The sequence below is a fragment of the Maribacter sp. MAR_2009_72 genome (assembly GCF_007827235.1).
Taxonomy (GTDB): domain Bacteria; phylum Bacteroidota; class Bacteroidia; order Flavobacteriales; family Flavobacteriaceae; genus Maribacter; species Maribacter sedimenticola.
This window is the reverse complement of the sequence record NZ_VISB01000001.1, coordinates 173,014-288,356: the sequence shown is the minus strand read 5'-3', so window position 1 is coordinate 288,356 and position 115,343 is coordinate 173,014. Positions and strand designations below refer to the sequence as shown.

General features: G+C 35.6%; 94 protein-coding genes, 1 tRNA gene and 1 pseudogene (2 of these 96 only partly in view). 60 read left to right on the top strand and 36 right to left on the bottom strand.

Annotation, left to right across the window (positions count from 1 at the left end; genetic code table 11):
* The 11 genes from JM81_RS01105 to JM81_RS01055 all read right to left on the bottom strand — a co-directional run.
* Window positions 1-442, bottom strand: partial view of an NADP-dependent glyceraldehyde-3-phosphate dehydrogenase gene (locus JM81_RS01105; RefSeq protein ID WP_089261354.1) — the 5' portion only. Its footprint begins 1,145 nt before the window's first position; only the first 442 of its 1,587 coding nucleotides appear in the window; it begins with the start codon at window positions 440-442; its stop codon lies beyond the left edge, outside the window.
* 86 nt (window positions 443-528) lie between these two features.
* Complete coding sequence (gene ilvA / locus JM81_RS01100; protein WP_144800354.1) at window positions 529-1,794, bottom strand: threonine ammonia-lyase; 1,266 nt, start codon at window positions 1,792-1,794, stop codon at window positions 529-531.
* 157 nt (window positions 1,795-1,951) lie between these two features.
* The gene (ilvC, locus tag JM81_RS01095; RefSeq protein WP_144800353.1) at window positions 1,952-3,427 is read right to left on the bottom strand and encodes a ketol-acid reductoisomerase; all 1,476 of its coding nucleotides are present in this window, start codon (window positions 3,425-3,427) and stop codon (window positions 1,952-1,954) included.
* Window positions 3,428-3,468: 41 nt separating this feature from the next.
* On the bottom strand, window positions 3,469-3,987 hold the full coding sequence (ilvN, locus tag JM81_RS01090) for an acetolactate synthase small subunit (protein ID WP_089261357.1): 519 nt from the start codon (window positions 3,985-3,987) through the stop codon (window positions 3,469-3,471).
* A gap of 59 nt (window positions 3,988-4,046) precedes the next feature.
* On the bottom strand, window positions 4,047-4,625 hold the full coding sequence (locus JM81_RS01085) for an O-methyltransferase (RefSeq protein WP_144800352.1): 579 nt from the start codon (window positions 4,623-4,625) through the stop codon (window positions 4,047-4,049).
* 18 nt (window positions 4,626-4,643) lie between these two features.
* Window positions 4,644-6,377, bottom strand: a complete 1,734-nt coding sequence (ilvB, locus tag JM81_RS01080) for a biosynthetic-type acetolactate synthase large subunit (protein ID WP_144800351.1) — start codon at window positions 6,375-6,377, stop codon at window positions 4,644-4,646.
* A gap of 96 nt (window positions 6,378-6,473) precedes the next feature.
* On the bottom strand, window positions 6,474-8,150 hold the full coding sequence (ilvD, locus tag JM81_RS01075; protein WP_144800350.1) for a dihydroxy-acid dehydratase: 1,677 nt from the start codon (window positions 8,148-8,150) through the stop codon (window positions 6,474-6,476).
* A gap of 450 nt (window positions 8,151-8,600) precedes the next feature.
* The gene (locus tag JM81_RS01070) at window positions 8,601-9,440 is read right to left on the bottom strand and encodes a biotin-dependent carboxyltransferase family protein (protein WP_144800349.1); all 840 of its coding nucleotides are present in this window, start codon (window positions 9,438-9,440) and stop codon (window positions 8,601-8,603) included.
* A complete protein-coding gene (gene pxpB, locus JM81_RS01065) occupies window positions 9,433-10,170 on the bottom strand; it encodes a 5-oxoprolinase subunit PxpB (RefSeq protein ID WP_144800348.1) in 738 nt (245 codons plus the stop codon). Before pxpB ends, JM81_RS01070 begins: the two co-directional genes overlap by 8 nt.
* Window positions 10,167-10,907, bottom strand: a complete 741-nt coding sequence (locus tag JM81_RS01060) for a LamB/YcsF family protein (RefSeq protein WP_144800347.1) — start codon at window positions 10,905-10,907, stop codon at window positions 10,167-10,169. Before JM81_RS01060 ends, pxpB begins: the two co-directional genes overlap by 4 nt.
* Window positions 10,908-10,910: 3 nt before the next feature.
* Window positions 10,911-12,104 (bottom strand): Nramp family divalent metal transporter, encoded by a 1,194-nt coding sequence (locus JM81_RS01055; protein WP_186435511.1) that lies wholly within the window; start codon window positions 12,102-12,104, stop codon window positions 10,911-10,913.
* Between the two features lie 214 nt (window positions 12,105-12,318).
* Here JM81_RS01055 and JM81_RS01050 point away from each other — a divergent pair, with 214 nt between their 5' ends.
* Window positions 12,319-12,765, top strand: a complete 447-nt coding sequence (locus JM81_RS01050) for a hypothetical protein (protein WP_089261365.1) — start codon at window positions 12,319-12,321, stop codon at window positions 12,763-12,765.
* 10 nt (window positions 12,766-12,775) lie between these two features.
* The gene (locus JM81_RS01045) at window positions 12,776-13,342 is read left to right on the top strand and encodes a hypothetical protein (RefSeq protein ID WP_144800345.1); all 567 of its coding nucleotides are present in this window, start codon (window positions 12,776-12,778) and stop codon (window positions 13,340-13,342) included.
* A gap of 7 nt (window positions 13,343-13,349) precedes the next feature.
* Here JM81_RS01045 and JM81_RS01040 read toward each other — a convergent pair.
* The 10 genes and pseudogenes from JM81_RS01040 to tilS all read right to left on the bottom strand — a co-directional run.
* A pseudogene (locus JM81_RS01040) lies at window positions 13,350-14,072 on the bottom strand (YifB family Mg chelatase-like AAA ATPase); the annotation flags it as partial.
* Between the two features lie 72 nt (window positions 14,073-14,144).
* Window positions 14,145-14,570: a hypothetical protein gene (locus JM81_RS01035; RefSeq protein ID WP_144800344.1), complete on the bottom strand. Its 426-nt coding sequence runs from the start codon at window positions 14,568-14,570 to the stop codon at window positions 14,145-14,147.
* Between the two features lie 455 nt (window positions 14,571-15,025).
* Complete coding sequence (locus JM81_RS01030) at window positions 15,026-15,295, bottom strand: hypothetical protein (RefSeq protein ID WP_144800343.1); 270 nt, start codon at window positions 15,293-15,295, stop codon at window positions 15,026-15,028.
* Window positions 15,296-15,432: 137 nt separating this feature from the next.
* Window positions 15,433-16,530, bottom strand: a complete 1,098-nt coding sequence (locus JM81_RS01025) for a hypothetical protein (protein WP_144800342.1) — start codon at window positions 16,528-16,530, stop codon at window positions 15,433-15,435.
* 836 nt (window positions 16,531-17,366) lie between these two features.
* Window positions 17,367-17,816 (bottom strand): hypothetical protein, encoded by a 450-nt coding sequence (locus tag JM81_RS01020; protein WP_144800341.1) that lies wholly within the window; start codon window positions 17,814-17,816, stop codon window positions 17,367-17,369.
* 11 nt (window positions 17,817-17,827) lie between these two features.
* A complete protein-coding gene (locus JM81_RS01015; protein WP_144800340.1) occupies window positions 17,828-18,433 on the bottom strand; it encodes a hypothetical protein in 606 nt (201 codons plus the stop codon).
* Between the two features lie 359 nt (window positions 18,434-18,792).
* Complete coding sequence (locus tag JM81_RS01010; protein ID WP_144800339.1) at window positions 18,793-20,328, bottom strand: YifB family Mg chelatase-like AAA ATPase; 1,536 nt, start codon at window positions 20,326-20,328, stop codon at window positions 18,793-18,795.
* Between the two features lie 2 nt (window positions 20,329-20,330).
* Window positions 20,331-22,724 (bottom strand): penicillin acylase family protein, encoded by a 2,394-nt coding sequence (locus JM81_RS01005; protein ID WP_144800338.1) that lies wholly within the window; start codon window positions 22,722-22,724, stop codon window positions 20,331-20,333.
* 110 nt (window positions 22,725-22,834) lie between these two features.
* Window positions 22,835-24,799, bottom strand: a complete 1,965-nt coding sequence (locus JM81_RS01000; RefSeq protein WP_144800337.1) for a protein-disulfide reductase DsbD family protein — start codon at window positions 24,797-24,799, stop codon at window positions 22,835-22,837.
* Window positions 24,796-26,103, bottom strand: a complete 1,308-nt coding sequence (gene tilS, locus JM81_RS00995; RefSeq protein WP_144800336.1) for a tRNA lysidine(34) synthetase TilS — start codon at window positions 26,101-26,103, stop codon at window positions 24,796-24,798. The genes JM81_RS01000 and tilS overlap by 4 nt, the downstream gene beginning before the upstream one ends.
* A 529-nt stretch (window positions 26,104-26,632) precedes the next feature.
* On the opposite strand from tilS, the gene JM81_RS00990 reads away from it, so the two are divergent.
* Window positions 26,633-27,817, top strand: a complete 1,185-nt coding sequence (locus JM81_RS00990) for a heparan-alpha-glucosaminide N-acetyltransferase domain-containing protein (RefSeq protein WP_144800335.1) — start codon at window positions 26,633-26,635, stop codon at window positions 27,815-27,817.
* A gap of 68 nt (window positions 27,818-27,885) precedes the next feature.
* Here JM81_RS00990 and lpdA read toward each other — a convergent pair whose 3' ends face one another.
* Together lpdA and JM81_RS00980 are read right to left on the bottom strand one after the other, a co-directional pair.
* The gene (lpdA, locus tag JM81_RS00985; protein ID WP_144800334.1) at window positions 27,886-29,292 is read right to left on the bottom strand and encodes a dihydrolipoyl dehydrogenase; all 1,407 of its coding nucleotides are present in this window, start codon (window positions 29,290-29,292) and stop codon (window positions 27,886-27,888) included.
* A gap of 48 nt (window positions 29,293-29,340) precedes the next feature.
* Window positions 29,341-29,799, bottom strand: coding sequence for an Lrp/AsnC family transcriptional regulator (locus tag JM81_RS00980; RefSeq protein WP_144800333.1), 459 nt, complete (start codon window positions 29,797-29,799; stop codon window positions 29,341-29,343).
* 149 nt (window positions 29,800-29,948) lie between these two features.
* Here JM81_RS00980 and JM81_RS00975 point away from each other — a divergent pair, with 149 nt between their 5' ends.
* From JM81_RS00975 to ribB, 11 genes are all read left to right on the top strand, one after another.
* Window positions 29,949-31,169, top strand: coding sequence for an aminotransferase class I/II-fold pyridoxal phosphate-dependent enzyme (locus JM81_RS00975; protein ID WP_144800332.1), 1,221 nt, complete (start codon window positions 29,949-29,951; stop codon window positions 31,167-31,169).
* Window positions 31,170-31,243: 74 nt separating this feature from the next.
* Complete coding sequence (gene nhaC, locus JM81_RS00970; RefSeq protein ID WP_144800331.1) at window positions 31,244-32,722, top strand: Na+/H+ antiporter NhaC; 1,479 nt, start codon at window positions 31,244-31,246, stop codon at window positions 32,720-32,722.
* A gap of 223 nt (window positions 32,723-32,945) precedes the next feature.
* The gene (locus JM81_RS00965; protein WP_144800330.1) at window positions 32,946-33,590 is read left to right on the top strand and encodes a peroxiredoxin; all 645 of its coding nucleotides are present in this window, start codon (window positions 32,946-32,948) and stop codon (window positions 33,588-33,590) included.
* Between the two features lie 64 nt (window positions 33,591-33,654).
* A complete protein-coding gene (locus tag JM81_RS00960; protein WP_089261395.1) occupies window positions 33,655-33,969 on the top strand; it encodes a thioredoxin family protein in 315 nt (104 codons plus the stop codon).
* On the top strand, window positions 33,950-34,207 hold the full coding sequence (locus tag JM81_RS00955; RefSeq protein WP_089261397.1) for a DUF6952 family protein: 258 nt from the start codon (window positions 33,950-33,952) through the stop codon (window positions 34,205-34,207). Before JM81_RS00960 ends, JM81_RS00955 begins: the two co-directional genes overlap by 20 nt.
* Before the next feature lie 119 nt (window positions 34,208-34,326).
* Entirely contained in the window at window positions 34,327-34,830 is a 504-nt protein-coding gene (gene tpx, locus JM81_RS00950; protein WP_144800329.1) for a thiol peroxidase, read from the top strand.
* Between the two features lie 10 nt (window positions 34,831-34,840).
* Window positions 34,841-35,209, top strand: a complete 369-nt coding sequence (locus JM81_RS00945) for a diacylglycerol kinase family protein (RefSeq protein ID WP_144800328.1) — start codon at window positions 34,841-34,843, stop codon at window positions 35,207-35,209.
* 61 nt (window positions 35,210-35,270) lie between these two features.
* Window positions 35,271-37,640, top strand: coding sequence for an FtsK/SpoIIIE family DNA translocase (locus JM81_RS00940; RefSeq protein WP_144800327.1), 2,370 nt, complete (start codon window positions 35,271-35,273; stop codon window positions 37,638-37,640).
* A 13-nt stretch (window positions 37,641-37,653) separates the two neighbouring features.
* Entirely contained in the window at window positions 37,654-38,298 is a 645-nt protein-coding gene (locus JM81_RS00935; RefSeq protein WP_089261615.1) for a LolA family protein, read from the top strand.
* A 74-nt stretch (window positions 38,299-38,372) separates the two neighbouring features.
* Window positions 38,373-39,806, top strand: a complete 1,434-nt coding sequence (locus JM81_RS00930) for an LptF/LptG family permease (RefSeq protein WP_409994641.1) — start codon at window positions 38,373-38,375, stop codon at window positions 39,804-39,806.
* An 11-nt stretch (window positions 39,807-39,817) separates the two neighbouring features.
* A complete protein-coding gene (gene ribB, locus JM81_RS00925) occupies window positions 39,818-40,954 on the top strand; it encodes a 3,4-dihydroxy-2-butanone-4-phosphate synthase (protein WP_144800325.1) in 1,137 nt (378 codons plus the stop codon).
* 1 nt (window position 40,955) lies between these two features.
* Here ribB and JM81_RS00920 read toward each other — a convergent pair whose 3' ends face one another.
* Together JM81_RS00920 and JM81_RS00915 are read right to left on the bottom strand one after the other, a co-directional pair.
* Window positions 40,956-42,152, bottom strand: coding sequence for a DegT/DnrJ/EryC1/StrS family aminotransferase (locus JM81_RS00920; RefSeq protein WP_144800324.1), 1,197 nt, complete (start codon window positions 42,150-42,152; stop codon window positions 40,956-40,958).
* A 147-nt stretch (window positions 42,153-42,299) separates the two neighbouring features.
* Window positions 42,300-44,462, bottom strand: a complete 2,163-nt coding sequence (locus JM81_RS00915) for a thioredoxin domain-containing protein (protein ID WP_144800323.1) — start codon at window positions 44,460-44,462, stop codon at window positions 42,300-42,302.
* Window positions 44,463-44,846: 384 nt separating this feature from the next.
* Here JM81_RS00915 and JM81_RS00910 point away from each other — a divergent pair, with 384 nt between their 5' ends.
* The 13 genes from JM81_RS00910 (at window position 44,847) to JM81_RS00850 (ending at window position 69,747) form a co-directional block, all read left to right on the top strand.
* The gene (locus tag JM81_RS00910; RefSeq protein ID WP_261374922.1) at window positions 44,847-47,843 is read left to right on the top strand and encodes a SusC/RagA family TonB-linked outer membrane protein; all 2,997 of its coding nucleotides are present in this window, start codon (window positions 44,847-44,849) and stop codon (window positions 47,841-47,843) included.
* 20 nt (window positions 47,844-47,863) lie between these two features.
* A complete protein-coding gene (locus JM81_RS00905; RefSeq protein ID WP_144800322.1) occupies window positions 47,864-49,348 on the top strand; it encodes a RagB/SusD family nutrient uptake outer membrane protein in 1,485 nt (494 codons plus the stop codon).
* Between the two features lie 109 nt (window positions 49,349-49,457).
* A complete protein-coding gene (locus JM81_RS00900) occupies window positions 49,458-52,766 on the top strand; it encodes a VCBS repeat-containing protein (RefSeq protein ID WP_261374921.1) in 3,309 nt (1,102 codons plus the stop codon).
* Window positions 52,767-52,976: 210 nt separating this feature from the next.
* Complete coding sequence (locus JM81_RS00895) at window positions 52,977-55,148, top strand: alpha-glucuronidase family glycosyl hydrolase (protein WP_144800321.1); 2,172 nt, start codon at window positions 52,977-52,979, stop codon at window positions 55,146-55,148.
* A 29-nt stretch (window positions 55,149-55,177) separates the two neighbouring features.
* Window positions 55,178-59,347 (top strand): two-component regulator propeller domain-containing protein, encoded by a 4,170-nt coding sequence (locus tag JM81_RS00890; RefSeq protein ID WP_144800320.1) that lies wholly within the window; start codon window positions 55,178-55,180, stop codon window positions 59,345-59,347.
* A 208-nt stretch (window positions 59,348-59,555) separates the two neighbouring features.
* On the top strand, window positions 59,556-60,707 hold the full coding sequence (locus JM81_RS00885; protein WP_144800319.1) for an endo-1,4-beta-xylanase: 1,152 nt from the start codon (window positions 59,556-59,558) through the stop codon (window positions 60,705-60,707).
* Window positions 60,708-60,731: 24 nt separating this feature from the next.
* Window positions 60,732-62,183 carry an MFS transporter gene (locus JM81_RS00880; protein ID WP_144800318.1) on the top strand — a complete coding sequence of 484 codons (1,452 nt, stop codon included), beginning with the start codon at window positions 60,732-60,734 and terminating at the stop codon, window positions 62,181-62,183.
* 3 nt (window positions 62,184-62,186) lie between these two features.
* Window positions 62,187-63,227, top strand: a complete 1,041-nt coding sequence (locus JM81_RS00875; RefSeq protein ID WP_144800317.1) for a glycoside hydrolase family 43 protein — start codon at window positions 62,187-62,189, stop codon at window positions 63,225-63,227.
* A 12-nt stretch (window positions 63,228-63,239) separates the two neighbouring features.
* Window positions 63,240-65,174 (top strand): sialate O-acetylesterase, encoded by a 1,935-nt coding sequence (locus tag JM81_RS00870; protein ID WP_222430280.1) that lies wholly within the window; start codon window positions 63,240-63,242, stop codon window positions 65,172-65,174.
* A gap of 171 nt (window positions 65,175-65,345) precedes the next feature.
* Window positions 65,346-66,221, top strand: a complete 876-nt coding sequence (gene rimK, locus JM81_RS00865) for a 30S ribosomal protein S6--L-glutamate ligase (RefSeq protein ID WP_144800316.1) — start codon at window positions 65,346-65,348, stop codon at window positions 66,219-66,221.
* Window positions 66,211-67,182, top strand: coding sequence for a succinylglutamate desuccinylase/aspartoacylase family protein (locus tag JM81_RS00860; protein ID WP_144800315.1), 972 nt, complete (start codon window positions 66,211-66,213; stop codon window positions 67,180-67,182). Before rimK ends, JM81_RS00860 begins: the two co-directional genes overlap by 11 nt.
* A gap of 136 nt (window positions 67,183-67,318) precedes the next feature.
* Window positions 67,319-67,735: a Fur family transcriptional regulator gene (locus JM81_RS00855; RefSeq protein ID WP_144800314.1), complete on the top strand. Its 417-nt coding sequence runs from the start codon at window positions 67,319-67,321 to the stop codon at window positions 67,733-67,735.
* Between the two features lie 44 nt (window positions 67,736-67,779).
* The gene (locus JM81_RS00850) at window positions 67,780-69,747 is read left to right on the top strand and encodes a heavy metal translocating P-type ATPase (protein WP_144805538.1); all 1,968 of its coding nucleotides are present in this window, start codon (window positions 67,780-67,782) and stop codon (window positions 69,745-69,747) included.
* A 95-nt stretch (window positions 69,748-69,842) separates the two neighbouring features.
* Here JM81_RS00850 and JM81_RS00845 read toward each other — a convergent pair whose 3' ends face one another.
* From JM81_RS00845 to JM81_RS00830, 4 genes are all read right to left on the bottom strand, one after another.
* Window positions 69,843-72,038 (bottom strand): PepSY domain-containing protein, encoded by a 2,196-nt coding sequence (locus JM81_RS00845; RefSeq protein WP_144800313.1) that lies wholly within the window; start codon window positions 72,036-72,038, stop codon window positions 69,843-69,845.
* Between the two features lie 144 nt (window positions 72,039-72,182).
* Window positions 72,183-72,668, bottom strand: a complete 486-nt coding sequence (locus JM81_RS00840; protein ID WP_144800312.1) for a DUF2271 domain-containing protein — start codon at window positions 72,666-72,668, stop codon at window positions 72,183-72,185.
* Between the two features lie 86 nt (window positions 72,669-72,754).
* Window positions 72,755-74,251, bottom strand: coding sequence for an ankyrin repeat domain-containing protein (locus tag JM81_RS00835; protein ID WP_144800311.1), 1,497 nt, complete (start codon window positions 74,249-74,251; stop codon window positions 72,755-72,757).
* A gap of 10 nt (window positions 74,252-74,261) precedes the next feature.
* Window positions 74,262-75,167, bottom strand: coding sequence for a DUF6607 family protein (locus JM81_RS00830; RefSeq protein ID WP_144800310.1), 906 nt, complete (start codon window positions 75,165-75,167; stop codon window positions 74,262-74,264).
* Window positions 75,168-75,492: 325 nt separating this feature from the next.
* On the opposite strand from JM81_RS00830, the gene JM81_RS00825 reads away from it, so the two are divergent.
* The 5 genes from JM81_RS00825 (at window position 75,493) to JM81_RS00805 (ending at window position 78,968) form a co-directional block, all read left to right on the top strand.
* Entirely contained in the window at window positions 75,493-75,825 is a 333-nt protein-coding gene (locus JM81_RS00825; protein ID WP_089261442.1) for an ArsR/SmtB family transcription factor, read from the top strand.
* Between the two features lie 213 nt (window positions 75,826-76,038).
* Window positions 76,039-76,671: a low molecular weight phosphatase family protein gene (locus JM81_RS00820; protein ID WP_144800309.1), complete on the top strand. Its 633-nt coding sequence runs from the start codon at window positions 76,039-76,041 to the stop codon at window positions 76,669-76,671.
* A gap of 1 nt (window position 76,672) precedes the next feature.
* Window positions 76,673-77,719 (top strand): ACR3 family arsenite efflux transporter, encoded by a 1,047-nt coding sequence (gene arsB, locus JM81_RS00815; protein WP_144800308.1) that lies wholly within the window; start codon window positions 76,673-76,675, stop codon window positions 77,717-77,719.
* A 96-nt stretch (window positions 77,720-77,815) separates the two neighbouring features.
* A complete protein-coding gene (locus JM81_RS00810) occupies window positions 77,816-78,595 on the top strand; it encodes a HipA family kinase (protein ID WP_089261448.1) in 780 nt (259 codons plus the stop codon).
* Window positions 78,585-78,968, top strand: coding sequence for a DUF3037 domain-containing protein (locus tag JM81_RS00805; RefSeq protein WP_144800307.1), 384 nt, complete (start codon window positions 78,585-78,587; stop codon window positions 78,966-78,968). The genes JM81_RS00810 and JM81_RS00805 overlap by 11 nt, the downstream gene beginning before the upstream one ends.
* A gap of 93 nt (window positions 78,969-79,061) precedes the next feature.
* On the opposite strand, the gene JM81_RS00800 is transcribed toward JM81_RS00805, so the two are convergent.
* Window positions 79,062-80,066 (bottom strand): sugar kinase, encoded by a 1,005-nt coding sequence (locus JM81_RS00800; RefSeq protein WP_144800306.1) that lies wholly within the window; start codon window positions 80,064-80,066, stop codon window positions 79,062-79,064.
* 68 nt (window positions 80,067-80,134) lie between these two features.
* Entirely contained in the window at window positions 80,135-81,457 is a 1,323-nt protein-coding gene (locus JM81_RS00795) for an ATP-binding protein (protein WP_144800305.1), read from the bottom strand.
* Between the two features lie 341 nt (window positions 81,458-81,798).
* On the opposite strand from JM81_RS00795, the gene JM81_RS00790 reads away from it, so the two are divergent.
* The 8 genes from JM81_RS00790 to JM81_RS00755 all read left to right on the top strand — a co-directional run bounded on the left by JM81_RS00790 (window position 81,799) and on the right by JM81_RS00755 (window position 86,727).
* Entirely contained in the window at window positions 81,799-83,043 is a 1,245-nt protein-coding gene (locus JM81_RS00790) for a tyrosine-type recombinase/integrase (RefSeq protein WP_144800304.1), read from the top strand.
* An 11-nt stretch (window positions 83,044-83,054) separates the two neighbouring features.
* Window positions 83,055-83,726: a hypothetical protein gene (locus JM81_RS00785; RefSeq protein WP_144800303.1), complete on the top strand. Its 672-nt coding sequence runs from the start codon at window positions 83,055-83,057 to the stop codon at window positions 83,724-83,726.
* A gap of 86 nt (window positions 83,727-83,812) precedes the next feature.
* A complete protein-coding gene (locus JM81_RS00780) occupies window positions 83,813-84,085 on the top strand; it encodes a helix-turn-helix domain-containing protein (protein WP_144800302.1) in 273 nt (90 codons plus the stop codon).
* Between the two features lie 41 nt (window positions 84,086-84,126).
* On the top strand, window positions 84,127-84,654 hold the full coding sequence (locus JM81_RS00775; RefSeq protein ID WP_144800301.1) for a helix-turn-helix domain-containing protein: 528 nt from the start codon (window positions 84,127-84,129) through the stop codon (window positions 84,652-84,654).
* 2 nt (window positions 84,655-84,656) lie between these two features.
* Window positions 84,657-85,286, top strand: coding sequence for a hypothetical protein (locus JM81_RS00770; protein ID WP_186435510.1), 630 nt, complete (start codon window positions 84,657-84,659; stop codon window positions 85,284-85,286).
* Between the two features lie 169 nt (window positions 85,287-85,455).
* Complete coding sequence (locus JM81_RS00765; RefSeq protein ID WP_144800299.1) at window positions 85,456-85,824, top strand: plasmid mobilization protein; 369 nt, start codon at window positions 85,456-85,458, stop codon at window positions 85,822-85,824.
* A 32-nt stretch (window positions 85,825-85,856) separates the two neighbouring features.
* On the top strand, window positions 85,857-86,456 hold the full coding sequence (locus JM81_RS00760) for a ParA family protein (protein ID WP_144800298.1): 600 nt from the start codon (window positions 85,857-85,859) through the stop codon (window positions 86,454-86,456).
* Window positions 86,457-86,484: 28 nt separating this feature from the next.
* A complete protein-coding gene (locus JM81_RS00755; protein WP_144800297.1) occupies window positions 86,485-86,727 on the top strand; it encodes a hypothetical protein in 243 nt (80 codons plus the stop codon).
* On the opposite strand, the gene JM81_RS00750 is transcribed toward JM81_RS00755, so the two are convergent.
* Both JM81_RS00750 and JM81_RS00745 read right to left on the bottom strand, forming a co-directional pair.
* Window positions 86,696-87,904 (bottom strand): CHASE2 domain-containing protein, encoded by a 1,209-nt coding sequence (locus JM81_RS00750; protein WP_144800296.1) that lies wholly within the window; start codon window positions 87,902-87,904, stop codon window positions 86,696-86,698. The two genes, JM81_RS00755 and JM81_RS00750, sit on opposite strands and share 32 nt — an antisense overlap.
* Window position 87,905: 1 nt before the next feature.
* Window positions 87,906-88,697 (bottom strand): hypothetical protein, encoded by a 792-nt coding sequence (locus tag JM81_RS00745; RefSeq protein ID WP_144800295.1) that lies wholly within the window; start codon window positions 88,695-88,697, stop codon window positions 87,906-87,908.
* Window positions 88,698-88,779: 82 nt separating this feature from the next.
* Here JM81_RS00745 and JM81_RS00740 point away from each other — a divergent pair, with 82 nt between their 5' ends.
* From JM81_RS00740 to JM81_RS00665, 15 genes are all read left to right on the top strand, one after another.
* On the top strand, window positions 88,780-91,959 hold the full coding sequence (locus JM81_RS00740) for a CHAT domain-containing protein (protein WP_144800294.1): 3,180 nt from the start codon (window positions 88,780-88,782) through the stop codon (window positions 91,957-91,959).
* Window positions 91,960-92,622: 663 nt separating this feature from the next.
* Window positions 92,623-92,958 (top strand): hypothetical protein, encoded by a 336-nt coding sequence (locus JM81_RS00730; RefSeq protein ID WP_144800293.1) that lies wholly within the window; start codon window positions 92,623-92,625, stop codon window positions 92,956-92,958.
* 261 nt (window positions 92,959-93,219) lie between these two features.
* Window positions 93,220-94,782, top strand: a complete 1,563-nt coding sequence (locus JM81_RS00725) for a type I restriction-modification system subunit M (RefSeq protein ID WP_144800292.1) — start codon at window positions 93,220-93,222, stop codon at window positions 94,780-94,782.
* Window positions 94,779-96,038, top strand: coding sequence for a restriction endonuclease subunit S (locus tag JM81_RS00720; RefSeq protein WP_144800291.1), 1,260 nt, complete (start codon window positions 94,779-94,781; stop codon window positions 96,036-96,038). The genes JM81_RS00725 and JM81_RS00720 overlap by 4 nt, the downstream gene beginning before the upstream one ends.
* Window positions 96,035-97,288: a PD-(D/E)XK nuclease family protein gene (locus tag JM81_RS00715; protein WP_144800290.1), complete on the top strand. Its 1,254-nt coding sequence runs from the start codon at window positions 96,035-96,037 to the stop codon at window positions 97,286-97,288. Before JM81_RS00720 ends, JM81_RS00715 begins: the two co-directional genes overlap by 4 nt.
* 64 nt (window positions 97,289-97,352) lie before the next feature.
* Complete coding sequence (locus JM81_RS00710) at window positions 97,353-97,922, top strand: hypothetical protein (RefSeq protein ID WP_144800289.1); 570 nt, start codon at window positions 97,353-97,355, stop codon at window positions 97,920-97,922.
* Complete coding sequence (locus JM81_RS00705; protein ID WP_144800288.1) at window positions 97,909-98,490, top strand: hypothetical protein; 582 nt, start codon at window positions 97,909-97,911, stop codon at window positions 98,488-98,490. The genes JM81_RS00710 and JM81_RS00705 overlap by 14 nt, the downstream gene beginning before the upstream one ends.
* A 3-nt stretch (window positions 98,491-98,493) precedes the next feature.
* Window positions 98,494-101,670, top strand: coding sequence for a type I restriction endonuclease subunit R (locus tag JM81_RS00700; protein WP_144800287.1), 3,177 nt, complete (start codon window positions 98,494-98,496; stop codon window positions 101,668-101,670).
* Window positions 101,671-102,753 carry a helix-turn-helix domain-containing protein gene (locus JM81_RS00695; RefSeq protein ID WP_144800286.1) on the top strand — a complete coding sequence of 361 codons (1,083 nt, stop codon included), beginning with the start codon at window positions 101,671-101,673 and terminating at the stop codon, window positions 102,751-102,753. It begins immediately after the preceding gene.
* On the top strand, window positions 102,746-103,438 hold the full coding sequence (locus JM81_RS00690; protein WP_144800285.1) for a M48 family metallopeptidase: 693 nt from the start codon (window positions 102,746-102,748) through the stop codon (window positions 103,436-103,438). The genes JM81_RS00695 and JM81_RS00690 overlap by 8 nt, the downstream gene beginning before the upstream one ends.
* Before the next feature lie 37 nt (window positions 103,439-103,475).
* The gene (locus JM81_RS00685; RefSeq protein WP_144800284.1) at window positions 103,476-106,472 is read left to right on the top strand and encodes an RNA-directed DNA polymerase; all 2,997 of its coding nucleotides are present in this window, start codon (window positions 103,476-103,478) and stop codon (window positions 106,470-106,472) included.
* A 7-nt stretch (window positions 106,473-106,479) separates the two neighbouring features.
* The gene (locus JM81_RS00680; protein ID WP_144800283.1) at window positions 106,480-106,932 is read left to right on the top strand and encodes a DUF6998 domain-containing protein; all 453 of its coding nucleotides are present in this window, start codon (window positions 106,480-106,482) and stop codon (window positions 106,930-106,932) included.
* 162 nt (window positions 106,933-107,094) lie between these two features.
* The gene (locus tag JM81_RS00675; protein WP_144800282.1) at window positions 107,095-107,592 is read left to right on the top strand and encodes a hypothetical protein; all 498 of its coding nucleotides are present in this window, start codon (window positions 107,095-107,097) and stop codon (window positions 107,590-107,592) included.
* Window positions 107,593-107,673: 81 nt separating this feature from the next.
* Window positions 107,674-108,291, top strand: coding sequence for an AbiV family abortive infection protein (locus tag JM81_RS00670; RefSeq protein ID WP_144800281.1), 618 nt, complete (start codon window positions 107,674-107,676; stop codon window positions 108,289-108,291).
* 13 nt (window positions 108,292-108,304) lie between these two features.
* A complete protein-coding gene (locus tag JM81_RS00665; protein WP_144800280.1) occupies window positions 108,305-108,742 on the top strand; it encodes a hypothetical protein in 438 nt (145 codons plus the stop codon).
* A gap of 79 nt (window positions 108,743-108,821) precedes the next feature.
* Here JM81_RS00665 and JM81_RS00660 read toward each other — a convergent pair.
* A tRNA-Ser gene (locus JM81_RS00660) sits at window positions 108,822-108,906 on the bottom strand.
* A gap of 159 nt (window positions 108,907-109,065) precedes the next feature.
* On the opposite strand from JM81_RS00660, the gene JM81_RS00655 reads away from it, so the two are divergent.
* The 5 genes from JM81_RS00655 (at window position 109,066) to JM81_RS00635 (ending at window position 114,377) form a co-directional block, all read left to right on the top strand.
* Entirely contained in the window at window positions 109,066-110,073 is a 1,008-nt protein-coding gene (locus JM81_RS00655) for a glycosyltransferase family 2 protein (RefSeq protein WP_144800279.1), read from the top strand.
* A gap of 103 nt (window positions 110,074-110,176) precedes the next feature.
* Window positions 110,177-112,093 (top strand): BatA domain-containing protein, encoded by a 1,917-nt coding sequence (locus JM81_RS00650; RefSeq protein ID WP_144800278.1) that lies wholly within the window; start codon window positions 110,177-110,179, stop codon window positions 112,091-112,093.
* 27 nt (window positions 112,094-112,120) lie between these two features.
* Window positions 112,121-113,380, top strand: coding sequence for a dihydroorotase (locus tag JM81_RS00645; protein WP_144800277.1), 1,260 nt, complete (start codon window positions 112,121-112,123; stop codon window positions 113,378-113,380).
* Window positions 113,381-113,383: 3 nt separating this feature from the next.
* Window positions 113,384-113,713 (top strand): hypothetical protein, encoded by a 330-nt coding sequence (locus tag JM81_RS00640; RefSeq protein WP_089261466.1) that lies wholly within the window; start codon window positions 113,384-113,386, stop codon window positions 113,711-113,713.
* Between the two features lie 4 nt (window positions 113,714-113,717).
* A complete protein-coding gene (locus tag JM81_RS00635; RefSeq protein ID WP_144800276.1) occupies window positions 113,718-114,377 on the top strand; it encodes an alpha/beta hydrolase in 660 nt (219 codons plus the stop codon).
* Here the strand turns inward: JM81_RS00635 and JM81_RS00630 are convergent.
* Together JM81_RS00630 and JM81_RS00625 are read right to left on the bottom strand one after the other, a co-directional pair.
* Window positions 114,374-114,868, bottom strand: coding sequence for a hydrolase (locus JM81_RS00630; protein WP_144800275.1), 495 nt, complete (start codon window positions 114,866-114,868; stop codon window positions 114,374-114,376). The two genes, JM81_RS00635 and JM81_RS00630, sit on opposite strands and share 4 nt — an antisense overlap.
* A 2-nt stretch (window positions 114,869-114,870) precedes the next feature.
* On the bottom strand, window positions 114,871-115,343 hold the 3' portion of the coding sequence (locus JM81_RS00625) for an MBL fold metallo-hydrolase (protein ID WP_144800274.1). The gene runs 304 nt beyond the window's last position; only the last 473 of its 777 coding nucleotides appear in the window; its start codon lies off the right edge, out of view — the gene reads right to left on this strand; the stop codon is at window positions 114,871-114,873.

Here is a 115,343-nt window from a genome sequence, read left to right as displayed (position 1 = left end):
CCGCATCGCGATCAAGTTGTTTATAATCTTCAATAGTATCCTCAATATACTCTACCGTACGATCAAATTCTTTTTGCGAATCCGGTAATGATTTACCAATTTCCCACATTAACAATTTCACGATTTCATCTCTTTTGGTCTTCATTTTTTCTACGAAAACCTCCATACATTCTATACGATCTTTTACATGCATGGTCGGCCAAACCCCCTGTCCCTTATCGTAGGCACCTAGAGCACCATTTAAAGCATCTAAGGCTTCTGCTTCCTGTAAATCTGGGATACTACCCAATAAAGTGGGTTTGTATTCCTTAGTTGAGGATATGGTAGAGTAGACTTCCGTTGTTTCACCTTTCCATTCTTTTAGTTCTCCATTGACCAAATAATGTCGTTGATCAATTGTTGATGTAATCTGAAATTCTTGTGGAATTTTTATATCGCCCATTATTTTTTATTTATCTATGATTGATGATATGCTTTTCTTTTTAATGCCTATATAACGATACAGGAACATGGAAGATTAAAAGTAGTTTAAACCAAATATTCAAACAAATCTGGTTTATCATTTATATAATCTCCATAAAAATTGTTAGTTTTCATGCGTTCTATTAGGGGCTTTAGGTCTTTAGGGTCCTTTAGCTCTATCCCAACGACCGCTGGTGCATTTTCCCTGCTTGATTTTTTTGAATATTCAAAATGTGTGATATCATCCGTAGGCCCTAAAATATCCACAACAAATTCCTTTAACGCTCCCGGTCGCTGTGGAAATCGTATGATAAAATAATGCTTTAGTTTACCATATAACAACGCCCGCTCCTTTATTTCAGCTGTCCTGGTGATATCGTTGTTACTGCCGCCAATGATACAAACTACGTTCTTACCCCTAATTTTGTCCTTATACTGATCCAATGCCGCAATAGACAAAGCACCGGCAGGCTCTACCACAATGGCATCTCTATTGTATAGGTCTAAAATGGTCTGGCATACCATACCCTCATCAACAGTAATCATATCATTTAAATACCAATTGCAAATAGGATAGGTCAACCGGCCCACTTTTTTCACCGCGGCACCATCTATGAATTTATCTATATCTTCCAGTGCAATTATTTCTCCTGCCTCAATTGATGCTTTCATGGAAGGCGCTCCTTTTGGTTCTACGCCAATAATTTTGGTATTAGGTGAAAGTTCGCTAAAAACACTAATTAGCCCAGAAGCCAACCCGCCACCTCCAATACAAACAAACAGATAATCTATTGGTGCTTTGGATTGAGAGATCAGTTCCAGACCAACCGTAGCCTGACCTTCAATAATTTTTGGATCATCAAAAGGATGTACGAATATTTTACCCGTTCGTGCTCCATATTTATTTGCTGCCAACGAAGCATCATCAAAAGTATCCCCTTCCAAAACAATCTCCACCCACTCACCACCAAATAATTTAGTTTGCTCAACTTTCTGTTTTGGTGTAACCGAAGGCATATATATAGTTCCCTGTATCTTTAAATGAAAACAGGCAAATGCCACCCCTTGTGCATGATTTCCTGCACTTGCACAAATGACACCTTTAGCTCTGTCTTCATTTGATAATGCACTTATTTTATTGAACGCACCCCTAATTTTATAAGAGCGTACCCGTTGTAGATCCTCACGTTTTAACCTAATTTGACACCCATATTGCTTTGACAGCCTAATACTTTCGGTTAAAGGTGTTTCTTCAGCTATCTCTGCGATTACCTTGGCTGCATGCCTAACATCGTCCAATTTAGGCAGATAGGATGGTTGCGCTGATTTCATAAAACAATTAAATAATTTATTTGAACATTTATCTGTGGGCACGAACTAAATTGTCCGCTCAGGAACACTTCCTTAAAGTTAACAAAACTACTTAAGATCGTAACTCTTGGAATGTACCTAACCGGACAATCTAAATTTTAGTATTCCTATACCAACCCTAAACAATAGGCTTCATGGCAGTCATTGATTCACGTAAACGTGCACCTACAATTTCAACAGGATGCTCACGTAAAGCCTTGTTTACGGCAATTAATTGTGCATTATCCACATCATTGTCCATACCCTCTGAGAAATTTTTACCGATTACGTTGGTTTCTATGCCTTTCATAAAATCTGTCAATAAAGGTTTACAGGCATGATCAAAAAGATAACAACCATATTCTGCAGTATCCGAAATTACACGGTTCATCTCAAACAATTTCTTACGTGCAATGGTATTGGCAATCAATGGGGTCTCATGCAAGGATTCGTAGTAAGCAGATTCGGCAATTATACCAGATTCTGTCATAGCCTCGAAAGCCAACTCTACACCTGCCCTGACCATGGCCACCATAAGGACACCATTATCATAAAATTCCTGCTCGGTAATTTCTTGATCACCTGCAGGTGTTTTTTCAAAAGCTGTTTCTCCAGTGGCAGCTCTCCAAGTCAATAAATTTTTATCATCATTGGCCCAATCCTCCATCATGGTTTTGGAAAAATGACCGGTCATGATATCGTCCATATGTTTTTGAAATAAAGGTCGCATTATATCCTTTAGTTCTTCTGACAACTCAAAAGCCTTAATTTTGGCCGGGTTGGTAAGACGATCCATCATATTGGTGATACCTCCATATTTCATACCTTCCGTGATAGTCTCCCATCCGTATTGTATCAATTTAGAAGCATAACCTGGGTCTATACCTTTTTCGATCATTTTATCAAAACATAAAATTGAACCGGTCTGTAACAATCCACAAAGTATGGTTTGTTCTCCCATTAAATCTGATTTCACCTCGGCAACAAAAGAGGACATTAATACGCCGGCCCTATCACCGCCCGTACCCACTGCATATGCTTTGGCTTGCTCCAAACCTTTTCCTTGAGGGTCGTTATCAGGATGAACAGCAATTAATGTAGGAACCCCAAAACCTCTTTTATATTCTTCGCGCACCTCAGAACCTGGACATTTTGGTGCCACCATAATTACTGTTATGTCCTCACGTATCTGCATTCCTTCCTCTACGATATTAAAACCGTGAGAATATGATAATGTGGCTCCTTTTTTCATCAATGGCATAACCGCACCAACAACAGCTGTGTGCTGCTTGTCCGGAGTAAGATTGATCACTACGTCCGCACTAGGAATCAATTCTTCATAGGTCCCAACGGTAAAACCGTTTTCAGTAGCATTGACATAGGATTGCCTTTTTTCCTTAATTGCAGCATCTCTAAGCGTATAGGAAATATCAAGTCCGGAGTCTCTCATGTTCAAGCCCTGGTTCAATCCTTGAGCACCGCAACCTACGATTACAATTTTTTTGCCTTTTAAAGCATTTACACCATCAGCAAACTCAGACGAATCCATGAAGCGGCATTTTCCAAGTTGCGTTAATTTATCCCTTAATGATAGCGTATTAAAATAATTGGCCATTTTGTATTTACTTTATTTGATTATTGATAAAATTCTATTAATTAAAATTCTTTTAGAATGGTAGAAATTTTCATTTCATCCTTGGTAACGGATATTCTGCCTGAACGTACAAACTGCATTATTCCATAAGGTTTTAGCTGATCGTGCATTTCATCGATTTCATTTCTTCTTCCGCTTTTGGCGATAACAAAAAAATCTCTTGACACCGTTACTATTTGGGCATTGTTATCCTTAATTATATTCTGTATTTGACGTTCATCGAACAAAAGACCAGAAGCAATTTTGAACAAGGCGGACTCTTGGTAAATAGTTTCATCATCTGTATGATAATATGCCTTAATTACCTCAATTTGTTTCTCTATCTGCCCTACGATGTTATGTACCCATTTTTCTGTAGTATGCGCTACGATCGTAAACTTGGAGACATCATCTATCTCAGATTTGGAGACGTTTAAACTTTCTATATTAATATGTCTCTTTAAGAATATTCCTGATATCCTGTTCAGTAATCCAACATTGTTTTCTGAATATACCGATATCGTAAACCATTTATTTTCCATAAGCTTTCATTACCTACTCCTTTTAAAAAAGGATTTTATGGTATCGTTATTATTATATATTATTTTTTTACAGCCATAATCAAGCCTGTAGACCAATTCATTTTTGTCAATTGTATGTCTTTTCTTTGTTCTAGATATGCAATAAGTGCTGTTACATTGTCTGAATGACCTTCTGGCCAATTAGGTTGTTCCATCATATCATCTATGATATAAAAACCACCAACGTTCAGCATTTGTAGGACCTCATTGATTTCACTGTATTTACCCGGCCATGCATCAGCGAAAATCAAATCGAACCGATCTTCTTGATGTTCCTTTATCCAAATTGCCGCATCCTTACATAAAAGCTGTACCCTTTTGTCCTCCCCAAAATATTGGGTGGCTATCGAAATCAACTCTTGATCATTATCTATTGACAATAAAGTAGCATAAGCATCCATACCGTCTATCATCCATGAAAGACTTAGACCAATACCTGTACCGATTTCCAAGAATCTACCTCCAGGTTTTGAAGATATCAAGGTCTTAAGAAAACTGCCCACAAAAAGGTCTGACGGCATCGTAAAACAAATTTCCTTGGATTTTTGCTGTATCTCTTCTTGCAATTTTGGAATATCCTGTATGTTGGTATCAATCATGGTTAGGTTTATTACCTATTATTTTAACCTAACCTCAGATACCGAAGCACCGGAAGGTATCATTGGAAAAACATTATCCTCTTGTTCTACCTTCACTTCCAAAAAGTAAGGTTTGTCAGAAGCTATCATTTCCTGAATGGTCGATTTTAAATCCTTACGTTCAGAGATTCGTTTGGCCTCAATACTATAACCTTCCGCTATTTTTACAAAATCTGGATTTACCATTACGGTAGACGCATATCTTCGATCAAAAAACAATTCTTGCCATTGACGAACCATGCCCAAATGCTCATTGTTCAAAACAACGATCTTGACCGGTAAATTATGCTGAAAGATCACCCCAAGTTCTTGAATAGTCATTTGGTAACCTCCATCACCTATAATTGCGACCACTTCCCTGTCCATTGCACCCATTTTTGCCCCTATGGCTGCGGGCAATGCAAAGCCCATAGTACCCAATCCGCCAGAAGTAATATTACTTTTGGATTGTGAAAATTTGGCATATCTACATGCAATCATTTGGTGCTGACCAACGTCTGATACTATGACGGCCTTATTATTGGAAGCCAGGTTTATTTCTTCGATTACCTCTCCCATGGTCAGTCCTTCCTTCGTTGGGTGGATATCGTTCTTAATAATAGTATCGAACTCTATTTTATATTTCTCCTTGAACTCGTTATGCCAAGCATCATGCTTGTTTTCGTTCAACAAAGGTAGAAGCAACCCTAAGGTTTCTTTTGAATTTCCTAAAACCGCTACATCTGCATGAACATTTTTATTGACTTCTGCGGGATCAATTTCAAAATGTATGACTTTGGCCTGTTTTGCATAATCCTCTAGCCTACCCGTTACACGATCGTCAAAACGCATACCTATGGCGATCAATACATCACATTCATTGGTCAATAGATTAGGGCCATAATTGCCGTGCATACCAACCATACCCACATTTAAAGGATGTGCGGTATCTAACGCAGATGCCCCCATGATGGTCCATGCAGCAGGAATACCCGTTTTTTCGACCAATTTTTTCAATTCATCTTCCGCCTGTCCCAAAATAATGCCCTGTCCCCAAACAATAAAAGGTTTCTTGGCACCATTGATCAATTCTGCAGCAGCCTCAATTGCCTTTGCACTTGGTTTTGGAACCGGTTTATAACTTCTTACACCGGTACATTTTTCATAGGAGAAATCCAATTCATCTATTTGTGCATTTTTAGTAATATCTACCAATACCGGACCTGGCCTACCAGATTTTGCCAAATAGAACGCCTTTGCCATAACTTCAGGAATTTCAGAAGCCTCGGTAATCTGATAGTTCCATTTAGTAACCGGTGTGGAAATACCGATAATATCCGTTTCCTGAAAGGCATCTGTTCCAAGTAAGTGTCTGGTAACCTGACCTGTAATGCAGACCATTGGAGTAGAATCTATTTGCGCATCTGCAAGACCCGTGACCAAATTAGTTGCACCAGGACCAGAAGTAGCAATAGCCACACCAACTTTACCCGAAACACGTGCATACCCTTGGGCCGCATGTGTAGCGCCCTGTTCATGTCTGGTAAGAATGTGTGTAAGTTTATCCTGAAATTTATATAGTTCATCATAGACGGGCATAATTGCACCACCGGGGTACCCATACATTGTATCGACACCTTCGGCCAATAAACAATGAATTAATGCCTCTGCCCCAGAAATCTTGATAGTTTTCTTGGCAGCTGTACCTTTCTTCTTCTCTTTTATTGTTTCCATAATTAATGATCAAATTCAAGCATTGCATTACTGATTACCCTGCCCGACATTATATTGCATCTAGTACTTAATTAAAAGTATACTACTTTTAATTGTTTAAAATTCATCTGTAACACAACCTTGCGAGGCCGATGATACCATGCGGGCATATTTATATAAACTACCTCTTTTCACTTTCAATTCCGGTTGTTTCCAATTCTTTCTTCTCTCTGCCAATTGCGCATCGGTCAGGTTCACGGATATTTCATTCTTTTCCGCATCTATGGTAATGATATCACCATTTTCCAAAAGACCAATTGTTCCTCCATCTTGGGCTTCAGGCGCAACGTGGCCAACCACAAAACCATGGGTACCACCAGAGAAACGACCATCTGTAATCAAGGCTACATCCTTACCCAGTCCGGCACCCATTATGGCCGCCGTTGGTTTTAACATTTCTGGCATTCCAGGTCCACCTTTTGGCCCTTCATACCGGATAACCACAACATCTCCTTTCTTGACTTCGCCCCTACCTATACCTGCATTTGCCAAAAACTCGTCATTATATACCTTTGCCGGTCCTGAGAAGTACAGGCCTTCCTTTCCGGTAATTTTGGCAACGGCACCTTCCGTGGCAAGGTTTCCGTAAAGAATACGCAAATGCCCAGTAGGTTTAATAGGGTTGTTCAACGGTTTAATTACTTGCTGATGCTCCAATAATCCAGGTAGCTCTGCCAAATTCTCCGCAATGGTCTTACCGGTAACGGTCAAGCAATCTCCATGCAGCATACCGTTTTCTAACATAAATTTCATTACCGCAGGTACCCCGCCCACACGGTGTACATCTTCCATTAAAAATTTACCGCTAGGCTTTAAATCTGCCAAAAACGGGGTGGTGTCACTTATTTTCTGAAAATCATCAAGCGTAAATTCTACATCTGCGGCTTTGGCTATGGCCAAAAAGTGGAGAACGGCATTGGTAGACCCCCCTAAAAGCGTTAACAAACGCACTGCATTTTCAAGGGATTTACGGGTAATGATATCACTTGGTTTAATATCCTTTTCCAACAAGGTCCTCAAGGCCTTACCTGATTGTATGGCATCATTCTGTTTTGCTTTTCCAATTGCCGGATTAGAAGAGTTATAGGGCATGGCCATACCTAAGGCCTCAATAGCGGATGCCATGGTATTTGCCGTATACATACCACCACAGGCACCTGCTCCGGGACATGCGTTCTGGATAACTCCCTTGTAATCCTCTTCGTTCATGGTACCAGCAACTTTTTCTCCCCAAGCTTCAAAAGCGGAAACGACATCTAACTTTTTATCCTTAAAACAACCTGAAGCTATAGTACCACCATATACCAAAACAGATGGTCTATTTAAACGGATCATGGCCATTAAGGCTCCCGGCATATTTTTATCACAACCTACCACGGTAACCAAACCATCATAGTTCATGGCCTGCACTACCGTTTCCATAGAATCAGCAATTATATCCCTAGAAGGTAATGAATAACGCATTCCGTAAGTACCCATGGATATACCGTCACTAACACCAATAGTATTAAAAACAAGACCTACCAACCCACTATCGTTTACACCGGTCTTTACTTCCTGTGCCAAATCATTTAGGTGCATATTACAGGGGTTTCCTTCATAACCAGTACTCCCTATACCTATTAACGGCTTTTTTAAATCATCTTCCGTTAGACCTATGGCGTAAAGCATTGCTTGTGCCGCTGGTTGTGTTGGATCTTGGGTTACATTCTTACTGTGCTTGTTCAATTCCATAATGTAATTCTCGTATGCTTATCTTGTTAGGTTCAGCTAGTATACCAAAGATAAAAGTTTATAAAAGTTTATAATTTTAACAATATTGGACAATATAAATTCATTTCATTTAATTATCACTTAACTAATTGTAATTCAATTAATTAAACAGGTAATTTATACCATATTCAATACTTCAAATCAACTAACATTTCCTTTGGATTCTATAAAAAAACCTGTATCAAATTTATCTGATACAGGTTTTTTCCAATAATGAAAAGCTATATCATTCCTACTTAAGGAATGACACGGACCACATTATGAAAGATATTAATTGATAGCATACTACAATACTACATAATTTTATGATAGGATAAAAATCAATATTGGTTTGTATTATAACACTATACCGGATTCTCGTTAAATAACAATTGGAGATATAAAGACTAGCACAAATAATAGTTTGATTGATTACACCAGTTTAAAATTTATGGGATTACCCACCCTTTTCTGTGCTAAAATACAGATGGCCTTATCCGTTAATTGCAATACCCTAGGATAGCCCCCAGTGGTTTGTCCATCCTTCATCAAGATGATTAACTTTCCTGCGGGAGTTAATTGTACCGTTCCAGGAAGTGTCGCGGAAGTGAGCATGGATAGGTAATGGGGAGTTATTGTTTCATGTACCTGGTAGGCCATTCTATTGTTTTCTTGTGCAACGGTAAATGTTTTTGAAAAAAGTTCCTCTAATTGCCTATCCGTTAAAAGGTCAAACTCAGGTCCTTTACAAACATGAAGGATGGTATCGTCCAGGAAGGAGGCTACTTTAAGCTCGGAAATTTTAGGTTGAAACAATTGTTGGTATTCATAGGGAACAACATCGCCATCCTTAAATCTATTGCTTTCTGTCATAGGTTTATAGTAAGATCGACTTCCCAATATTTTCTTAGCCGTAAAACCACCCTTGACCCCTAGATAACATCTAAAACCTTTAACCAATTTGCCAAATGAAACAATATCACCGGCTTCTATTTGATAAACCTTATAATTCTGTATGGGCAAGTTGTTCAATGTCGCTAACATTTTTGCTCCTCCCAGCACTATATACGTTTCTTCCTCAAATACCAACGTTGGACCCGTCATAGTAATTTCCAAGACTGCCGCAGAACGTTCGTTTTCCAATAAGGAATTTACCTTGAAAACGGACATTTCGTCCATAACTCCGGAAACGGGCACGCCTTTATTTCTATAAAAGAACCTACCTTCATCTTGGACCGTAGTATAAAACCCCGCTTTTAAAACTTTAAGCATTCAATTGTATTTTTTCCGGTTGATAAATTCCTACTTCGGCCTCAATCTTATGAAGCTTATAGGCCGCTCTTGATATTTCAAAAAATTCTATTTTATCACCTACATTGACAAAACACGGATTTTCCTTGGATGCATCAAAAATTGGGACGGGACAATTTCCTATAATATTCCATCCTCCTGGAGATTCTTGGGGATATATCCCTGCCTGCTTACCGGCAATACCCACTGCACCTTTTTCTACTTTTGCCCTGGGTGACGCTTTTCTGTTGACCTCTAACTTTTCATTTAGTCCTCCTAAATACATAAATCCGGGTAAAAACCCAATGCCAAAAACGGTATATTGGGCACCGGTATGCATTGCTATAATATCTGCTATGGAGATATTCAATTTTGCACCTACTTCTTGTAGGTCCAAACCAAATTCTTGATCATAGCATACCGGCAAACGCCAAAGAAATTTGCTTGTTTTGTCCTTTTGACCCAATTGAGTATAATAATTTTCCAATTCTAAGGTCAACTTGTTATGATCAATTTCATGCTTTCTATTGACCAACATCAATGAATTATAGGACGGTACCATTTCCCAATCAGGATCGGCAAAACCATTAGATTGCAATATGGCCTGATATTGTAATATAATTTCTAGGATTTGTTCATTGACGGTATGTGGCCATTCTATTAAAATAGCATGTACACCAAACGGTTTAATTTTGATTTTAGGGGAATTCACGGTTTGAGTTGTAAATTAAATTCTGGTAATTTAGATGTAATATACGTTAAAATATCAGACGCGGCAGGTGTATCTCCATGAAAACAATAGGTATCCGCATGAATGGGGACATTCATGTTTTCTATAGTTTTTACATGATTTTCTTTGACCATTAATAGTAAATGTTCCCATACATCCTTAGCATTGGTAATTAAGGCATTCTCTCCCTTTCTTGACACCAAACTTAAATCTGTATGATAATTTCTATCCGCAAAGGCTTCCCGTTTAATGTTCCAATGAGCGGAAATGGCCAATTCCGCTATTAAACTGCCATAAGGAACATATAAATACGTATTCTCCCTATATGGTTCAACAGCGTTCAGGAATACCAATGCCAAATTCCTGTTATTGGCAATATCATTATATAATGCACCATGAGGTTTAATATGATGCAATGGCATATCTAGCTTATTACAGATGTTCGTAAATACACTTAATTGCTCCCTAATTTGGCGTATTAAGGTGGTATGTAATATCGTCATGGATACCCTGCCAAAATTTTCCCTATCCGGATATGAAGGATGGGCACCAATAGCTACCTCATGAATTTTTGCCAATTCTAAACAAATTGCTATACTTTCCGCAGAACCTGCGTGACCACCACATGCTATATTACATGAACTGATCAATGGAAACAATTTTTCCTCATTGCCTACCCCTTCTCCAACATCACAATTTATATCTATGCTTTTCCTCATGTATTACAACAGACCTATAACGCTTAATATACTTTTAACCCCTAAAATTACGGACAATATGATGATAAAGATTCCAATACAATTTTGTACCAGATTATTTTTATAGCTACCCATTACCCCAGCCCTATTGACAACCCAAAGTAAGAAAACTGCTATTATAGGCAACAACAATCCATTGGTTATTTGGGCAAACTTAATTACTTGTATGGGTTTAATTCCAAACGACAAAAAGAATACACCAAGAATTAAGATGATCATCCAAACCAATCTAAATCTGGTATCGTTTAATTTCGCCTTCCATCCAAAGCAACTATTTGCAACATATGCTGCCGCCAATGGCGCTGTGATTGCAGATGTAATTCCGGCCGCAAATAGACCAATACCCATAAAATAAAGTGCCGCAGAACCGTACAATGGCTCCAAGGCCTTGGCCATATCCATAACACTGTTGACTTCTGTAGTGGTTATGGCAGCAGCAGAAATCATGATACTAATGGACACCAAGCCACCAAGAAAAATAGAAATCAGCGTATCTCGCTTGGCAAGATTCAAATCGCTTTTCAACTTCCACTTTTCACTTACCAAAGCAGCATGTAAAAAAAGGTTATAGGGTACTACGGTTGTTCCTACCAGTGCTATGATAGTGAGAATTCCCTTTTCCGGAATTGAAGGTATAAACAAACCTTTTAATAATTGTGCAATATTGGGACCTGTGAGTAGCGCAGTTGCCAAGAAAGACAAACTCATGATCAATACCAAGAAGATAAAAACCTTTTCCAAGGTCTTATAACTCCCAAAATACAATAGAATAAAAGCGAGGCTACCTAAAATATAAGGATACCAATTACTGTATGATATACCAAACAGTGCTTGCATACCTAACGTAGCACCACCGATATTTCCTGCTTCATATGAGGCATTGCCAATAATAATTGCGCATAGAATTAAACCTATGACACTATTACGAACCCAAGTCGTATGGAGTTCTTGCTTAATAACATCTGCCAAACCTTTTTGGGTAACAATACCCAGCCTGGCCGACATTTCCTGTAACACATAAGTTGCAAATATGGATAACACCATGGCCCACAACAAACTAAATCCAAAGTCTACACCCGCCAAGGTACATGCGGTAACGGTACCGGGACCAATGAAAGCGGCCGCAACGAGAACACCAGGTCCTAATTTTTTAAACATATGAATAATTATGGGTTGTGTAAATATAATTTTAAAAATATGAAATCGCTCACCTCTTTCAATTTCTATTTCACCACAATTTTAACATTTTAAAATGCAGTTAATCTAAAAATTTGCAGTTCGTCTAAAAGTTGGGAGTCATTCATCGAAACAATATACTATTCTTAAAATATCACGGTTATACTTATCCCAAAACTTAAAACTTAACCTATTAATGACTTGTTTAGAATGTAAGAAAGAACTTGGTTATATAGATCATAAAAATGCAATGGATACTGTGGGTGTTGAACTATGCTCAAAACACTACAAGCGTATAGAACTATTAATCAAACAACATGATACCCCACTAGAGGCCGTACAATTGTATTACGCCTTAAAAGAGGCAGGAGTAAATTCTATGTTAGAATGGTGGGACGGTAAAAAATCTATAGATATCGCCATATCACGTGTAAAGTTAAATATAGAAATAGATTCCAAATATGATAAGCTTACGGAACATGAAGCGATCAATAATTTAGAAGAGGCCATGCATTCTTTTAGAAATGGTTTTACGACCATAAGGATTCCGCATATTGTAGTAAGATATTATTTAAACGAAACCGTAAACAATATTATAGGAATCATGGAAGGGCTAAAGGCCAATATCAAGGTAATCAACTAATACAACGACCATGGAGAATTCCAAAAAAGTATATAAAAACCAGATAAGGGCAGCATTGGTAACCTTACTAATAGGTTTTCTAATGCGGGTATTGCATTGGCCCTATGCAGCAGGAATTATCTTTACATCTTTTGCCGCTATTCTAATCCTGTATGCGGTAAGGTTTTACAAAAAGGAGGAAAAAAAACCTGTAGACCTGATAAAAATGGCTATGGTCCTGTTTTGGACCACCAATGGACTTCTAACGATTTTAAAATTTCCATATACCCTAATATTTCAAATTGGCACTGCCTTGACCTTTATAGCATGGTTTGCTATGGAAGGCACGTCTTACTTTATGGACAAAAACCGAAGCATTAAAAACAGCCTTGCAGAAATCATTTGGAATTTTGTAATGGTAGTAGGTGTTCTGACCATTATCTTGGGCGGACTTATGCACTTATTAAGCTGGGATTATAGTATACCTACATTAACGGTTGGCCTCACTATAGTGACGAGCTATATTCTTAAAGATATTTTTACATCTTCCAAACCACATAAGGAAGATGACATCAATAACGAAGGGTTATATTTTTAATAAAACGCTAGCCCAACCATCCTTCCCTATCTAAACTTCTGTACTGGATGGCTTCAGAAATGTGGGTACCATTGATTGAGGACGAACCGCTAAGATCAGCAATAGTCCTTGCCACCTTAAGAATTCTATCATATGCCCTTGCGGATAAATTTAAACGTTCCATGGCATTTTTCAACAACGTTTTGGAATCTTCGTCAAGTTTACAGAACAAGCGTATTTGTTTTGTATTCATTTGGGCGTTGTAATGGATGTTCTCCAAACTTGCAAAACGTGCCGTTTGTATCTCCCGGGCCGCAGTCACCCTCTTTCTGATTTCTACGCTACCCTCTCCTTTTCTTTCTTCGGATAGTTTTTCAAAAGGTACGGGGGTCACTTCAATATGAATATCGATACGATCAAGTAACGGACCTGAAATCTTGCTTAGATAACGTTGCATTTCTGCGGGCGATGATGTCACTGGGGCATCAGGGTCGTTAAAATAGCCACCGGGGCTAGGGTTCATACTTGCCACCAACATAAAGCTACTGGGGTAGGTAACCGTAAATCTAGCCCGTGATATCGTAACCTCCCTATCTTCCAAAGGTTGCCGCAGCACCTCTAAAACACCTCGTTTAAATTCCGGCAATTCATCCAAGAACAAAACACCATTATGCGATAAAGAAATTTCACCTGGTTGCGGATAAGAACCACCACCGACCAAGGCTACATCAGTAATACTTTTATAATGTGGTATTTTAAATATAAATTAATTTCATTTCCTTAGCGCTACGCAGTTTCTAAATTGAACATTCATCTTTCATTTTTATTTCAATTTTTGATATGTATCAACCTTGAAAGCAATTAATTTATCTGTGTTGGTTGCTGTCATTAAAACACCTAAGTGTTCATCAGGGTCAGTAAGACTACGAGCAATCCAAATGATTGTTTTAAAATTATTACTTGCGGGTACTCCGTCAACTTCCATTGCATGTAGAACTAATTCCGTTTTAACAGTATCGTTATTGTTGACCAGACTAACCTCTTTCTCAACTATCTTATAAACTATAGTTTGTCCTGACGACTTTTGAAGAAAAGTTTGTTCATCTTGTTGAATGAAGGTAACAGGCACGTTAGCACTCATTATTTCCTCTCCTTCTTGAACTTCAACTATGGTAGAATACCATCTTTCTTGCTGTGCGTATGTTGCTATTGCAAAAAACAGAGCTAGTGCGATAATTAGATTTCTCATGATTAATTTAAGTTTTATAGTATTATTACAATAATTCAATATTGCCTAAAACGTTGAAAAAATTGAACGTTTTAATTCAACCTTTATTTCAAAAAGAAAGTAGATAAAGATGGCTACATACTAATATGAGACCTAGCCACTTTAAAATAAAAGTCAAATTAAAAGCCCCTAGCTAGCGCAAGTTTACAATTCGTGACCACACAGAAAATTGAAATTATCTACCATAACCATTCCTCTACCTTTTACACACACTCTCCACTAACTGTTTTGAATTCCCTATATATTGCATTTTTATCTTCTTCATTATAAAATATATATCGAGTATTGTGTACATCAGTTGTTAAGTTATCACCTATAACAACTAACACTAATAAGCTTTTCCCAAGATATTATAAGTTACTGTAATTCAAATACTAAAATTGATTTCGAATTATTCATAAGCATACTACCAATTATCACTTTTTACCCATATAAATATTATGTGGCGAAAAAACTAATTGGTTTGAACCATAATGATAAATTTTATTAACTCGGACACCAAATACACCCGTATCATGATTTTCGGTAGTAATACTATCTGGCTGTCCTATTTTACTTAAAACGGTTTGAATTGACATTGGATAAGCTAATTCATTATTTATAATATCCTGCCTGCTTTTGCTTTCACAACTCAATAGAAGCATATTAAATACTAGTATAAAAAGTATTTTAACAGTTAGTTTCATAGATTAAATAAATTTCAAAAGAATAAGTTATCGCTTCAAGAACAGCTATTAATTCCAAACATAAGTAATGTTCAGTTTTATCAAATTGTGGCAAATTAACTTAATTAAAATGAATTTTATATAGCTCCACGCACTTTCTAGATTGAACATTCACCATTCATTATATCCTCTTTATCTGGATTGTATTTATTATAATTAACACTGTAATAGAAGTAATTTTCAAATTCGCCATTTAATACGGTTTGCAAACCGCATAAGTTTTCTAGAGAAGAATTATAAAGAATATACATATTCCCATTAATCTTAGTTAAATTTATTAACCCATCTAAATCAACTATTTTTGGACAACTTACAATACTCAAATTACCTTCAATGACTGTTAAATTTGATAAATGTTCTAAATTTAAAAGTTCACCAGCTCCACTAATACTTAATGAGCCACCGATTGCATTTATATTACTTAACCCTTCAAGGTTATTTAACGAATAACATTCTTCTATTTCTAAATCTCCTCCTAACGAAGTGAGACCCAATAAACCATTTATGTTCTCTAAATAGTTTAAACTTATTATCAACCCTCCAACGAAATTCAATTCATTTAAATCATCCAAATTTTTTAAATTATCTAATTGACGCAAAGCCAAGTATCGGCCAACATAGGTTAAATTTCTCAATCCATATAAAGAAGTAATTGGAGAATTCTGAATAACTAAATCTACCTCAATTGAGTTTAAACCAAATAATCCATCAATATTTAAAAGGCTAGGATTTTCATATACCTCCACGTATTTTGAACTTGTTAAACTAGAAAGCCCATCTACATTTGTGATAGAATTATATCTCAAAATTAAACTTTGTCCTACTGTTTGAAGGTTTTCAAGCCCATCCAAATTCACTAAGAGATTATTCTTATTAATTTCCAAATCTTCTCCAATCTGTGTAAGATTATTTAAATCAGAGAGATTAGCTAGGTTAGTATTCCTAATATACAGACTACCACCAATTTTTTTAAGGCTTTTAAGAGCACTTAAATTATTAATTACTATGTCGAAACCATCTATAATTACTGTTCCGGTTATTTCAGAGTATCCCTCTTTTTCAAACTCATTAAGTTCTTGATAAGATTTAGGTCTAAAATCTCCTTCAAAAACCGAATCATTGTTTTCATTATTCTCTTTAACGACGCAACTTGAAAGAAAAAAACAGACTAGGCTTAAAAGATAAAAATTCTTCATTTTATTTTATTCAATAATATTATAACGATAAATCCTACTAAAGATTTTATAATCAATGTTACATCTCTTTTTCCAAAGCGTTGCTCAACCATTAACGTATTTTATAACAATGAAATATAATCACAACTTTTACACACTACTACTCTATCTGTTACTTTATTTAATGTGGCGGTCTTAATATTAATAAACTATTATGGTTGTAATATTTAACGAATTATTTTGTTATAAATAAAGATATACTAGGTTAAAATAATTTTTGTGCTTAACATTTAAAAAAACATTGACAAATATGAAGTTTACCACAAAAAATTGGTTTCCATTGTTTCGGTTACTTATCGTCATGTGGACAGGGACTTGTATTTTTGGTTTAATCATAATGTTTTTTATCTCCCCTGCTGATTTTATCGACTATTCTTTCAATTCTGCACACGACCCAAAAGAAGCAAAGAAAGCGGTTAATATGTGCATATTTTCTATAACTATAGGGTTTCCCATATCAGTGAAAATATTAAAGGAAATAACAGAAGATTAAATGAAGTTCAAACAAAGGTCGGAAGTATAATCCTTAAAATTGAGGGATTAGTTCTTCATTGTCAGCAATTATTATACTGTCCTGAAAAAAGCCTTCATTGTTTTACACAATAGAATCATTTTAACACACTCCCACCGCATCTATTATAGTAATTAAAACGGTGGTCTTATCGTTAAACTCTTCTACATATTAGATGGCTTAGACTTTAAACTTTATGAAGAGCTAGTCGCAATAAAAAACCATAGGATGTAAATCATTTTAATGCTAGGATTATAAAAAGTCAAATATCCGAAATATTAAGCCATTATTTCTCAACGGTTTTATCAAATAGTAATCTAAGTTGTTTTGGGTTTAGCATGAAATAACCTTCTGTCCCATCTGAATGACTAACAAATATCATTTCAAATCCCTTCCTATATAATGAAGTATTAATTTTATTACTACCTATATCAATCGACCTATCTTTATCACTATATAAACCTTCTTCAAAAAAACTATATAGCAAATCAAGTTCATCATCACTTGCAGTGAAAGTAATGGTTTTCAGATCTGTAAATTCATATTTTGCATTCTGGTAAGTTATGGCATAAACATTAGCGTTTTTACCTTTAATTAATTCTAATACAGGGTATGACAATTTACTTTTACCTGCTCTTCCAATTAGAACAGGCTCCTTATAAATCTGTGTATTGCATATCTGAGCAAAAGAAATTGAACTTAATATTAGCGATAAGAAAAATATTATATTTTTCATTTAATTTAATATTATAATTGTGACAAACATTTTAGCGTATTCATAAGCTGTTTACTCTGATTAGAGGAAAAATCTTTCTCTACATAACTTTTTGAAGTCCAAACCCTCATAGTTTCAATTTCTTTTGAAGCAAGCTCTTTCAATTGTTTTTTCTTCCCAAAAATCCCTCCAAAATACAAAGTCATTTTAGCATCACAATTGAATTTTCCATCGTTATAAATTTCGAGTCTAGAACCATCTCTAAAAAGAATATTTACTTTATTATCATCATCTATACAGCTGCCTGCACCAACTTCCTGTAATACTAAAATAGTTGAGCTAGCACCATTCAGAGCAAATATTCCAAATCCATTTTTACCTCCGTCATCGGAAATAATAAGTGTTTCTTTTGAGGTAGTTGATGACTTTCCTGTCATTTTATCCTCAGAGGTTTCTATTAAATCTGCACACTCTAAACTAAATTTAGTAGTATCAACATTCTCAATAATTTTATATTGCCATGTACCGTCATCATTTAAAACAACCACCTCACCTTTTTCCGTTGTTGCATTAATTTGAGAAAATGAAAATTTAGTAAGAAATAAAAATAAAATTATAGTGTAATAGTATTTTAGCATTTGAATAAAATTTAGATTATTTTTTGTTTAAAGACACTTTAGGTGCGTTCTTAATACAAAAGAAAATAATTAGTTTTAAATACCATTACGGTTTACCGTAATGGCTCAAACATTTTATTCAATTATCTAAAAATTCGTTCCTCAATCATTTTTTTCCGCTTCATAATTTCCTGAAATCTTTGTTTAAAGAATGATAAAGATTGCTTTTTTTTAAAACAATCTAATAAGAAGGATAATTGATTGTTCCTGCCACATTCTTTTTCAATCGAATAGCGAAGAATTAACACTTATTTCTAAACTAATACTTTATTTCAAATAAGAGTTTGTAGATCAATCCGTAAGCAGAACAGCAATCTTCTCTACCCCAACCATCCTTCCCTATCTAAACTTCTGTACTGGATGGCTTCAGAAATGTGGGTACCATTGATTGAGGACGAACCGCTAAGATCAGCAATAGTCCTTGCCACCTTAAGAATTCTATCATATGCCCTTGCGGATAAATTTAAACGTTCCATGGCATTTTTCAACAACGTTTTGGAATCTTCGTCAAGTTTACAGAACAAACGTATTTGTTTTGTATTCATTTGGGCGTTGTAATGGATGTTCTCCAAACTTGCAAAACGTGCCGTTTGTATCTCCCGGGCCGCAGTCACCCTCTTTCTGATTTCTACGCTACCCTCTCCTTTTCTTTCTTCGGATAGTTTTTCAAAAGGTACGGGGGTCACTTCAATATGAATATCGATACGATCAAGTAACGGACCTGAAATCTTGCTTAGATAGCGTTGCATTTCTGCGGGCGATGATGTCACAGGGGCATCAGGGTCGTTAAAATAGCCACCGGGGCTAGGGTTCATACTTGCCACCAACATAAAGCTACTGGGATAGGTTACCGTAAATCTAGCCCGTGATATCGTAACCTCCCTATCTTCCAAAGGTTGCCGCAGCACTTCTAAAACTCCTCGTTTAAATTCTGGCAATTCATCCAAGAACAATACACCATTATGCGATAATGAAATTTCACCTGGTTGCGGATAAGAACCACCACCGACCAAGGCTACATCGGATATGGTATGATGAGGGCTTCTAAAAGGCCGTTGACTCATTAACCCCATATTCTTTATTTTACCCACTACGCTATGAATCTTTGTGGTTTCCAAGGCTTCATGCAACGTCATGGGCGGCAAAATTGACGGGAGTCTTTTTGCCAACATAGTTTTACCGGCACCTGGCGGACCTATCAAAATAACATTATGTCCTCCCGAGGCAGCAATTTCCATACACCTCTTTATACTCTCCTGCCCTTTTACATCAGAAAAATCGAATTCTGGAAAATCCAGCTTTTTAAAGAACTCTTCCCTTGTATTGATTATGGTTTGTTCCAACGGGGTACCCTTATCAAAAAAATCAAGAACCTGTTTAATATTATCTACCCCATATACCTTTAAATTGCCCACAATAGCGGCTTCCTTGGCATTTACGGTAGGTAATATGAACCCCGTAAAACCTTCTTCCTGTGCTTTAATTGCAATAGGCAGCGCTCCTTTTATAGGTTGCAAGCTTCCATCAAGGGAAAGTTCCCCCATAATGATATACTTCTCAATATCATTGCATTCTATTTGGCCCGATGCAGATAAAATTCCTAAAGCCAAAGTAAGATCATAGGCAGAACCTTCTTTTCTAAGGTCTGCAGGTGCCATATTAATGGTAATCTTTCTTCCCGGTATTTTATAACCGTTATTCTGTAGTGCGGCGGCAATTCTGTAATTACTTTCCTTAATGGCATTGTCCGGCAGACCTACCAAATGGTACCCAATTCCTTTATCAATATTTACCTCAACTACTATCGTTGTGGCTTCTACACCAAAAACTGCACTCCCATAAACTTTTGTAAGCATTTTTAATCCTTTGGTCTAAAAATAAGAATTTCTTTACTTTTTTGAATTTCTTCCTTGTTCATCATCATTTTCCTGAACTTACCATCCACATACATTTGCGCCTGGTCTTGATAATGCCTACTAAAAGGATTTCCTGATTGGCCAGTGGGCAATATGCTTACACTGTTTTCCACATCAGAAAAATCTATTATTCTTCTGGTAGATGGTCCAGAACTGGTTTTGTACAATCCCGTATCATCATAAGGAAAGGCCATATTACTGATGACTTCCCTAGACCCCTCAACCTCAAAGGGACCTACGTTAAAAAATGAGCGTAATGCAGCAATCTGACCTATAGGATGGGTGTGCTCCAAAGTATGTACTTTTTTCCATTGCCATTCATTAATATTGGTACCAAAATCATCCCTTAACGAAACAAGAGCCTGTTCAAATGAACTATTGACAATATCTTTTATTGTTTCCTCACGGTCATTGGTCTCAACATCATCCCACCATACAGAAGCATCATTTTTGGACAAAGGTGCAATAACCCTTTTCATTAGATGGGTACTTAAGAACTGAGAGAACAACTCATCACCTAGTTCATCTTTAAAAGTTTGCTTTAAAAGATAATATACCCAGCGGTTATATACCGTTCCTTCAATAGATGAAAGCTCATAGTTGCCATCCCACAGATTTAATAAATCAATGACCTTTAATTCCTTTTCCTTCAAGGTAGAAATATCAATATATTTCGTTAGATTATAGACGATTTCGGGTTCTACCGAGGAGGTAACATCTGTAATCATTTGAGTGGCCGAATTCAAGTCCCAGTCATTTTTAGGCTCCAATAATTCTACGATTCTTTTAGCCCTGTTCTCTGGTAGATAGTAACCAGGATAAAGCATACCCGCTATGGAATCCGGCTGATTATTGGCAGAATATACATAATGGGAAGGCGGATTTATGGCCTGTGGATTTTCATGAAAGGGCAACCATTCCTTTTCTACGGGAAGCCCCTGCCCTTCTTCATAGATAAATTTTGTATGGACCGAATCAGGAATGTGATAAAGTTTTGCCGTAGCGAACCAGGCAATATTACCTTTTGCATCGCCATACATAACATTTAGACCAGGCGCATGAATTTTAGGCAAGGCAGATTTAAACTGTGTGATATTTGTGGCAAAGCTTAAATTAAACAAAGCATCTATAACTTGGTTTTTCGTTTGCGTATAAACCCATGACATGGCTATGGGCCTGTCTCCGGTTATTTGGTCCGCAATTCCATTTAAGACAGGCCCATGAACCGTTTTACGATACTTAAAATTTACAGCTTGTGCATCTTTGACCTTAATGGTCTTTTCTACAATTTCATAATCGACAAACCCATCTTGTGCCCAATATTGGTCCTTATTCGTAGGGTTTGGCCGTTCGTAATAAAAGTCTACATCATCATTCTCAAACATGGTCAACCCATAAGCAATTTCCCTATTGTGACCCAGTAATGGAAAAGGAATACCAGCTATATGATATCCGTATTTAGTATACGATGGTGTTTCTATATGTGCTTCATACCAGACAGATGGTTGCGCAAAACCTATATGTGGATCATTCGCAAAAATTACCTTTCCGTTTTTTGTTTTTTCAGGAGCAATGACCCAGCTATTACTACCTTCAAACAACGGAATTTCCATATTGCCCAATGCATTATTAACCATTGCAGTTAATTGATTTTGAACGGAATCATTAGAAGTTGGGTTATAATTTTTTATCCATTCCGTATCTATATTGGAACCCACCTGAAGGTCCATTAAATATTCCGGCCCTAATTTTGCATGAATAGTGGTTAACAATGGATCTGTTTTATGTGCCATGGCAAAACTAAAGGCCATATAACCAATGGTATTGTAAATATCCTCAAGGACAAAATCTCGCTTGTCTATACCGGTCAAATAAAACTCTATAGGGGTTGGGCCTTCCGCGATAAATTGATTAATACCCGATAAATAGGCCGAAGTCAATTCAACTCCTTTATTTTGTCCATCTAAATTGGCGACCGTTTGCTTAGTAGCGTCTGAAATACCCAATGACAGAAAAAATTTATCGGTATCCACCAAATCCGGACCAAATACTTCGGAAAGTCCACCACTTGCTATTCTTCGTAATAGCTCCATTTGCCATAAACGGTCCTGGGCATGTACGTATCCCAATGCCCTGAAAGCATCTTTTTCGTTGGACCCGTAAATATGGGGAACACCATAATCATCATAATAAACACTTACCTCCTGTTGTAAACCTGAAAGTTCCTTATTGCCAGAATAATCAGGCTTAAGGGTATAGGTAAATATTCCTACTGCTATAAGCAACAAGACAATGATGACCAGCAAAAATTTGCCAATTTTTTTTAATGTTTTCATAGTTATTTCGGGGAAAGTTATTTCCACCAAGTTATAACTATTTTTAACATAAAGGGCTCGCAACTCTGCTTTTTACTGACAAGTAGTCAACATCTTACAAAATTAAAGGTCTATTTTGCATTCCCTAGGCCTTCTAAAAGCCAATTTTTATACGTGGGAATATCAGTATTCTGTATAGCAGTATTCAAGACCTCCAAATCTGGGGACAACAGCACATAATAAGGTTGGGAAATTGAATTAAAATTTACTTCCTGAAACGTACCCCATTTTTGCGCAATATTATTGATTTTCTTAACTCTACCACTTTCAAATTGGAAATTGAATTTTTCGGATTCCGGTAATTCCTTTCTATCGTCCGTATATAATGAAATCAATACAAATTCATTTTTAAGCAATGGATATATTTCGCCATCGCTCCATACGTTTTCCTCCATCTTTCTACAATTCACGCATGCCCAGCCGGTAAAATCCAATAAAATGGGCTTATTGACCTCTTTGGCATATGCCAGACCACTCTCAAAATCCTTAAAACAATCTATACCTAAGGGACAATCACTTTCCTGTTCAAAAATGCTATAAAATTCCGGTGGCGGAAAACCGCTCAATAATTTTAGGGGAATAACCTTTATAATGCCCAATACGAGATACATGGTAAATACCAAACTGACCACCCCAGTAAATTTACGTCCAAGCGATAGTTTTTTTACCGGTGCATCATGCGGAAATTTATAGAGTCCAAACAAGTATAAGGTCATAGCAACACCAAGAAGAATCCAGATTCCTAGGAAAATTTCCCGTTTTAAAATTCCCCAATGACCTACTAAATCTGCATTGGAAAGAAACTTTAAAGCCAGTCCTATTTCCAAAAACCCAAGCACCACTTTTACGGTGGTCATCCATCCACCAGATTTGGGCAAGGAATTCAACCAAGCCGGAAACAATGCAAAAAGTCCAAAAGGCAATGCCAATGCCACACCAAATCCGGTCATTCCAGCAGTAAGGTTGGTAGCAATTTCACCCTCTGCCAAGGTTGTACCACCTAATAGACCGCCCAATATTGGTCCAGTACACGAAAAGGAAACAATGGCCAAGGTGACCGCCATAAAAAATATACCCAAGACCCCGCCAACTTTTGAAGAGGCAGCATCCATCTTATTGGCCCATGAGCTAGGCAGTGTTAATTCATAATAACCGAAGAATGAAAACGCAAAAAATATAAAGATGATAAAAAACAAAAGGTTCAACCATATATTGGTGGCTATGGAGTTTAATATCTGCGAATCTACAGAATCAAATAAATGAAAAGGTAAGCTTAACAAAAAGTAAATCAGCACAATAAAAAAGCCATACAGAAGTGCATTAATAATCCCCTTTGATTTTTTCTTGGTCTGTTTGGTAAAGAACGATACGGTAAGCGGTATCATAGGAAATACACAAGGTGTCAATAAAGCAATTAATCCGCCAAGAAATCCCAGTCCAAAAATTACCCAAATATTGGTACTGGCCGTAATATTCTCCTGCCCTTTAACAAGAAGTTCCTTGTTCGTTAAGTCTAACCGAAGTTCCTTGCTCAACGCCAAACTTCTATCATCTATCGTTACCTCCTTAGCTTCTGCCGTAGAACCATCCAACCTAAAAACAAATTGCTTGTCCATAGGAATACATACCTCCTTACATACCTGAAAGAACAAGTCTACCACAATTTCATTAACAACGGTATCCTTTAATTTTATACGCTGTGTAAAAATGGCATTGTCCTTAAAATAAGTCTCGTCCACTTCAAAAATATCACTATACTCAACAATAGTTTCGCTTTCATTAGTGCCCCCTATCAACTCATAGACCGTTCCATTGCCATTATAAGTAAATTCACTTGGCAAGGAACCATTTTCTGAAGTAAACTGGGAATACACATGCCATCCATCCATGATATTGGCTTTCATAACCAAATCATATTCCGTATCTGAAATTTTATTGACCTGCTGTTCCCAAACTACCGGATTTTCATCTGTCTGTGCTTTTACGGCAAATGGCCATACACACAAAAAAAGAATGAGCACTAAATTTTTTATCATGTTATTTCTATTTTTAAAATCTTTTGGGCATTATCCACGACCTTAAATCTATTGTCCGCACGCATTCCTACAACCCAAACAATCTGATTTTGCGAGCATAACAACCAAATATTCTCTTTTGATAGGATATCCAATTTTTCATCCTTAAAAAATTTGGCCAATTTTTTTTTGCCATTTAACCCTATTGGATAAAAGTAGTCGCCTTTTTTCCATTTCCTTAACGTCAAAGGATATTTTAACGTATTTTTCTGTACGTAAATTATGTCTCTTGAATTATCATAACGTTGGGAGACCTCTGAAAATTTAAGTGATACCGGGTGTTTAACAACTACTGCATCCTCCCTAATATCATAAGAATGTTTATCATTATGAGTTTGTACATGAGAGAGCAATAAAAACTCACGATTCTTTACCAAAATATGTGTATTGGACCGAATAAATTTACCGCTTATTCCGTCCAAAATGGATTCAAGATTATCCAGTTCCCTAAATCCGTATTCATAAAATAGTCCATGTAAGTAAGTAGACAATGGATGTAGCTTCTTTAATTTGATAATAGGGATTTGATATCCATTTCCCTGTGGAACGAACAATTCTTTCTTTAATTCTTCTAGATATGCATTGGCTATCGTGTTGGTTTGTTCTAAATACCGCAATGTATTTTTAAAATTCTCCGAAAAGGTTGGGTGAAGTTCCTTTAGAATTGGAACAAGATCGATCCTAATTTTATTTCTAAGATACTTGGTATCTGCATTACTACTATCTTCCCTCCAACGTATAGCATTGTCCTGTGCATAGGAAGCCAACTGCTCCCGTGTAAAAGGTAATAATGGCCTTCTTAAATATGTTGTTTTGGCCGGTATTCCCGTTAGGCCTTCAATACCGCTTCCCCTTGATAGGTTGATCAAAAATGTTTCAAGATTATCGTTGGCATGATGTGCGGTCAACAATAATGAAATGTTTTGTTCCCCTAAAATTTTACGAAACCAGGCATAACGCAATTCCCTACAGGCCATTTGCATGGAAACTTTATGTTGGTTGACATAGCCCAAGGTATCAAAACGGGTTACAAATATTTGACTATTAAGTGATTTTGCCAATGATCTTACAAAATCTTCATCTCCATCACTGGCATGACCACGTAGGCCAAAATTGCAATGTGCCATTGAAAACTGCAAACCTAATTCCTTACAAAGTACGCAAAGAACCACACTGTCCAATCCACCACTACAGGCAATTAAAAAGTGATCGGTCAATAACTCCGGAAAGTCTAATTCAATATGTTCCCTAAAGGCTTTTAACACGGGATAAAGGTACAGAAGTCACATAAGATTATTAAAAACATATACCAGTATTTTTGAGCTTACTATTTTAATGGTATAGAATTAATGCACAAAAAGAAGCTTTACCTAAAAAGACATGTCATTTTTTTTAGATTTCTTTACTTTCACTAAAATATACTATACTTCTACGTCTACATTACCTCCCTATCCGCTTTAATTCTTTTCAACTACATTTTCCGTCTTAAAGCTATCACATAAATGTTGCCAATTATACCGTTACAACTCCATACCGCACATTCCTAAAATAGGTCAAATGACCTACCATTAAAATTTATTCATGCCAACTGCAGAGTTAACTTGACCAACCTATCATTGTTAGATTTTGAAGATTTGATACTCACAAATATCAAAAGCAAACCCAAAAGCCCTAATTTATAGAAGATTAGGAATTTATTTAAAATACGGAATACCTTAACTTATTTTATCTAATTTTGCGCCAGTGAACATCCAAACATACTGTTATAGAAGTATATAGGATATATTAAAAGTAATGAGCAACGCTAGAACCAGATTGTTTTTTTTGGATGCCATACGCGCTTGGGCCATTTTGATGATGCTACAAGGGCATTTTATAGATGGACTTTTAGACAATGCCTTTAGGGATAGCTCAAATTTAGTGTTCAGCACTTGGAAATATTTTAGGGGTATTACCGCGCCAGTATTCTTTACCGTATCCGGATTCATTTTTACGTTCTTATTGATTCGTTCGCCCCAAATGGGCTGGAACAATCCCCGTGTAAAAAAAGGTTTAAAAAGAGGATTGGAGCTATTGGCAATCGCATATTTGCTAAGAATGAATCTTTTTGGCCTGTTCAAAGGGGAAATTTATGATTCATTTTATTTGGTGGATGTTTTACACTGCATAGGTCTTTCATTACTATTTATTATAGCGTGCTATTTACTGACGTTTACCAAACAAAAATGGATTTTCCCTGGTGTATTGGCAGGCACAACGTTGGTTTTGTTCATTTTTGAGCCGATTTATAAATCAATGAGCTTTGAGATATTACCTCAATTTCTCGCCAATTACTTTACAAAAGCACATGGTTCGGTATTTACGATTATACCATGGCTGGGCTATGCCTCTGTAGGTGGATTTCTTTCCGTTATTTTCACCAAGTTTCAGGAACACAAAAAGTTGTACACCGTTCTTATACCAGCATATATTGGTGTTGGATTGACCTTGATTTTTCTTTCATCGGATTTTTTCTATACGGTTCACGAGATGACCGGTATAGCTTTATTTGAAGCGATATATTCTAACAATTACCTATTTATTAGACTTGGTGATGTGTTATTGGTCTTTTCCCTATTTATTCTTCTTAGAAGTTTCTTAATGAACGCTACGTGGTTAAAAATTGGTCAGAGCACATTGTCCATCTATGTGATACATTTTATCATTTTGTACGGTAGTTTTACAGGAGTAGGCCTATATAGGTTTTTTCATCATTCCCTAACTCCGTGGATAGCCATTCCCGGGGCAATAATGTTTATGTTCATTTGTTCTTTTTTGGCCCTGAAATATGAAGACCATAAAATAGAATTTAAAGCCGGTATTTCTTCCTTTTTATCCATAGCAAGGATTTATTTGGAACAATTTGCACTAATAGCCTTTGAAGTCTTAAAAAGCGTTACGGAAAAGGTATTACGCACTTTAGGCCTAATTAAAAATTAATTTTTGTTCATAAAAAAAAAGCAGCCTGTTCAAGGACTGCTTTTTTATTTAATTATTGCAATCAATATTTATATATGCAGTGCGCGATCGTCAGTTGCGGCCAACGCTGCCTCTTTAACGGCTTCCGCATAAGTTGGGTGTGCGTGGCTCATACGCGAGATATCTTCTGCTGAAGCCCTAAATTCCATAGCTGTAACCGCCTCTGCAATTAAATCGGCACAACGTGCCCCGATCATATGAACCCCTAAAACCTCATCGGTCTTTTTATCGGCCAATATTTTTACAAATCCATCCGTGTCCATACTGGCCCTGGAACGGCCCAGTGCACGCATTGGAAACTGGCCAACCTTAAAATCAACGTCCGCTTCCTTCAACTCTTCCTCGGTCTTACCTACAGCGGCAACCTCTGGCCATGTATATACAACGCCCGGAATCAAATTATAATCAATATGGGGTTTTTGGCCCGCCAATTGTTCTGCAACCAAAGTACCTTCCTCTTCTGCCTTATGTGCCAACATTGCACCTTTTATAACATCACCTATAGCATAAATGTTATCTACATTGGTCTTTAAATGCCCATCTACGATCACTTTGCCCCTATCATCCAAGGCAACTCCTGCAGCCTCAACGTTCAACCCGTCTGTAAATGGTCTACGTCCAACGGCCACTAAACAATAATCCCCTTCAAAAACAACCTCTTGGCCTTTTTTGTCATCAGCCTTTACTATTACCTTATCCCCTTTTCGTTCAACGGATTTAACTTTATGGGATAATGCAAACTTTATCTTTTGCTTTTTCAACACTTTGGTCAATTCTTTGGAAAGGGCACCGTCCATTCCCGGAATAATACGGTCCATAAATTCCACTACCGTAACCTCCGCACCAAGACGCTTATACACCTGACCTAATTCAAGGCCAATAACCCCACCGCCAATTACGATCATGTGTTTGGGTACCTCTTTCAACTTTAAAGCCTCTGTAGAAGTAATGATACGTTCTTTATCCAATTTTATAAAGGGTAAGGTAGAAGGTTTGGAACCTGTTGCTATAATAATATGTTTAGCTTCAATATCTTCTAACTTACCATCGTTCTTTTTAATAGAGACATGTGTTGCGTCCTTAAAGCTCCCAACACCCTCATAAACGGTAATCTTGTTTTTATCCATTAAAAACTCAATACCCTTAGTAGTCTGATCAACGACACTTTGTTTACGGGCAATCATTTTTTCCAAATTGACCTTTATTTCTCCCGGTATTTCAATACCGTGCTCATCAAAATGTTTAATGGCATCCTCATAATGATGTGAAGAATCCAACAACGCTTTTGAGGGTATACACCCAACATTTAAACAGGTTCCGCCCAAGGTGGAATATTTTTCAATTATTGCTGTTTTCATTCCTAGCTGTGCACAACGTATTGCCGCTACATATCCACCAGGTCCAGAGCCTATAATGGCTACATCATATTGATCCATAAAATATTTGTTTTCTAATGTCCTACAAAATTAATACTATTTTTAGTTTTACAGGGGTATAGCCGTAGAATGCTTTACCTCTTTTATGGTAAAAGAACTCTGTGTACTACCAATATGGCTCATAGCCGTAAGTTTATTGACCATAAAATGACGGTAAGCATCCATATCCTGCACATGTATCTTCAACAAATAATCATAGTCACCGCTTAAATGGTGGCACTCTACTACCTCTTGTAATCGTAATACCTGAGCCTCAAACTGAGCAATATTATCCTTGACATGCTGTACTAGTTTTACATGGCAAAAAACGGTAAAATTTCTATTGACCTTGGCCTTGTCCACTAAGGCTACATAATTCCTAATGGCCCTGGTACGTTCCAAACGCTTTATACGTTCATAGATTGCGGTGGTTGACAAACCCAATTGCAGTGCATATTCCTTATTGGTTTTCTTGCTATTGTCCTGTAAAAGAGCCAATAGCTTAATATCCTTATCGTCTAGTTTCATTTTGATTAATTATCTAAATAACAGATGTAATAGCTGTAAATATAAATTTAAAATCTAAAAAAATATATATTATAGAATTAAAATCTACAATTGAACAAATGCATTGACAATTATTTTACTATAGACTAGATTTACTTAAAATATTATTCATGAGCACAAAGCATAGTAACAACTTACAGGACCTTCAATATTTTGGAGAATATGGTGGAGTCAATCCATCTATTTCGGATTCATCTACCTATACCTTTATCTCGGCCAAAACCATGTTCGATACCTTTGAAGGTAATACGGAAGGGTGTTACCTATATAGTAGGCATTCCTCACCGTCCAATCTATATCTGGGCGAAGCCTTGGCCGCACTGGAAGGCACGGAGACCGCTAATGTTACGGCAAGTGGCATGGGTGCCATTACTGCAGTAATACTACAATTGTGCAATACCGGTGACCACATTATTAGTAGCAGGACCATTTATGGAGGTACTTATGCGTTCATGAAAAACTTTTTGGTCAAATTGGGGATAACCACCACATTTTTGGATATCACAGATTTAAAAGCGGTGGAGAATGCCATAACCCCAAATACTAAAATGATCTATTGTGAAAGTGTGAGCAATCCCCTATTGGAGGTAGCCGATATTTCTGCGCTTTCGCGCATTGCCAAACAGAACACCTTACCATTAGTGGTTGACAATACGTTTTCACCGCTTACCGTATCTCCTGCAAGACTTGGTGCCGATATTGTTATCCACAGTCTTACCAAATTCATTAACGGAACCAGTGACTGCGTTGCCGGTGTGGTCTGCGGCTCAACCAAATTTTGTTTAGCCCTTAAGGATGTGAACAATGGAGCGGGAATGTTATTAGGAAGTACTTTGGACAGTATGCGGGCAGCATCTATCCTTAAAAATATGCGCACCTTACACATTAGAATGAAACAACATAGTGCAAACGCACTATACTTGGCCAAAAAATTTGAACAAGACGGTTTAAGGGTCGTATATCCTGGGCTTTCATCTCACCCAGGTCATTTAATCATGGAAGACCAAATGAATCCGGAATATGGTTATGGCGGATTATTGACCTTAGATGTAGGGACATTGGAAAATGCCAATACCTTAATGGAATTAATGCAAGAACGAAAATTAGGCTATTTAGCGGTCAGTTTAGGGTTCTACAAAACCTTGTTCAGTGCGCCTGGAAGTTCTACCTCTTCAGAAATTCCTATTGAGGAACAGGAAGAAATGGGCCTTGGAAACGGCCTAATTAGATTTTCCATAGGTCTTGATGACGATATTGAACGCACGTATTCCATGATGAAAAAATGCCTTATGGATCTTAAGATATTGGATTCCACCGGCATAAAAGCCTAATAATCGATTTTATAAACGGTTTGCACATCAATCCCATAAATCGTAATATTACGTAGAATCCAAACTCATCTTTAATGGCCGACCATAATACCAATGAGCATAGAAAAAATGAACATATTGTACAGAACAGGGAACTGAGTATTTTAGAAGCTCTCATTCCGGTTATAGCCTTAGTAGGAATGCTAGCCTATAATGTATATGTTTTTGGGGATGATGCGTTAAGCGGGTCCAATCAATTCATACTATTATTAGGAGGCGCCATAGCCGCAATTGTAGGTTTTTTTAATAAAGTTTCCTATAAACAAATGTTTGCGGAAGTGGCGGAAAATATAAAAGCTACGACCGGAGCATTACTGATCTTATTAATGGTTGGCGCCTTGGCCGGTACTTGGCTGGTAAGTGGTGTAATACCGGCTATGATCTATTATGGTCTTCAAATTTTAAATCCCACTATATTTTTGGCCGCCTGCGTTATCATCTGTGCAATCATATCCGTGGCCACCGGCAGTAGCTGGACCACCTCTGCAACAGTTGGTATTGCCCTTATAGGTATTGGTGAAGCCTTAGGTGTTTCCTTGGGAATGACGGCAGGGGCCGTATTATCCGGTGCATATTTTGGAGACAAATTATCTCCTTTAAGCGATACTACAAATTTAGCACCGGCAATGGCCGGTGGGGAATTATTTACCCATATTAAATATATGTTATGGACAACGGTTCCAACAATTTCAATTACGTTATTGGTGTTCGTAATTATTGGACTTAACATAGATACGAGCGGTGTAGCGGATATCGACTCCATTTTATCCTCTATAGACGCCACCTTCAATATAAACGGATGGTTATTTTTGGTTCCAGTGGTAGTCGTCGCATTGATAGTAAAAAAAACACCTCCATTGGCCGCATTGCTCATTGGTACCTTGCTGGGTGCATTATTTGCCGTCATTTTTCAACCTGAGGTCGTTGCAGGAATAACGGACAGTAAACAGCTAGATTTTCATTCGGCCTACAAGGGTATATTACAGGCAATTACTGTTAGCACTGAAATTCCAACGGACAACGAGGTGTTGAGCGATTTGTTTTCCGCAAAGGGAATGGCCGGTATGATGGGTACTATTTGGCTTATTGTCTGTGCCATGGTTTTTGGCGGAATAATGGATGGTATTGGAGCATTGTCCCGTATTACAAAGGCCTTATTAAGTTTGGCTAAATCTACATTTGGTCTATTCTTTAGTACAGGTATAAGCTGTATTGTGCTAAACGGTACTGCATCTGATCAGTATTTGGCCATTGTGGTTCCGGGCAAAATGTTCGCCAAAGCATTTAAGGATAAAGGTCTAGCTCCTGAAAACCTGAGCAGGACCTTGGAAGATACGGGAACGGTAACTTCCGTACTTATTCCTTATAATACCTGTGGAGCATATCATAGCGGTGTATTAGGTGTTAGTGTAGCGGAATACTTTGTATATGCAATTTTTAATTGGTTAAGCCCGATCATGACTTTTATATTTGCCGCCCTCAATATTAAGATCAAACGCATATTCACCAAATAACTCATTTGCGCAGTTTGCTTATAAGTTCCTACCCTGGTCGTTAAAGTAACGATCTGATAATTTATGGCACCTATAATTAACACTTCAACAAGAAAAACATACAAATTCTTACGCCATTCAAAATAGTTATTCTTGCATTGAAAATTCTAATTTTGAATGCTGCAATACAGGTTTTCATGCACTAATTTTGCCTTACAAATAAATCAATAAACGAAAACATATTATGGCATTTGTAGGAAAAAAATTCCCAAATCTAAGCGTTAATGCAATGAACGAAATGGGCGATACTTTTAAGATCAACGTATTGGAAGAAGCTCAGAAAAACAATAAAAAAGTAGTTCTTTTTTGGTACCCAAAGGATTTCACTTTCGTTTGTCCTACCGAACTACATGCTTTTCAAGCAGCTTTAGGTGAGTTCGAAAAAAGAAATTCAATGGTAATTGGAGCGTCATGTGATACCGCAGAAGTTCATTTTGCTTGGTTAAGTACAGACAAGGATAACGGAGGAATTGAAGGTGTTACCTACCCTATTTTAGCAGATAGCAACAGAAATTTAGCGGCTACTTTAGGTATTCTTGACACAACAAATAAAGAATACGATGAGGTCAACGATATCATTACCGTTGAAGGTGATAATGTTACTTACCGTGCCACTTACTTAATAGATGAGGAAGGAACCGTTTTCCATGAGGGTATCAACCATATGCCTTTAGGTAGAAATGTAAACGAATATCTTCGCTTAATAGACGCTTACACCCATGTACAGGAAAAAGGAGAAGTATGTCCTGCCAACTGGGAAGAAGGTAAAGAAGCAATGTCCGCCAATAGGGAGGGTGTAAAATCCTATCTGTCCGCACACGCTAACTAAACAATTTTTATCATAGGGCATGAATGATTTCATGCCCTTGTTAATCCATTAAACAATTGAAGTTATGTTACTAGAACTAGAAGAAGATAATCTACAGGAAATTATAGCTAATAATGATAATGTTGTTGTTCAGTATTCGGCCACTTGGTGTGGTAACTGTAGAATCATGAAGCCTAAATTCAAAAAAGAGGCTTCAACCAATGAGAACATTACCTTTGTCATAGCCGATGCCGAAAAATTCCCTGCCTCAAGAAAACTTGCCAATGTTGACAATTTGCCAACGTTTGCATCTTTCGAAAAAGGGAAATTAAAGAATCAGGTCCAGACCAATAAATATGACCTTTTAAAAGAATTGATCAGTGAGGTTGCCTATAATTAAATTACTGACGGAATTTATTGAGGAAAAGGACAGTGATTACGTTCTGGAAACCATTGAAACCTTAGAAGCCCTTACGGAATTACCCTCATTAAAAGATGAAGAGCTTGATGTTATAGGAGAATTGATTTCCAATATGTACGGTGCTCTTGATGTAGCGCAGAGCATACAGGATGGTATTCCAAAAAAAGATGCCATGAACCAATTTATGCAACGGGTTCTTGGTTCCATAGATAAATAAAATACCCTAATAAATTTTTAAGGTTCTTTCATGCATGAAAGAACCTTTTTTTTATCCTTTAATTTACGTTTAAGCTTTATATTTTTTAATTTCACAACTTTAAATCTTAAACTTAAAACATGGCTTCCGTAACACTAAAAGGCAATACCGTACATACTATAGGATCATTACCGACTAATGGTAATAAGGCTCCAGAATTTGAATTGACCAAAAACGACCTATCTACCGTTAAACTTTCGGATTATTTAGGTTCTAGGGTAGTTTTAAATATTTTTCCAAGTGTGGACACTGGCACCTGCGCACAATCCGTAAGACAATTTAACCAAGAAGCTGCAGAGCTGGACAATACCATTGTATTATGTGTTTCCAAGGATTTACCATTTGCCCAAGCAAGATTTTGCGGTGCGGAAGGTATAGAAAACGTAGAAATGCTTTCAGATTTTAGGGATGGCAATTTCGGTAAAGCGTATAACGTGAATTTCTCTGATGGACCATTAACACCACTACATTCCAGAGCTGTCGTTGTACTGGATGAAAAAGGAAATGTCATCTATACGGAACAAGTAGCGGAAATAACCGAAGAACCTAATTACAAGGCGGCATTAGAGGCGTTGATGAATTAAAAATAAATCCATGCCCAAAGAATCCTTTTTGGTCAACCGTATCAAAAGTGTTGGTTTCGCCTTAAAAGGAGCCTGGTTATTGGTACGCACCGAAGCAAGTATAAAAATCCAAGTGGTCATTGCCATAGTGGTTACCATAGCCGGTTTTTATTTTGAAATTTCAAGCACGGAATGGATTCTGCAGATTTTTGCCATTGCCCTAGTTTTAGGAATAGAAGGCTTAAATACGGCCGTTGAAAAAATATCAGATTATGTACAGCCAGAATTTGATGTTAAGATAGGCTTCATCAAGGATATTTCTGCCGGTGCCGTTATGCTGGTTTCAATAGCTTCGGCAATTATTGGGCTCATCATTTATATTCCTAAGATTTTCCAGTAAGCGCCAACATTTCCAATTGCTCAACGTAAATTTGTAATTTAGCACCAGAATAAAAGATTTAATGGCAAAGAAGGCAACTAAATCAAAGCCAAAACCTACTAAAAAAGGAACATCGTTTAAATTGTCCAAACAGAATAAAATTATTTTGGGCAGTTTACTCATGCTTTTTAGTATTGCATTGTTTTTTTCATTCATATCCTTTTATTTTAATTGGCAAGATGACCAAAGCCTATTGACGGAATTTAAGGACCGTAATGAACTTGCCAAGAATTTATTGAACAAATTTGGTGCTAGCATCAGTCATTTTTTCATGTATAAAGGCTTTGGACTGGCCTCGTTAATTTTCCCGTTCTTAATTTGTATAACCGGCATTTATCTATTTTTAGGATTGCCTTTAAAAGCCCTGATCAAAAAATGGATATGGGGGCTTTTATTTGTAATATGGATTTCAATCGCGTTAGGGTTCTTTGCCATTGAAACCCCTTTATTAGGTGGATTGATCGGCTATGAAATGAATGACTTTCTGCAAGACTACGCCGGCAAAATAGGAGTATTGTTATTATTGCTCTTTGGACTGATTTACATTGTGGTCAGATTATTTGAGCTTACGCCAGAAGCTATAGGCTCATTCTTTAAATCAAGAAAAGAGGCCATTTCATCAGAATTTAAGGCAAGTAAGGAACGAAAGAAAACACTTGCAGAGGAAGAAGAGCTGATAACCTCTTCCTTAGAGGAAGAGTCCCCTATTGTAGTTGATACCTACACTCATAAAACCGAAATCCCCCACTTAGAACCAGAAACGGAATCCAAGGATTTTGAAGTTGTTGCCCCTGAAGAAGAGGAAACCTTGGATATGGAGGTGGAACAGGTTATTGAAGAACCTGAGGAATTAGATTTATTGGCCAATAAATTGGTCGACGACTTTGGTGAATTTGACCCTACGCTAGAACTGGGTAATTATAAGTTCCCAACCATAGAATTATTGGATCAACATGGGGTAACCGGTGGTATTACCATAAACCAAGAAGAATTAGAGGAAAACAAGAATAAAATTGTAGAAACCCTTAAAAATTACAAAATTGGGATTGCCCAGATTAAAGCAACCATAGGACCTACCGTTACCTTATATGAAATAGTACCGGAAGCCGGTATACGTATTTCCAAGATAAAAAACCTTGAAGATGATATTGCCCTGTCGTTGGCGGCCCTGGGCATACGTATCATAGCACCCATACCGGGTAAGGGCACCATTGGTATTGAGGTACCCAATAAAAACGCGACTATAGTCTCCATGCGTTCGGTAATTGCGTCAAGCAAATTTCAAAAGGCCGAAATGGAACTTCCCATTGCATTTGGAAAAACGATCAGTAACGAAACTTTTGTAGTTGATTTGGCTAAAATGCCTCACTTGTTAATGGCAGGTGCCACAGGTCAAGGTAAATCCGTTGGTTTAAATGCGGTATTAACCTCGTTATTATACAAAAGGCATCCAGCTGAGGTTAAATTTATTCTTGTTGACCCCAAAAAGGTAGAATTAACCCTTTACAATAAAATTGAGCGCCATTTCTTGGCCAAACTACCCGATTCAGAAGAAGCGATAATTACGGACAATACCAAGGTAATCCACACCTTAAATTCCCTTTGTATAGAAATGGATAATAGGTATGAGCTCTTAAAATTGGCTATGGTCCGTAACCTTAAAGAATACAATACTAAGTTTAAAGCGCGTAAACTTAATCCGCATGACGGACATAAATTTTTGCCCTATATCGTTTTGGTGATCGATGAGTTTGCAGATCTGATCATGACCGCGGGCAAGGAAGTAGAAACCCCTGTTGCAAGATTGGCGCAATTGGCAAGGGCCATTGGTATCCATTTGATCATTGCAACACAACGACCATCCGTGAACGTTATTACAGGTATCATTAAAGCTAACTTCCCGGCAAGGCTCGCATTTAGGGTAACTTCCAAAATAGATTCAAGAACTATATTGGATACTGCTGGTGCCGATCAATTAATTGGTCGGGGTGATATGTTGTTTACCCAAGGTAATGATGTAACCCGTATTCAATGTGCTTTTGTAGATACTCCAGAGGTAGCTAAAATTGTTGAGTTCATAGGCAGTCAACGAGCATATCCAGATGCCCATGAGCTACCTGAATATGTTGGCGAGGATTCTGGCACGAGTCTTGATAACAATGTGTCTGAAAGGGACGCTAAATTTCGCGAAGCTGCAGAAGTTATCGTAATTGCCCAACAAGGCTCCGCCTCATTGATTCAGCGTAAGTTGAAATTGGGATATAACAGGGCTGGCAGAATTATTGATCAGTTAGAGGCAGCAGGAATTGTAGGTCCATTTGAAGGCAGTAAGGCAAGACAGGTTTATGTAACGGATATTGCCGCCCTTCACCAAATTTTGGATAATGAATAATATTAAAAACATGATGAAAAAAATTATTATTGTATTTACGGCTATTTTAATGACAACTTTAGCCAACGCACAAAGTTCAGATAAGGCAAAATCATTATTGGATGAGGTATATGCCAAAGTAAAGAGCTACGACAATATATATGTAGATTTTAAATTTGACCTTAAAAATGCGGAAGCGGGTATAAATCAAGAGACCAGAGGTGATGTAACACTTTCCGGCGAAAAATATATATTCAATTATTTAGGGTCCCAACAACTCTATGACGGTAAGAAAGTGTATACCATTGTGCCTGAAAATGAAGAAGTGACCATTGAAGACCAGTCTGATGACGAAAACGCCATGACCCCTTCTAAAATGTTGACATTCTATAAGGAGGGCCATAATTATGCATGGGATATTTTACAGAATGTGCAGGGTAGAAAAATTCAATATGTAAAATTGACCCCAATAGATTCTGATACCGAAATAAAATCAAGATTATTGGGAATAGATATGGGTACAAAGCATATCTATAAACTAATTGAAACCGGAAAGAATGGCACAAAGACAACGATCACTGTTAATTCTTTTAAAACAGACCAAGATTTGTCCAAAACCTTATTTACTTTTGATGAAGCTAAATATAAGGATGAAGGCTATTTCATTCTAAGAAATTAGATCTATTGAGAATTCTAGACCGTTATATCCTATCAAGGTTCGTCTTTAATTTTGTCAGTTCGTTTGTAATATTGATGTTTATCTTCATATTTCAAACGATCTGGTTATTTATTGACGATATTGCAGGTAAAGGTCTGGATATCATCATTATAGGAAAGTTTCTTTTCTATCTACTACCAGACCTTACCGAAAAAGTTTTACCATTAACGGTACTATTATCCTCTATACTTACTTTTGGGTCCATTGCAGAAAATTATGAGTTTGCAGCAATGAAGGCTTCGGGTATTTCGTTGCAGCGCTCAATGTTGAGCTTGATAATATTTGTGGTCCTATTAGGGGGTGTCACCTTCTTTTTTGCCAATAATGTAATTCCCCTATCCCAGCGTAAAATATACAATCTTAGGAGAAATATTGCCAAGGTAAAACCTGCCGCCGTTGTAGCAGAAGGTGTTTTTAGTGATTTTGAAGGGATGAACATTAAAGTGGATGAAAAATATGGGGAGAACGATCGCTTCTTAAAAAACGTCATTATCCATATAAAGTCCAAAACCAATTTGAATACTACGGTCATTAAATCCAAAACGGGAGAATTGATTAGTAGTGAAGATTCTGATTTAATTCAATTGGTATTACATGACGGGCATTACTATGAGGATATTGTCACTAAAAGTAATGACAGCAAAATGCAGTTCCCCTTTGCACAAGCCAATTTTGACACCTACACCATGAATATTGAAATTCCCGACATCAACAATGATGAATTGGAAGAGGAACGGGACATCAGTACGGATAAAATGAAAAACATTTCAAGGTTGTCCAAGGATATTGATTCCTTACGGGGAGACAATTACAGGATAGTACGTGCGTTTTCAAAAAATATTGAGAGTAGAATTGGCCTATTTGCTCCTTTGGTCATTAAAAACACAGATTCCGTTAAAGCAGATATGGTTTCCAAAAAAGATTCCATTACCGCGGAAAAAGCAAAATTGGCCAGAGCAAACACCGCCTTGCAAGATTCTATAAAAGAAAATTTCCTTGTGCTTTTCCCAGAATGGCAACAGTTGCAAATACTAAGCAGTGCTAAAAATGCAACCAGTAGTATTTTAGGTTCCGTAACCGGTAAAAAAGAGGAAATGCAAAAGCGTTATAAAATATATAACATGCACATACTTTCACTTCATAGTAAGTATGCCTTGGCATTTTCCTGTATTATATTATTTTTTGTGGGTGCCCCTTTAGGTGCAATTATTAGAAAAGGCGGACTAGGTTTACCCATGGTTATTGCCATAGTGCTGTTTCTTATCTACTATTTTATAGGTGTTTTTGCCGGAAATTATTCCAAAGAAGGAAATATTCACCCTATGTTAGGTGCCTGGATAGCTACATTGATTATGCTGCCGTTAGGAATATTTTTAACTAAAAGGGCAACGGAAGATAAAGGAATGGTAGATTTTGGTTTTATAACCGATTTCTTCAAAAAATTATTTAAGAAAAAAGACAAAAGCTGATTGTTAACATCATGACAGATCAAATTAAAATACAATTAAACACTATTGAGGAAGCTATTGAGGACATCCGTTTGGGAAAGGTCATTATAGTGGTCGATGATGAGAATAGGGAAAACGAAGGGGATTTTTTGGCTGCAGCCGAGCTGGCAACCCCAGAAACCATAAATTTCATGGCTACGCATGGCAAAGGACTTATATGTGCACCGTTGACCGAAGGTAGATGTAAGGAATTAGGACTTCAATTAATGGTAAATACCAATACCGATCCGTTTGAGACAGCTTTTACGGTTTCCGTAGATTTAAGGGGCAATGGAGTAACCACTGGTATATCGGCTTCTGACCGTTCCAAAACCGTTTTTGCCCTTACCGACCCTAATACCAAACCTCATGATCTGGTAAGACCTGGACATATTTTCCCATTGGTTGCAAAAGAAGGCGGTGTTCTTCGCAGAACTGGACATACAGAGGCAGCAATTGATTTTGCTAGATTGGCCGGTCTTAAACCTGCCGGTTATATCGTTGAGATAATGAACGATGATGGCAGTATGGCGCGTTTACCCCAGTTAATAGAAGTGGCCAAAAAATTTGACCTAAAGATCGTTTCTATAGAAGACTTGGTAGCCTATAGAATGGAGCATGATAGTTTAATTGAAAAAGAAACAGATTTTAATATTAATACGAGGTTTGGCGAATATAGGTTAAGAGCCTATAAGCAAACAACCAATAACCATGTTCACCTAGCATTGACCAAAGGTACTTGGTCTGCAGATGAGAAAATTCTAACTAGAATAAACTCTACCTTGATCAACAATGATATTTTAGGAACCTTGACCCATAATCCCGATGAAAAATTGGAGGATATGTTCAAAAAAGTGAATGATGAAGGTAAAGGTGCCATTGTTTTCATTAATCAAGATGTAGAATCGCTTAATTTACTATCTCGATTAAAGGAACTCAAGGAATTGCAAAAACAGGGAATAATGAAGGCTCCAAAAATTGAGATGGACAGTAGGGATTTTGGTATTGGTGCCCAAATACTACATGACCTTGGTATTCACAAAATGAAATTAATGACCAATAGTCTACAGACAAAAAGGGTGGGTATAATAGGATACGGTTTGGAAATAGTAGAATATGTATCCTACTAATTTACGAAAGCAGCCCGGTTAGTACATCTTTCATTTTATCCGCTCGTTCTTTTACCTGTTCTTCAGTCCAGCTAAGTTTAATGAGACAAGATATATTTCTACCTACCCAAACATCAGATTTTGAAAAGTCGGCCTTGGTATAATCCGGTAATTGGTCCAATACTTCTTGAGGCAATTTCCCCAACGACTTGGTATGTGTAAGGTGCTCCCATTTCCTGTAATAATGCCAATTATTGTCATACCAATAAAAACATGCATCCAAACCAGCGTTGGTTAACGCCTGATGCGCTTTTTTGGCCAACTCGGTTGTCGGCATGTAAAAATTCAAAAAAGAATAATTTTCAACTCCACCATGGGGTACTCTTCTAAAAGTAATTCCCTCAATGGGAGCTAATAGGGTTTTTATAAGTGTATAATGTTTTTCCTGAATTGTCAAAAATTCATCTAAACGCTTAATTTGAGCACAGCCCACGGCAGCGTTTAATTCGGATATTCTATAGTTATATCCTAAAAACGGATGGCTTTCCGCTCCCCTATTCGTTCCAATATGATCATGGCCATGATCGGAGAAATGATCAGCATGCAATTTAAAAGCATCGTTATTGGTAATAAGCGCTCCACCTTCTCCACAAGTAATGGTTTTGACATAATCAAAAGAAAAACATCCTAAATCACCATAACTTCCTAAAGGTTTACCGTCGTAACTACCTCCAATTGCTTGGCATGCATCTTCCAAAAGCAATAACCCATGTTTTTCACAAATGGATTTTAACGCACCCAAGTCTGCCATGGAACCGCACATATGAACAGGCATTATAACCTTTGTATTACTGGTAATTGCCTCTTCTACCGCAGCAGGATCTAAAGTTAAAGTATCATCAACATCTACCAAAATAGGCACTGCTCCTATTGCCAAAATAGATTCAAAACTAGCAACAAAAGTAAATGTGGGCATAATGACTTCATCTCCCGCACCAACACCGGCACTGGCAAGGGCTACCGTTAACGCCGCAGTTCCACTACTCACCAATTGAGCGTGTTTCACCATCATTCTTTTAGCCAATGCCTGTTCTAGCTCAACCGCTTTCCACTGACCGTTACGCATACCGTCAAATCCATAACGCATTAGAACTCCGGTATCCAATACCTGTTGTACTTGACTTTTTTCTTTTTCCCCAAACAGTTCAAACCCTGGCATTTTATTACATTTTATTGTTGTACAAATCTTGTTTAAATAATTGGTAATAGCAAAGTTTTCTGGCCAGCTTTAAGATTAATAAATTCATTCGTCAATATGAATAGCAAATACCTATTGTAACCTGCTTGATTTTAAACAGATCCTTTATTATTTACTAAATTTTTGGGTAGTCTCCAATCCTTGGTATCCAAATGATTTCATTTGCCCAATAGCCTCTATCGTACTCGTTACCGGCAATTTACACGTGTTGTTTTGGCAAACATAGACAAACGTATCATCGGCATCATAACGATCCTTGAATAGAGAGATGTCACTTGAGCGTTCACTACCGACCACTAAAGTATTGGCTAGGTAAAAACCTCCTAATTCCTGTACCAGATTTTTAGCCTGCTCCCCTACCACAGCTATTTCATAATAAGGGTAAGCATGGTTTAAAAGTAGTGTTCCCCATGAACCATAATTAAGAGCATAATTCTCAAAATCATCCACTACCAAAGAGGTCATGCTTTTGGCATTATTTAAATATGACGTATTATATTCCAAATGTCCTATTTTAAATAAGTTTTGAGCCATAATAGCATTGGCAGAAGGGATAACTCCGTCTGTTGTGTTGATCATTCTTGGCACCAAATCATTGGGTAGATTATAATAAAACAAACCAGACTTGCTCTTATAGGTTGTAAGTGCACTACCAATTAATTTATTGGCCTCTTTAAGGTAATCGATATTTAGGGTCACTTCATACAGACTAATTGCTGCCTTGGCCAAGAACGCATAATCTTCCAAAAAAACTTCTTTTTGATCGCTATTGGCAGTATAGGAATGAACCAATTCCCCATTTTTATAATTATGATCTTTTAGATAGTTAAATATTAATTTTGCCTCATTAAGGTAACGTTCGTCGTTAAAGGTTTTATAGGCATCTACCAATCCATCGATTAAAAGTGCATTCCAAGAAGTTATGATCTTATAATCCCTTGAAGGTTTATCCCGTAATTGACGAGCATCATACAAAGTCTCTTTCCATTTTTTAAGTTTAATAGAAAATTCAGATTGCGATATTGAATTGTTCTTAGAGAATTCCGCTATGGATTCAGTAGTATAAAGTACGAAACTTGAATGCTCCCAAACCTCACCATCGTTTATATTGAAAAACTTGGCAAAAAGCTCATAATCAGTATTAAGTACCGATTTCAATTCCTCAATAGACCAAATATAATAGATACCTTCCTCTCCGTTGGTATCTGCATCCATTGCACTAAAATACCCACCTTCCGGATTTTTCATTTCAGAAGTCAAGAAATGAAAAGTATCCTCTATTAAAGATTTGTAGGTATTATTTGCATTTAATTTATATGCATTGGACAATACGCTTAACATTTGTGCATTGTCATAGAGCATTTTTTCAAAATGCGGCACTTTCCATTTAGGATCCGTGCTATATCTAAAAAAACCTCCCCCAATATGGTCATATATGCCTCCTTGAGATACTTTATCCAATGTTTTAAAAACAAAATCTTGTGCATTTTTATCCTGCTCCAAAACCGCATACTCCAATAACATATTTAAATTTGCCGGAATAATGAATTTTTGCTGTTCGGTATTTCCTCCCCATTCCCTATCCCACGAGTTGGACCAAGTAGATATACCGTTTATAATTTTTGTTTTGGAAATTTCATTGGCCAATTGTTTTGCCGGTTGTTCATACACCTCTTGTACACCATTGGCGAGCATGGTAGCATATTCCTTCATTTTTTCTGGGTTAGCCTCATACTCGGTACTAAACTTGGTGAGAATATTTTTCCATTCCTCTTTTGTGCTATAAGTGCCTAGGTATATAGGGCTACCATCTGGCAAAATGATTGCGTTCATAGGCCATCCACCAGTACCATTGACCAATTGCAGGGCCGTTTGGTAAACCATATCCAAATCTGGTCTTTCCTCACGGTCTACCTTTATACTTACAAATTTGGCGTTCATCAAATTTGCCACCTCCAAATCCTCAAAAGACTCTTCTTCCATTACATGGCACCAATGACAGGTAGAATACCCTACACTTAAAACCACCAGTACTCCCTTATTTTCAGCTTCCTTAAATGCTTCTTGTGACCAAGGTTTCCAATTTACCGGATTATGGGCATGTTGTAAAAGATATGGGCTAGTCTCATGGATTAGTTCATTCGTAAACTCATAATTGCCATTTTCATGACTGGAAGAAAGATCTTGGGAATGTTCCTTATTACTTTCTTTACATGAGTTTAAAAACCCTATAAATAATAAGGTAATGATTAAATAAGACCGCATTTTCATAACGAACAAGGTATAGGATAAAGCTTCAAAGATAAATTTAATTTATATGTAATTCCCGCTTTGGTCCAAGTAACATATTAGTTCAAATATATAGTTATCCAAGTGCTATTTTTCAAAATTATTGTAATACATCATTATTGAACAAAGTCAGTGATATGCAGATTATTTATCAATATGAAAAATCTACCCCTTGTATTTAAAGAGACTCATAAAAAAATATAGCTAAAAATGCCGTATTACTAATAATAACAGAAGCGCTGCATCAAAATTACCAGTGTTCGCTTCATTTCTTTTACTCTCCACATAACCTCCAAATTATATTTGTTTCGTTACTATTTAGCATAAATGTGACTCGAACGAATAACAACTTAAACTTAATTAATTATGAGTAAACTCAAAATTACATTCATTGCCTTTATTGCAATGTTGGGGCAATTTGCCTTTTCACAAACAACTACCCTCACCGGTGTTGTTTCTGATGAAACGGGTACACCGCTTCCCGGTGCATCTGTAGTGGTTTCTGGCACCACAAATGGAACCCAGACAGATTTTGATGGAAATTTTTCATTGGCGAACGTTCCTACTGACGCTACCCTTACCATCAGTTACATTGGCTATTTAACACAGCAAATACCTGTAAATGGACAAACTTCCTTTAATGTGTCCATGGAAATTGATGCACAGACTTTAGATGAAGTGGTCGTTGTAGGTTATGGTGCCCAAAGTAGGGCTGCCGTTACAGGGGCCATTTCCAGTGTAAAATCTGAAGACCTTAATGCTGTTCCGGTTGCAAATGCCACAGAAGCATTGCAAGGACGTGCAGCGGGTATATCCGTTGTAAACACGGGAACTCCTGGTTCAGAGCCATCAATAACCATTAGGGGTCTTGGTACATTTGGTAACAACTCTCCATTATTTGTAGTAGATGGCGTAATTGTTGGCAACCTTTCCGGTATCAACCAAAATGACATTGAAACCATAAACGTATTAAAAGATGCCTCTACCACCGCGGTGTATGGCGCCCAAGGATCAAACGGGGTAATCATCGTTACCACTAAGAAAGGTAAAAGTGGTAAAACGCAATTATCCTTTAATGCCCATACCGGTTTTCAACAAAATACCAATAGATATGATGTGTTGAATACGGAGCAATATTTACAATATGCCAATGATGCCTTTGGTATTGTACCTAATACACCATTGTCCTCATCTGGTCTAAATACAAACTGGCAAGACGAAATATATACCTCTGGAATTATAAGAAGCTATGACATGGCTGCATCCGGTGGTAATGACACCAGTAACTTCAGAATTTCTGGTGGATATTTTGAGCGTGAAGGTATCGTTATAGAAACTGGCTTCCAAAGATATTCCTTTAGGGCCAATAGTGATTTCACCTTCGGAAAATTAAAGCTTGGACAAAACATGTCCGTTAATTTTAACAAACAGAACCCAGACCCAACTGGTGTAGGTGGTCGTTCTCTTTTGGAGCACGCTATAAAAGCTGCACCATATTTACCGGTTTACAATGAAAACAACCTTGGTGGCTTTCAGGGACCAAACAGTGCTGGTGATGGTCAAGATGCAGAAAACCCTGTTCGAGTTTTAAAACATGGAAATGCAGTCAACAATACGTTCAGCTTGGTTGGGAATATTTTTGCTGAATATGACATTTTTGAAGGTCTAAAGTTTAAATCACAAGTAGGTTTGGATTATTACAAGGCTACCAGTGACAGGTTTATCCCATCTTTCAACGATGATAGTTTAGGAGGAACACACCAACAAGCATTTGCATCAATCACAAAAAATGCATCTGATGGTCAAACATTAATTTTCACCAATAGTCTAACGTATAACAAAACTTTTGGAGAGGCACATAATTTTGAGGCCCTTTTACTATCAGAAAAATTTGAAAGTAAAGGTACAAGCATCAATGCCAACAGCCGTAACTCGGTTTCAGATGAAATTGACGAATTATCCAATGAAGATTCTAGCTTACAGAGTACTTCTTTTGAGTATAATAGATTAGGATTTTTGGGAAGGTTGAACTATAACTATGACGACAAATATATTGCAGCGGTATCCTTAAGACGTGATGCTTCTTCTAAATTTGGATCTAATAACCGATGGGGATGGTTCTCTTCTTATGCTTTGGGTTGGAACGTTGCCAAAGAAAATTTCATGGTAGACACCAACGTAAGTACGTTGAAGTTAAGAGGTAGTTTAGGGTATTCCGGTAATGATAGGATTGCCAATTATTTATATAGCGCAACATTGGTAAATGATTTCCTTTACCCAATTGCAGGATCAAATGCAGTAGGTACCACCGCTTTTGGTTTGGCTAATCCAGATTTAAAATGGGAGGAGACCAAGCAGATGAACATTGGTGTTGATTTAGGTTTTGCTAACGATAAGTTCACTGCAGCTCTAGAATACTATGAAAACCAAAGTGATGATCTTTTAATACGGGTTCCTACATCTACCTCTCTGGGTATCAATGAAGGCAGTCAAGTAAGAAATGTGGGGTCAGTAGAGACTACAGGTTTTGAACTTAGTTTAGGATATAATGATTTTGAAGGAGACTTTAAATGGTCTGCCAACGTTAACTTGTCCACTAGTTCCAACACAGCTCTTTCTTTAGGTGGAGTAGACGAACTTATTGGCGGTAATTTTGAAAGCCAGAACATTACAAGGGTTGTTGAAGGCGAATCCTTATTTCATTTTTACGGATTGGTAACAGATGGTATTTATCAAAACCAGGCCGAAGTTGATGCTGTATTTACTGCCAACCCAGGTCAAACCACAGTACAGCCAGGTGACATTAGATTCAAGGATTTGAACAATGATGGTGACATTACTTCAGAAGATAGGGCTATTATAGGTGATCCGCTTCCGGACCTGACCTACGGTCTTAACTTAAGCGCAGATTACAAGAATTGGGATTTTAATATGTTCTGGACCGGAATTTACGGTAGGGATTTATACAATACCAACATTTATGACCTAGAAGGTATGCCAAGATTGTTTAACGCCGGAGTTGGTGTATTGGATAGATGGACGCCGACCAATCCTTCTACTACGGTTCCAAGAGCTGGTGGAGCTCCACAAAACCTTCAATTATCCGATCGTTTTGTAGAGGATGGATCATTTTCAAGGCTTAAGAACCTTACTATAGGGTATACTATACCAAGCAACGCATTTGGCAAAGAGTTGTTCTCAAAGTTTAGGGTGTATGTTAGTGGTCAAAACTTGATTACCATTACAGAATACTCCGGTCTAGACCCAGAAGTAGGAAATGGGGATTTATTTGAGTATGGTATCGATAGAGGTGCCTATCCACAACCTAAAACTTACCTAATAGGTTTACAAGTATCATTTTAATTGCTAAATAGAAAAGAAATATGAAAACAACAAAAATTATTTTTTCAATGTTCGCGCTTTTTACCGCACTTGTGGTAATAAATGCGTGTAGTGAAAATGATTTGGAGCTGGTAAATCCCAATGGATTATCTCCCGAAACATTTTTTAAGACCGAAGCACAGGTACAATCTGCAGTAAATGCGGTTTATGCCAACTTACAGACAAGAGGCCTATATTCCAGACATATGTTTTTCTCACAGGACAACATGTCACATGAGAACGATGGTAACCCACAATTGGAGGCGGATAAAAGACAATACCTGGATTTTTCATTTGATTCTAGCCATGGACCCATCGCAGATTATTGGGAAAGTTGCTACAGAGGTATCAACAAGGCCAATTTCGTCATTGGCAATGAAGAGGCTATCAACGCCATAGATGATGCTATTGTTAGCAGTGCAACAAAACAGAAGTTCATTGGCGAAGCAAAGTTCTTGCGCGCACTTTATAACTTTCTATTGGTAACAAGATTTGGTGATATGCCGTTAATTACTGAAATACCAACTACCACAGAAGGTATTGGCAAATCTCCCGCTAGTGAGGTATATGCATTGATCATTTCAGATTTACAAGCGGCATCTGCAAGTTTATTGCCTAAGAGCGAAGAGGATAACGGTAGGGCTACCAAAGGTGCGGCAATTGCATTATTGGGAAAAGTCTATTTGTTCAGAGGTGAACATGCCTTGGCGTTGGCCGAGTTTGAAAAGCTATCAGGATATGCATTGGAACCAAACTATTTTGACAATTTCACGGAAGAGACAGAGCATGGTATAGAATCCATTTTTGAAATAGAGTATGATGATGCCTTGGGAGCAAGCGCTAAATGGAACTCATCTGTTACAGGTGCCGGACCTAACGAAGCTACTTTTAGAGGACAGGAATACGGGTTTAATGATTGGTTCAACGTTTTTCCATCAGATGATCTATTGGATGAATTTGAGCCAGGAGATACCAGATATGCGGATAATTTCTACTCGGTGGGCGATACGTTTGCCGGTGGTATCGTTACTGCTGAAATGTTGACCGCGGGTGAAGAAAGACGTGCCGGATGGAAAAAATATCAAAACTATTACAAGGATGCCAATGAAGATCAAGAATCCGGTATCAACTTTAAATATTTACGTTATGCTGATGTATTGTTAATGATGGCAGAGTGTGAAAATGAAGTAGGTACACAAGATGATGCCATTGATTATATTAATGAAGTTAGGGAAAGGGCATCGTTAGATGATCTACCATATGGTTTATCTAAAGCTGAAGTTTTTGATGCTATCGTTCACGAAAGAAAGGTTGAACTAGCAGGTGAGCAAGTTCGCTTTAATGATATCTTAAGGTGGAACCTAGCCGCTACAGAATTGGCAGGAACTAATTTCCAAGCTGGTAAAAATGAGCTTTGGCCCATACCGGACAGGGAAATTTCATCTAATGAAAATGTAACGGCAGCAGATCAGAATCCTGGATATTAAAATAGTTTTTTTGAGTTAGTTTAGTTTGATTTGGGCAGCACGTGAAAACGTGCTGCTTTTTCAATATTATTGAATAGTTTACCTTATTTTAATTGCAAATTACAGTACTATGAAATTAATGATGATACTTAGACCACTAATCTGTTTTTTAGGGGTATTGACAATGGTCAATTGTACAAAAAATGCAGCTCCGGTTGAAGGTAAAATCTTTTCTATGCTTACTACTTCCCAAACTGGTATTGATTTTAGCAATACCCTTACTGAAAACGATTCCTTAAACTATTTTACCTACTCCTATCTGTATATGGGCGGGGGTGTATCTACTGGTGATATCAATAACGACGGACTTTTAGACTTATACTTTACCGGTAATCAAGTATCCAATAGGCTCTATTTGAACAAGGGAAACCTACAATTTGAGGATATTACCGATAAAGCGGGCGTTGCAGGTGACGATCGTTGGTATACAGGCGTTACCATGGCAGATGTCAACGGCGATGGCTATTTGGACATTTATTGCTCCGTTGGCGGAAAATTCGGACCAAAGGAGAATCAACTGTTTATCAACAATACAGACGGTACATTTACTGAAAAAGCTACAGAATACGGTGTTGCCGATATAGGTAATAGCGTACAAGCCACCTTTTTCGATTATGATAAGGATGGAGATATAGATATGTACGTAGCCAACTACCCCCCTACAAATTTTAAATCGCCCACTTTCTATTACACCTTTAAGATGAACAATTTGGAAGATACGGAATCCGATCATTTATATAGAAACGATGGAGGTTCCTTTACAGATGTCACCGAAACCGCGGGATTAAAGAATTTTGGACTTACCCTCAGTGCCACGGTTGGGGACATCAATAATGACGGATGGCCGGACGTATATGTTTCCAATGATTTCAATTCTCCGGATTTTATGTATCTCAACAATGGAAACGGCACATTTAAAGAAGTTATAAAAGAAGCCACTGCACACACGGCCTTTTATGGCATGGGAACGGATATTGCTGATATTAACAACGACGGTAACCTTGATATTTTTCAGGTAGACATGGATGCTAGGAGCAATAGAAGAAAAAAAGCCAATATGGCCAGTATGAATCCGTCCCTGTTTTGGGATGTGGTCAATGCGGGTTTTCATTATCAATATATGCACAATTGCCTACAATTGAATTCCGGGGTCTATACGGATGGTGTTCCACATTTCTCCAACGTATCCCGAATAACGGGCACCTCGTCTACAGACTGGAGTTGGGGACCTCTTTTTGCTGATTTTGATAATGACGGCCATAAAGATCTATTCGTATCTAATGGTACCAGAAAGGAAATCAATAACAATGATTATTTTAATAAACTAGATAAGATTAAGATTGAAAATGACACCCTTTTACAATTGAGCCATAGCATACCATCAGAAAAAATTGAGAATTTCATTTTCAAGAACAATGGAGATTTGGATTTTGAGATAGCCAACGATAAATGGGGAATAAACTATAAAGGTTTTTCCAATGGTGTTGTCTACGCTGACCTGGACAACGATGGAGATTTGGAAATCATTACCAACAACATTGATGACAAGGCATCCGTGTTTAAGAATACGGGCACCAATTCAAATACATACCTAAGCGTAAAGTTTCAAGGAAATAAAGGAAACACTTCCGGCTTGGGCAATAGGGTTTATGTAACCACAGATGAAGGTACCCAGGTACAAGAATTGACTTTGAGCAGAGGCTTTCAATCCTCTGTTGCACCAGAACTTCACTTTGGACTGGGCAACCATAAAAAGATCAAGGAATTAAAAGCGGTCTGGACAGATGGTACCGTGCAAACATTATCCAATGTAGACACTAACCAACAATTAGTACTAACCTATAAAGACGCCAAGTCACAAGAGTATAAATCTTTGGAGCTTACACAGTTGTTCACAACGGATACGACCTCTATTTTTCCATCGCATAGACATAAAGAAAATTATTATGATGATTTTGCCACCCAGGTTTTATTACCGCATCAAATGTCGGCATTTGGCCCAGCATTGGCCATCGGCGATATTAATGGGGACCAACTGGACGATTATTTCGTTGGAGGCTCAGCAAAGCAAACAGGGGGCATATTTATACAGGGGGCAAATGGATTCAAAAAATTGGAAAGTCCGTTTTTAGAGGAAGACAATGCAAAAGAAGATATAGGAGCGCTATTTTTTGATGCCGATGCGGATGGGGACAACGACCTTTATGTGGTAAGTGGCGGCTATGAGTTTTCGCCGCAATCAGAACTATTAAAGGACAGACTTTATATCAATGACGGTATGGGTAATTTTAAAAAATTGGAAGATGAAAATCTGCCGGATATGAGAACAAGCGGTTCTAAAGTTTATGCAGCGGATTTTGACAAAGATGGTGATAATGACCTATTGGTTTTGGGAAGACAGGTACCCGGAAATTATCCAAAACCCACAGATAGTTACATCTTGGAAAACGTGGGGAATGCAAGCAATCCTAAATTTCAATTAGCGGAAAAAATGATGCCCAAGGAATTTAAGGAATTGGGCATGGCAACTAGTGCCGTGATTTCAGATTATAACAATGATGGCTGGGAAGACATTATCATTGTTGGCGAATGGATGCCTATTAGGGTATTTAAAAATTCCGAAAAAGGCTTTACGGAAGTTTCCCAAACATTGGGCCTAAACTTAGACACTACAGGATGGTGGTGGAGTATTGAACAAGGCGATTTTGACAATGATGGCGATATGGATTATATAGTAGGCAATAATGGACTTAATTATAAATACAAGGCCACGGAAGACGAAACTTTTGACATATTCGTAAACGATTTTGATAAGGACAGTAAGGATGATATTGTATTAAGTTATTATAATGAGGGCAAGCAGTATCCTTTAAGGGGCAGACAGTGTTCCTCCCAACAAATACCAGCTATAAAGCAAAAATTTCAAAACTATGAAAGTTTTGCAGAGGCAACCTTAGAGGATGTTTATACAGAAAAGTCCTTAAAGGCAGCCGTACACTATCAAGTAAAATCATTTGCCAGTGTATATCTTGAAAATGACCAAGGCAAGTTTATTGTACATGAATTACCTGTAGAGGCCCAACTATCCAGCATTAATCAATTTTTGGTAAATGATTTTGACAAAGATGGGAATTTGGATATAGTCTTGGCAGGAAACCTATTTGTTTCTGAGGTAGAAACACCAAGAAACGATGCTTCTCACGGACTACTTTTAACAGGTGATGGCCAAGGTAATTTCAAGGCAAATCCCGCAAGTAGCTCAGGTCTGTTCATTCCTGGTGATGTAAAGGCCATGGCCACTATACGCAGTAAAAACAACGAAGCATATATTATAGCCGCTAAGAATAACGATTATCTGCAATTTATAAAGTGGAATTAACGAAAAGGTTATCGTATCCAATTTAAAAAATATTCAAAGCGGTCATCAAAGTTTAAAAGCGTAATGATAGCTTTCAATGGAGGTAATTATCACATTTGTCCGTAGGGTGGATATAATTAAGCCATCATCTTTGAAGATATCATAAAATATATCGGAATAATTATAAATATGCTATTTTTAAAGGTATCACGATTATAAATAATCATCAAAATGAAACAATTTAAAATTGTAATCCTCTTGTTTACGCTGTATACCGCATCGGTAAAAAGTCAGCATTTAGAAGATTACAAACTGTGGTTAAAATATGAAAGGATTGAATCTAAAACTGTATTGCAATCATACGCGGATTTAGTATCGCAAGTTTATTTTCCAACAGATAATGAAGTTTTAGAAAATGCAAAAAATGAATTGTCCACTGCCCTACCCAATATGCTGGGCAAGCCGGTGGAGTTTTCTGAAAATTTAGCAGAGAGCACGCTAATAATCGATCGGTATGACCAATTGCCCAATGCATTGCAAAAATTGATCAAAGAGGATGTAGATAATCTTAATGATGAAGGCTATGTAATAAAGACCGTTGCTTATAACAATAAAAACATATCCCTTGTCAGCGCCAAAACCAATATTGGAATTTTGTATGGCACTTTTAGGTTGCTGAACCTTATGCAAATGAATGAGGATCTAGCAGGAGTTTCATTAGCGGATAGCCCTAAAATTGACTTAAGGATGCTAAATCATTGGGACAATTTAGATCGTAGCGTAGAACGTGGATATGCCGGATTTTCGCTTTGGAACTGGCAAAAACTACCGGAATATATTGACCAACGCTACATAGATTATGCAAGGGCAAATGCTTCTGTTGGCATCAACGCTACAGTGCTTACCAATGTCAATGCCAATGCATTGGTATTGACCCCTATGTATTTAGAAAAAGTTGAGGCCCTGGCCAAGGTTTTTAGAGGATATGGCATAAAAGTATATTTGACCGCCAGATTTTCCGCACCAATAGAAATTGGAAATTTAAAAACCGCGGACCCCTTAAATGAAGAAGTTCAAAAATGGTGGTCCAATAAGGCAAAGGAGATTTATGCCCGTATACCAGATTTTGGCGGATTTCTGGTCAAGGCAAATTCAGAAGGGCAACCAGGTCCGCAAAATTATGGACGTAACCATGTTGATGGTGCAAATATGATGGCCACCGCACTAAAACCTTTTGGGGGAAATGTTATATGGAGGGCATTTGTATATTCTGAGCATGATGATACGGACAGGGCCAAACAAGCATATGATGAATTTTTACCCTATGACGGCAAATTTAAGGACAACGTTGTGGTACAGGTCAAGAACGGGGCCATTGACTTTCAACCTAGGGAGCCTTTTCACCCCTTGTTCGGGGCATTAAAGGAAACCCCTATTGCCATGGAATTTCAAATTACCCAAGAATATTTAGGTTTTAGTACGCATTTAGTATTTCTACCCAAATTATTCATAGAGGTCTTGGAGGCGGATACCTACCAAAAAGGGCCAGGTTCTACGGTAGCCAAGGTTGTGGATGGTAGCTTATATAACAACGCTATTAGTGCCATGGCCGGAGTGTCCAATATTGGAAATGACTTAAATTGGACGGGACACCCATTTGCCCAAGCCAATTGGTACGGATTTGGACGTCTAGCCTGGAATCCTTATTTGAGTGCCGATGAAATTGCGGAAGAATGGTTAAGGACTACCTACAGTAATGACAAAAAGTTTATAGAACCTATAAAGGAAATGATGCTCACTTCCCGCGAAGCTGTTGTAAACTATATGAATCCACTTGGCCTGCATCACATTTTTGACACCGGTCACCATTACGGACCTGGACCTTGGGTAGATAATTTGAGTAGACCGGACTGGAACCCCGTATATTATCACAAAGCGGACGAAAATGGTATTGGTTTTGACCGTACCGATACGGGTAGTAATGCTACCGAGCAATATGCACCGTTCTTGGAAAAGAAATTTAATGATCCAGCAACAACACCGGAAATGTTTTTATTATGGTTTCACCATCTGCCATGGGACTACAAACTTAAGAGCGGAAATAGTTTATGGGACGGCATAGCTTTAAAATATCAAAAAGGTGTTGACCAAGTTAGTACTATGAACGCTACATGGGAAAATGCAAAACCATTCTTAACAGCACATGAATATGAAGAAGTAAAAATGCTTTTACAGATTCAACTAAAGGAAGCAAAATGGTGGCGCAATGCGTGTTTGTTATATTTTCAGACTTTTTCAAAAAGGCCTTTACCAAAAGGAGTAGAACAACCTAATAAAAGTCTTGAAGAATACAGGTCCCTTAAATTTCCTTTTGCACCCGGTATTCGTCCACAGTGGAATTAGCAAAATAAATAGAGTAAAGATGTTGTAATATGAAAATACAAATTAGGTATATATTTAGCCTGTTAGGTTGCTTTTGTATGTTTATGGCAACAGGTCAGAATATTACGGATACCTATAACTTTTTCACTATTGACGAGGGTATTCCAAAAAGTGCAATTACAAAAATTGTACAAGATCATAATGGTCTAATTTGGATAGCCACCTATGGTGAAGGTCTTTATAAATATAACGGCACGGATTTAAAAGCGTATAAGCATCAGGTCAATGACAGTACCACCATCCAGAGCTCTATTGTCAATACCCTGTTTCTAGATTCCAACAATCAAATTTGGGTAGGTACGGATGAAGGTCTGAGTATATACAATCCCACCTTCGACAATTTCTCAAGAATTCAGATTATAAATCACAAAGGAAAACTGAAAAAATCCCAAGTTTACTCCATTGGCGAGGATATTTCAGGAACCATATACGTTGGCACACCCACACAAGGCCTTTACCAAGTGAATCCTAGTACATTTGACATACATATGGTACAGGAAGAATCCAGTGGCAAAGGATCAAAATCCGTAATTAACGCGTTAGTACCCTTACCAAATGGTGATATGTTGGTAGGTTCTAATTTAGGATTATACACCTATGACAAAAAACAAAATGAGCTTAAACAAAAAATGTTCTTGACCAAAAAAGGCAACCAGAGCATTACACACTCCATACAATCCCTTTTAATTGAACAGAACGGAGATATTTTGATAGGAACGTTCAAAAACGGATTGGTAAAGGTGAAACAAGAAACTACAGGGTACTTCACGATAGAAAAGTTTGGTTTTACGGATAAACGTATTTTCGATATTAAAGTACTAAAGGATAATACCATTCTATGCGCCACGGAAAATGACGGTTTATTTTTGTTGGATGGGCTGGGCAATCCAATACAAAATTATACCTATAACAAATCTGAATACAATAGTATTCGTTCAAATTCCATCTGGTCTATTTTTGTCGATAACCAAGAACGTATTTGGCTTGGGTATTACAATAAAGGCATAGGGGTTTATGACAAGTTGTATGACAAATTTGAGAACATCCAAAGTCTTCCTTATAGCTCAAACTCCTTACAATCACCTTCTGTAACCGGCATTGTACAAACCAGTGATAACCATTTATACATTGCAATGGATGGTGGCGGCATAGATAAATATGACCAAGTCAATAATAAATTTTATCACCTTTCGGATAGTAAGAGCAGTGGTTACAAAGGATTTGAAAAATTAGATGTACAAACCTTATACCTGGATTCCAAGGAAAATCTATGGGCCGGCACATGGAGTTCCGGAATTTATTTCCTTCCCAAAGGAGAACGTACCTTTATAAATTACAATATAGAAACCACCAATGGTGGACTGACCTCCAATAGTATTACAAGTTTTGCGGAAGACGCTGAGGGTACGGTATGGATCGCTACATTTTTTGGCGGATTACATTCTTATGACCCAATTAACAAAGAGATAAAAAACCATACCAATACCTCGTTCAACACATCCTTGGGCATTGAGGGCCACATACGCACCTTAATGGTTGATCATAATGACAATATTTGGATCGGTGGCCCAAACGGTCTAGTTCGTACCAATGGATCTAATGAGAACAGTAAACTACAGTCCCTATTATTGAATTCCTTTTTATCCGAAAATCAAAATTTAACGGGTACGATAAATGTTAGGGCCCTATATGAGGACGAAGCAAAAAATATATGGGTAGGTACCTACGGCAAGGGGCTATGCAAGATAAACCCCCAAATCAACGAAGTGGTTTGGTATACAAAGAAAGATGGTCTTTTACTGGAAAATATATCATCTATCATAGAAGACAACAACCATAATATTTGGGTTAGTGGTGAAACGGGGTTGGCAATGTTGGAGACTAGCTCCGATCAATTTTCCAACTACAATAGGGAAGATGGACTATTGGCCAATAATTTTAATTATAACGCCGTTACCAAGGACCGGAACGGTATTTTGTATTTTGGCAATTACGAAGGGATAGATTATTTTCATCCAGACAATATTTTACATAATGAGACGATACCCAAGGTCTATTTTACAGATTTAAAATTGTTCAATAAATCTGTCTCTCCAACGGCTAAGAATTCACCCATAAGCAAAAGTATAAACGAGGTTGAGCAGTTGACGTTAAAACCTAATCAATTTGTATTTACCCTAGAATTTGCCGCTATTAACTTTACCAGGGCAAATAATAATGAATATGCCTATTATTTGGAGGGGTTTGAGGATAATTGGAACTATGTTGGCAATACAAGAACGGCCACCTATACCAATTTATCACCAGGAGATTATGTATTTCATGTAAAAGCTTCAAATAATGACGGGCTTTGGACAGAAAGTCCATTATCATTGCCCATTACCGTACTAGCGCCTTGGTGGGCCACAAGATGGGCAATTTTAGGATATTTAATCTTGACCGTTGGTTTTGCGTTATTGCTCAATTGGTTTCTTCATAAAAGAATTGAGGAAAGACGCATGATAAAGTTTGAAAGGGCACAGCGCCAACAAGAAGAATTGTTGAACGAAAAAAAGATTCAGTTTTTTACAAATATATCCCATGAATTTAGAACGCCATTGACATTGATAATAAATCCAATAATGGATATTGTAGAAAACAGTCAATATAAACTGAATAAGGGACTAAAGGAAAAACATAGAATAATCTACAGGAATGCGCAACGGCTAAAAAATCTCATTGATGAATTAATGGATTTTAGAAAGTTGAATTTAAATAGGTTGACGCTAAACGCATCTAACATCAATGCCCATAAATTTGTCAAGGAAATTTCAGAACATTTTGAGGAAGAGGCTTTTGAAAAAAATATCTTGATGTCCATTGAGACAGATGATCGCGATACCGATTTCTGGGGAGATCCCGGTCTTTTGGAAAAAATACTCTTCAACTTACTCAGCAATGCGTTTAAGGCCACATCGGAAAATGGCGTAATTACCATTAGTGTCTATAAATGCAAAGAGAAAATTATATTTCCACTGATCAATGAAGTAGAACCCATCAATGCCCTAGAGATCAGCATAGAGGACACTGGCACAGGCATTAGCAAAGAGGACATTGGCCACATTTTTGAACGCTTTTATCAAGCTTCCGATAAGAACCAACAATATTATGGGGCAACAGGAACCGGTATTGGACTAGAACTGGTTCAAAGCTTTGTTCAGTTACATAAAGGAATTGTTGATGTGGAAAGTGAAGAAGGTCAAGGAACTAAATTTAAGTTGTTCTTTCCCTTGGGTAAAAACCATTTAAAAGCATCGGAATATACGCCCAACGTAACATTGGATACGGATATAATTTCTTCGAATAAACCTAATATTAATCTTGAAGCCTTTAATGATACCGACTTACTTGGTACTGAAAAAGACAAAAAAACGGTACTAATAGTAGAGGACAATATAGAGTTAAGAAATTACCTTAAGAACAAATTACGTGCAGATTATATAGTTGTAGAGGCGGACAATGGCCATATTGGATTACAATTGGCCCTAAAAGGTATACCGGATATTATTATAACCGACATCATTATGCCTGAAATGGACGGATTTGAATTTTGTAAAAAAATAAAGGATGATTTAAAGACCAGCCATATACCCGTACTTATGCTCACCGCCAAGGCAATGAGCAGTGAAAAAGTAAAAGGTATAGATGCCGGGGCAGATGCGTATTTGACCAAGCCTTTTGAAATGAAAGTATTACGGTCATACTTAAAACGGTTAATTGAAAACAGGCAACAATTTCTTGAGCATAATATCAACGACAAGAACAAGATTACCTTGCTACAGAACACCACCAAAATAGACAAAACCTTTATGCAGAAGGTGTTGGACTATATCAACGAGAATATTGGGGAAACAGACTTAAATGTAGAGCATTTGGCAGACGATATGTCATTGAGCCGAAGTCAGTTATATAGAAAAATTAAGGCGATTACGGGCATGACGGCCAATGAACTTATTAGAAAAATACGATTGGAAAGAGCAAAGCAAATGATAGAAAACGGCAGTGAATCTATTAGTGAAGTTGGTTTCAAGGTAGGTTTTTCCTCTCCCTCCTATTTCAGCAAATGTTTTAAAAATGAATTTGGTATGCTCCCAACAGAATTGAAAACAATAAACGAATAAAACCCGCTAACTTAAAACATATCAATATTTTACGTTTTTTAAATTTACAGGAGCTATTTTTAGCAAATTAATTTTTTTTAGATATCTTTTCTGTCGATGCAACAAGTTTATTATGCATTGCTTCAATTGTTACAATGACTTATAAATGCAGAACGTACTTTTAAACACTTAAATAAGCGAAAACTCAAGCTTAATCAATCAACATCATATGAAACAACTTTATAGTCCCTCCAATTTATGCAAATACGTTCTATTTTTTTGCTTAAGCACAGTATTGCTAAGTTGCAAGCAAGATCATCAACCAGAAAAAGTTGAAGTAGAACCAACCCTTAAAGAAGCGTACAAGAATTACTTTTTGATAGGCAGCGCAGTAAATGACAATCAAATTAGCGGTAAGGATAGTCTAGGTGTACAATTGATCAAGGAACAGTTTAATACCATTACTCCCGAAAATTCAATGAAATGGATGTATATGGAGCCGGCTCAAGGTGAATTTAATTTTGAAACGGCAGACCGTTATATCGATTTTAGCAAAAAAAATAATTTGGTGTTCATTGGTCACAATCTAGTTTGGCATAGTCAATTGGCTCCGTGGGTCAACCAGATTAAGGATAATGAGGAATTATCAAATAGTCTAAAGAACCACGTACAGACCATTGCATCTCGTTATAAGGGCAAAATACATGGTTGGGACGTGGTCAATGAAGCATTAAATGAGGATGGAACTTTACGCAACTCATTATTTCTGGAAAAATTAGGACCGGAATATTTGACCAATGCATTTAAATGGGCACAGGAAGCAGACCCTAATGCAGAGCTTTATTACAATGATTATAACATGACCAAGCCCAAAAAACGGGAAGGCGCCATTACAATGGTAAAGAACCTCAAGGAACAAGGAGCCAGGGTTGATGGTATTGGTATGCAGGCACATTGGAGCTTAGAGGGGCCGTCGTTGCAGGAAATTGAAGAAAGTATTATTGCGTATTCGGAATTGGGCGTAAAGGTCATGATTACGGAATTGGATGTAACCGCATTACCAAATCCATGGGACTTGGAAGGGGCTGAAGTCAGCCAAAACTTTGAAGGAAGTGAATTTATGAATCCGTATACGGAACAACTACCGGATTCGGTATCCAACCAATTGGCAAAACGCTACCGGGATATTTTTGCATTGTTCAAAAAGCATCAAGATAAAATTAGCCGAGTTACATTTTGGGGCGTTAACGATGGACAGACATGGTTGAACAATTGGCCTATTGAGAACAGAACCAATTATCCACTTTTGTTTGACAGGCAGTTTAAACCAAAAGCAGCATACCATAGTGTCATTCAGGTGGCAAAAGACAGTACGCTATAATACTTACAACCAAACTCATCCTAAATGAACAACGAACATAAAGTATCCCTAAAAGAAAAGATTGGATATTCTTTAGGGGATTTATCCGCCAATCTGGTTTTCCAGACCTTAGTTACCTATCTAGCCTATTTTTATACGGACATCTACGGATTAGAAACCCAAGATGCTTCTTACATAATATTTTTGGTAGGTATGATTGCGGCATTTGCCTTTAATCCCATAGTAGGTGCATTGGCTGACAGGACCAGAAGTAAATGGGGAAAGTTTAGACCGTGGATTTTGTTTACCTCCATTCCGTTAGGTTTAGTGGCACTTTTAGCTTTCAGCACACCAGATTTTGATTATACGGGCAAAGTAGCCTATGCGGCCGTAACCTATACCCTACTACTTTTATTATATGCCGCAAATAATTTACCCTATGCCGCATTGAGCGGGGTAATAACCGGTAGCATGAAAGAACGTAACAGTATATCGTCCTATCGCTTTGTAGCTGTAATGTTCGCCCAGTTTTTTGTTCAAGTATTTATGCTGCCCATAATTGAATATGCAGGTAACGGTGATAAGGCCGTAGGTATTGAAAAGGTCATGACCTATTTGGCGATCATTGGTACCATTATGTTATTGATCACATTCTTTACAACAAAGGAGCGCGTAATACCTACCCCGGAGCAAAAATCAAGTTTGCGAGAGGATTTGGGTGATTTGATTAAAAATAGGCCATGGATCATAATGTTGGTATTGACCACATTAGTGTTTATTACCTTGGCCTTAAAGGGTGGCTCTTACGTTTATTATTTTGAAAATTATGTCGATGCCAATAGCTTAGCGGCATTTATTGGTCCGCTTCTCAATGGTTTAACCAATATTGGAGTCGATTTTTTTGGTGACAACCCCATATCGGCAGGATTTGGACTTTTCAATGCCGGTGGAATAATATTTATGATCGTAGGTATTTCCTTGTCCAAAGGGTTGGCAGATAGGTTTGGGAAACGTGATGTCTTTGGCGCTGCACTTTTTATATCTACCTTGTTCATTGCCATTTTCTATTTCTTTGCCCCTACCTCAGTAGAATTAATGTTTTTATCTCAAATATTACATGGTTTCTTCTATGGCATTACCATACCCCTATTATGGGCAATGATCGCCGATGTTGCAGATTATTCTGAATGGAAGAACAATCGCAGGGCTACCGCCATTATATTTTCCGCAATGATGATCGGTTTAAAATTGGGGTTGACCATTGGCAGTTCATTAGTTACATGGATACTTGGTCTTTATGATTATATCCCCAACAAATTTGGAAATTTAGAAACCATAATCCAACCCGACACTGCCATACAAGGCACTAAAATGTTGGTCAGCATTTATCCGTCAATTGCATTTTTCCTGGCCATTGCCCTGTTGTTCCTATATGAAATAAATAAAAAGATGGAAGTTCAGATTGAACAAGATTTAATAACCAGAAGAAAAGCGTAAACTATGCCAGAAGAAAGTATTGACCATATTGACTTTGATGAATTAAATAAAAAAGCCATATCAAAACCTTTGGTCACCCATATTTATACCGCAGATCCATCTGCACACTATTTTGATGGGAAAATATATATTTACCCATCTCACGATATAGACGCAGGTGAAGCTTTTGATGACTTGGGAAGCCACTTTGCCATGGAAGACTATCGCGTATTGTCCATGGATTCAATAGATGCAGAGGCCAAAGACAATGGTATAGCATTACATGTAAATGATGTACCATGGGCGGAACAGCAAATGTGGGCACCAGATGCAGCTAAAAAAGATGACAAATATTATCTGTTTTTTCCGGCAAAAGGGTATGATGGTATATTCAAGATCGGCGTAGCGGTGAGCGATAGTCCTATTGGGCCTTTTACACCCCAACCTAAAGCAATTGAAAATAGTTTTTCTATTGATCCGGCCGTTCTAGAAGATAATGATGGAAATTATTATATGTATTTTGGAGGCTTATGGGGAGGTCAATTACAACGTTGGCGCACCGGCGAATATAATGCTCAAAATCCGGATAGTCCAACAGCACATTTACCGGAAGAAAATGAACCGGCTCTACTCCCATTTGTTGCTAAATTAACCGATGACCTTTTGGAATTTGCTGAAAAACCAAAGGAAATAGAAATTTTAGATGAAGATGGTAATTTATTATTGGCCGGAGACAATAACAGGCGTTTTTTTGAAGCGGCATGGATGCATAAATACAAAGGAAAATATTACTTTTCCTATTCCACTGGAGATACGCATTTTATTTGTTACGCCATAGGGGATAATCCTTATGGTCCATTTACATATGGCGGCAGAATTTTAGAGCCTGTTGTTGGATGGACCTCCCATCATTCAATATGTCAAATAGAAGACAAGTATTACTTATTTTACCATGACAGTAGCTTATCTAAGGGCGTAACGCATTTAAGATCCGTAAAAATGGTTGAAATTGAACATATGGAAGATGGGCATATAAAAACCATTTCCCCATACAAAAACATATAGATCAAAATAATCGTGAAATCTGCAAAAATCATACTAAGTCTCTTATTTGGCCTATTGTTCTCACCGGACATTATGGCCCAAGTAAGATTGCCCCAAATATTTAGGGATAGTATGGTATTGCAACGAAATGCTCCTATAAAAATATGGGGTTGGGCTTCCAATCATGAAGAAATTACACTAACCCTAAAAAATCACACTCGTAAAACAAAAGCTTCGGCCAGCGGTGAATGGGAAGTGGTTTTCCCCAAAATGAAGGCTGGCGGCCCATATAACCTTCAAATATCAGCTACCAACAACCTTACGGTACATAATATTTTAATTGGTGATGTATGGTTGGTTGCCGGACAATCCAATATGGAACATCAATTGTTCAGGCATGATGTTACCTATGCCAAAGAGATAAGAGAGGCCAACTTTCCCGAAATCAGACATTTTAAGGTACCGAGAAATACGGAATTGAACGGACCTAAAAACAATATGGACGGGGGTAAATGGGAAGTAGCCGTTAAAAAGGAAATACCCAACTTTTCTGCGGTCGCCTATTTTTTTGCCAAGCAGGTTTATGACAAGTATGGCATTCCCATAGGATTGATAAATGCCAGTGTTGGGGGCACTCGTATAGAGGCTTGGACGAGCGAAAATGGTTTTCACAACAACCCTGACATTCTAAACACAATTGAAAGAAACAAGGACTCGGTTTATATAAATAGTTTAATAAAAAGGGACAAAGCCGCTAAAGATCAGACTGTAGAAACCACTAAGGACCTAGGCAAATCAGGTCCTATTCATTGGTATGACCCTAGTTACAAGCCATTAAACTGGCGTAAAATCAACATACCCGGTTATTGGGAAGACCAAGGCATCAAAGATTTAAATGGCACGGTGTGGTATAGGAAGGAAATTAAGGTACCACAATCTATGGCAGAAGCGGAGGCTAAGCTATTTTTAGGAAGAATTGTAGATGCAGACCAAGTATATCTAAATGGTGCCAAAATAGGACAGACTACGTACCAATATCCACAACGTCAATACCCCATTCCCAATAATCTTTTAATAACTGGTAAAAATACATTGGTCGTAAAGGTTACCAATTACAACGGTAAAGGAGGCTTTGTGCCAGATAAACCATATTACATTGCTACAGAAAAAGACACTGTAGATATTAAAGGATATTGGGAGTATAAAGTAGGTGAAGTATTTGCACCAAAGAACACGCCAAACGGCACAACATTCAATGCCCAAAACGAGCCTACCGCATTGTACAATGCAATGGTGGCTCCATACACCCAACTTGCACTCACGGGCGTATTATGGTATCAAGGGGAAAGCAATTCCGGTGAACCGGAAAAATATGCCCAATTATTACAAGGATTAATCATAGATTGGAGAAACCAGTTTGAGCTACCCAATTTACCCTTTATATATGCGCAACTACCCAATTTTATGGATGTTAACTATCTACCGGAAGAAAGTAAATGGGCCGAGTTCAGACATGCGCAATTAAACGCATTGCAAATAGCAAATACAGCTATGACCGTTAATATTGATTTAGGGGAATGGAACGATATACATCCTGAAAACAAAAAAGATGTTGGGGAGCGTATGGCCTTGGCCGCGTTTAAATTGGCCTATAATGAAGACGTTGTTTTTTCAGGACCCCTATATAATGGCCATACTATTGAAAACAATAAGATTATTCTTTCCTTTTCATATACAGGTAGTGGATTAATTACAGTAAATGGCGGTGCGCCGGCCCAATTTGCCATTGCCGGGGAGGATAAAAATTTTGTATGGGCCAATGCCAAAATTGAAGACAATAAGGTTATTGTATGGCATAATGACATAAGTGCTCCAAAATACGTGCGCTATGCATGGTCAGATAACCCAGATAACGCAAATCTTTATAACAAGGAAGGCTTGCCAGCTTCACCATTTACTACGGAATAGAATTCTTAGAATTCTATAGGCACAGTTTACTATACACTTAACCCCCTGATTTATTTTTCATTATAATTGCAAGGTCAATTTATTATAGTATTTTGATAGGCTAGATACCATTATTAACCCATTTCCATTTTAAAAAATTACATTACAAATAGTACTAAACCATACATGTTAATGAAGATTGCCGTATTATCCCAAAACCCCGACCTATATTCCACCAAACGCTTAATTGAAGCAGGAATGAACAAAGGCCATGAAATGCATATCATAGACCACTCTAAATGTGATTTGATCATAGAGAAGAAAAGACCAGGTCTTATATACCAAGGAAAGGAACTGGAGGGTTTTGATGGGGTCATACCACGTATAGGAGCTTCCATAACTTTTTATGGAACGGCCGTAGTTCGCCAATTTGAAATGATGAAAGTCTTCAGTTCCGTAGAATCTCAGGCATTGGTTCGTTCAAGGGATAAATTAAGAAGTTTACAAATTTTATCAAGAGCCGGTCTAGGATTGCCTAAAACCATATTTAGCAATTATTCAAAAAATGTAGGTGCCATCATTGACAAGGCCGGTGGTGCCCCGGTAGTCATAAAATTATTGGAGGGGACCCAAGGTCTAGGTGTGGTGCTAGCGGATAACCGCAATTCCGCAGAATCCATTCTAGAGGCTTTCAACGGTCTTCAGGCAAGGGTCATTGTACAAGAATTTATCAAAGAGGCAAAGGGGGCAGATATTCGTGCTTTTGTAATAGATGGTGTCGTAGTAGGCTCAATGAAACGACAGGGTAAGGAAGGTGAATTTAGATCAAACCTTCATCGTGGAGGTTCAGCCCAAATTATTGAACTGACGGACGAAGAGGAAAATGCAGCTATAAAAGCCGCAAAATGCCTAGGATTGGGCGTTGCCGGTGTAGATATGCTACAATCTGACCGAGGTCCCTTAATTTTGGAGGTAAATTCATCACCAGGTCTAGAAGGTATTGAGGCCGCCACAGGAAAAAATATTGCAGGTAAAATTATAAAGTACGTAGAAAGAAATGTCGATTAAAAAACATAAGGTCCTAGGACAGCATATTGAAAAAGGAAAAGGAGCCCAACTAAGTTTGGATATCGCAAAATTACATACGAGGACAAAGATCGAGGTCCCCGTAATTGTAGAACGTGGAAAAAAGGATGGCCCTACACTATTGATAACGGGCGGAATTCATGGCAATGAGATAAACGGTGTTGAAATTGTTCGCCAGATAGTTTCAAAAAAGTATAACCGGCCAACCTACGGTATGGTCATTTGTATTCCGGTAGTGAATATTTTTGGATTTTTGAACCAGACAAGACAATTTCCTGATGGGAGAGATCTTAACCGGGTTTTTCCCGGTAGTTTAAGAGGCTCCCTGGCAAGTAGGTTCGCCTATCATTTGGTGAAGGACATAGCACCTATAATTGATTGTTGTATAGATTTCCATACTGGTGGCGATAGCCGTTTCAATGCCCCACAAATACGGATAGACAAGGATGATGAGGACGGCTTGGCCCTGGCAAAGGAATTTGGCGCAGAATTTATAGTAAAATCCGCAGGTAGGGAAAAATCGTTTAGGGAAACTTTACACAAACTGAAGAAAAAAGTTTTGTTATACGAAGGAGGAAAATCGCTCCATATTGATAAGGAAATCACCAACACCGGTATAGTGGGAGCTTTACGCATAATGCAACATTTAGGAATGCGTAATTTTGATGATGAAATTTCGCAATTATCCACAAAACCGGTAACCCCAAAATTGGTAAATGCCTCTAAATGGATACGGGCAAAACATTCCGGCATGTTTCATCCAATTGTAAAAGTTGGAGAGAAAGTTTCCAAAGGTGCCGAACTGGGAAGTATTTCAGGGCCTTTTGGATATTTTGAACGCAAGATAAAAGCAACGGAAAATAGCTATATCCTATGCATCAACCAATCTCCGATCGTAAATCAAGGAGATGCCATATTGCACATTGCCCATGATGTGGAATAACGTCTAAAAAACGCGTATACCGGCTATTTTCATATCATCCATTTTCATAAATTAGATTTAAAGATCCCCTAAAATTAAAATACACTAAAAGACTGATTATCCATGTATTAGGGAACATAAAAAACCTATTCCTATCATGAATGAAATAGAACAAACCCTAACACTTAAAAATGTGCGTCCAACGGCAATGCGCATTCTTATCTATAAATATATGGCAGAAAAAAAATCTGCCCTTGCATTGACAGATATAGAAAATGCCTTTGAAAAAGCTGAACGTACTACCCTATACCGTACCCTTAAAACATTTGAGGAAAACGGTATAGTACATCAAATAGATGATGGCACCCATGTTTCTAAATTTGCACTTTGTGAACCTGGTTGCAACTGTGAAATTGACCAAGATCTTCATTTACATTTTCACTGCAGCCATTGCGATACAACGATTTGCCTGACCGAACATAAAATACCCCATATTAATTTACCAAAAGGCTACATTACAGAAGATGTGAACTTGGTAATAAAGGGAGTCTGCGAAAATTGCAGCACGCATTAATTGCACTACTGTTGCATTCATAATTTATGGAACTTGCGATAATTATGAAGCATCAAAAGAACAAAGAGTTAGAAAAGAATACCATAAATCCCAGTACATGCGCGCATTGTCATGATGACCATAAAAATGACCTAAACGACAATGATACAAATAGACTTAAAGTCTATATACCAGCCATATTTAGCTTTTCCTTTCTGGTACTGGGAATAATCTTGGATTACAACCAGATTTTATTTAGGAATGGGTGGATCCGTCCATTATGGTATATCATAGCATATATACCCGTTGGTCTACCAGTATTAAAAGCTGGTTGGGAAAGTATTCAAAAAGGGGATTTTTTCACTGAATTCTTTTTGATGGGCATTGCAACCATTGGCGCCTTTGCAATTGGTGAATACCCAGAAGCTGTAGCTGTAATGCTATTTTATGCCGTAGGAGAACTTTTTCAAGGTGCAGCGGTAAAAAAGGCAAAAGGCGATATTAGGGCACTATTGGAGGTAAGACCAAAATTGGCTACGGTACTCCGTAATAATGAATATATTGGCGTAGCCCCGGAATCCGTATCCATCGGGGAGGTAATTCAAGTTCGAGCAGGAGAACAAATACCGTTGGATGGGATACTACTTTCCGCAAAAGGCTCTATGAACAAATCTGCGTTGACAGGAGAAAGCAAACCAGATTCCGTAAAGAAAGGGGAAAGCGTATTTGCAGGAAGCATCAATTTAGACGGGGTCATAGAGGTTGAAACCACTAAAGCCTTCAAGGACAGCTCCATTGCCCGTATTATAGAAATGGTTCAAAATGCAACTGCCCGCAAATCCAAAACAGAACTGTTCATTCGTAAATTTGCGCGCATTTACACACCTATTGTAGTTTTTCTGGCAATAGGCCTAACCTTTATACCCTATTTTTTTGTTCAGGACTATGTATTCAGCACATGGTTATATAGGGCATTGATTTTTCTAGTGATTTCATGCCCTTGTGCGTTGGTCATTTCAATTCCCCTTGGGTATTTTGGCGGTTTGGGAGCAGCTTCCCGTAACGGAATTCTTTTTAAAGGCGCCTCCTTTTTAGATAGCATGACCAAAGTGAATACTGTAGTCATGGATAAAACAGGTACGGTAACCAAAGGGGTATTTAAAATTCGTGATCTTGTTACAGATCAGATCATTACAGAGGCCGATTTCATGAAGTACTTGATCGCTATAGAAAGTAAATCTACCCACCCCATAGCAAAAGCAATTATAGCGTACAATACAGAAGCCAATAAATATACCGCAACTGATGTCGTAGAAATTCCGGGCAAAGGACTTAGGGGCAATGTAAATGGCAAAATAGTTTTGGCAGGGAACAAAGCTTTGATGACGGCCCATGATATTAAAGTACCAACAACTACCGATCAAATTGTGGAAACCATCATTATGGTTGCGATTGACGGAAAATTTGCCGGCTATATTACCATTGCCGATGAACTTAAGGATGATGCCCACCAAGCAATAAAACAAATACGTGATGCCGGAGTTAAAAAGATTATTATGCTTTCTGGGGACAAAGACCAGATTACCCAAAAGATAGCCGTTGAATTGGGTCTGGATTGGGCAGTGGGCGGTCTCTTACCGGAAGATAAGCTTCGCGAAGTCGAGAAATTGCAAAAAGACCCGCATGTTAATGTTGCTTTTGTAGGAGATGGGATAAATGATGCTCCGGTACTGGCCATCAGTGATGTAGGTATTGCCATGGGTGGGCTAGGTAGTGATGTTGCAATAGAAACAGCGGATATTATCATACAAACAGACCAACCTTCAAAAATTGCAAGGGCTATTAAAATAGGAAACTCTACCCGAGCGATCGTTTGGCAGAATATTGTGTTGGCATTTGGAGTAAAAGTACTTGTATTGGCATTAGGTGCCGGTGGTCTAGCAACAATGTGGGAAGCTGTTTTTGCCGATGTAGGCGTTGCTTTACTTGCAATTTTAAATGCCGTAAGACTTCAAAGGATGAATTGGGATTAACTAGCTTTACGAGAAATTCGTTAATACATATTTATCAAAAGTATTTTTGATAATTGAAACACTAGGTACAGGTATTGTATTTAAAAAACTTAAAATTAATAACAGTCTGTCCTTATAAGCCCTTTATTTTGCAGTTCCTCAATAGTAAGGGTAGTATTTTCAATCAATATAGTTTCCAACACATCGAGCACCTCATGCTGCATGGCTAAAGAACCGCAAATCATGACCGTGCCACCATTAGTTAAGGTATGCAACACAACATTTTGTTGTTCACGGACCAAATCTTGAACGTACCGTTTTTCACCTTCCCGGGAAAAACATGGCATGAAAGAAATTGTTTCGTTCGTTGCAATAATCCCATTTAAGAAATTCTCGTAGATCAAACTAGAATTCCGCGTTCTCCCTCCCCAGAACAATGCAATTTGCTTCTGTCTAGTATGTTGTAGCATACCTAAAAAAGGAGCTATGCCCGTGCCATTGGCAATTAATATGGCCATGGCCGATTTTTCAGGAAAATGAAAATGCGCATTAACATCTATTGCAGCTTCTATAACGTCCCCTACTTCCAGTGCATATAAATAATTGGATCCACGACCCATTTCGTGTTTTTTAACACTAAGTAATACTTCATCATTGATTTTGGCAATGGAATATTGACGTACCAGACCCGATTCATCTGGAAATACGGCCAACAGATCACCAGAAGTGAAGGTTATTTTTTGTTTTGGCCTAAATTTCAGCAAAAAGGTGTCATCCACATTAAGGCCCGTACGTTCAGTTAGCTCGAACGGGATTTTTACACGTTCTATCTCCTTAATATAAGTATGTTCCAAAGAAATATTTAAATCTTGACGATTACCCCATTGATCTACCCAATTGGCAAGGGTTTCATGATTTGCACTGTCTACTTTACACAAAGGCATAACCGGAGTAAAATTTGAATCTGCCTGTAACAATGCATCAATCTGGATTGCAAACTTGCAATAATCCGGGTATTCCAAGGATCCAAAACCAATTACCGCATATGAGATTGTATTAGGTTGCTTGATGTTAGAAAACAAGGTCGAAAACTTTCTGGCATTGGTAGGTGGATCACCCTCACCATAAGTAGCTGTACAGATAATCATATGTGTTGCACGCGCGTAAGTGGTATATTTATTTAATTCGGCCAGAAACACTTTCTTTCCGGTTTTACTTAATCCATCATAGAAACGCTGGGCAAAATCAAAGGTTGTTCCGGTTTCTGAACCCACCAGAATAATATATTCACATTCATCTTTATTAGGCATTTTTATGCTGACCTTTCCTTTTTTCCTTCGTTTTAAAGTCATTACGAAACCAGAATACATAAAAAACAGAATAGAAGCACTTGCCAATAATAAAATAATTGACCACAGTACATTGCCCTCACCGGTATGCAAGACCAGACTCAATCTGGAAGCCAGTACGGCAAAAGGATAATTGGTACTGGTCACAATAGCTCCCGTCTGCTGATTTACTTGTATCTCCCTATCGGACAACGCTATTCTATAGTAATCCTCAGTATCGTCAGAAAAAGGAAATTCTACTTGCCGTACATCGTCTAAAGTGGTTTCCTTAAAAAATGGCACGTCCTGTATATCAGCAAAGACCTCAGCACTATAATCAACATCCATTTCTTGGGGTACTTCTATACTATCTGGAAGCAGATCAAACTTTTCTGCGGATAGATAGACCCCGGTTATGGATAAAATAATAATGGGTATTAGGAACCACCTACTTAAGATTACGTGATAACGAAGTTCAAAATAATCCTTTTGAACCTTGCTAAATATTTTTTTGAACCCACCTTGGCGTTTGGCAAGTAAAACCAAGCCGGTGACCACTATAATAAACAATAATAAGGATATCAATCCTACAAAAAATCGGCCAACGCTTTTTAGAAACAAGGAACGGTGCAAGTTGGTAGCAAATGTATAGATATAGGGCCGCTCCTCTACCTCCCCTAACTTTCCACCTGTTTTTGGATCAATATACACATCCAATGTCTCCAAATCCATTGTCAATACCTGTGCCTTGACAAAACCGGAAGATTCCACCTCCAGGGCAAGCACCTCATCATAGTTTTGTTTCAATGCATTTATGGCGACTCCTAATGGCACATCTTCCAAATCATGAACGGCATACCCCTTGGTCTGATGTGTTATAGGCTCCACAGCCAGAATAACACCGGTAACCGCAGCGACCAGCAAGAACAAAGAAGATACAAGGGCAAGAACTAGGTGACTATAGCGCCAAATGGAAATGGTCATAGAAATATAAAAATAACGTAAACGGAAACCTTCAAGAAGGGCTTGTATTATGGATTAAATGTAAGTAAGTAGTATAAATCTAAATGTTCCGGAATATCGGTCTACGGACATCCCAGAACATTTAATTCAACATAAACACTAACACTATTGAGGTAACATTCTTACATAGCGGATAAATCCTTTGCCTTCTACTTTCGCCTTAAGGTTTTCTGAAGTCAGCTCAAATTGGATATCGTCCGCAAAATAGCCTTTATCCTCCACAGAAGTTTCAAATCGTATACTATACCCGTTATCTATTTTATCCTTTGGAATCTGTAGTACGGACAAGGTACGTTCACCACCACTAATGGTCTCCCCTGAAATAGCATCGATATTTGGCCTACTCTTACCGTAGAATTTCCACCATTCCGTAATCTCGCTGTACCATTCACTATCTTTACCTATTACATATAAAGTCTCCTCATAATTGGCTTTATCATTAACAATGGAAACAACTATATACGCTCCTTCACCACTGTAATTGGTCAATTGAATCAAACATTTAACAGGTTGTTTGTCTACTTTGGTAAATGCCGTTAACAATGACCCTACCAATAGTATTGCCGGTATAAATTTGATTAATTTTTTCATCTATTACTCTATTCTATATTTAACTAATTGATGTGTTATCCATCATCAATCCTATTTACTATTTACGATTACCCTTAAAGACAAAATTACTTTAAGAAATTTAATGAAGTCTGTCCTTTGGCCAACACTTCGTTTTCACTTGCCAAATCATAAACCGTTTCTTCAAAATCGGTCGTTATTTTGGTATCCGCCCCCTTGGACACCAAATATTTGAGCATACGATCATTTTCCGCCTTCATGGCCGCCAAATGCAAAGCGGTCAATCCCTCGTTATTTTTAGCATTAATAGCGATGTTAAAACTATCCAGTTTTTTCAACAATTCCAGGTCATTGTTTTTAGCTGCAATATGAAGTAAGGTATTATTTCCCGCCTGTACGGTATTGAAAGCAACACCCTGCTCTTTTAACGATTGTAGTTTAGCATCAAAATTTTGAGGTTTTCTGGAGTTATGGGAAGCTGCCAAATAATAAGCCAATGAATTGCCCTCAGCATCTTTGACCGATGCATCTGCACCATTTTTCAGTAAATAGTCTACTACATTTGGATCATTATTTTCTACTGCAAGCATTAATGCTGTTTGACCATCATTATTGGCCAAATTATAGTTTTTGACATTTTCACCTAAAAGTTCAACAATAGCCAAATCGTTACGAGAAGCTGCATTTAAAAACGGAGTATTTCCCATTTCATCCTTTTGATTGACATTGACACCAGCAGCTAGAAAAAATTTAAAGATATCTAAATCCTTATTACCTGCTGCCAATCTATGTAATGGCGTAGTTCCCGTTTTGGTCACCACATTGGGTTCCAATCCTAAGCTTTTCAAATATTCATACACCGGTAACGGGTTGCTATAGCCTCTTCCACCCTGGGTAGCGAACAAGAAGGCATTGCCCCCTTCCTTGTTCAAACTTTTATAGTCCACACCTTTGGAGACCAATAATTTCAGAAAATCAATATTTCCCTTTTTAACGGCATAGTTAAAAATACCGTTACCGTCATCGTCTTTACTTTCAAGCGCTAGCCCTTTAGACAAAAAGAAATTTAGTTCTTCTTCATTTTTAATAGAAGGTGCAGCCATTAACAATAAGTTGGCGCCGTGATCATTTTTTTCTTTGGCAAGGTCAACTCCTTTACCTTCAAAAGCATTATAAATTGCAGGGTTGGTCAATCCGGCATTTGCCGCAAAGGCCAATGGAGTAAATTGATGACTATCCAATGCCGTTACGGATGAACCTTGCTCCAATAAATAGTTGACCACCTCTTCATTACCTGCATAACCGGCCCAATGAAGATATATACGACTATCATGTGTTTTTTTATCTACGGCATTACCGTCCAATGATAACAGATAGGCTATGACATCTACACTGGCCTTTCCCATTAAAGCAAAAGTAGTTGCATCAAAGGCATTATCATTACTTGCTACGGGATCGTTACCCTCCGCTATTTTTTGTTTTACGATTGCAACGGAAGGGTTGCTCTTCCAAAACCCACGGTCATGCAATTCATTTTTTTGTTGGGCCGTAACAACGGTACCCAGAAATAAGGCGACTAAGGATAGATTCTTAATTACTTTCATTTTAAAATATTTAGTTCTTTACAAATGATTCTATTACTTGGTTAATTTTAGCTTGGTCCTCATATCCTTCATCAAAAAGATATTTATACAATACTTTATGGTCAACTTTCTCCGCTAAGGTCAAGTCTTTGTTCCTACCGTATACTTGATTCCATTTTGTACGTACCAAAGCCCATTTATCTGCATTTTTCTTCCACCAATTAGCCGCTGCGGCACATTGCCCATCATCTACCTTAACATAGGTATTATACCCTTTTTCCTTAGCCAAAACAATATCTTCCTTGCCAGGCTCACGTATAACCTTGGCATTGTCCTGATCGTGCAACCAGCCGTATTCCGTAATTTCCTGTCTATTACCACGAACGGTCAGATTATAATCACTTCTAGTGGTATATTCCCTTCTTGGCAAAGGCGCATCTGCAGTATTCTCCCAATAACTTTTGCCGTCTACATGTACCCAAGAGGACGAACCCTCATATCGTGGACTATCATCAACTTGATATACTTTTTGGGTCCATTGACCCTTTACCTTATCGGCAGGCAAATTAGTATAGGACCACGTATTGTTTGCATTATATGTGTAGAGGTCTGTATTCTGGTAAAGCCAATCTTGTCTCCAATGCTTAACTATATGTGGGGCCGATGGGTCGCCGACCTGAAGCAAATGCTGAATTGAAATCTTATCATCCTCATCAACAATTAATTGTGCCCATTCCAAACCTTTATCAACTTTTGTTTTTGATGGTTTATAAAGGGAATCATTACTATAATGAAAGGTTTCCGCAAAATTAAAAGTTACCTCATAACAGCCGCACATGCTCTTGATTGCATTAATGTCCTGTCTCTTTTTCTGCTTTTGCGCTATTATTGGTCCCGATACGAACAGGACGATAAGAAAATATAAAAATGCTTTCATTAATTGAGATTTTCTCACATAAAGTTCGTTGACAAAAATAACTATTTTTATTTATTCTAAATAAGGATTGTTCAAATATTTACTCATTATTAAGAATTATTATAAATAATATTGATGCGTTATATATTAATCTTACTGTTGCGTCCACTTCCATGCATCAATTAATGGCCAAAACGTCAACTGATACCGCAAAAGACTCAATGGAATCACTACACCTTACCAAAGTTATTGTAACCGCCACCCGTACAGAAAGACAATTATTATCAATACGTATATAATTTAATTATTAATCGTAATATTGCAATGTAACAATCAATATAAAAATATGGGCTTAGCCAAAACGGAAATGTTTACAGAGGGTCAAAATAAGATTTCCCTTTTTGCAAAGGTATTTGGACATCCGGCACGGGTGGCCATATTACAGCATCTTTTTAAAATGAATGCCTGTGTCTGTGGTGACCTAGTCAACGAAATAGGTTTGGCCCAGCCCACAATTTCACAACATCTAAAGGAATTAAAGAGTTTAGGTTTAATAAAGGGCAACGTAGAAGGTACAAGTGTTTGTTATTGCATAGACAAGAAAAATTGGACGGCCATGAAAACTATTATGATGGAATTTTTAGACCAAGACGTGTCCCAAGATATGGATTGTTGCTAAAAAATTTATGCAGATTCATCGTAAAATTGCAATGAACAAATATAAAGTTGAACTAATCAATTAAACATATAATTATAACGATGCAAATTCATTAAATCCATACTCACGCATAAAATATGTAAGAAACTAAATTTTACGCTACAAGCATAGAAAATCGATCATGATCGGCTAAAAGCTATAATTACTATTCACCATACTGTAAAACCATTAAACATGACAACGACAAAAACTAATTTATTTACTGATATAGAAAAGATTATCAAGACTTTAAATCCTGAAAGTATTACTGATGAACGGAGAATCATTTTACAACCGTTAATTGATTTTATCCAAAACAAGGTTAATGATCAACAACCCATAAGGATCAATTTTATTTGTACGCACAATTCTCGCAGGAGCCATCTTTCTCAAGTATGGGCCCAGACGATGGCCTATTACTTTCAAATAAAGAATATGCACTGTTATTCTGGCGGTACCGAGTCTACCGCACTTTTCCCAATGGCAGCAGAAACATTAAGAAATGCTGGTTTTAAGATTGAACAAATTACGGAAAACGAAAATCCTGTCTACAGTATAAAATATGCGGATAACGAACATCCTATCATAGGTTTTTCCAAAAAATTGGATGCAGAATTCAATCCAAAATCGGAATTTGCCGCTATTATGACCTGTTCCCAAGCAGATGGTGGCTGCCCGTTCATTGCGGGTGCAGAAAAGCGAATTCCTATTACGTTCAATGACCCTAAAGCTTTTGACAACACCCCTCAACAAACAGAAAAATATCATGAAAGGAGCATGCAGATTGCTACAGAACTTTTGTATGTATTCTCACAAATAAATTTATAAGATGGCTACAAAAAAATTGAGTTTTTTAGACCGTAACCTTACTTTGTGGATATTTGCCGCAATGGCCTTTGGAGTAGCAATAGGCTATTTTTTCCCAACATTTCCAACCTTTATCAATTCTTTTAATAGGGGTACTACCAATATCCCTATTGCGATCGGTCTTATATTAATGATGTATCCGCCTTTGGCAAAAGTTAATTATAGATTATTGCCAAAAGTCTTTAAAAACACCAAAATACTTACCATTTCCCTTATTTTAAATTGGATTATTGGACCCATATTAATGTTTGTGCTTGCCATCACCTTTTTAAGGGATTATCCGGAATATATGGTGGGACTTATCTTGATTGGATTAGCACGTTGTATTGCCATGGTATTGGTGTGGAATGATTTGGCAGAGGGCAGTAGTGAATATGGAGCCGGATTGGTTGCCTTAAACAGTATTTTTCAAGTATTTGCTTACAGTTTTTATGCATGGATCTTTATTACCGTACTACCACCCTATTTTGGTTTTGAAGGTGCCATTGTAGACATTTCTATCAGTACAATTGCGGAAAGTGTGGCAATATATTTAGGCATACCTTTTTTAATGGGTATTTTGAGCAGATTACTATTGGTACCAATAAAAGGAGAAGAGTGGTATACAAACAAATTTATCCCAACCATTGCCCCCATGACCTTATTGGCTTTACTGTTTACCATAGTAATAATGTTTTCTTTAAAAGGAGAGTTGATCGTTGAGATACCCATGGATGTTTTAATCATTGCCATACCGTTACTTATATATTTTACGCTAATGTTCATAATAGGTTTTTTCTTTACAAAAGCATCTGGGGCAACATATGACAAAACAGCTTCAGTTGCATTTACGGCTGCAGGCAATAATTTTGAATTGGCCATTGCAGTCGCCATAGCGGTTTTTGGCTTAAATTCCGGTCAAGCATTTGCGGGGGTCATTGGCCCTTTAGTGGAGGTACCGGCCTTAATATTGTTGGTAAGGGTTTCCTTTTGGCTGCGTAAAAAATATTTCGGCAATACCGCGGTATAAACCATTAACCTTACAATTTTAATGTCATGCGTAAAAAGCAATGGAGCAATTTGGCTCCACCAAAAACGTTCACTTTATAATTGCTAATTTAGCCTTATGAAAACCATTGATATCAGAACGGTAGACGTTGTTCAGTATATACAGCCCTTACGGGAAGGGGGCTCAATGCCTGCAATCGTAAAAGCCGATGATGATTTCTTATATGTATTAAAATTTAGGGGTTCCGGACAAGGAAAAAAATCACTAATTGCAGAGTTCATTGGTGGTGAACTGGCGCGTGCCATAGGATTAAAGGTACCGGAATTGGTTTTTATGAATTTGGAGGATTCGTTCAGACAAACGGAACCGGATGAAGAAATTCAAGATTTGTTGAAATTTAGCGTAGGCTTAAACCTAGGATTACATTTTTTGTCCGGCGCAATCACTTTTGATCCTTTGGCCTCTAAGGCAGATGCCCTTACCGCGTCAAAAATAGTAGTATTGGATAGCCTTATAAGCAATATAGACCGCACCGCAAAGAATGCCAACCTACTCTATTGGCACAATGAAGTATGGGTTATAGATAACGGCGCAAGTTTTTATTTTCACCATAATTGGGATACATGGGAAAATCATCTTTCCAGAACTTTCCCGTTTATAAAGGATCATGTTTTATTAGCTCAAGCTACAGCATTGCCAGAAGCTGCACAGGAAATAAAAGCACTACTGAAAGAACAAACGGTCAGCGACATTATTTCTAAAATCCCAGAAGACTGGTTAACCAACGAATCCGATATGTTAAATGTAGCGGAAAAAAGAGCCGCCTATAGACAATTTATTACCACTAAATTGGCCATGATGGATGTACTCGTAAAAGAAGCTGAAGATGCAAGATAGATACCTTTTTAAATACGCCATTATAAGAATCGTTCCTAAAGTTGAAAGAGAGGAATTTTTTAATATAGGTGTTATTCTGTATTGCAAACGCTTAAAGTTTCTTGATATTAAATATTATATTGATACAAATAAATTAAAAGTATTCTCGCCAGAACTGGAACCTTCACTTATAAACACGTATTTAGAAGGATGGAAACTGATCTGTGACGGTAATGCATCCGGTGGAGCAATAGGAAAGTTAGATTTAACAGACCGTTTTGGATGGCTTACCGCATGTAGAAGTACTATTATCCAAAGTTCAACAACCCGTTCCGGATTAAGTGTTGACCCCATTAAGGAATTAGAGTATATATTCAAGGAATATGTGCTTTAAACTAGGGGGCGAAACAAAAGACGGCCTTCTATATATCCGATTATGCCCCAAAAAAAATAACGATGATTAAGACTAAAATCACGGTAAATCTATCTAACGTTTTAAACGTCCTGATGTATCGCCACTTAAAATATTAATAACCTCATTGACCGTTGCAAAGTTGACGTCACCTTCATAGGTATGTTTTAATGCACAGGCGGCACTGGCAAATTCCATTGCCTTGTAGTCATCATATTGTTGCAGCCCATAAATGAGCCCTGCGGAAAAGGCATCACCCGTACCTATACGGTCTACTACATGGGTAATATCTAAATCTTCCGTTTCCCTAAATTCCGTACCGTTCCACATTCTAGCCCTTATTTTATGCCAGGAAGAATTTAGGGATGTCCTAATTTTATCAAAAACTTTTTCTATTGACGGGAAAGTAGCGATCAACTGTTTACTTGCTTCAACAAATTCTTTGTTTGAGAAACCATATGCCGTACCTAGCACCTCATTGATTTCATTGACCCCTCCAATAAAAACAGTAGAATTCTTGAGCAGTATTGTCAGTGCCTCTTGTGGATCTTGGCCATAAGTCCATAGACCACTTCTATACGTTGGATCGGCCGAAATGACCAAACCTTTTTCCTTGGCCAATTTTAGTCCGGCATTTAAGGTATCAAAAGCACCTTTTGACAATGCCGGTGTAATCCCTGTCCAATGCAACCACGTCCCTTGCTCCAACGCATTTTCCCAATCTACTTTTTCTGGTGTAATTTCGGAAAATGCGGAATGAGACCGATTATAGGAAATCATACTTGGTCTTAAAACTGCGCCTACTTCCAAGAAATATACACCTAAAGGACGTTTTGAAAAAAATATGGATGAAGTATCTACACCAAATTGACGAATATAAGCAAGCGCGATTTCTCCAATAGAATCTTGAGAAACGGCACTGATATGTTTTACATTGCCTCCAAAATTAGCAATGGAAATACCCACGTTCAACTCTGTTCCCCCAAAATAGAACTCTACAATATTTGATTGTATGAATTTCTTGTTTCCTCGTGGTGAAATACGCATTAATACCTCCCCAAATGTTATTATTTTCCCCATAATGTAAACTTAACCCCAATTTTTCAAAAACTATTATTTCATCAACAATGGAAAGCAAATAAAATACTCTATTTGGGCATAGGTATGAACACTTCAAATGCAGTACCTTGACCTACTGCACTCTTTACCTTCACATAACCTTTATGATTACGAACCACTCTTTTCACGATTGCCAATCCTATACCGGTACCCGGGTATTCCGTATCGCCATGTAAACGTTTAAAAATCTCAAACACCTTTTCTTCATATTTTTGGTCAAATCCTATACCATTATCGGATATTAATATACGGGCATATTGGGTATGGGCCTTGAGGGGATAGTCCGCAAAATCAGTACTGTTTACTACTTCCCCACAGACTTGAACCTTGGCTTCCACATCTTTTCTTGCAAATTTGATGGCATTGGAAAATAGGTTCAAAAGTAATTGTCTAAATTGTACGGGTATGACATGTACGGTACAGTCTTTCCCTAAGCTGATCTTTGTATGAACTTCAATTACATCTTCATGAAGCATTTCTATGGTTTCCGCTACTAACTCAGTCAAAGAAATTGATTCCAAATTATTATGAGCACCATCTGCCGCACCATACATTAGAAGGTCTTGTATAAGGTTTCGCATTCTATCAATAGAAGCTACAATACGATCTAATTTATACCTACCATCATCAGAAAGCTGATTTGCCTCTTCGGTATTGATTTGGGAAATGAACATTTGAATTTTACGAAGAGGTTCTTGTAGGTCGTGACTACATATATAATTGAAAGAAGCCAGTTCTACATTGGTCAATTCTAATTTTTTTGTCTTTTTCTCTAACTCTACCGTACGTTGCAACACCTTTTTTTCAAGTTTTTCCGAAAATGTGATAAGTTGTTCATTGGCACGTTCGAGTTCCATTTTATTCTTTCGCAGCTCTAACAAATGGATTACCTGTTCCGATAAAATGGAAAGAGCCTCTTGTTGGCTAGCTGTTAGCGTCCGTGGCTTTTTATCGATCACACACAATGTACCCAATGGCACTCCAGATGAATTTTTTAATGGAATACCGGCGTAAAAAACAATGTTGGGATCACCCGTAACCAACGGATTGTCATGAAAACGTTCATCACATCTTGCATCGGACAAAGAAAAAAGTGTCTGATCAGAAGTAATGGCATGCGCACAAAATGCGTGTTCAATAGGCGTTTCCTGAACATTAAGCCCATGATTGGATTTAAACCATTGCCGTTTATCATCAAGCAAGGTAATCAATGATATAGGTGTCTGGCAAATTTCCGCAGCGAGTTTGGTAAGATTGTCGTAATCTTTTTCAGGTAGGGTATCTAATATGGAATATTCGGTTAAAATTTCAATTCTCTCCTGTGATTTAGAATGGGGATGCGCAATTTTCATATTGTATTTTGTAATGCAGAATAAGAGTTCTTAAATCAAGATAATCAATTTTGGCAAGGTCAACGTTTTCAAATTTTTTAATTAGTAACCACTGTATGCGTAATACATAACTAAATTTCAACATGCCATAGGCCCTAAAAACAAAAACCCAATACCTTTCGATATTGGGTTTTGCTCTTGCGGAGAAAGAGGGATTCGAACCCTATATAACATATTCGCATTATTTGCATTGTTTACATAGGTTATACAGCCTTTTAGGTTTATCTTACTATTTATTATATCTTAGTTTTTCTATCTATATATAACAAATAAGACACCTAAAACGACACCTTTATAAATATATGAACTATACATTTAGACTTAAAGAACCAAATGGCGATGCTGAAACTTTAATCTATTTTAGAGCACCATTTAAAAATGAAGGTAAAACTTTTGTTTATTCTACCGGCGAAAAAATACATCCTAAAGATTGGGATTTAAAAAGTAAGCGCCCTGCAAATCTTGCAAGCCGAAAATCTGGTGCAGAACATAGAAGAACTATTAATGCTCAACTTTCTAGGTATGCTAATTTTTATAGAGATATATGCGATCGTTACAAGAATATCAATGAGGTTTTAACTATTAAGGATTTAAGAGAAGCTTTCAATATTGAATTTAAAAAAGTAAGTAAGGAAGTAAATGATTTTTTCAAAATATATGACTTATTCCTAAAAGAAAAAACAAACAATAATACAGACCAGGCTAATAGCTCTTCAACTATTAAGAGATACGATTATAATAAAACTTTATTAAAGAATTTTAAAGAAAAAACCAATTACAACCTTCGTTTAAACACAATCAATAAGGAGTTCTACAATTCTTTCATTAAATACTGTGTTGAAGAAAAAAAACATTCTACGAATACATTGAGCCGAAATATTGGTTTATTTAAAACCTTTATGTTCTGGGCACTCGATAACAAATACACATTTAACGAAGAATTTAAAGAATTCAAAAACATCAAAAGATTCGCTACGAACGAAATCGCGCTAACAAAAAAACAGATTGAAAAAATATATAATTTTGATTTAAAGAAAAATGAAAGACTTATAAAAATTCGGGATTTATTTGTTTTCGGCTGTGCATCAGGAATGAGATATTCAAATTATTCTACTGTTAGTAAAAAAGACATCTCCGAGGGTTTTATAAATGTTATTGACGTTAAGGATAAAACTAAATCATTACGCATTCCGCTTAACAAATATTCAACCGAAATACTTGAAAAATATGACTATAAATTACCAAGATTATCCAATCAAAAATTTAATGAATACATAAAAGAACTATTTGAAGAAATGGGTTACGATGCAAAAGTGAAGAAAACAATGAAAGTTGGTAATAATATAATTGAAACCGAATCTTTCTTATACGACAGAATTAGTTCTCACACCGCTAGAAGGAGCTTTATAACCATAATGAAGAATAATCGGGTACCAGATAAAGTAATTATGAGCTATACTGGTCATAAGAGTTTAGAAGTATTTAATAATTACTACAGACCCAATGAAGAACAGCGAGTTGATTTTATGAATAGTGTATTTAACTAAAAACTAGAAAAATGCTTTTTGAAAAATGTACAATAATTCTGTTGTTAATAACCCTTGTTATTAGCTTTATGCTTTTATTCTTTGTTACAAAACCATATTGGCTAAACTATATCGAAGGAGAATTGATTTGGGATCCTCGTAGAGACAGAATTCGCGTGTTGGGTCATGTTGGCCTATTCCTATTTAATCTGACCTTACTATATGTAATAGTACGCATTTCTAGCCCATACACTTTCTCTACTAAGGTTTTAATCGGACTTATATTTCTAATTGTCATTATTGCACTTTCAATAGGTGCCGTTTTTTATTTTTATGAAGAAAAATTTCTAAATAAATCAAATTCTACTGAGTTCAAATCACTTTTTCAAAATAGAGTATTTAATCAAATAATGGAAGGATTAAGAAAATTGAATATTCTAGAAGAATCAGGAAAGTGGAATACCGGTGGTCCTTTGAAAAATAAACGAGACATTTCAATTCTAATGTCAATTCTAATTGGCAATGCGATGCTACCAGCTTACAACTTCAAAGAGACCCATCGACTAGCACGTTTGTATTTTCAAGTTGATTTTGACTACGTAGAAATGACAAAACTAATTAAGAATTACAAGGATAATGATGCTGAATCCAAAGATGTAAAATCCTATAAATTACTAGCATTCATAGAAAATATTAGATGCTAATAAGATATATCAATTTATAATAAATTGATAAATTGATTTATTTTATGAGCATAATATCGCAGTAATAATCTATAAAATTACTGTGTATGGACAATCCATTTGAAACCCTTCATTCTGACATTACTGAATTAAAACTAATGGTAGCTAAGTTACTTAGCCAACCAGAAGAAGATAATTCCGAAAAAATGTACTCCCTAAAACAAGCCTCAGACTTACTAGGTGTAGACCGACAAACTGTACGTAATCATATTGATCGAGGAAATATTAAAGCCAATCGCCTTGGCAGAAGAATATTTATCGAGCATAAAGAACTATATGATTCTATGAACGAGATTAAGTCTATAAAATATAAGAGGTAGTAATTGAAAGGCTAACCAAATTCTAACTAAATAATAACAATATGAACTATGTTAAAAATCACATAGCTAAGGACTTTACCCAAATACCAAATGAATTAATCAGACATCAAAAATTAAAAACGTTTGCAAAATTTATTTACATATTTCTAGCTAGTATGTCTGACAACTGGGAGTTTAAAACTCCTGACTTATGTAAACGATTAAACATGCACTCTGACACCTTTGTCAAACATAGAGATTCATTAATTGAAAAAGGATGGTTATATGTAGAAGAACAGAAAAATATCAATGGAAATTTTCAACCAAAAGTTTATCATATTCTAGGAAAACAAGACAAACATTTTGCTAAAAAAATTACCGCCAATGAAAATATCTCTAACGGAAATTTTCCGATAGAGACACCTACCGATACAGTTGATTCCCGTCCCGGTAAAAACCACTCACATAATAATAAAAAGGTTGAAGAAGAAAAAGAAGTGAAAAAAGATAAAGAAATAAATAAAAATAGTTCTTTAAAAATTGAAACCAAGGAAAATTTCAATGGTATCAATCCTAATCCTCGACAGTAGACATGATAGATGAAAGCATGCTAAAGTTTAAAAAAATGTTTCTTTTAGAGGCTAATAAAATACTTAAAAGGGAAAAAAGATCTTTTGAAATTGATGCGCAAAATGAACATATTTTGAATTTCATTTATGCCTACTTCTCAAATTCTAATATACTCGAAAATAAATTTAACGGCAGACTACACAAAGGACTTTTGATTCACGGAAGTTTTGGTGTTGGTAAAAGTATAATTTTCGAAGTTTTAGAAATTCTTTACAAAAAATATCACTTTAAAGATTTTGCTGTAAAAAATGTAAACACACTGGAATTAATGGATGAAACAATACGATATCTAAGCAATCCAATTTTATCCCAAAATGATGAAACATTATATAAAAAATATTCAAAAGCAACGGTTCATTTTGAAGACTTGGGTCTTGAACGAAAGATTCAACACTTCGGAAATAGTATAGAATTAATGGACGAATATTTACTAATTCGCTATAATGAGTTTAGAAGAAATGGCCTAAAGACTCATATAACTACAAATCTAAATTTAGAAGCACTTAAAAAAAGATATAGCCCACAACTCTATGACAGAATATTTGAAATGTTCAATATTCTAGAAATGAAGGGAACCTCTAGAAGAAAATAATTGTATCAAATTCAAAATGAATAATGATATAATCGATTTTATAATATAGAATAAATACTAATTACAAAGAAGTAATAGCAAGGTGTGTTTCGCAAAGTACGAAACCTCTTGCCTGACGGAAAAATCACTCGTAAACTCGAATTTTTGAAATAAATCAAAATTTAAATTAATGGGAAGAGAACATATAAAAGGTGGTCGACCGCCAAAATCAGATAATGAGAAAATGTCGAAACTGGTGAGCATTTATTTAACTCCAGAAGAATCAGAATTGATTAATAACTTTTTATTAGATAACAACATCTGTAATTATTCTAAGAGTGAATTTTTCAGAACTATAATTCTAAAAACGATTGACCAAAAAGAAATAATTTTAAAGAGAAATGCCGACCCCAAAATAGTTCTAGAATTAAATCGAATCGGCTTAAATCTTAATCAAATTGCAAAAAAAATGAATTCTTTAAATGCCCTCTCTAGTGATGATGTTCTTAAACTAAATGCGTGCTATGACCAATTAGACAAAGCCATTACCAAATATTAAGACTAAATATTTATATAAATATATAATTATATATGAGCCGTATAGCACTAATTATGAACCAAAAGGGGGGCGCCGGAAAAAGCACAATTTCATTTTTGGCAGCAACCTATCTATCCGAAAATTTTAAAGTAGGTGTTTTTGATGCTGATCCTCAAGGAAGTTTATCACAACTATCCAATATAATTTCCGGTTTTGAAGTTTCAAATGATTGGAATTTTTTCAAAAAAAAATCTGAATTCGATATAATTTTAATAGATACTCCACCATACTTGAGTTCTGATTTGAAAAAACTCATACCAATTGCAGATTTAATTATAATCCCAACCAAAGTAGGTGTATTAGATGTAATGGCAATTTCAGCAACAATTAACCTTGTTAAGAGTATATCTAAAAAAGCAGAAATGGTAATAATCATGAACATGGTTAAACCGAATACTTCGCTTACAAAAGAAGTAACCCAAAAACTTAAATCATATAATGTACCAGTTTCTGAAATTTTCATAAGCGACCTGGTCGATATAACTAGGTCATTTTTAGTACAAGGAGTACGCCGAAATGAAAAAGCTCAATTACAATTTCAATTATTGACAAATATGATTTTAGAGAAAATAAATCTAAAATCAATTAACTAACCCTATATAATTATATAACTATATATACATGGCAAAAGATGACTTTTCTAAAATTTTCAAAGATTTAGAAACACGAGATTATAATAAAACACCTTTTCAAGAAATACAGAAAGCGAAGACTAAAAAATCTGATAACGAAAAACAATTTTTATTTTGGTTAGACAAAGAGCTTTTAAAATCTTTAAAAAAAGAAGCTTATGAAAGAGATTGTCCGATAAAGGAAATTATATGCGAGGGGATTATTTTATACTTCGAAAAAAATGATAAGTAAAGCCAAACATCTTTTTAATTCCTTGCCAAAAACGCTTTAAATTAACCTTAACGTTCTTCCAATATATATCAGACTTAGTTATTTTATTTTGAAGAATAAACCATGATGCTACAAATAATAAATTTATACTATTTTTAAAAACAAAAAATATTACAATTGAAAATATTGTCATCACTAAAATATAAGTAGAGCCTCGCGACAACCTACCAACCAAAGGAATCTTCGATAACATGAGTTCAAGTTCAAGTCTAGATTGATGAATAATAACAGAGAAAAACATAAATATCAAGAATAAAATAATAATCAATGGATAACTCAATACATTCAAACCCTCTTCTAGTGATAGAAAAACATTTAATAAAATTAATGACCCAGCAATTTTCCCATGAATTGTGTTATGTAAATCGGTTTGGTAATTGCCTATAATGATAATTTTATCCTTGGTGATTTCTCTAAAGGACTTAGGGTTCCATGATAGTATTTTATTCAAATTAAAATAGTGCCCACCCCTACGTTTAATATCCTTGTCTTTAATTTTAAAATATGGAACGAAATCATTAAAGGCTATACCTTCCTGTGTAAAATATAAAGGCAAATTAAAGTTGTTTTTTTTTGAATAAATCTCTTCATACATTTTAAGTGGAAGTGATTTAAGATTTTTATTGGAAAGCTTAAACTTATAAAATTTATCATCAGTTATTTTCAAATCCACCAAACCAGACTTTACATCTCTAAAACTCTTAATTGTTTTTTCTAACGTATCTTTTCTAGGAATTATTAGCCGTTCAGCCTTAGACATCACTAAACTTAATGCACTATCTATATTTGATTCTCTGTCAAAGAATACATCACACAATATGTATTTATATTCCGATCTTGAATTAAGTTTTTCAAATAGAAGTTTCAATTTATACCTATCCGCAATAACAATATTGCCATTAATTAATCCATTGTCATTATTTTCGATAAGTGCATTATCAAAGTTAGTATCAATGAAAACAAAATTATCTGTATTAATAATTTCACTCTTTTCATCTATAGATTTAAGCCAAGGTCCAAGATAAAATACATTATAATCTTCAATTCCATTTAAATAAAGAGATTGTACTGAAAAGAAAAGCACTAATGTGACAAGAGAATTAATTATAGCAAATATTATATCTTCTTTTTTAATCATTTTAATTTAAAGGGATATCATTTAAGGAAATTGACCCCCCATAGTTGAAATTTATATAATTCATCAAATACAATTTTATATCTGTTTGATCTTGTCCATGTTTAATCAAAAAATCACGATATCTCGTGACATCATCTATTAAAGATTTCATTTGAACCGCCTTAATACTTAATTCATTTACCACGGTTTTAGAATTTTTAAATTGATCAAAAAAACTAATTTCAATATTTTTAATAATATCGTTTTTCTCAGTATTATTCTTCAAAAATAAATCTTTGTTTAAATTAATAATACCTTTTTTTCCAACGACAAGCCTGTTTTGGGATATTGTATTAGAATATTCAACATTCAATAAATAATACGATTTATTTGATTCTGGTATTTTAAAAACTCTAATTCTTCTATCAAATAATAAACTATCATTATTAAAGAACAAATACAAAGGACTAGATTTAATACTTCTAGAAGCTGCATATTCTTTTGCTGGCAAAAAATTACTTTTTAAAAATAAAATCCAACCATTTTCTTTTCTCTTGCTTGTATTTTTATTTTTGACAAAACAAGTAATGATTCCACCAAGACTACTACCTAAATAGACTCTATCATTCTCTTTTGGAAAAGTAAACTCCGGATTACCTCTGAATTCATCACCAACCCTCACTGGTTCATTTGATTTAGAAAAACGAATATCACCATCAACTTGCAATACTAAAAAAGACTCTTGAGCAAAAGAATAACAACTCACTAATACTGTGCATATTATCACAAAATAACGTTTACAAATACTAATCATCGGCTATGGGTAGATTATTTAAATATTTTATTATAATATTATCAAAATAAAATGACACAACCAATTAGGACCAATAATAACCATGATAAAATCTCTAAACAAATTATTGATATTATTTACATTAGTACTTATACCAATATTTATTTTCGGACAGAATAATTTATTATCTGAAGCAGACTCAGCTATTTTGACAGGTAGGGAATTAATGAATAACAAAAAAATTAATGAAGCATTTCTACTTGTAAATCCAATTAAAAATAAAATCATAAAAACTGAAAATCTAAATGAATTAGATGTATTCCTTAAATACTATAATCTACATTTAATAGAACTGTCAGCTCATGCCTCTAAAAATTTAGACATGAAACTATCAGAATACGTACAAAATGAAAGTAATAAAGTAAAGCACTTACTCGACTCAGAACATCTAAAGTGGTTTTACTATATGTCAAAAACTAAAAGCATTTTATTTAGCGGACTGTTAGAAGGAGATGAGTCATCAGTGTATAACCTAAATAATACTAATTTAAAATTACAAACATTAAAAAATGAAATTGAAACTGAAAAATTCAATTTTAAAGAAAATAAAGATGATTTAATAAAATACATTTCTATTTTCCAAAACATCAATGATTTAGGTATAAAGCAGATAAATGGAGAATTAAGTAATTTTAATAAAGAACAAAATGATAGTTACAATCAAGAATTTTTACAAATTGAAAAAGACTTAAAAGAAAGGGTTTTAAATAGTTATAATTATGACTTGTTTGGCCTCGGGTACGATAAAACTGGATATAAAATTTGGATAAATTATTTGGGGATAACTAAAAATAAGCAGTTCATAATTGACGAAATAAAGCGACTTAAATTAATTATAAGTAATGGATTTTACACCAAAGCTATTAATAAATCTGAAGCCTTATTACAACGTCTTAATAGAAAAGATTTCAATAACATCCCTGAAGTAGAATTACTCGAAATTTTTGAATCAATTATTTTAAATATTCATTCGGCTCATTTAAAACTACAAAATTTTGACAAAGCCCTCTATTATTTAAATAATGCAAAATTGATTTATGACAAAATTAATTTTATAGCTAAAAAAAGTGATCAACGATTTAAATACGAAGAACTTTATGAAACGTTTTATTTTGAAAGTGGCAACTTAAATAAGGCAATTGAATATGCTCAAATTCAATTAAGTCACGGTAATTACTACGAACCTATATCCGGAAATATCGCATTATATTATAAATTTTTAGGTGAATATAGTAAAGCAATCGAATATCAAAAAAGGTTTAATAAGTGGATAAAAATTGAAAATAAAAAATACAACAGTTCTTACCCCCTTTCGATTGACCTTTTTCTTGCTGATTTATATGTTCAAAACCAACAATATGATTTAGCAAGTCTAACCTTAGAAACGTTAAAAAATAAAATCAATATTGCTATTGCAAAAAAAAGTAATCCTACTGACTTAAGTAATAATTCAGACTTTAAAACAAATTTAAAAGATTATTTCGCCTCACTTGATATAATGGAAAGTGATTTAATCAAATTGTGTTACGCAAATTTGGCAATAACAAACGAATCAATAAAAAATGAGTCAACTGCTGATGAATACATGCTTAAATACCTTCAAGGCTATTCATATGATTTTTTTGATTATTTACTCAATTCAATTGAATCTTCAAGACAAAAATCAATTGATGATAATTTATATAACTCTAATTTAATTTTCTATTTTTTATCTAAAAAAGAAAAAAATTCTGGATTAGTAGTAGGTGGCGGCTATAATGTAGCCTTACTATCAAAATCACTGCTTTTAAATACATCAAATTTAATATCACAGACAGTCTCTAAAAGCCAAAATTCAACTTTGAAAAGTTTAGATCAGAGACTGAAGACTGTTAAAAAATCTTTGAAAGAAATTGATACTGAAAAAAAAGATTCTTTAATGGATTATGCAAGATATTACGAAAAGCAAATTTTAAAATATGCAAAAGAAGATATTTTAGTTAATCTTAATAATTCTATCAAAACTTGGAATGATGTCCAAAATCAACTAAAAGATGGTGAAGCAGCAATTGAATTTATTAAATTTAAACCTTACTATTTTGAAAAAGAAAATCAAGAAATATATTACGCCGCATTCATTCTAAAAAAGAACATTAAAACTCCCATATTTGTAAACTTATTTGAAGAAAAAGAGATTAATAAAATAATAGAAACCTCACAAAAGAATTCCTATAATGAAAAGGACAAAATTTCCAAACTTTATAATTTAGGAGGTGATAACCTCTATAATTTAATATGGGAACCAATTGAAAAGAAATTAAATGGAATTAATAAAATATATTTTTCACCTGCAGGAATTCTTAATAAAATTTCATTTTCTACTCTTAGAAAAAAAGAATCTTTCCCTTCTTTAGGAGAACAATACAAATTATTTCAATTAATAAGCACTAAAGATATTTCTAAAATCACAATTGCCGAAAAAATTAATAATGCTGCTATATTTGGAGATATAACATATAATAGCCTATTGACAAATGACCTACCAAATCAACAAGAAAAAACTATAAGAAGCTCAATTTTTCAAGAATTACCTGGGACTAAAAAAGAAATTGACGAATTAGAACAAATTTTAAAATTAAACAAAATAGAACCCTCAATCTATTCTAACATCCATGCTTCTGAAGAAAATATTAGAAAAGTACTTCAAGAAAATCAAATTGATTTATTACATATAGCTACACATGCTTTCTACCTTCCCCCCATTAAGAAAGAAGAAACATCTGGAAGCTATTTTTTAGGTTGGTCTTTATTGAAAGAAGATAATGACCCAATGAACAGATCAGGAATAGCTTTATCTGGAGCTAACGAATTTTGGACTAATGGTGGAGATTTGACAGCAAGTAACAATGACGGTATATTAACAGCAAATGAATTTTCATATCTCAATTTAAATAATACTTATCTCGCAACTATATCTGCATGTGAAACTGCTTTAGGAGATTCTGGCAATAACGAAGGGGTCTTTGGTCTACAAAGAGGTTTGAAAATGGCTGGCGTACAAAATTTACTTTTATCCCTTTGGAAAGTTGATGATAAGGTAACCGAAGAGTTTATGACAGATTTTTATAAAAACTTAATCGACAAAAAATTAACACTTCAAGATGCGCACGCAAAGACTCAAAATAAAATTAAAATTAAATATAAAGATCCTTACTACTGGGCCTCTTTTATTTTAATACATTAATTTACTATATTTTTTTTGTGAGTCTTTATCCTAAATTAAGTTAATCACAATGTTTTTTTTAAATACTGTAGTCAAATCCAAAAACTCAACACTTCCAAATTGCAAGAGCTAACCTTCAAAATTTTCCTGCCCCTACCCTCTCAATGATCAATAATTAGATAATTATCTTTATTTAAGCCTTTATGGCTTGAGATAATTAAACGATCGACCATTTCCATACCCAGATGTTTTTCTATCCATAAGCGTTTCTCAGTATAGCAATACAGGTTATAAATAGAAGGTGCTGTTAAAACATAAACTTCAAATAAATCAAAACTATAAACTTTCTTGAAATACTCAATCGCATTTTCAATAGGCTCTAAAGCCAGAAAGTAAAATTTAGTACTTTGAGATACTTCAAATCCAAGGTGTCAACTAAAACCATCTTATATGCCTCTATGTAATTACAAATCACATCATCCATATCAGTATTAGCTATCTCTTTACTCATCTCCTACTCTAATTTTTGACCCTGCTAATACAATTACCAATTTATGTTAACTTTGAATAAAATATTAATTATAAGATACGGAACATAACTTGAAATAAAATATAAAAGCATTTAGCTTTTGATTAGGTACCGATAAAATCGCCAGTTTTAACACATCACTTAAATCAAGACTAATGCCCACGCTCTGGCGTGGGCTGTTCTTGTTTGGTGATGGGGTGTCTGGCGATACCTTCGGTGCTAACAGGTTCAGTTCCGCGCTTTTTTATTGTACATATATGGGGTTAGAGAAAAAACTTTGCCAGAAGCATCCAAACACAGATTTTAGCGGAATTACAAATCAAAGTTTAAGCGAATTATCTAATAACAGAATTGGGTTATTAGCTAATCTTATGCAAATTAGCAGAAGAAAGGTTTTGGATAATATGATTCATAGCTTTTTTAAAAAACATGAAGAAGAAATAAAACATCGAATCGGAAAAAGAGTTCATGAAATAGAAAAGCTTCTATAAGCGGAGCCGCAAAATTTCTATCGCACAAAAAAAACCAACTAAATACCTCAAATTTCTATATAATTATATAAATCTATATTTATATAAAACACTCTCCTACAACACATAAGCAACAAATCTTATCACTTAATATAGACTGTTACGGAAAACCGTAACCCAATCTTATATTTTTTCATGAAGTTTACTCATACTTGGGCGTAAGATTTTTATTCGAATTGGATATCTTTAAACATTACGATACTAAATCAAGAATAACCTTTCATGAGTCAAAATAAATTAAACTTGTCTACCCTAGAATCCTGGTTATGGGATTCTGCCAATATATTAAGAGGAAGCATTGATTCTTCAGATTTTAAAAATTACATCTTTGGATTGTTGTTCTTAAAGCGTTCAAATGACGTATTTGAAGAAGAAGTGGAAACCATTATGGCTCGTGATAATGTTTCTAGAGAAGATGCCGAAGACGACACCTATTTTCAGTTACCGGAAGAGTCTAGATGGGAAACGATTAAAAAGCATACCGAGAATATAGGTATAGCTCTAGATAAAGCTTTTGCTGCAATAGAAAGAGAAAACACCTCTTTAGAGGGCGTTATGACGGCTACAAAATTTGGTGACAAAGAAAAGCTGTCCGATGAACTATTAAAAAGGCTATTAAGGCACTTTAACCAGCACTCTCTGCGCAACGACCATTTAGATTCTAATGACCTGTTAGGTGATGCTTATGAGTATCTGATTAAGATGTTCGCTGATGATGCCGGTAAGAAGGGTGGCGAATTTTATACACCAAGAGGTGTAGTTCAATTAATTGTACAACTTATAAAACCAGAACCAAAGCAAAAAGTCTATGACCCCACCTGCGGCTCTGGCGGTATGTTGATAGAATCTGCCCGTTACATTGCGCAGCAACCTAATGGTAAAGTTGGCAACAACGTTAATGTTTCTTTATTTGGACAAGAAAAAAACTTGGGCACCTGGGCAATTGGCAAGCTGAATATGCTGCTACATAACTTTATGGATGCCGATATTAGAAAGGGTGATACCTTAACTACACCACAACACAAAAATGAAAATAATGAACTAACCCTTTTTGACAGGGTAATTGCAAATCCTCCGTTTTCTATGGACGCTTGGTGGGCACCTGCTGAAAACTCCATTGAAGTGAAGCTGGACAAGAACGGTAAAGAAAAGAAAGTTTCCCCTAACTACAACAAAGTGGTAAGCGATCCTTTTGGGCGTTTTCAATACGGTATACCGCCACGTGGTTATGCAGATTTGGCTTTTTTACAACACATGATAGCGGTGTTAAAACAAGATGGAAAAGCTGGTGTAGTACTACCACATGGCACCTTGTTTAGAAGCGGCAGCGAAGGTAAAATACGTAAAGCCTTGCTAGAAGCAGATTTGGTAGAGGGTATTGTAGGTCTACCAAGTGCCTTGTTTTACAATACAGGCATACCAGCAAGTATTTGGATTATTAATAAAAACAAAACCGAGGCACAAAAAAACAAGGTTGCAATTATAGATGCCAGTAGCGATTATAAAGACAGTAAAAATCAAAACGAAATTTTACCAGAACATATTACTAAAATTGTAAACGCTTATGATGATGCTAAAGAGGTTGATAAGTACATGCGTATTGTAGAACTAGTAGAAATTGCAGATAACGATTACAACTTAAATATTTCTCGTTTTATTGATACTAGCGAGCCAGAACCTATTGTAGATATTAAGGCAGTACACCAGAATTTAGCGGATTTAGAAGTCAAAGAAGCAGAAATTGATAAGAAACTGGCTGGATTTTTAAAGGAGTTGGGGATATGAGGGAAATGTTAAAAGAAAATCTACCTTCAGATTGGAAATATGATAATATCAAGAATATAGGCGAAGTCGTTACTGGAAATACACCTAAGTCAAATAATACTGAATTTTATTGTGACAAAGGTGTTCTATGGGCTTCTCCAGCAGATTTAGGTAAGGGAAAATATATTAACAAAACGAATAAACAATTATCTAAATTAGGTTTTGATACAACACGTAAGTTACCCCCTTTATCAATAATGATTACTTGTATTGGTTCAACAATAGGTAAAATTGGAATGACTAATTCATGGATGTCTACCAATCAACAAATTAATAGCATAATTTGTAATGAAAGTAATTTTGCTGAATTCTATTATTACGTAATGGGGTATATGGCAAAATATATAAAGTCACTTGCAGGAACTCAAGCTGTTCCATTACTAAATAAATCTGATTTTTCGGGAATTAACGTACCTGTTCCACCCCTCCCAGAACAACAAAAAATAGCAGAAATACTAAGTACGGTAGATGCTAAAATTGAGATCATAAACCAACAGATTGGCGAAACCCAAGAACTAAAAAAAGGCTTGATGCAACGCCTGTTAACCAAAGGCATTGGTCATACCGAGTTTAAAGATTCTCCTTTGGGTAAGATTCCTAAGAGTTGGGGGAATATGAAACTAAAAGATGAATGTGAGAAACTTAATGTTGGATTTGTTGGTACATGTGAAAAATTCTATTGTAAAAAAGAAGAAGGGGTGTTGATGTTGCGTACAGGGAATCTTTCTAATGGCAAAATTAAATATAACAATCTAAAATATGTAACTACTGAATTTCATGAGAAAAACAAAAAATCACAGATTTTTGAAGGTGATTTATTAGTTGCAAGACATGGTTCAAGTGGTCAGGCTGTTCTAGTGCCTGAAAACTTTGAAGAATCAAATTGTCTCAATATAATCGTTATTAGACCAATTAAAGAAACCTTAAATCCGCAATTTTTAAAATATCAATTTAATTCGGCAGTCATTAAAAAACAGGTAAGAAAGAAAACAGCAGGTTCTACACAAGGAGTAGTAAATACGAAAGAAATTGCATCCTTAAATATTTTATTACCAGCCTATTCAGAGCAAAATAAAATAGCAGCTATCTTAAATTCTGTCGATGGAAAATTAAACATATTAACAGAGAAGAAAAACAATTATCAAGAACTCAAAACAGGCTTAATGCAGCAGCTGTTAACAGGTAAGGTTCGAGTGAAATTAACTGCTGAAGTATGAACATAACCACCGAAAATTTGGAAAAGTTTGTTGTTGATTGTCAACCTAAATTAGATGCTATTAAAACATCCTTATCTGCTTTTAACATCTTCAATGTTTTAGGTATTCAGCACAGAGAAATAAGGCATAGTAATTTTTTAGGCTGGTTGTTTGACCCTAATGAATCTCACAAACTGAATGATATTTTTTTAAAAGCTTTGTTCAAATTACTTCGCCAAAGAGGAGTTCTAGAACCAGAACAATACACAAACCTTTTGCTAGCGGATTTAACCGAAACAAATGTATACAGAGAATCTGTTAACAACATTGATATTCTTATCATAAATAAGACTTTAGGTTTTGTAATCTGTATTGAAAATAAGATTTATGCCGGCTTTGCTGAACATCAGCTAAAAAAATATCATGATTTTATAGTTAAGAACTACGAGGATTTGCCCAATAAAATATTTCTCACACTTACCCCCAACCATTCAAATCAGCATTTTAAGTTTAGAGGTGGTGAATATTATACAAACATTAATTATCGACAAATAACATCATTAATAGAAAATAATAAAGACATAATAAACTCTGCATTTCCTACAGTTAAAGAAAGTATTAATCAATATGTTGCAATGGTAAAAAAAGATATAACACAAACTAGTGATGAAATAAAACTGGCTAGAAAAATATATGGTAAATATAAAAAAGTAATTGATTTTATCATTAGTAACCAACAGGACCTGTCTCTTTATAGAAACCAAATATTAAATCATATAACTACAGTTGGATTAGAAGGATTTAAAATCAGTCATGATTCAGGAAATGAAAACGTAATCTATCTATTACCAGATAACAAAGAACTACTAAATCTATTTTATTATCCAGAGGCGAAATCTAGAGATGGGGATTATATTTTCAGCCTAGTTATATATTTTGAAGTGCATGCAGTTTGGATGAAGTTTGGTTTTGGAGATATTAAGTCCCCAGAAAAACATATGGAGATACAAACCAAAAAAGAAAAACTTTTTGATGAAATGAAATTATTTGAATGTTTTAAGGAAACTAAGCTAAAAGTCGATTTTCACAATAAAAAAACATCAGACAAATACCCGAGTATATGTGGTGCTCCAATTTTCAATATAGATGATTATTATTCTGAAGATAAACCTGCCCTAGAACTATTTAAATTGAAATTTGAAGAGCTCAACAATGAACTTATTAAACCATGGGTTATTGAGTGTAAAGAGAAATTGAGTGTAATAATATAGAGACTAAAATCTAATACTAGTAAATCCACTTAACATTATTTAAACTTTTAACTATCGATTATTGATGAAGCTTGATTTCAAATTATATAAACATATTGAGGAGCTTGTATCTATAGATTTAAAAAACCATAAAAATCAAGAGTGGTATCAATATTCATATAATTTATATTTAAATCATAAATTAGAATCAATAGATGATTTTTGGAAAATTGTCGCATTTGCATACTCTTGGATGCCTACCATACCTACCATACATTATGAAAAATTAAAGGGTAAAGAAAATTTATTATTTCTTGAACTTAAAAAATTACAGCAAAACAAGGGAGACATAGATTGGCTATTTAAAGCATTAACACCTGTAATCAACAATAGTGTTGTTGGCACTTCCAAAACACTACATTTCATTGCACCAGATGTAATACCTATTTACGATAGTAGAGTAATTACAGCATGGTCCAGGATATTTAAAACTAATAGATCATTGAGGTTACAGTATATACCTGGCGGTGAAATAAGTAAAGTATTGTTTTATACTGTTAAAATGAATGAATGGCTTACAGAATGCTTAAAACATAATCCTAATTTGAAACTTAGGAATTTAGAATTAATGCTTTACTATTATGGAGGAAAATAGGGTAATAATATATAATAACGCAAAAAATAATCAAGTTAGGGAACTATCCTTTCTTGCATCACTCATTAAACTTTTCCCAGATGCAGAAATCATTAAGGAAAGTTATAATTTACCAAGTTCTTTAGCATCCAAAACTTTAAACGTTAAAAAACTAATTAAAACAATTTCTAAAAACCATAAACTTTCTGCTAGTAAAAAGGCAAAATGTATTCATGAGCTAACACTATTACCCGAAGAGATTAAAGTGGTTCGCTCCATCGCTAAAATATCTGTAGATTTCGTTATCATATACCAAGAGAAAATTCACTTTATAGAATTTCATGAACAACAACACAAAATAGATTCCAACAAAACATCAAGAAAAGTTTATAGCATAAATAATGATGAAATAATAGTTCCACGATACCTACAGAGATTGTTACGAGATATATGGAGGATAGAACATCTTAATAATTACCAAATTGTCTGGTATGATTGGTTTGAACTTACAAAAGATAAAAATATTTTCAATAATAGCGTTAGGGAATTTACTTTGGAAGGAAAATTTAAATTATCCGATTTAGTATAAAATATGAGTAATAACGGAGAATTCACAAATAGCGAATTACCAGCGATCAAGCTATTTCAACAATTGGGCTATCAGTATTTTAATGCTAGCACCCAAGACGAAAGAGAAGATATCACCGAGGTAGTTTTAAAAAATAGACTATTAGCTTCTATTAAGCGTATAAACCCATGGATCAATGACAATAACCTTAACAAGGCGTATTCTCAATTAACTACGGTCAATGGGGCATCGCTAATGGAAATTAACGAAAAGGTTTGGAAAATAATTAGAGGTGGCACTTATTCTGTTAAACAGGTTATTGAAGGAATTGAAGAATACAGACCAGTACACTTCATTGATTATTTGAACCCGAACAATAATGACTTCTTAGTGGTAAACCAAATGAAGTATCATGGTAGATTTCAACACTCCATACCAGATTTGGTGGTATACATTAATGGTCTACCCATAGGCGTGATCGAATGTAAATCACCAACAGCACAAAACGCTTGGGACAAAGCTTATAGTGATTTAAAATATTACCAAAAGAACTCAGAAAGGCTATTTCACTTTAATCAAATATGTGCCGGTATTTGGGATGTTGGTGGAAAGTACGGAGCAATAAATTCTCCCCAGCAATTTTATTCTGTATTTAGGACCAGTAAAGAAGATACCGATATCATCAATCAAGCCCAAAAAGACCAGGACAAGTTGATTATCGCACTTTTTAAAAAAGAGAGGTTATTAGATATCATTCGTCATTTTGTATTGTTTGAACTAGAAGAAGGTAGTACTATAAAAAAACTTCCTAGATACCAGCAGCTAAGAGCAACTAATAAAACAATTACTCGATTACAAAAAGGTGAAGGTGGTGTGATATGGCATACACAAGGCTCAGGGAAATCATTAACGATGGCATATGTAACTAGAAAACTGCAAGCACCAGAATATGGTTTTAACAACCCTACGGTTCTCATAATGACTGACCGTAAAGACTTGGACAGGCAGATTACCACTACATTCCAAAATGTAGGCTTCAAGAACGTGAACCAAGCATCATCTGTAGTTCACCTAGATAAATTATTACGTAATGATTATGGTGGTATCATTACAACGACCATACAGAAATTTCAAGAAACAGATAAAGAAGCTACTTCTTCTACCGACCAAACAGAGTTGGAAGAGCGTGGAAATCTAATGATTGAAAAACATATAAATGACAAAACCCTCACCAAGATTACCAAAGAACTTCAAAAAGGCAAATGGGTAGAAATAGAGAGAGAAGAAATAGAACTGGAAGAACTTTCTAAAAAAGAGAATCTTTATATTCTTGTTGATGAAGCGCACCGTAGTCATTATGGGTTCTTGGCATCTTTCATGAGAACAGTGCTACCTAATGCTAAATTTATAGCATTTACAGGAACACCTATTTCCAAAGAAGACAAATCTACACTTGCCGAGTTTTATGGTGGCAAATATATTGATGTCTATACCATTAAAGAATCAGTAGCCGACGGGGCAACTGTCAAGCTTTTATATGATGAGGGAATTGCTAAACTAGACATCAAAAAAGAGGAACTAGATAAAGATTTCGAAATCAAGTTTGGTCACCTATCAGAAGATAAAAAAGACAAACTAAAGAGGGAGGCTCTACGCAAATACCAATTATCGGCAGAACGTGTTGATGTTATTGGTAGGCATATGATTAATCATTACAGCAAAAAGATATACCCAGATGGTCATAAAGCCATGATAGTCTGCAGTGGTAGAGAGGCAGCTATTAAATATCAAGAAGTATTAGAATCGCTCAAAGCTGAAGGTTTTCATGATTTTGAATCGAAGGTGGTAATTAGCATAGGCTCACCAAAGTCTGATGCTATCGCAAAAATGTACTATGAAACTCTAGAGTGGAACAAAGAAAATCCAAATGATAAAAGACCTGTTCTAGTCGTTCCTCCTGAAGACATTAAAGAAGCTACCAATGATTTTAAATTACCCTTTGGTAATACAGACGAAAAAGAGAAATCTGGAAAAAAGAAGTATGACAATACCGCTTTCATAATTGTATCTGACATGTTGTTGACCGGTTGGGACGCACCTATAGCTTCATGTCTATACTTAGACAAGCCATTAAAAGAACATAATCTGTTACAGGCCATTGCCAGGGTAAACCGCTCTAGAAGTGGCAAGAATGCAGGACATATTATTGATTATAACGGAATCACAGCTTATTTAATTCAGGCGTTGGAAATCTTTTCAGGAGATTTAAGACCAGATGATATTCTAAAAAATATCAATGAAGAGTTTCCCAAATTGGTTATGAACCATACCAAGTTGGTAGAATTCTTTAAGCAAATGAAAATTGACAAAAACTATGAGCGTGATAACTATATAGATGCCGCAGTAAGGTTTATAGAACCAATTAATAAACGTGATGATTTTAAGGTATTATTAAAAGATTTTAATAAGTCTATAAATATTGTCCTTCCCAATACCAAGGCATTAAAGTACCAAGGAGATTTTAAACTCTTTAATGAGATTAAGTTAAGAGCTAGAAACGCATATCCGGACGATGAGGAGCTGAAAATTACCAAAGACGAAAGTAAGATGCTTCAAGCTATGATAGATGAGCATTTGAAAGCTGAGGGGGTTGAAAATTTACTGGCAGAACCAATATCTATTATAGACAAGGATAAATTCAAAGAAGAGATTATGAACGCCTCACCGGCCACCAAAGAGCTGAAGATGCGAAATAATTTAAAGCATACCATAAAAGTAGGATTGGATAAGAACCCTGACTTCTATAAGCCATTGGCACAAAGGCTTGATGAATTATTAAAGATGAAAACCGAAGAGCGTATTACGCAATTAGAACTATTAAAAGCTTACACAGAGATACAAGATGAAATCATAGATCAACAAAAAGAGGGCGAACAAAAAGGCTTCGTCACAGAGCGTGAGAGAGCGGTATATGATTCAATGAAGGTGTTGTTCAATGAAGATGCAGAAGACGCTACAAAAACTATATTCGACCTTATAACAGGAGAACTGAACATTGTTGGTTGGCAGCGAAAAGGACAAGTCAAAAAGGATATTGAAAATAAGATTAGACGCTATTTGACTACAGCTAAAATAGAACGTGAAGATGCTAAGATGAAAGCAAAGGAAATGGTGGAAGTTTTAATAAAGAATAAGGAATAGATGATTCGGTATAACGTAAAAGCAAGATTAGCTAAAGATTTAGGAACAGATGAATTCACGTTAGAAGAATTCGAAAAGGAATTTTGCAATGACAGTCCTATTCAAAGTCGCAAAGAAGCTTATGATTATTACACCAGTGTAATTGATATCATTGGAGAAGGTGAAAATGACATTGATACAATTTCAAAACATATTAGAAATAAAGGAGGAAGTAAAAGCATAAAATCAGGAACGAATACTATTAAAATACCATCGAATACTGAAAACTTAGGAATAGGGATTTATCTAATAAGTGATAAAAATGAAGGTACATTTAAAAAAGACCAAGAGTATTTGATAATTGGATATAATGAATCTATAAACTATTTAACTATTGCCCGAAACCTTGAAGAAGAAATTTCTATTTATAAAAAGCAAAAATGGGAAACACAAGATTGGACCATTGACATAAAATATTATAATTATCAATTTGATGAAGGTGATGAATATATCATTGAACCCAATGTTTTATATACACCGTTCGATTTTTGGGAACACCACAATCCTACCCTAGCTGAAGATGACTTCCCTACTAAAACTGAGTCCATAATAGAATACCATTCTGTACTTCATGAAATTATTAAACAGGGAGAAAATAGAAATCTTGAATTTAAAACTACCTTAAGGTATTGTATAAAAAAGAAATTACCCCAAGATTTTATAGAGAAAAGTATTTTAAAAACGATAACAGCATTCGCAAATACAGGTGGTGGAATACTTTTGATAGGGGTCAACGATGAAGGAAAAGTCGTTGGACTTAATGATGATTATAAAACTTTAAAAAATAAAGACAAGTTCGCTCTTCATTTCGATAACTTATTAAAATCTAGTTTCACAGAGCCTATTGATGCGTTATTAAGTTTTGGATTTGAGGAAATTAATTCTTGTGAAATTTTTATGGTAACAGTTGAAGCTAGTTCAAAGCCTAGATTCCTAAAATATAAAAATGAAGGTAAAGAATTTTATATCAGAAGGGCTGCATCAAGCCATTCTCTAGATTTAGAAGAATCATATCAATATATAATTGACAAATGGCATGCCTAAAGTTCAATACGGACATAAAACTATAGAGTATTCTTTTAAAGAAAAAGAAAAACTTAAATCACACTATATCACAGTTGATAAAGGTGATGGCGTGGTATTAAAAGGCAAATCCATTTCAGATGACAAGGCTCAAAAGCTAATACTTAAAAGAGCTAAATGGATACTAGATAAATTAGACCTGGTGAGTTCCATTGGAGATGATGATATAGTTACGGGGTCAAGAATTCAATACCTAGGTCGCAAATACTATGTAGAGCTTTTTGAAAACAACTCCCATGAAAAAATATTGATTGATTTTACAGAATCTAAATTCAAAGTATTGTTACCTAAATCATTGAACAATCAAATAGAATTAAAGCATGCCTTTGAAAATTTTTTAAGATTAAAAGCCGAAGAAAAGCTAAAGCCTAGAATCAAAAAATTAGGTGATATAACAGGACTAGATTATAATAATTTCAAGATTAGAAAACTTGAGAAACGTTGGGGCAGCTGTACTCCATCTAATGACATTATCATAAACATCGATGCGGTTAAACTCCCCTACTCCTTAATTGATTACCTCTTAATACATGAATTGGTACACACAAAAATAAAGAGCCACTCAAAAGAATTTTGGGCAGAACTTTCCAAACACATTCCTAATTGGAAAGAGCTTGACGACAAGATGTATGGAATGAAGTTGTAGTAATTAATTAGATAAATTCAATAACAAAGAAATAGACATGCCAAAATATAAAATTAGAGATATTGAAATAGGGTATAGAAAGCTTAAAAGCTATGTTTATTATGACAATTTCTCTTTACTATTGAGGCAGAAAATTGCGCAATTCGAAACCAATAAAGATTTCGAAAATAAATTAGAAAAATTAGCAAATTTCTTAAGTAATCCAAATGGAGCACAAGAACAGAAGTATTTTAACAATCTTCTTTCAGAAATAAAATATTATACTGCTCCAAAACGCTTTGCTCCTTTACGAGAAGAAGAGCAGCTAGTAATAAGTAACAATTTCAGTGCTAACCAATACAATTTAGAAAAAGTAAATTACTTTTTTGATGGTCCTGTTGAGCTTCATATCATTACAGTTTTGTGGATTATTCATGAAGGTTATGTTTTACATAAAACCTATAGCAAAGATAATTACGCTTATCATTTAGAGCTAGAATCAGGCAATGGCGAAGTAGTAGATGGGCTTCGCTTATTTAAACCATACTTTGAACAATATCAAAAATGGAGAGATAATGGTTTAGATATTGCGAAGGAATTTTTGGAAAAAGACACAGATGTAGTAATACTTACCTTGGATATAAAGTCTTATTATTACAACGCTAAAATTGACACTAAATTCAAGGAAAATTTACGCAAAGACCTTTTCAGCGGTCTAAATAAAAGAAAATTACCCTTTACAGATTTACTATTTGATATAATATTCGCCTATCAAAAAATATGCATTAAAAAGGGCAATAATATTTTACCCATTGGACTTTTATCTTCTGGTATTTTAGCCAATTATTACTTGAAAGAATTTGATAGTAGAATTAAAAAGGAACTTTCACCTGCTTATTATGGTAGATATGTAGATGACATTCAAATCATCTTATCTAATACTAAAATTGGCAAAAATAAAACAAAAGGGAAATCATCTGTCAAAGATTTTCTAGATAAATATTTAGTACAAAGAGGATTATTTGACCATAAAATAGATAATGATGACGTAAATGCCTATACCTTCAAAAGTTTGCCAAATATTCAAATACAGCAAGAAAAAATTCTACTTTATGCATTCGAAAGTAAGGAATCAAGAGCTGTTTTGGATATGTTCAGAAGAAAAATTGAACAAAATAGTAGTGCCTTTTGGTTTTTACCTTCCGAAGATGAAATAACAGATGATTTTGATAGTAGCGTATATCAACTCTCTTACTCAGATACAATTAACAAATTACGTAGTGTACAAGGCATAAATCAAAGTAAATATGGCGCTGCAGTATATTTAGCTAAAAAAATTAAGATTAGTTTACTAAGCGACAAGGATGACTCTGATTTAACAAAAGAGCAAATACTCACCTTTTTCAAAGGAATTGTTAGCTTAGAATTTTCTGCTTCATGGGAAAAGGTATTTACTTACTTCGTTATAATAAACGATAGGGATTCATTCTGGAATTTCTTCCGCGAAATTTCTAAAAATATTGAAAAAATAAAGCCAAACAATGAATCTATATCAAGAGACGATATTAAAGATGTCAAAGATTACTTAACTATATATCTTGAGAATTGCTGTGCCTTAGCAACTGCTTTAAACCCAGCTTTTGTTTCTGATCATTGGTGGGCAGCAAGAAAGGAATCATTAAAAAGCAAAAAACTAAGAAATGCATTTACATATTCTGGTGAGATTAACGCAATTAAAAAAGCCTATTTAAAATCTTCAATGTTAAGAAATAGCTTTATTGTCACGCCTCTATTAAATTATTTAAACATTTCTGACAATGAGGAAATAAATTTCATACATCATGAAGGGTTAAGAATCATAAATTTTAAATCTGATGAATTAATTTTTAATGATAAAAAATTAAAATACGCACCACGATTTTTATATTTTTTTGAATTTAACCTAGTCTTTTTATTAATAGAATTACTTAAGTACTATAAAGAAAATTCTGAAGAAAATGATAATCAAAAATTCTTTAAAAAACTTTCAAAGGAAATCTATGAAGAAATGTTTGATAAATTTTTCTTGACTAATTATAGTCATAGATTAAGAATATCAAACTCGCAAATAAAAGCCTATAAGGAAAATCTAAGAAATTATTATTTTAAAATAACTGATGGATCAGACCAAAAGAATATTGATTTCAATTATTTTGAAATACCACAAAGTGGTAAGAACCTACAAAATTTTAAAGTTGCTGTAGCCAACACTACAATTGACAAAAAGAATATTTCCGACTCAATTTTTGAAAACCCAAATACCGGCTACGAACGTAGAAAGCAATTCATTAACCTTATTAATAGTGCGGAAATTGAAAAATCAGATGCATTAATACTTCCTGAAGTAAGTGTCCCATATTCTTGGTTACCTGTTCTAGCAGATGAATCTAGAAGAAAACAACGGCTTATTGTTGCAGGGTTAGAGCATCTTACAATTGGTAGGACTTGCTTCAATTTATTGGCGACGTGTTTACCATTAGAGCATAATGGAATTAAAGATGCCGTTATAAATTTAAGATTAAAGCATCATTACTCTCCGGGTGAAAAAAAAATTATAAGGCAACGCAGAAGATACATTCCCAAGACTGATTATGTTCTTTACAATTTATTTAAATGGAGAGGTGTTCACTTTGCTAACTATAACTGTTATGAATTAGCAGATATAAATCATAGAGCTTTATTTAAAGGTAAAGTTGATGTTTTAATTGCATCTGAATATAACCAAGACGTAAATTACTTTTCTAATATAGCAGAGAGTGTATCTAGGGATATACATTGTTATTTCGTTCAAGTAAACACTTCAGATTATGGGGATTCACGAATAACTCTACCTAAAAAAACAGAGCTTAAGGATGTCATGAGACTAAAAGGAGGTGAAAATCATATTGTACTTACTTGTAAATTAAACATTAAAGAATTAAGGGATTTTCAAAAACTATCAGTTCCATATCAGGATACTAGAAAATTTAAAAATACACCTCCAGACTTCAACCATGATGAAGTAGAAAAAAGATAACTAAGATATGAAAGAAATTCAACAACTTTTGGATATTACTTCATCCTTGAAAAAACAATTTCAAGGTAAACTGGATTTTTCATTAGATGGTCGGTTAGTTGGAGATATAGGAGAGGCATTAGTAAGTGAGATGTTTGATATTGAAATATATGGTGGTAATCAACATACTTACGATGGCTATCATAGACCTTCAAACATTAAAGTTCAAATAAAAGCTAGTATGTCTTACAACTTCAATTATCCTTTTGATATTGATCTCGAACATTACATTGCTGTCCATATAAATCCTGATGGCACTTTGGAAGTCCTATATAATGGTCCAGGAAAATATATCAATAAATTTTTAAAGGATAAGAAAAGAAAATCCTATAGAAATATCTGGACAACTATTACAGCTAATCATTTAAAAGAATTAAATGATAAGTTGGAAGCAACCGAAAGATTACCTGAAGTATTATAAACTATTTGAATCAACAGCTTAAATAACTTTGTTATAATAAAATATAACAAAAGAAGACCTAACTAAGAAATTGAAAAAATTACAAAAAAAAAGTTAAAAGATTTGTATTGTGGAATACAACACACAAGTGATATTGAATTTAGAATAATTAAAATAAAAAATTTGAACGATTTTGAAAGATTAAAAGAAAACCTAAAAGTTTTATTTGAAACTGAAAATAAAATAGCTACACTAATTCAAAGAAACGGGTTACGATTTTCAACAAATAAAATAACCGCGGATATAGGTGAGTTCTATGCTCACAAATTACTCAACGAAGAGGAAAATATGTTTGAAGTAGTAACGCAAGAAACAAGCTCAACTTCAGAATGTGATTTAATTGGAATACTTAAAAAAAATTCTAGTTTAAAAAAGCATTTTAATTCTAAAGAAATTAAAATAGAAGTAAAGACTAGAAGAAATCAAAAAGGGGTAAAATATTTAAGTAGCTTAAAGCCTGAAAAATTCGACTTATTATGCATGACTGACATTAATCAAGATTATTCATTAAACCAAATTTACTTGATTACTACTGCTACTGCTAAAGAATTCCTAGACATTAAATATAGTAGATTAATTTTCAAAGAGGAAATGGCATTTACCTCCCTAGTAAAACGTTAAATAACGCTTTACTACATTAAAATAAACTGAGAAAAAACTTTAATAAATTTCACAATCGTATATCAAACACATTATTACAATATGAATTCTGAATTTTATTTAACCGGCTATAAAGAAACTCTTCAAAATGCCTCTGACTTATTATTAATAGCGAATAATTCAGGTGAATTAAAGAAATACGGAGTAGCTGTATCTTTATCAATTCTATCCGCTGAAGAATCTATAAAAGCTTTATTTATAATTCAGCAGAGTATTGACCCTAAGGCAAAAGTCAGCGACTTTGATAAAATATTCAGGAACCATAAAATTAAACATGAATATTTACATGATTTTATCAGAACAATAATGAAATATTGTTATGATTTAATTGATGAGTATGAAAAATACATACCTAATCGTAAAGAAAAAAGAGCCTTTGAAAGAAAAAACCCAAAAATTACAGCACGAATGAATTGGATAAAGGAGAATCAAAAATTTTCTGATGATATGTACCAATTAATTGGTTGGCTTGAAGACGCAAATTCTAAAAAAAACAAAGGGTTATATGTTGATATAGAACGAAATAATTGGGAATTACCTAGAAATACAAGTGAAAATAAATATTTAAAATCCATCGGTAATGCTAAAGATATTTTGGAATATGTAAAATTTGCAACAGATATATTATCCGAAATTCATTTTAAATCCCCAATCAAATAAACTAAATTGAAAAATGACTAGTATAGAAAACTTTACCTATCTGAAAAAACTTTTTTATAAATGGAAATCATGTGAAAATGAAAGTCTTAAAGAATTACAAATTGCCATGATTAATAAACATCTTGATGAAAATAAAGAAATAATAGGGCTACTTGTAAGTATTATTGGTTCGACAGGAGCTATGGCTATTTTAGATGATATTAAATACCATAAGAATCATTTCGAAAAAGCAATGAAAGACTTATTTCCATATTTAAGAAAAACTGCAGTGATTAATTGTTTAGCTAACGAGTTTGATGTAATAAAAAAATCTACAAATCAAGAAAATAAAATTATACATATAATTGAGAAATATGAGTTGCAATTTTTCGATGCAAATATCAAAAGTAGTTCTCATGACACAGAAGAGTTTATCCACGATTGTGAATCTATATTAATTAAGATAGTGTAGCAAAAGAATCAAAACAACACCTAATTCGACACCTAAAAAAACAAAGCCCCATAAACATTACGTTTACGGGGCTTTTCTGCGGAGAAAGAGGGATTCGAACCCCCGGAGGTGTGACCCTCAACAGTTTTCAAGACTGCCGCATTCGACCACTCTGCCATTTCTCCTGAGTGCCTCATCAGGTATTCCCTGAATGCGCGTGCAAATATATAAATGATTTCTTATGTATTAAAGCCTTTTCTTATTTTATTTTTTATGCAAAAAAACCAAGCTAATAATTGGTAAAAGTCTAAGTTTAAAATTAGGTTTTATACTACCTTACGGACATGGACAAGCCATTAGTAAGCATCTTAATACCGTTTAAAAATGTAGCACCATATTTAGAGGAGTGCCTGGATTCCATACAGCAACAAACGTATTTAAATTATGAGGTTATTGCCGTAAACGATCATTCTAATGACGATAGTTTGGCCATAGCCCAAAGATATTCCGCAAAAGATGCACGTTTTAAAATATATTGTAATGAGGAAAAAGGAATCATTACCGCTTTGAGAAAAGCTTACAAGCACAGTAAAGGAACGTTCATAACCCGCATGGATGCCGATGATTATATGACCGAACATAAAATTGAGACCATGGTAAGTGCTTTGATGAATAATGGCAAAGGTTCACTTGCATTAGGATTGGTACGTTATTTTTCCAAGACCGGGGTCAATGATGGTTATGCCAAGTATGAAAAATGGCTGAACAAATTAACGGTTAAGGGACATAATTTTAAAGAAATTTATAAAGAGTGTGTAATCCCCTCCCCTTGTTGGATGGTTTATCGATCAGATTTTGAAATCTGTGGTGCATTTAAACCAAATAGGTATCCGGAAGATTATGATTTGGCATTTCGTTTTTACGAACATGGATTATCCTGTATAGCAACAAACCAAGTGTTACATTTTTGGCGAGATTATACCACGCGTACGTCTCGTACAAGCGAACATTATGCCCAAAATTATTTTATAGCCATAAAACTTCATTATTTTTTAAAACTGGAATATGATACGGGCAAAACCCAAGTAGTTTGGGGCGCAGGAAAAAAAGGTAAGGAAGTTGCCCGTTCGTTAATAGAGAAAAAAATACCCTTTACGTGGGTTTGCGATAATACCAAGAAAATAGGAAAAGAAATTTATGGTGTAAAACTGTTACATTATTCCCAGTTAAAAAAGGTATCAATATCGCAATGCATCATTACGGTTGCCAATGAAGATGAACAATATACTATTAAAACATATCTTGAAGAACTAGGCACAACATCATCTGTTGACTATTTCTTCTTCTGCTGATGGGCACATAAAAATATAGTGTAAATAGACCTTAAAATAATAGTTGTGCTTCAACAGACTTCTACGAACAAAATAATTATCTTTGAAGTAATCAAATCTAGGAATGCAATTTAAATATCCAGAAATTCTTTGGGGCCTTTTACTACTACTCATTCCTATATTCATTCATCTTTTTCAATTACGAAGGTTTAAAAAAACCCCCTTTACCAATGTCAAGTTTTTACAACTGGTGGTATCGGAATCACGAAAAAGCAGCACTTTAAAAAAATGGTTATTGCTACTTAGCCGGCTAGGTTTAATTGCAGCTGTGGTCATTTCTTTTGCGCAACCATTTTTTGCCAATGAAACCGCCTTAAAAGAAAAGGAAACGGTATTCTATTTGGACAACTCTTATAGTATGGACGGTAAAAATGAAAACGGTAGCATCCTATATAATGCTATACAAGAATTTATTAAAAATACTCCGCAGGACCAACTATTTACTTTATTTACCAATACTACCGTCTTTAAGAACATTACCATTAAGAATATTCAAAACGACCTTTTAGAAATAAAACCCTCCGCTGATCAGCTAACCATAAACGATATATTATTAAAAGGAAATACATTTTTTAGCAAGTTAAATGACGTTCAAAAAAATTTAGTTTTAATATCGGATTTTCAACGCCGCATGGGTGGTATTATACCACAAGATTCCATAATGGAAATCAATGTTTTCTACTTAAATCCACTTAACCATACAATAAATAACAGTAGTGTAGACTCGGTATATATAGAAAATAGGACCAATGAAACTATTGATATAGCAGCTACCCTTACAACAAATACCACAGAGGAGAGTCTTCCCGTATCACTTTACAATGACCAAACCCTAATTGCAAAAACTGTCGCCAAATTTAATAAGAACAAAAAAGCAAAGGTTACCTTCTCCATAAATGCAAATGAAAAAATATTGGGTAAAGTAACAATCACGGACAATGGTCTGGAGTATGATAACCAGTTCTATTTTAATATTGATGAAAAGTCCAAAATAAAAGTTCTTGTTATAGGAAAGCCTGCCAATGAATTTCTAGACCGAATATATTCCGAAGAGGAATTTGAGTTGACATCCACTTCACTGTCCCAATTAAATTATAGTGATATAGAAAATCAGCATTTAATAATTATAAATGAAATTGATGAACTTCCAAGTTCTTTAGCAACCGCGGTAAAGTCATTTCATGACGATGGTGGCAGTTTTGTTGTTATACCTAGTACCAAAGGAGATTTAAACTCCTATAATCAATTAGCGAATTTTTTTAATACAACGTCTTACGCCAGTACCATAACGCAAAATTTGGCCATATCCAATATAAAGGTAGCTCATGACCTCTTCAATAATGTTTTTGAAAACAACGTAGATAATTTTCAGTTTCCTAGTGTAAAAACCTATCATAGAATGCAGACCATTGGCCAAATTGCCATTGAGTTTCAAAATAAAGAACCTTTTTTAGTCTCTAATGATAATGCCCATTTTTTTGCTACCGCATTATCCAATGAAAATTCAAACTTTCAAAATTCCCCACTGGTAGTTCCTACTTTTTATAATATGGGTATAAACAGTTTAAAATTGCCTTCCTTATATGCAAATATTGAGGAAAACGCAGCTGTAGAAATACCAATTACCCTGCAGCAGGATGAAAACATTAAGGTCGTAAATGAAACCATTGAATTTATTCCGCTACAACGAGCTTTGCCCAAAAAAGTACAACTTACATTTATGGACAATCCTAAAAAAGCTGGCATTTATAAAGTTATGCATGACCAAAAACTGCTTAGGAACATTAGTTTTAATGAAAACCGGAAAGAAAGTGAATTGGTTTATAGCCAGATACCGGAAAATAACGGTATTACCTCAATAAATAAATATTTTACGGAGCGTCAAAAAGACAACGCCATAAATGAGTTTTGGAAATGGTTTGCTATTTTAGCATTCGCGTTTATTATCATGGAAACATTACTTCAAAGATTTATAAAATAGTCTATAAATGAACCACCCATAAGCCCTATGAACATACTCTTAAAATCAGTTACGATCGTTAATGGGAACAATAAGGACCTTCACAAAAAAAAGAAGGATATCCTTATTAAAAATGGCACTATAGAGGCCATAGCTACAAAAATAGACCCACCTGCAAAGACAAAGATTATTGAAAAAGATAATATGCATGTTTCCATAGGTTGGTTTGATAGTGGAGTAAGTTTTGGCGAGCCAGGATATGAGGAAAGGGAAACCATAGAGAATGGTTTGATGACCGCTGCCAAAAGTGGATTTACGGATGTCATTCTAAATACAAGCAGTACACCCACCCCAGATTCCGCATCGGACATCGTATTCCTTAAAAATGCATCAAAAAACCTACTTACAAAGCTGCATCCACTAGGCAATCTCACTGCAAACGGAGAAAGTGAAGCGCTTGCAGAACTCTATGATATGAAAAACTCCGGGGCCGTAGGGTTTTACGATTACAAACACCCCATATCCAATACCAATCTCTTAAAAATCGCATTACAATATGCACAAAACTTTGATGGATTGATTTTTTCCTTTCCTCTGGATAGGAACATATCCGGTAAAGGCATTGTCAATGAAGGGGTAACCAGTACTAGGCTGGGCTTAAAAGGTATTCCGGCATTGGCCGAAGAACTGCAAATTGCCAGGGACCTTTTTATTTTGGAATATACCGGTGGTAAATTGTTTATCCCTACCATTTCTACGGCAAATGCCGTAAAACTTGTTGCAGATGCCAAGAAGAAAGGTTTGGAGGTATATTGTAGTGTTGCGGCCCATAACCTTACCATTACGGATGAGGCACTGGAAGATTTCAATACACAATATAAGGTCATGCCTCCTCTGCGCACGTCCACTGACACCAAAGCCCTTATCAAGGGTGTTAAAAATGGTACGATAGATTTAATCACTTCTGACCACACACCGTTGAACGTTGAACTAAAACATGTTGAGTTTGATAATGCCGACTTTGGTTCTATTGGCTTGGAAAGTATTTTTGGAATGCTGAACAACATTCTGGATATCGAAGATACAATTGCACAATTAACCAAAGGAAGGGAAATTTTTAATGTGGACCCACCTAAATTAGAAATTGGCCAACCTGCTAATCTAACCTTGTTCGATCCGGAAATTACTTATAATTTTACACAAGACCATATTCACAGCACTTCCAAAAATGCCTTGGCAACAGGTCGGCAGATGAAAGGTAAAGTCATAGGAACGGTAGCGAACAACCAATTGGTCATAAACGAATAACACGTGGAAAAGTCCCCAAGCATACCAGGTAAAACAACGGCCATTGTCGCTTATCTTACAATTGTAGGCGCAATGATAGCCATGAGCATGAACTCGGAACCAAGACATAGATTTGCCAGATTCCATACAAGACAGGCATTTGGGCTTCATATTGTGTTTTTAGGCTTTGCCCTTTTAAACAGTCAATGGGGAAATGTATATGGTTTTTACGGGTTATATATTTTTTATATAGTACTTTGGTTTTATGCATTTTTAGGGCTATTGGGCAATAAAGAACAAGAAATTCCGGTCCTTGGAGCCTATTTTCAAAAATGGTTCACATTCATTCAATAAAATTATGACTACAGCTCCCCTATCTTTAGAACATATTATAAGACCTTCTAACTTAACTGATAAAAAACCACCCGTTCTGTTTTTATTTCATGGTTATGGCAGTAATGAAGAAGACCTATTTTCCTTTGCTCCAGAACTTCCGAAAGAACTTTGTGTTATTTCCGTTAGGGCACCATATATACTTCAGCCATATGGCTATGCTTGGTATGCGATAAATTTTGATAATGAAAAAGGAAAGTGGAGTGATGATGAACAGGCTATTGCATCACGGGATAAAATTGTAACCTTTATCGATGAGGCCTGCAATGTATATGGCTTGGACACGAACCATGTAAATTTATTAGGTTTTAGTCAGGGCACCATACTCAGTTACGCCGTAGCTTTATCTTATCCTGAGAAAGTTAAAAACATAATCGCCCTAAGCGGATATATCAACGAGTCCATTTTAAAGGAAAATTATAGTACAAACGATTTTGACCAGATAAGTTTCTATTGTAGCCATGGAGACGTAGATCAGGTAATTCCGGTAGAATGGGCTCGTAAAGCACCGGAAATCTTAAAGAAATTAGGTATTGAACATCAGTATGAAGAATTTCCTGTTGGGCATGGTGTAGCACCTCAAAACTTTTATTCCTTACAAAAGTGGCTCAAGGAAAAGCTTTAATTACTGCGGGTGTAAAGTAAGTGGTCCACAAGAGTAAAATCAACCCCCAGATCATCTTTTAATTCGTACTTAATAAGCAATTCGCCCCAATACTTTCCATCGGAAAAATCAGCTAAGATCCATTTATGGTTTAATATCTTAATTTTATTGATCTTAAAATCATTTTCCATTCCTTCATAAGGAATTAAAGGATTGTCTCCTTTTTGTTCATTGGTTTCCAACAGTTTGTTTGTAATATATGCAGCTGGGTTATTTATATCCAAATGCTCGTAATAAGCCAAAGCATCATCATTATTTTCCAAAGAAAAATATTGCATATCCATAACCTTGACATTGGACCGTTGTACGGAATCCTTCAAAACATCTATTTCTGACTGTAACTTAGTTATTTTGGCGGTGTTCATTTCCACCATTTTATTACTACTGACAAAGAGATACAAGCAGATTAAGGCCGTAAATAAAAAAAGGTATAAAAAGATATTTTTCTTCATAATTAAAAAGTAATGGTTAAGTTATCAAAAGCCAAATGTACGTTAGGCGGAAGCATTGCTTCTACCTCATCATGAAAACCGAGCAAATGGCTAATATGGGTTAAATATGCGGTTTCCGGGTTTACCTTATTAATAAACTCCAAGGCCTCCTCTAAATTAAAATGGGAAATATGGGGTTGAATTCTAAGGGCGTTTACGACCAATACTTTAGAATGTTTTATTTTTTCCAATTCACTGTCTTCAATAGACTTAACATCCGTTAAATACGTAAAATCTTCAATACGATAACCAAAAACCTGTAGTTTATTGTGCAGTACATTAATGGGGAAAACAGTTTTGTTAACCAATGTAAAAGGACTATTTTTCTTTACCCTATTAATTTGTACCGAAGGTGCACCAGGATACTTATCCTTTTCATTAAAAATATAATCAAATCGTTTTTTCAAGGATTTCAACACGCGCTTATGAGCATAGA

Coding starts and splice junctions, on each gene's coding strand:
- ilvA (WP_144800354.1), bottom strand. CDS start 1,794: ATGAAATCAGCGCAACCATCCTATCTGCCTAAATTGGACGATGTTAGG.
- ilvC (WP_144800353.1), bottom strand. CDS start 3,427: ATGGCCAATTATTTTAATACGCTATCATTAAGGGATAAATTAACGCAA.
- ilvN (WP_089261357.1), bottom strand. CDS start 3,987: ATGGAAAATAAATGGTTTACGATATCGGTATATTCAGAAAACAATGTT.
- JM81_RS01085 (WP_144800352.1), bottom strand. CDS start 4,625: ATGATTGATACCAACATACAGGATATTCCAAAATTGCAAGAAGAGATA.
- ilvB (WP_144800351.1), bottom strand. CDS start 6,377: ATGGAAACAATAAAAGAGAAGAAGAAAGGTACAGCTGCCAAGAAAACT.
- ilvD (WP_144800350.1), bottom strand. CDS start 8,150: ATGGAATTGAACAAGCACAGTAAGAATGTAACCCAAGATCCAACACAA.
- JM81_RS01070 (WP_144800349.1), bottom strand. CDS start 9,440: ATGCTTAAAGTTTTAAAAGCGGGGTTTTATACTACGGTCCAAGATGAA.
- JM81_RS01060 (WP_144800347.1), bottom strand. CDS start 10,907: ATGAGGAAAAGCATAGATATAAATTGTGATGTTGGAGAAGGGGTAGGC.
- JM81_RS01055 (WP_186435511.1), bottom strand. CDS start 12,104: ATGTTTAAAAAATTAGGACCTGGTGTTCTCGTTGCGGCCGCTTTCATT.
- JM81_RS01050 (WP_089261365.1), top strand. CDS start 12,319: ATGACTTGTTTAGAATGTAAGAAAGAACTTGGTTATATAGATCATAAA.
- JM81_RS01045 (WP_144800345.1), top strand. CDS start 12,776: ATGGAGAATTCCAAAAAAGTATATAAAAACCAGATAAGGGCAGCATTG.
- JM81_RS01035 (WP_144800344.1), bottom strand. CDS start 14,570: ATGAGAAATCTAATTATCGCACTAGCTCTGTTTTTTGCAATAGCAACA.
- JM81_RS01030 (WP_144800343.1), bottom strand. CDS start 15,295: ATGAAACTAACTGTTAAAATACTTTTTATACTAGTATTTAATATGCTT.
- JM81_RS01025 (WP_144800342.1), bottom strand. CDS start 16,530: ATGAAGAATTTTTATCTTTTAAGCCTAGTCTGTTTTTTTCTTTCAAGT.
- JM81_RS01020 (WP_144800341.1), bottom strand. CDS start 17,816: ATGAAAAATATAATATTTTTCTTATCGCTAATATTAAGTTCAATTTCT.
- JM81_RS01015 (WP_144800340.1), bottom strand. CDS start 18,433: ATGCTAAAATACTATTACACTATAATTTTATTTTTATTTCTTACTAAA.
- JM81_RS01010 (WP_144800339.1), bottom strand. CDS start 20,328: ATGCTTACAAAAGTTTATGGGAGTGCAGTTTTTGGTGTAGAAGCCACA.
- JM81_RS01005 (WP_144800338.1), bottom strand. CDS start 22,724: ATGAAAACATTAAAAAAAATTGGCAAATTTTTGCTGGTCATCATTGTC.
- JM81_RS01000 (WP_144800337.1), bottom strand. CDS start 24,799: ATGATAAAAAATTTAGTGCTCATTCTTTTTTTGTGTGTATGGCCATTT.
- JM81_RS00990 (WP_144800335.1), top strand. CDS start 26,633: ATGAGCAACGCTAGAACCAGATTGTTTTTTTTGGATGCCATACGCGCT.
- lpdA (WP_144800334.1), bottom strand. CDS start 29,292: ATGGATCAATATGATGTAGCCATTATAGGCTCTGGACCTGGTGGATAT.
- JM81_RS00980 (WP_144800333.1), bottom strand. CDS start 29,799: ATGAAACTAGACGATAAGGATATTAAGCTATTGGCTCTTTTACAGGAC.
- JM81_RS00975 (WP_144800332.1), top strand. CDS start 29,949: ATGAGCACAAAGCATAGTAACAACTTACAGGACCTTCAATATTTTGGA.
- nhaC (WP_144800331.1), top strand. CDS start 31,244: ATGGCCGACCATAATACCAATGAGCATAGAAAAAATGAACATATTGTA.
- JM81_RS00965 (WP_144800330.1), top strand. CDS start 32,946: ATGGCATTTGTAGGAAAAAAATTCCCAAATCTAAGCGTTAATGCAATG.
- JM81_RS00960 (WP_089261395.1), top strand. CDS start 33,655: ATGTTACTAGAACTAGAAGAAGATAATCTACAGGAAATTATAGCTAAT.
- tpx (WP_144800329.1), top strand. CDS start 34,327: ATGGCTTCCGTAACACTAAAAGGCAATACCGTACATACTATAGGATCA.
- JM81_RS00945 (WP_144800328.1), top strand. CDS start 34,841: ATGCCCAAAGAATCCTTTTTGGTCAACCGTATCAAAAGTGTTGGTTTC.
- JM81_RS00940 (WP_144800327.1), top strand. CDS start 35,271: ATGGCAAAGAAGGCAACTAAATCAAAGCCAAAACCTACTAAAAAAGGA.
- JM81_RS00935 (WP_089261615.1), top strand. CDS start 37,654: ATGAAAAAAATTATTATTGTATTTACGGCTATTTTAATGACAACTTTA.
- JM81_RS00930 (WP_409994641.1), top strand. CDS start 38,373: ATGTTTATCTTCATATTTCAAACGATCTGGTTATTTATTGACGATATT.
- ribB (WP_144800325.1), top strand. CDS start 39,818: ATGACAGATCAAATTAAAATACAATTAAACACTATTGAGGAAGCTATT.
- JM81_RS00920 (WP_144800324.1), bottom strand. CDS start 42,152: ATGCCAGGGTTTGAACTGTTTGGGGAAAAAGAAAAAAGTCAAGTACAA.
- JM81_RS00915 (WP_144800323.1), bottom strand. CDS start 44,462: ATGAAAATGCGGTCTTATTTAATCATTACCTTATTATTTATAGGGTTT.
- JM81_RS00910 (WP_261374922.1), top strand. CDS start 44,847: ATGAGTAAACTCAAAATTACATTCATTGCCTTTATTGCAATGTTGGGG.
- JM81_RS00905 (WP_144800322.1), top strand. CDS start 47,864: ATGAAAACAACAAAAATTATTTTTTCAATGTTCGCGCTTTTTACCGCA.
- JM81_RS00900 (WP_261374921.1), top strand. CDS start 49,458: ATGAAATTAATGATGATACTTAGACCACTAATCTGTTTTTTAGGGGTA.
- JM81_RS00895 (WP_144800321.1), top strand. CDS start 52,977: ATGAAACAATTTAAAATTGTAATCCTCTTGTTTACGCTGTATACCGCA.
- JM81_RS00890 (WP_144800320.1), top strand. CDS start 55,178: ATGAAAATACAAATTAGGTATATATTTAGCCTGTTAGGTTGCTTTTGT.
- JM81_RS00885 (WP_144800319.1), top strand. CDS start 59,556: ATGAAACAACTTTATAGTCCCTCCAATTTATGCAAATACGTTCTATTT.
- JM81_RS00880 (WP_144800318.1), top strand. CDS start 60,732: ATGAACAACGAACATAAAGTATCCCTAAAAGAAAAGATTGGATATTCT.
- JM81_RS00875 (WP_144800317.1), top strand. CDS start 62,187: ATGCCAGAAGAAAGTATTGACCATATTGACTTTGATGAATTAAATAAA.
- rimK (WP_144800316.1), top strand. CDS start 65,346: ATGAAGATTGCCGTATTATCCCAAAACCCCGACCTATATTCCACCAAA.
- JM81_RS00860 (WP_144800315.1), top strand. CDS start 66,211: ATGTCGATTAAAAAACATAAGGTCCTAGGACAGCATATTGAAAAAGGA.
- JM81_RS00855 (WP_144800314.1), top strand. CDS start 67,319: ATGAATGAAATAGAACAAACCCTAACACTTAAAAATGTGCGTCCAACG.
- JM81_RS00850 (WP_144805538.1), top strand. CDS start 67,780: ATGAAGCATCAAAAGAACAAAGAGTTAGAAAAGAATACCATAAATCCC.
- JM81_RS00845 (WP_144800313.1), bottom strand. CDS start 72,038: ATGACCATTTCCATTTGGCGCTATAGTCACCTAGTTCTTGCCCTTGTA.
- JM81_RS00840 (WP_144800312.1), bottom strand. CDS start 72,668: ATGAAAAAATTAATCAAATTTATACCGGCAATACTATTGGTAGGGTCA.
- JM81_RS00835 (WP_144800311.1), bottom strand. CDS start 74,251: ATGAAAGTAATTAAGAATCTATCCTTAGTCGCCTTATTTCTGGGTACC.
- JM81_RS00830 (WP_144800310.1), bottom strand. CDS start 75,167: ATGAAAGCATTTTTATATTTTCTTATCGTCCTGTTCGTATCGGGACCA.
- JM81_RS00825 (WP_089261442.1), top strand. CDS start 75,493: ATGGGCTTAGCCAAAACGGAAATGTTTACAGAGGGTCAAAATAAGATT.
- JM81_RS00820 (WP_144800309.1), top strand. CDS start 76,039: ATGACAACGACAAAAACTAATTTATTTACTGATATAGAAAAGATTATC.
- arsB (WP_144800308.1), top strand. CDS start 76,673: ATGGCTACAAAAAAATTGAGTTTTTTAGACCGTAACCTTACTTTGTGG.
- JM81_RS00810 (WP_089261448.1), top strand. CDS start 77,816: ATGAAAACCATTGATATCAGAACGGTAGACGTTGTTCAGTATATACAG.
- JM81_RS00805 (WP_144800307.1), top strand. CDS start 78,585: ATGCAAGATAGATACCTTTTTAAATACGCCATTATAAGAATCGTTCCT.
- JM81_RS00800 (WP_144800306.1), bottom strand. CDS start 80,066: ATGGGGAAAATAATAACATTTGGGGAGGTATTAATGCGTATTTCACCA.
- JM81_RS00795 (WP_144800305.1), bottom strand. CDS start 81,457: ATGAAAATTGCGCATCCCCATTCTAAATCACAGGAGAGAATTGAAATT.
- JM81_RS00790 (WP_144800304.1), top strand. CDS start 81,799: ATGAACTATACATTTAGACTTAAAGAACCAAATGGCGATGCTGAAACT.
- JM81_RS00785 (WP_144800303.1), top strand. CDS start 83,055: ATGCTTTTTGAAAAATGTACAATAATTCTGTTGTTAATAACCCTTGTT.
- JM81_RS00780 (WP_144800302.1), top strand. CDS start 83,813: ATGGACAATCCATTTGAAACCCTTCATTCTGACATTACTGAATTAAAA.
- JM81_RS00775 (WP_144800301.1), top strand. CDS start 84,127: ATGAACTATGTTAAAAATCACATAGCTAAGGACTTTACCCAAATACCA.
- JM81_RS00770 (WP_186435510.1), top strand. CDS start 84,657: ATGATAGATGAAAGCATGCTAAAGTTTAAAAAAATGTTTCTTTTAGAG.
- JM81_RS00765 (WP_144800299.1), top strand. CDS start 85,456: ATGGGAAGAGAACATATAAAAGGTGGTCGACCGCCAAAATCAGATAAT.
- JM81_RS00760 (WP_144800298.1), top strand. CDS start 85,857: ATGAGCCGTATAGCACTAATTATGAACCAAAAGGGGGGCGCCGGAAAA.
- JM81_RS00755 (WP_144800297.1), top strand. CDS start 86,485: ATGGCAAAAGATGACTTTTCTAAAATTTTCAAAGATTTAGAAACACGA.
- JM81_RS00750 (WP_144800296.1), bottom strand. CDS start 87,904: ATGATTAAAAAAGAAGATATAATATTTGCTATAATTAATTCTCTTGTC.
- JM81_RS00745 (WP_144800295.1), bottom strand. CDS start 88,697: ATGATTAGTATTTGTAAACGTTATTTTGTGATAATATGCACAGTATTA.
- JM81_RS00740 (WP_144800294.1), top strand. CDS start 88,780: ATGATAAAATCTCTAAACAAATTATTGATATTATTTACATTAGTACTT.
- JM81_RS00730 (WP_144800293.1), top strand. CDS start 92,623: ATGCCCACGCTCTGGCGTGGGCTGTTCTTGTTTGGTGATGGGGTGTCT.
- JM81_RS00725 (WP_144800292.1), top strand. CDS start 93,220: ATGAGTCAAAATAAATTAAACTTGTCTACCCTAGAATCCTGGTTATGG.
- JM81_RS00720 (WP_144800291.1), top strand. CDS start 94,779: ATGAGGGAAATGTTAAAAGAAAATCTACCTTCAGATTGGAAATATGAT.
- JM81_RS00715 (WP_144800290.1), top strand. CDS start 96,035: ATGAACATAACCACCGAAAATTTGGAAAAGTTTGTTGTTGATTGTCAA.
- JM81_RS00710 (WP_144800289.1), top strand. CDS start 97,353: ATGAAGCTTGATTTCAAATTATATAAACATATTGAGGAGCTTGTATCT.
- JM81_RS00705 (WP_144800288.1), top strand. CDS start 97,909: ATGGAGGAAAATAGGGTAATAATATATAATAACGCAAAAAATAATCAA.
- JM81_RS00700 (WP_144800287.1), top strand. CDS start 98,494: ATGAGTAATAACGGAGAATTCACAAATAGCGAATTACCAGCGATCAAG.
- JM81_RS00695 (WP_144800286.1), top strand. CDS start 101,671: ATGATTCGGTATAACGTAAAAGCAAGATTAGCTAAAGATTTAGGAACA.
- JM81_RS00690 (WP_144800285.1), top strand. CDS start 102,746: ATGCCTAAAGTTCAATACGGACATAAAACTATAGAGTATTCTTTTAAA.
- JM81_RS00685 (WP_144800284.1), top strand. CDS start 103,476: ATGCCAAAATATAAAATTAGAGATATTGAAATAGGGTATAGAAAGCTT.
- JM81_RS00680 (WP_144800283.1), top strand. CDS start 106,480: ATGAAAGAAATTCAACAACTTTTGGATATTACTTCATCCTTGAAAAAA.
- JM81_RS00670 (WP_144800281.1), top strand. CDS start 107,674: ATGAATTCTGAATTTTATTTAACCGGCTATAAAGAAACTCTTCAAAAT.
- JM81_RS00665 (WP_144800280.1), top strand. CDS start 108,305: ATGACTAGTATAGAAAACTTTACCTATCTGAAAAAACTTTTTTATAAA.
- JM81_RS00655 (WP_144800279.1), top strand. CDS start 109,066: ATGGACAAGCCATTAGTAAGCATCTTAATACCGTTTAAAAATGTAGCA.
- JM81_RS00650 (WP_144800278.1), top strand. CDS start 110,177: ATGCAATTTAAATATCCAGAAATTCTTTGGGGCCTTTTACTACTACTC.
- JM81_RS00645 (WP_144800277.1), top strand. CDS start 112,121: ATGAACATACTCTTAAAATCAGTTACGATCGTTAATGGGAACAATAAG.
- JM81_RS00635 (WP_144800276.1), top strand. CDS start 113,718: ATGACTACAGCTCCCCTATCTTTAGAACATATTATAAGACCTTCTAAC.
- JM81_RS00630 (WP_144800275.1), bottom strand. CDS start 114,868: ATGAAGAAAAATATCTTTTTATACCTTTTTTTATTTACGGCCTTAATC.